We start from the raw sequence: 91,033 nt of genomic DNA on the forward strand, positions 1-91,033 counted from the left end.
CCGTCTGTTTCGGTTCGGGGTTGGTCGTGGGGTGGGTTTTTTTTTTTCAGTCAAGGGCGTCCCCGCGGCCCGGGCCGCCGCCGGGGGGGCCGGCCCCGGCCGGGCCCCCATCGCGGGGGGGCCCTGGCCGGGTCGGCCACTGCCTCAGGTCAGGAGGCGGGCGACCTCAGCCGGGTGCGCGAGGTGCGGGAAGTGGCCGCTCCCGGGCAGAACGGTGACAGCGACGCCGGGGAGGGCGCGGGCGAGCCAGCGGCGGTACTCCGGGTCCGGCTCGGCACCGGCGACGTAGTGGTACGGCGTCCCCTGCGACGCGATGCGCTCCAGCCGGGCGGCGTTCCGCTCGTCGAGCGTCGCGGGCGGGGTGGTCAGCAGCTCGTCCCAGTAGGCCAGGAGCAGTTCACGCGCGGGAACCGCGTCGGGCCGGGCGAGGGCGCGGGCCCCGGACGGTAGGCCGTCGATGCCCATGCGGCCGAGCAGGCCGTCCCAGATCGTGCCGTACCCGGGGCCGCGCAGCACGTCCGCGTCGCGCTGCAGCATGCCGGCGAAGCCCCCGACGCGCAGCGGCTGGTCGATGTTGACGACGCCGCGCACCGGGTACGCCGCGGCGTACGCCGTGGCGATGGCGGCGCCGAGGGAGTGCCCCACCACGACCGGCCGGGTCAGGCCCGCCTCGGTGACGGCCCGGTGCACCACGGCGGCGACGTCGTCCAGCCCGTGCCGGTCCAGTGGGGGCGACTGCCCGTGCCCGGGCAGGTCGACGGCCAGGACGAGGCGGGCCGGGTCGAGGACCGCCAGCTCCCGCAGCAGAGGGCCCCATCGGTGCCGGTCGTAGCTCAGTCCGTGCAGCAGGACGAGCGGCGGCCGTCCGTCCGGCTCACCGTGGCGCTCCGCCCGCAGACCCGCGTACGTCGTGGGTGCTCCGGTGCTCATGTGGGTGTCCTCCCTGTGGTGCGTGCGTGCCGTACACACCAGGAGGCGTGACACCGCGGGGAACGATCCGTTCGTGACGGCCGTCACACATGCCAGCGTCCGGGACCGCCGGGGGCCGGCTGGTAGCGCATGAGGCGGCCGGTGCGCAGGGAAGCCCGCAGATGGGCGCCGGCGAGCGGGGCGGCGGCCTCGATGCGCCGGACGGTCCCCCACAGGGCCCGTGTGGCGCCGACGCGGGCCCGCTCCGCCTCGTTGCCGTGGGTACGGGGGCGGCCGCCGAGGCCGGCGGAGCGCCGCAGTTCCGCGAGGATCGCCCCGCGCTCGGCCTGCACGGCGCCCGCGGCGTCCACGTCCCCGGCCCGGTCGGCGGCGTCCAGCCGCTCGTCGAGCGCGGCGAGCCGCCGGCGGTAGGAGGCGCGTGCCGTCTCGTCCAGCAGCGGATCGGCCGGCGCGTCCGCCAGCCCGGAACCGCCCGCCACCAGGTCGAGCGCGGGGATCTCCCGACCGGGCGCCGCCAGAAGCGCGCGCAGGTAGCGGGGGCCGCGCCCGTCGGGGACCCGGGCCGACTCGCCGCCGGCGTCCAGCCGCCAGTCGCGCCCGTCGAGCACCCAGCGCCACCGGCCGTCGGGCGGAGCCGACGGTGCGGGTGCCGCGGACGGCGGCAGGTCACGGAGCAGCCCGTCCATGCCCAGGCGCTCGGCGATCGACCGTGCCTCGGTCACGTCCCGCGCCGCCCGCTCCCGGTCTCCGGCGCCGTCGCGCCGGGTCAGGGCCTCGGCCCGCGCCGCCAGGGTCCTCGCCAGCCAGGGCAGGGCGCCAAGGCGGCGGGACAGTTCCGCGGCCGCGTCCAGGTGACCGACGGCGGCCCCGGGCCGGTCGAGGCGTGCCGCCAACCGGCCCAGGTAGTCGTCGACGGGACCGGTGATCGTGTTGGCTCCGCCCCAGACCACGAGCCGCCCGGAGTAGGGCAGCAGCGCCTCGTACAGAGCGGCGGCGGCCGCCGGGCCCCCGGTGCGGGCGGCGACGGCCGCGAGGTCGGCCAGCGCGCCGGTCCAGCGCGGGCCGGTGCCGGCGAGGACGGCGGGCAGCAGCCGCTCCAGTTCCAGACCGGCTTCGGTCGCGCGTCCCGACTCCAGCATCGCCCGGGCCGCCGTGGCCTCGAAGAAGTGGCCGGGCAGCCTGCGGGCCATCCGCTGCCAGGGTTCGACCGGGGTTTCCGTGCGGCCGCGTACGACGGCCAGTTGGTGGCGCACCGAACCGGCCAGCCGCTCGGTGTCGCGCACCCCCGTCCGGTGCCCGGCGGCGAGTACCTCGTCGGCCAGCGCCGCGGCCTCGTCGAACCGGCCGCGGACGGTGGCGAGCATCGCCTGCCGGGCGAGCGCCACCACGCGGGCGTCGGTCTGTCCGGCCTCCTCCGCGGCGCGCGCGTAGACGCCGAGCGCCGCCTCGGCCGCCGCCAGGTCCCCGGCCTCGGCGTGCGCCACGAAGCGCCAGAACAGGCCGCGGCTCTCCGCCGCCGCGTCGCCCGCCCGGCGGGCCTGGGTGACGATCTCCCCGGCCGTGGCCAGGCGCTCCGCGGTGGCGGCCGGGTCCCACAGCGCGTGCAGCCGGCTGTCGAGGACCTCGGCGAGGGTCCCCGGGTCACCGGACGCTCGGGCCAGGCCGAGCGCCGTGTCCGCCAGGTCGCGGCGGCGCGCCACGGCTGTGGTGTCGGCGAGCAGTTCGCGTGCGAGGCGTGCCAGTACGCGGGCGCGGACCGCCGGGGCGAGCGGTCGTTCGGCGGCCGCCTCCAGCAGGCGGAGGAGTCCGAGGTCGGTTTCGAGGAACTGGGCCCGCGAGGGGGTCACCAGTGCCAGGTGCGCCACCGGATCGGCGCCGTCGTCCAGTCCCTTCAGCCGGTCGGCCAGGGACAACGCGGGACCGGGAAGCCCGCCCGAGACCAGCCACAGGGCGTGGACGGCTTCGGGCGGCAGGCCGGGTACGAGCCCGGCGAACTCCGTGCCCGACAGTCCGCCCAGCCTCAGCTCGGTCCCGTCCCCCGTGAAGTCCCGGGCGGCGACCAGGAGGGTCCGAGGCCCGGGGGGCGGATCGGAGGCGGGCCCGTCATCCCCCGTGACGGCGTCCGCTTCGTCGGCGTCGGCCAGGAGGAGGACGGGCTCATCCGGCCGGTGCGGTGCGGCAGGAGCCCGGGAGGGTGCGCGGTCCCCGGTGCTCTCGACCCGGATGCCGCGCCGGGCGGCCAGCTCGGCCGCGGCGGCCAGCAGCGCGGTCTTGCCCACCCCTGGCGGCCCGGTGACGACCAGGCGCTCGCCGCCTCCGGCTCTCAAGCGGTCGAGGAGGGCCTCGAGCGCCGAAAGCTCCTGTTCACGGCCGATGAGGGACACGCCCCAGCCTAACCGCGGCCGTGGTGGGTGCCGCCGGTGCCGGCGGGCGGCGGGAACGACCGGCGCCGTCAGACCTGCACGGTGCCGCCGTCGACGAAGATTTCCGTGCCGGTGACGAAACGGCTCTGGTCGGAGGCGAGGAAGAGGACCACGTCCGCGACGTCGTCCGGCTCGCCAATGCGGCCGAGAGGGATCCGCGAGACCAGCAGCTCCTTCATCCGCCTGCCCTCCTCCGTGTCCGCCCGGATGGCCGCGTCGAGCTGCGCCGTGGCGATCGTGCCCGGGCTGACGGCGTTGACCCGGATGCCCCGGCCCTTGAGCTCGTTGGCCCAGGTACGGGCGAAGGACCGGATCGCGGCCTTCGTCGCCGAGTAGACGCCGAAGCCCTCGGGCCCCTCGATCGTCCAGATCGAGGCGGTCAGGATGACGGACGCACCGTCGTTCATCAGCGGCAGGGCCTTCTGCACGGTGAAGACCGTGCCTTTGACGTTCACGCCGAGGAGGAGGTCGAGGTGCTGCTCCGTGAGCTCGGCGAGCGGCGACCTCTCCCCCGCCCCGGCGTTCGCGAACAGCACGTCCACCCGTCGGCCGTCCGCGGCGACGCGCCCGAAGAGGCGGTCCAGGTCCGCCGGGACGGCGATGTCGCCGCGGACGCCGGTCGCTCTCGTCCCCATGGACGCGACCGCGGCGTCGAGCTCCTTCTGCCGGCGGCCGGTGACATATACGTGGGCGCCCTCGTCGGCGCATCGGCGGGCGGCGGCGAGGCCGATCCCGGACGATCCACCGGTCACCACCGCGGTCTTCCCGTCGAGTTGCCCCATCACGTCCTCCTCGTCCGCGCTGCGGCACCGCACCGCGATCAGACGCCGTAGATCCGTTCGGGCCGCACCATGACGGCCGCCCGGCGATCGGCGGCCATGACCCTGTCGTATTCGTCCCAGTCGTCATGGGTGCCGCCCGCCGCGGCGAAGATCTCGCGCAGCAGCAGGCGCGTGCCGTCCGCATCGAGCGACGGATGCGGGTCGTCGGGGCCGATGATCTCGGCGGCCCCCTCCACCGTCACCCAGTGCCACCCCGAGCGCACGCACGCGGCGAGCCGGGGACGCTCCCTGAGGTTGCCGAGCTTGACCTTGCCGTAGGTCACGAACGCCACCACGTCCACGTCGGCGAGCGGATGCCTCATGACTCCGAGGTTGACCACGGAGGACTGGATGCTGCGGTCGGCGCGGAGCGTCGACACCACACCGAGGCCCTGCTCGGTGCGGGCGAGCTCCGCGAAGTCGTTCAACGTTGCCACTCGGTTCCCCTGCCGGTCTCGGGCGTGGGCCGCGGACGTGACCCGCGCGAGCGCCCACGGCGTGCGTCGTCGGGACCACGATGACACGTGATCACGGCACGGACCCGCCGGCGTCCGGGGCGGCGGCCGCCGGGCGGGACGCCGAGTTGCAGGGTGACGGAACGCCACATAGCGTCTCGTCTCGTCGCAACACCCTCATGTCAGCCACCAGATCGGCCTGCCGACGACGCTGCCGGGTCCCGGTGATTCCCTGCCGCAACCCCGCCGTCACCGATGAGGGACGTGCACGCCCACGAGACTTCCCTCCCGGGAACCGGGACGACCGGAGATCAGCCATGCCCGACCTTTCCAGTCTGCTTTCTCGGCGAAAGATCCTGCTCTCCTCCGCCGCCGCGGTGACCGCGGCGACCACGGGGGCCTTCGGCCTGGCCTCCCGGACACCGGAGGCGGCGAAGGAGACGAGAGCGGCGGCGGACGCCGCGGGCATCAGGCCCTTCCGCGTCGACATTCCGGAGGCGGACCTCGCCGAGCTCCGCCGGCGCGTCGAAGCGACGCGCTGGCCCGACCGCGAGACCGTCCCCGACCAGTCACAGGGCGTCCGGCTGGCGACGATGCAGAAGCTGACGCGCTACTGGGGCAAGGACTACGACTGGCGGAAGATCGAGACGAAGCTCAACTCCCTTCCGCAGTACAAGACCAGGATCGACGGGCTCGACATCCACTTCATCCACGTCCGGTCCCGCCACAAGGACGCCCTGCCGATGATCCTGACCCACGGCTGGCCGGGCTCGGTGCTGGAGTTCCTGAAGGTCATCGACCCCCTCACCAACCCCACCGCCCACGGCGGCCGCGCGCGGGACGCGTTCCACCTCGTCATCCCCTCGATGCCCGGTTACGGCTTCTCCGAACGGCCGACCACCACCGGTTGGGACCCCAGCCGCATCGCCCGGGCCTGGGCGGTGCTGATGCGGCGTCTGGGGTACACGCGTTACGTCTCCCAGGGCGGGGACTGGGGCGCGGTGGTGTCGGACAAGATGGCGGCGCAGAAGCCCCCCGGGCTGATCGGCATCCACGTCAACATGCCGGCCACCGTGCCGCCGGACATCGCCGAGAAGCTCGCCTGCGGCGACCCGGCCCCGGCCGGTCTCTCGCCGGACGAGAAGGCCGCGTACGACAAGCTCAACGCCTTCTACAAGACCGGCTCGGGCTACTCGGCGATGATGGTCACCCGCCCGCAGACCGAGGGGTACGGACTGACGGACTCCCCCGCCGGGCTGGCCGCCTGGATGTACGACAAGATCGCCGCCTGGACCGACAGCGACGGCGACCCGCTGCGGGTGCTCACCAAGGACGAGATCCTCAACGACATCAGCCTCTACTGGCTGACCAACACCGCGGTCTCCTCCTCGCGCCTGTACTGGGAGAACAACGCCAACAACTTCAACGCCGTGTCGGTGTCCATCCCCGCGGCCATCACCGTGTTCCCCGGCGAGATCTACCAGGCACCGCTGAGCTGGGCGAAACGCGCGTACCACGACCTCGTCTACTACAACAAGGCTCCCCGCGGCGGCCACTTCGCGGCCTGGGAGGTCCCGGACATCTTCACCCGTGAGCTGCGCGCCGCGTTCTCGGCCCTGCGCGACCCCGGAACGCCGGGCAAGTAGCGGGGGAAGGGGACGTGCCCGGGCGTTTCGACCGCGGGAACCGCCCGGCCAAGGCGAAGACGCTCGCCGACGACACGGGACGACGCTGCTTCCCCGGCGCCGCGCCGGCGACCACATCCTGTCCCGGGCCGGGCTGAGGCCGGTCCACGCGATCCCGGCCCGACCACGGTCGTCGCCCGGGCGGGACGCCACCGGATGTCCGGTGGCATCCCGCGGCCTATGCTTTTCGGGTGGGGGGTTGCCCGCTGCGCCGGACACGGCAGGGAGGCGGTTTCCCGATGGCGAAGGTACTTTTCGTGATGACCGGTACGGCGTACTGGACGCTGAAGGACGGCACCAGGCACGCGACGGGTTACTGGGCCGAGGAGTTCGCGGCACCGTACAAGGCACTGACCGGGGCCGGCCACCAGATCACGGTCGCCACCCCTGGCGGGGTCGTGCCCACCGTGGACATGATGAGCCTGCGGCCCGACATGGCCGGCAGCGCGGAGATCGCCCTCGAGCTCGAGTCGATCATCCGCTCCGCAGAGGTGATGCGCAGGCCGATCCAGTTGTCGGACGCACGCCTGGAGGACTACGACGCCGTGTATCTCCCCGGCGGCCACGGTCCCATGGAGGACCTGTGGGCCGACGCCGACGCCGGACGCCTGCTGACCGCGGCGCTCGCCTCGGGCAAGCCGCTGGCCATCGTCTGCCACGCCCCGGCGGCGATGCTGTCGACGAGGATCCACGGCGAGTCGCCGTTCGCCGGCTACGAGGTCACGGCGTTCACCAACGAGGAGGAGGAAGCGGTCGGGCTCGCCAAGCAGGCACCGTGGACGGTCGAGACCGCGCTCATCGAACTGGGCGTGAAGTTCTCCAAGGGCGAGATGTGGAAGCCGTACACCCTGGTGGACCGCAACCTGTACACCGGGCAGAACCCCGCATCGGCCGCCCAACTGGCCGAACGCCTTCTCAAGGTGCTCTGACCGGGGGCGCGCAGCATGTGCGGCCTCGCGGTGGCTCATCACCGCGAGGCCGCGTCCCCATGATCCGAGCAAGGGGCGTCCCCACACCCGCTGTGCTTGCTCGGTCAAACAAGTAGAACATTGAACATAAATACGGGCAAGTAGCTTGATCCGCCATCAAGTCTTGAAGATCATCACAGCCCCGACCGGCCCGCCCGCGTTTTTCGGGCGGCGCTCGACGCGCGCGGGGCGCGGCCGCGCTCAGTGCGGAATCACCCAGTCCGGTACCCAGGTCCCGGGAGCGCCGTGGTCGGTCGATGTGGCGGCGAGGTGGGCGCGGAGGGTCGCCAGCGCAGGGTGGGGGTTGTCGCGGTGCCAGAGGAGCGAGTGCGGGTAGACGGGCGTCGGATCGGTCACCGGGATGCGGCGCAGGCCGTGGCCGGCGGGCCAGACCAGGCTGGTGCGCCCGCCCATGAAGGTGGCCAGGGCCGGGGTGTCGGCGACGGTGTCGAGGAGCGCGTCGGACCCGAAGTTGGGGCCGGTCGCCTCGATGGTGAGGCCGAACTCGGCGACGAGGTCGTCGTAGTACGCGGCCCACTCGGTGCCGGGGACGATGCCGGGCATCCAGATCCGGTGCCCGGCGAGCCGGGCGAGGGGCACCGACCGGGCGCCGGTCAGCGCGTGGGCCGGGCCGATGAGGAGCTCGAGCGGCTCGTCCAGCACCCGGACGGACTCGATGTCCGCGGGAAGGGGCCGGCCGGGTGGGGCGACGGCGCGGAAGGACGCGTCGATCGCACCGGACCGGATGGCGGCGACGGCCGTGTCGATGTCGAACAGCATCATCACGTCGAGCTCGATGTCGGGGTGCGCGCGGTGGAAGCCGCGCATCAGACCCGACTGCGCACTGCGCGAGGTGATCACGTCGACGCGGAGCGGACGGCTGCCCGCCTGCACCGACGCGACCGCGCGCTCGGCGACGCGCAGCAGCTCGCGCGCGTGGGGAAGGAACGCCTGCCCGTCGATGGTGAGGTCGGCGCCGCGCGGCGTGCGGGTGAACAGCCGCACGCCGAGGTTGCGCTCCAGCGCGGCGATGCGTTTGGAGACGGCCTGCTGGGTGACGGCCAGCTCGGTGGCGGCCTCCTGGAACTGCCCCGCGTCGGCGGCGGCGACGAAGGTCCGGACGGTGTCGAGGTCCATGCCGGCACACCCTACGGCCACAACCGCTGGTTGTGGCCAGGTGGCCCCTCGGTTGTTTGATCCCCGGGAACAGCGCCCGCTTTGATGCTTCCGATCGCGGATCGGTTGTACCGGTGAGTGGCGAGGGGGCAGTGGCATGAGGAGCGGGCACCGGCTGGGACGGCCGTTCGGATGGCTCTGGGGAGCGTACGGAACCAGCGAGCTCGGCACGTGGCTCGCCTTCGGCGCGTTCCCGCTGATCGCCGTCCAGGTGCTGCGGGCCGGACCGGCCGAGGTCGCCGCGCTCTCCTCCGTGGGGGCCGCGGTGGGCGCGGCCGTGGCGGTGCCGCTCGGCCCGTGGGTGGAGTTCCGCCGCAAGCGGCCGGTGCTGATCGCGATGGACCTGGTGCGGGCGGCGGGGCTGCTGACGATCCCCGCGGCGTTCGCGCTCGGCGCGCTCACCTTCCTGCAGCTCCTGCTGGTCTCGGCCGTCGTCGCGGCGGCGGACATCACCTTCCGCGCCGCCTCCGGCGCGTACCTGAAGACGCTGCTGCCCGCCGAGGACCTGCTCGTCGCCAATGCCCGGTTCGAGTCCACGGCATGGACGACCACGATCATCGGACCGCCGCTGGGCGGCGCGGCGATCGGCCTCCTCGGTCCGGTGGCGACGGTGGTGGCCGACGCGGTCAGCTACCTGCTCTCGGCCCTGGGCATCCGTGCGACGGGCGGTCACGAGCCGCGGCCCGAAACCGGGGAGGCCGCACGCCTGCGGGCCCGGGACCTGCCCGACGGCTGGCGGTACATCCTCGCCGACCCGACGCTTCGTCCGCTGTTCTTCAACACCGCCCTGTTCAACGGCCTGGTGATGGCCACCCAGCCACTGCTCGCCGTCATGATGCTCGGTCGGCTCGGGTTCGCACCGTGGCAGTACGGCCTCGCCTTCGCCGCGCCCTCGATCGGCGGCCTGCTGGGATCACGGCTGGCCAGGCCACTCGTCACCCGGTTCGGACAGCACCACGTCCTCGTCGCGACCGGTGCGCTGCGCGCGCTCTGGCCCGTCGGCCTGGCCTTCCTGACGCCGGGCACGGGAGGGCTGCTGCTCGTGATCGGTGTCGAGCTCGGGCTGATCTTCTGCTGCGGGGTCTTCAACCCCGTGTACGCCACCTACCGCCTCGAACGCACCGCGACCGACCGCGTCGCCCGCACGCTCTCCGCCTGGGCAGTGACGACCAAGGCCACGACCGCACTCCTGACGGCCGTCTGGGGCGTGCTGGGCGGCCGGCTCGGCCCGAGCGCCGCCATCGGCCTGGCCGGGGTGCTCCTGCTGGCGACCCCGCTGCTGCTCCCCCGGCACGACCGCACGCCCCGGCACGAGCCGGAACCGGCCCGTAGCCCCGCATGACGCACGGAGGCCGGCCGCTGAAGGCCGCGGCCGGCGCGCTGGTCAAAGTCCGCGGCGACCTGGCGCCACCTGGCGGGGAGACCGTACGGGCGCCGTCCCCGCAGCTGTGATGTGATCACGTGGGGTCCGGCGACGGGCCCCACGACAAACCCGCCAGGAAAGGTGCCGTCATGAACGATCGGGTCGGTCCCGCCCGCCACCCCGGTGCAGTCAGTGTCATTGGGGGTCCCACCACGGTGATCGACATCGGCGGGCTGCGCCTGGTGGCGGACCCCACCTTCGACGATCCGGGTGACCACGGCTACCTCACGAAGACCGCCGGGCCCGCCGTCGGCGAGGACGCCCTCGGCCCGGTGGACGCCGTCCTCGTCAGCCACGACCTCCACCCCGACAACCTGGACACCCGCGGCCGCGCCTTCGCCCTCGGAGCGCCCCTCGTACTGACCGGGCCCGCCGCCGCGCGGCGTCTGGGCGCCCCGGCCCAAGGGCTGCCGGTCTGGGAGAGCGTGGAGCTTCCCCGCCCCTCGGGTGGCACCGTCACCGTCCACGCCGTGCCCGCCCAGCACGGGCCCGCCGACGGTGAGCGCGACGAGCAGGGGCACGTGAACTGCGAGGTCACCGGATTCGTCCTGACTGGGGACGGACTTCCCACCGTCTACGTCAGCGGCGACAACGCCTCGCTCGCCGTGGTGACGGAGATCGCCCGTCGCATGCCGCCCGTCGACGTGGCCGTCCTGTTCGTGGGCGCGGCCCGGGTGCCGTCGAAGATGCGCGGCCGGCCACTGACCCTCACCGCGGAGCGGGCCGGCGCCGCCGCCTCGGTGCTGGGGTCGCCGGTGGTGGTGGCCGCCCACTGCGACGGATGGGCGCACTTCAGCGAGACCCGCTCCGACATCGAGCGGGCCTTCGACGACGCCGGGCTCGCCGGCCGCCTGCGCACCGCGGGCAACGGCGAATGGATCGACCTGGGCCACACGGTCACCGCACGTTGACCGACAGGCACGATCACTCACCTGGCTTTAATTCGGGTATTTGGCCGTGGTAGCTTCTGCCCTCGCAGCGGGATGGGCCTCCGGCAAAGACGACCGGTCACTTTCATCCTGGGTGACCCGGTCGGAGCCGCTACGGGCAACGCGGCAGCCGGCGGCCCGTCCCGCTGTCCCGCGAGGGCTCCACCGCGGAATCGGGCCTCGGGCAGGCCCGCTCTCAGGGGCCCGGAAAAATTCCCGGGTGGTGATGTCGAGAACCCCCGGGCGGCTCCGTCCCCGTGGCGAAGGCGGCCACAATGGGTCGCACCGGCACCAAGGAGAACCACGATGGCCAAGTACCTGCTGCTCAAGCACTACCGCGGCGCACCGGCCGCGGTGAACGACGTACCGATGGACCAGTGGACACCCCAGGAGATCACCGACCACGTCCAGTACATGCAGGACTACGCCGCCCGCCTCGAGAAGACCGGCGAGTTCGTCGACGGCCAGGCCCTCGCCCCCGAAGGCACCTGGGTCCGCCACGACGGCCACGGCCGCCCCCCGGCCACCGACGGCCCCTTCGCCGAGACCAAGGACCTCATCGCCGGCTGGATGATCATCGACGTCGACACCCACCAACGCGCCCTCGAACTCGCCGGAGAACTCTCCGCCGCCCCCGGCGCCGGCGGAAAGCCCATCCACGAATGGCTCGAGCTCCGCCCCTTCCTCACCACCCCACCCACCGCCATGGAATGCCACTAGACCGGGGCGCGGAGCCGTCGCGGGCAGGGCGGCCACCTCGGCGAAGGCATCTCGCGACGCCCGTGATCTTCCGTCCGGATCCGGGAACTCCCCTGCGGAAAGCGCACGTTGAGCGGATGACCGGGGGCCGCCCCGGGTCGACGGCCAGCGCATCGCGCGACAGTCAGGGAGGGTTCAGCACATGGACGACATCTTCGGGGAGATCGTCGAAGAGATCGTGGAGGAGACCGCCGAGGAGATCGGCGGAGAGGCCGCCGAGGACATCGTCGAAGGACTCTTCGACTGACCGTGAGCCCAGGGGCATGCGGCCGCGGTCCGACCGCCGCCGCATGCCGGGCGGACTGACCGCGAAAGGGCCGCCGTCCGTCGACGGCTCACTCACACGGTGCGTGGCGCACGCCGGACTGTGTGAGGCCCGCCTCTCGGCCCGGCGTTGACGGGAGGGTCGGGCGATCACCGGAACGCGCGGTCAGGTGGTCAGTTCCGACTGCGCCGACGCCGTGGTGAAGGGGGCGTGGCGGATGTACCACTCGGTGGCCAGCAGCCGCTCCCGGGCGACTGCCGGCAGGCCGGCGATCACCCCCGGCAGACCGCCGCGTTCGACCTCGGAACGGTGCGCGAGCAGGGCCGCGATCTTCTGCCGCATCCAGGGGCGGACGTCGACGGTCGCGGTGACCTGTTCGTCAGGAACGCCGAACACCGCTCTGCGCGCACCGATCACGTCCGCCAGCGCGGACACGGCGGAGTGCGGGTGGGTGGCCAGGTAGAGGGAGAGCGGCTGCCAGGGAGGACCGGCGTCCGGGTAGAGCCGCCCGAGCGCGGCCGCCTGGGCGGCGAGCACGGTCACCCGGTGGGTGTGCACGTGATCGGGGTGGCCGGGCAGCCCGCCGTAGGCGTCGTGGGTGACCATGACGTCGGGGCGGAACTCCCGGATGTGCGCCACCAGCCGGTGCACCGCCTCGTCGAGCGGCGCGTCGCAGAACCTCGGGGAGCCCGGGGCCGATGCGGGCACCCGCGCGTCGGCGTAGCCGAGCATCCGCGGTTCGCCGGCGCCGAGGATCCGCAGCGCCTCGGCCAGTTCCGCGGCCCGCGCGGTGTCCGCGGCCCAGGTCGTGGTGACGACCGCGGTACGCGCGCCGGCCGCCGCGTGACGGGCCAGCACTCCGCCGGCCGACAGCGACTCGTCGTCCGGGTGGGCGAAGACCCCGAGCAGGCTCGGCACGGGCATGGACGGACCGCCTTCCATCGCGCTGCGGGCAGCGGCCCGCCACGGCGGGCGACTCCCGACGTCGCGCACGCGGCCACCAATTCTCCCATTGCGTCGATGGTCCCAGGGCGTCACAGGAGTGCGTCGAGGACACACACTTCGGCGAGGTGGATGAGGGGTGGGAGGCGGACGGCCATAAGGGTGATGGGCAACGCGAGATCGCCGCATGAGTCAGGATCGGCAGGCCGAGCAGGACGCACCGAAGTCCATGAGACGACTCCGCGTCATCGTCCGACCAAGGTCTTCGTTGTCGGAGCACCGCTTTCAGGCAACGACCGCGACACTATGACGGTGGACGCACCTGGCGAGTACCGCGATCAACGGTTGCCCCTGCCCCCAAGACCCTTTCTGCCGGACGTGGCCGCGGCGCGAAGTCGCGGGCCGGCGGACGTTGTCGAGGCCCGCTGGCAGTCCCTACGGCTCAGCCGGCAGTGGCTGCACGCCGTGCACCAGATCCGCTCGCCCGGGCGCCCGTATCCGGGCATCGTCCCGCTGCTGGAGGCAGCTGCCGCTCAACCACGACTGCGTCGGCTGTACCCGTTCACCAGCCACTTCACCCTGCTCTTCAGCAGTTCCACCAGCCACCCCTGGACCGTGCAGGGCGGATCGGTCGAGCCCCTGCACAACGGGCGGTTCAAAGTTCGGCGACGCGGTCCTTCCGCGGTGATCGGGGAATTCGGAACCGCCGAAGAGGCTGTGGCTCTCGTACTCGAACTCCTGCCCACCGGTGTCGAACCCGTCATCACCGCCTCCGCAGAGGATCACGTGTGACGGTTTGCCCACGCCCGTGGTTCCCAGGACCCCGCCGCCTCTGCTCCGGAACGTTCACGGAAGAGCGTCCGGAGCCCTCTTCACCGTGCGCCGCGCTGTCGCGGTACGCGTCGGGCCTCGTCCACGTGGTGGGCCTGCAGGAAGGCGAACAGGCCGGCCACAATGTCGTCCGACAGGCCGGCCAGGATCGACTCCGGTGAGTCGGAGGTGGAGCGGGCGATGGCCCCCACGAGGCGGGCGAGGTCGTCGGCCGCGGACTGCTCCACACAGGTCGGGTCGGTGCGTTCGTCGGCGGTCGGCTGACCGGTCATGGTGGATCCTCTTCCGCTGGGAGAAGGGGCGCGCCTCCGCGGCGGCCCCTCGGCGTCACGTAGACGAGGCCGCCCACACGGGTGTGACAGCTCGACGGTCGCCGCCGTCGCCGCACCCGACCGCACCGGCTTCACCACCGAGGTCTCCTACGACGAGGGCCGGACCTGCCACCCGGTCGAGGTCACCGATGCCCTTGACGACCCCGAACGGGACGTGGTCGGTGCTCCACGAGGTCGACCGGCTCGTGGGGAAGGCGTCCCGGTCGGATCGAACAGCGAACCACGGAGTGCGACGTCCAGCGATCGCTCGGCCTCCGCCGCGAGCCGGACGGTCAGGGGCGGCCGCACGCCGTACGTGGAACGTGCGCGCGGCGCTCGCCGTACGACCCGGGACGGGCGGCCGCCCAGTAAAGTCCTGGCATGCTGCTTTTCCACTTCACGCGGCCGGAGCGGTGGCCGCTGATCCTGGCAGACGCAGAGATCAAGGCCACCTGGCCGACGGATCAGAAGGACATGCCGGAGCTGGCACGGACGGTGCACCTCACGTCCGATCCCAGCCCCGCCTCGCTCCCGGAACCCTTCCGGGACTGCACGGTGCGGTTCACCGTGGAGGTGCCGGCACCGGAGGCGCAGCGCTGGCACGCATGGGCGGGCACCAGGCTGCCGGCGCAGACCGTCCACGTGCTGACCGCGACGCACTTCGGCGAGCGCCCCGACGAGTGGTTCGTCGTGGAGCGGGCCATCCCGTCGGCGGAGTGGGTTTCGGTCGTCGACCTGAAGGTGCAGACACCGCTGTGGCCGCAGCCGTAGCGGTCACCACAGGTCCGGAGCCGCACTGCCCGACGTGACGTCGACCGAGTCGGGGTCGAGGCCCGCCCCGCGGACGCATTCCGGCGGTGGGTGCCGTGCCCGCGGCGGCCCGGGGAATCCCCCGCCGAAAAATTGACGCGTCAAACATTAGATGCTTGTCTTGGCAAGAAATTCGGGGTGCCCGGCGCGACACCACCGGCACTCCCCCGGCGACGGCTACCCGAGGACAGGATCATGGCTGAACGTATGACGCGCGGCTTCGTCGTGACGGACCGGGAACCGAGATGCCCGTTCGACCCCTCGTCGCGGCTCGCGGAGCTGGGCCGGCAGGAGGGGCCGACCCGGGTCGCGATGTACGAACCGCGGTTCGGGGACGCCGATGTACTGGTGCTGTCGCGTTACGCGGACGTGCGTGCCGCGCTGGGCGATCCGCGGCTGCAGTACGGGCACCTCCCGCCGGCCGACGGGAGTCCGCGGACCCTCATGCCCGGCTTCCTCCCCGACTTCCACGGCGCGGAGCACACGAGGCTGCGCCGCATGATCGCGGGGGCGTTCACGCCCAAGCGGGTCAGGGCGCTGCGTCCGATGGCGGAGCAGATCATCTCCGAGCGTCTGGACGCCATGGAGGAGGCCGGGCGGGGCGTCGACCTCGTCGAGGCGTACGCGGTCTCCGTGCCGTCGATCGTGATCGGCGAACTGCTGGGAGTCCCCGCCTCCATGCACCGGGAGTTCCACAGCATCAGCGCCGGGGTCGTCAACTTCGCCAACTCCCCGGCCGAGTACTTCGCCCTGCTCGGCAAGTTCGGCGAGTACATGAAGAACCTCGTCGAGGAGGTCCGCAGGCATCCCACCGAGGGCCTGATCAGCACCCTGCTGCAGGAACGCCCCGGGGAGGTCGGCGACCAGGAGGTCATCGGGCTGTCCAGCGCCCTGGTGGTCGCGGGGCACGAGACGACGGCGTCGATGATCGGCGTGAGCGCGCTGGCGCTGATGCGGCAGCCCGACCAGCTCGCCGTGCTCCTGGACGAGTCGCGGTCCACGAAGGACGCCGTCGAGGAACTGCTGCGCTACATGAGCGTCTCGGGCACGTTCCCCCGCGCGGCGGCCGAGGACCTGACGATCGGCACGACGCAGGTGAAGGCGGGCGAGCGCGTCCTGGTCTCGCCGCTGAACGCCAACCGCGACCCGGAACTGGTGCAGGACCCTGACCGGCTGGACCTGACCCGTGAGGCGGTCGCGCACATGGCGTTCGGGTTCGGCGGCCACCAGTGCCCCGGGCAGCATCTGGCGCGCCTGGAGCTGGAACTGGCCCTGCCCGCGCTCTTCCGGCGCTTCCCGGGCCTGCGGCCCGCGGTTCCGGACGAGGAGCTGGTCTTCCACCGCGACGGGCCGAACGTGTACAGCCTGCAGGCCCTTCCCGTCAGCTGGTGAACCCCGGCGGGAACGGCGGACGGGGCGAGACCCGGTCTCGCCCCGTCCTGTCAGCCGTGCGCGGCGGCTCCCGTCAGCGCAGCGTGTACGCCGTGGGGATGGTCTGCCGTACGGTGTTGCCCTGGCTGTCGGTCGCGCTGATCCTCAGTCCGACGCCCTTGGCGGCCTGGTCCCGCCGGGGGTTCTTGACCGTCACGGTGAAGGTGTCCTTCCCAGCGGCCCTGGTGGTCGCCGGACGCCAGGTCCTGCCCCCGTCGAAGGTGGTCTCCGCCTTCAGGGACGTCACCTTGGGCAGGGCGGTGAGGCTTTCCTGGTAGTAGCCGACGACGCTGATCTCGTGCGCTTCCCCGGCCTTGACGGTGTTGTCCAGGGCCAGGCCGAAGTCGTAGCGCAGGAAGATCAGCGGCTCCGGCCGGCAGGCCGCCTCGTTGCTGCCGACCACCTCACCCATGCACGGGCTCAGCTTCGGCGCGTCGTCCTTGGTCGCCGAGGCGGAGGTGTACTGCCACACCGTCTTGACGTCGTTGGTCCGCGCCTCGAACGTGTACCGCGCCGACTTCGCCGGAAGGTCGTAGGAGACGAGGTCGCCGCCCTTGCAGCCGGAGAGCGCCAGCACCGCCGCGGCGGCGAGCACCATGAGGGTCCCTCTGCGGCGCCGTGCCGTTGGCACACCGGTCTTCATCGTGTCGGTCTCCTTAGCGGTGTCGAGTGCCATCACAGGGTCGTCCAGTCCTGGTCGGCGAGGTGCTCCTTGCGACCCTCGATCTCGTCACCGGACGCGTCCAGCAGCTTGAAGTCGCAGATGGAATCGAGGTTCGGCACGGTGGGCGAGGGAACCCGCCCGCAGGACGGGATCTCGATGAACTCGTGCTGGAGAAGCTCGTCGTCGACGATGCCGATCAGTGCCTGGCGGCCGCCGCCACTGCCCGTGAGGTAGACGGTGGGGTAGAAGGTGTCCCCCTGCCGGCAGCCCGCGCACGGTCCGGCCGCGACCGAGAAGCCCGACTTGGTCCGCACCTGCGGCACCGCCCCCGGTACGGCCGGGCCCGCGTTCCAGTGGATCTCGTTCTTGCCGCTGAGGACCAGCTCGTTCATCTCGGTGCGGTTGTGCTCCAGGAAGGAGTCCGCTCCCCGGTCGGCCCAGGAGGCGGTGAAGCCGCTGATGGCGTCGTCCTGCCGCTTGACGAAGGCGGTCATGGTCCGCTGCGTGGACGGTTCCGGCAGGGACACGTACGACGTGGTGGGAGTGGCCCGGAGGTACTGCCGCCAGCTCAGCTGGTGGACGGTTCCGGGCCGGGCGGCGTGGAAGTGCAGGTCGACCCGGTCGAGTTCGTCCTTCCCGACCCGGTAGTCGTTCGGCCCGATCTGCCCGTCCTCGTGGTACCTGGCGGCGTACGCCCTCGGCACGGCGCTGCCGCCGAGACTGATCCTGACGTGCGACCGGTCGGCCTTGATCCGCTTGATCAGGTCTTCGGCCTCGGCGTAGGGCACCGTCACGATGGGCAGTGCGGCGTACGCCTGGATCGCCGGGCAGCTCTGCGGCCCGTCCGGACACTGGTCGAAGGTCGAGGGGCTGCCCAGTGAGGTGAGGCCCGGTGCCGCGACCAGCACACCGACGGCGCCGGCGGCGGCAGCGGCGGCCACCCGCTCGTCCCGGAGCTTCGGGTAGTCGCAGGTGCTCTGACAGATGTCGGTCGGCGTCAGGAGGACCAGCTTGCCCCGCGCGCCGGCGTCCGCGAGTTCGGCGGCGGAACCGGTGCCCGCGTGGACCACCTGCAGGCGGCCTTCGACGGGCAGCCGGGGAACCGGGATCGCGGCCTCACGGGTGCTCGGGTCACCGTTGTCGCGCAGCCATCCCTGCGTCTCGCCCAGTGTGGCGTTCGGGGTCACGTAGCGTGCGGACAGGCTGGTGGGGGCGCCGCCGCCCGTGGTCCGCATGGTGACGACGGGGGTCGTCCGCGAGCTGTAGAAGTCGTGGGTGAAGGTCCCCTCGCTCACCTTGCCGGTGGGCAGCACCCACCAGTTCGGTTCGACGCCCTTGTAGTCGTACGAGAGCACCGTGCCCATCGACCAGGCCCCGGTCGCCGAGACCCGGTTGACGACGTCGGTCGCGTTGTAGGTTTCGGTGGCCTCCGGGTACTGGACGCGCAGGGGCTTGGCCTTGCGCAGGTCCAGCGTGACCGTGGTCGCCTTGGTGAGGCTCACCTCCGGTGCGATCGGTGCGGCCTGTTGCAACTCGCCGGCCGCGTCGCGCCAGGTGACCGGCATCTCCACCGCGTAGGTGCCGCGGAAGAGCTGCTCGGTCACGGTCTCCGCACCGACTTCGGAGACCTGGCCCGCGTGCAGATGGATCTTGTCGTCGACCGGCATGAAGCCGGCGGTGCCGTAGCGGACGTCGGTGGCGCCCTTGGGGGCGACCACGTTCAGGGTCAGCGGGAACTTCTGGGCTTCGAGGAAGGTGTGGACCCCCGAGGCCAGCCGTATGTCGCCCGAGTCGTCACGGGCGCTCAGCAGCCCGTTGTAGCCGCCGAAGGGCCCGTCGCCACTGCCGAGCACCCTGCCGTCGAGCGTCACCGAGACCTCGGCGGACCCGCCTGCGGGGACCACCACCGTGTCCGTGCTGAGCGTGAACAGCCCTGCCGCGGCCGGCTTCCCGTCGGCGAAGGAGACCGGCAACGTGAGATGCAGCGTGGTCGCCTCGTCGCCGCGGTTGGTGTACGTGATCTTCTTCGTCACCGGCGAGTGCGGGAAGGCCAGCCGGCCGAAGTTCAGGTTCCCCTTCGGGACGATCCGCGGATTGGTCGCGGTCGCGAGGTCCACCAGGCCCCTGCCCTGGGCGTACATGTCGTGCCCCAGGTCGGTGGCGGTGTCCATCAGCAGAGCCTTGATCTGCTGACCGGACAGCTCCGGGTGCTGCTGGGCGACGATCGCCGCGGCGCCGGTCACGTGCGGGGTGGCCATCGAGGTTCCGTCGGCCGCGGTGTAGTACTGGTCCACCGGCGTGCCCATGGCCGTGCCGGCGGCGCGTGCCGCGACGATGCCGACGCCCGGAGCCGCGATGTCGGGCTTGGCGGCGCCGTCCCCGATCCGCGGTCCGCGGTTGGAGAACGTCGCCATCTCGCCGTTCTTGTCGACGGCCGCCACGGTCAGCGCGTCGTCGGCGGAGCCCGGGGAGACGACCTTCTGGGGGACGAAGCCGGAGTTCCCGGCCGCGACCACGAACAGGGTCCCGGTGGAGCGGCTCAGCTCGTTGAGCGCCTGGCTCATCGGGTCGGTGCCGTCGGTGGGCTCGCCACCGAGGCTCATGTTGACGACCTTGGCCCCCGAGTGCGCGGCCCAGTCCATGGCCGCGATGATCCCGTCGTCGGGGCACTGCCCGTTGTCGTCGCAGACCTTGCCGACCAGCAGCCTGGCGCCGGGGGCCACGCCCTTGCGCAGCCCCTTGGACGCGGCGCCGCTGCCGAGGACCGTGGACGCCACATGGGTGCCGTGCCCGTGCCCGTCCTTGGCACCCGTCGGACTGCCGGTGAAGTCGACCTGCCCGGCGATGCTTCCGGACACGTCGGGGTGGGTGGCGTCGATGCCGGTGTCGAGCACCGCGACGGTCACGCCGGTGCCGTCGTAGCCGCGTTCCCAGGCGACGGGCGCGCCGATCTGCGGGACCGACTGCTCGAGGTCGACGTGGGACATGCCGTTGAGCCAGACCTTCCTGACCCCGGCCAGGGAACCGGCGGACCGGGCGGCCGCGGACGTGGCGGCCGTCTTGCCCCGCACCTCCTGCCACCACCGTCCGCCGTCGGCGACGTTCATCGAACGGCCGTTGATGCTGGGGAGCGACCTGCCGCCGGACGCCCCGGCGACCTTGCGCGTCTTCTCGGCACCCGCCGTGTCGGTGTAGGTGACGAGCACCGGGACCGTGTCGCCCTTGCCCGCCGCGACGAGCGTCACCAACTGGGTGAGGTCGAAGAGCCCCCAGTCGAGCAGACCCTTGCCGACCAGCGCGAGGGCGTCGTCCGGAACGACGTACACCTTGCCCTGACGGGTGATGGTGTGGAACACGACCGGGGTTCCGTCGGGACGCGCCGCGCTCTCGGTGTCGCGGACGACCGGCTTCCCCTTGTCGTCGACGCCGACGTGCACCTTGTCGCCGGTGATCAGCGTGACGGGGACGGACCCGCCGGACGCGGCGACGACGCGCGCCAGGTCGCTGTCGGCGATCACGGTCGGGCTGCCGGTCCGTACGACACCGGGTCGCGGGGTCTGCCGGTCCGGCTCGGCCGCCTGGGTCGCCGTCGTCGACACGATCATGCCGAAGACGGTCAGACCGACGGTCACCGCGCCAAGGCGTCTGTTGAGACGCTTCCTTGCGCTTGGCCTCATCTATGAGTCTCCTGTGAGATGTGACGGGGAACATCGGGGGAGGTTCGGCGTGGAGGCGTGCCGGAGGCCGGCGTTCACGGTCCGGACACGGCCTCCGCGCTAGAGCGGTTCGTACTCGCCGTCAGCGGCGGCATCACCCGCGTCCTCGGTGGTCGGGGCGTCTGCCGGCTCGGCCTGCGGTACTGCCGGTGCCGGTTCGTCCTTCGCACGGCGTGCCGAAACGGCCGGGCCATCAGCCGGTTCGGGTGTCAGCGGTTCTGCGGGCAACATGGGCACGAGTGTGCAACCGGGCCCGGGCCCGGCTCGATTGGTCAGATGCGGGATTTAATCCGGCCGTCGGCCCGCCGGCATTTCTTCGTACCCGGCGACGGCCGGCGCAATTTACTCGTCGCCCGGCGGCGGTTGGACCGGCTCGCCGACGAGACCCGATTCGACGACCTTGATCGCGAGGGCCGTCCGCGACGTGACGTCCAGTTTGCGCATCGCCGACTTCACCTGGCTGGCGACGGTCTGCGCCGACACCGTCAGCGTGTCGGCGATCTGCCGGTTCGTCAGTCCCTCGACCAGCAGCCGGGTCACTTCCAGCTCGCGCGGCGAGAGCCGGTTGCCGTAGCCGGGACGTCCCCGGCCGCGCGCCGCCGCGGGGGCGTCCCCCGCCCGTGCGGCGAGGAACCGGGTGATCCGGTCGGCGTCGTTGCGGGCGCCGAGTTCCGACATCGCCCGCGCGACGTCGGACAGGAGCGGCAGCCCGGCCTCGTCCCGGCCGTCGGCGAGCAGGCAGCGGGCGGAGCGCTCCCGGGCGAGCAGGGCGTCGTACGGGCGCGGCAGCGCCTCCCACGCGGCGGCCGCACGGCCGAACAGCGTCACGGCGTCCGCCGGGCGGCCGTCGGCCTCCGCCAGGATCGCGCGGCACAGGACCAGGGACGCCTGCGGCGCCGGGGCGTCCCGGTCCCCCAGGGCCGCTTCGAAGGTGTCCACCAGGTCGGCGGCACGGCCGAGGCGACCGGCGGCGGCCAGGGCCGCGATGCGCGCCGGGGCGAACTCGACCGCGCGGGACCAGAGTCCGCCGCCGACGGCGATCTCGGCGGGCTGGTCGGTGAGGCGGAGTGCCTCGTCGACGTCGCCGTCGCGCAGGCGCAACTGGGCGAGCGCGGCCGCGGCTTCGATGCGTTGCTGGTCGTCGCGCCCGGCGAAGCGCAGCCGCTCCTCCGCCGTCGCCCGGTCTCCGGCGGCGGCCTGCATCAGGCCCGCCACCAGGGCCGCCTCGCTGCGGTCCTTCAGCCGTACCCCGCTGTCGTCGTCGACCAGGCGCGCGGTGCGCTCGGCGAGTCCCGACCAGGCGCCGGTGAACCAGTCGAGGTGGGCCCGGGAGGAGGCGATGCTGTCGAGGTAGTCGAGGAGCTGATGGCGTTCGGCGAGTGCCTGGCCCTTGGCCAGCCGCGCCCTGGCCTCGTCGTACCGTCCCCATCGCGTCGCCTCCTCGCCGACGTTCGTGTGGCCTATCGCGACGATGGACGCCTCCCGCGGGTCGGAGACGTCGTCCGGGATCTGCCGGGCCGCCTCCCAGCCGGCCTCCTCGCCGAGCATCAGCAGCGCGAAGGCGCGCTCCACGGAGATCCGCAGGAGGTCGAGGGAAGCGATCGAGCGGGCCGGCGGCGGCGCCTCCTGCAGCCACCGCAGGTGTTCCGCCACCGGCCGTGCGTTCCCCAGGGGCAGCGCGAGCAGGATGCGGGCGCGCGCCGCCTCCGGCGAGTCCGGCGGGAGGTGGGGCAGCGCCGTGAGGATCTCACCGCGGCCCGCCTCGATCTCGCCCGCCACCATGAGCACCCGGCCGACCTGGAAGCGGACCGGCGCCTGCTGCCCCGGCGTCAGTACCTGGCCGCCGAGGGCCGACCGGAGCGATTCGATGATCTCCGAGTACGGGTCGGAGCCGGACAGCGCCTGGAACTGGATCTTCGTCACCAGCCGCACCAGTGGCTCGGCGGGGAGGTCCATGCCGGTGACCAGGCTGTGCATCAGCAGGGCCGAGGTGGCCACGTCCCCGGACTGGACGCAGAGGTCGGCCGCCTGCTCGGTGTACCGGCACGCCGCCTCGACGTCACCGGCCAGCCGGAAGTGCCGGGCCAGCTGCGCCACGGGCGGCAGCGGCCACTGCGCCAGTGCCCGGCCCGCCCGCAGGTGCATGGCACGCCGTTCCTCGGCCGGAATGGCGTCGTACACGGCGTGACACGCCAGCGAATGGCGGAACGACCACTGGCCGGGCCTCAGCTCGCGCAGCAGGCCGCCGCCGAGCGCTTCGGCGGCATGCGCGGCGAACCGGTCCTCCGGCAGGCCGGTGACCGCGCGCAGGGTCTCGTAGTCCGCCGGTCCCGACAGCACGGACACCGCGTACAGGATGGTGCGGGTATCGGGCCCGACCCGGCCCACGCGCTCGAGCATGGCGTCGCGGATCGTGGGCGGGACGTCGATCCGGTCCAGCCGCCGGCGTGCCCATCCGCCGTCCTGGCGGATGAGGTCGGCCCGGTCGTGCATCAGCCGCACCGACTCCTCCACCGCCAGCGGTACGCCCTCGGTGCGCGCGTGCAGGAAGGCCGCGAACTCGGTCGAGACGTGGTCACCGGTCAGCATCGACGAGACCAACGAGGCGGTCTCGCCGACGTCCAGCGGCTTCAGCGTCAGCCGCACCAGGTGCGCGTCGGCGGGCGGCCGTGAGGTCAGCCTCAGCAGCAGCGAGCCCGACGGCACTTCGTCCCGCCGGTGGGTCAGCACCACGCTCACCGGCTGCGGTCGGCGGGAGACCAGGAACAGCAGGAATTCGAGGGTCGCCTCGTCGGCCCAGTGGACGTCCTCGATCGCGAGGACCGCCACGTCGAGCCGGCCGAGGAGCTCGACGAGGGCGCGGAACAGCCGGTGCTGGGCCGCGGTGGCGTCCTCCAGCGGCTCCGGGGCCGGCGGCAGCTCGTCGGCCCACTCGGGGAACAACGGCCGCAAGGCGCCGCCCAGCCCGCTCAGCCGCAGACCGACAACGTTGTCGACACCATCGCGCACCGCGTCCACGACCGCCCCGAGCGTGTACGGCACCCGCAGTTCCGGGCAGGCCCCCACCAGGGCACGCCGTCCACGCGCGGCCTGGGCCGCCAGGAACTCGCGCAGCAGCCGGGTCTTGCCGATGCCCGCCTCGCCGTCGAGCAGGACGACCGCGGGGGTCCGTCCGAGGGCCGATTCGAGCGCTTCCAGTTCGCCCTCCCGGCCGACGAACCGCGGCGCGGACAGCGCCGGGAGCCGACCGGCTTCGGTACGGGCCTGTCCCACCACCGTCGTGCCCTCCCAGCCGTCCGCCGCCACGCCAGTGCCGACCTTATCCGGGGGAGATCATTTGGGTGGCGGGATCGGCTCGGACAGTTGAACGACAGGAGTTCCCGCGGGCCCCGCGCCGGGGCCTCCGACCACCGCGACGTCACCCGTTCGGCCTAACCGGTGCGGCGGCCCCGGGCGCCTCGTGCTGGCCTGGAAGGGGGTGTACGAGTGTGGCGACACCGTGTGTGACCTGCGACAACAGCATGTCGGCCGACCCCCGGTGCCGACCGGCGCAGCGTCCCGAAGCGCCGCGTGCCGCCCGCACAGACCACTACCACGGGAGTGACCCATGGCTGACCCCACCAAGCGCAGCGGCGGCGGCATGATGGACGAGCTGCAAGCGCTGCTCGAGGGTGCGACGAAGCTCCTGAGCGACAGCGGCCTGAAGGGCGTGGTCGACTCATGGCTCGGTAACGGTCCCAACGAGCCCGTCACGACGAAGCAGATCGAGAACGCGTTCGGCGCCGACAAGGTGGCCGAAGCCAGCAAGCAGGCGGGCATAAAGCCCGATGCCCTCGCCGCGGAGCTGCCCGAGGTCATCGACAAGGCATCTCCCGACGGCAAGATCGACATCCGCAGCAGCAGTATCGAGCCGTCCTCCATCGACGCCCGCAAGGAGTCCCTCATCGACGTGCTGGGCCACACGATCGAGAAGCCCCGCGGCTGACCGCAGGCGCGGACGGCCGGAGGGCCGGCGCCCCCGTGGCGCCGGCCCTCACGCCGCCGGCCTTCACGCCACCGCCTCGTCGCCGAACAAGCGGGCTGATCCCGGCAGTCATAAACTGAACCAGGCGCCATTCACCGCTTCGCGGCTCGGCAGAGCGCCGGGGGTGCCACGGCCGGTAGCCGCAGGAGACTGGGAGCAAGGAAACGATGAACGCCCCAGCGAGCACCTATCCCCCGGACCGAACGGCCCTGCTGATCATCGATCCGTACAACGACTTCCTGTCCGAGGGCGGGAAGCTGTGGCCCTCCGCCCAGGAGGTCGCGGAAGGCATCGACCAGCTCGACCACATGCGCGCGATGCTCGCCGCGGCCCGTGAGCTGGGCTTCCGCGTGTTCATCGTGCCTCACCACCAGACGCGGCCCAGCGACTACCGCACGTGGGACCAGCTGTCCCCGACCCAGCGCCGCGTCGTGGAGCGGCAGGTGTTCGCCCTGGGCAGCTGGGGAGCCGAGTGGCATCCGGATTTCGTGCCGCGCGAGGACGAGTTGGTCATAGGCCAGCACTGGTCATCGAGCGGATTCGCCAATACCGACCTGGACATGATGCTCAAGCAGCACGGCGTCCAGAGGGTCGTGTTCATCGGTATGAAGGCCAACACCTGCGTCGACACCACCGCCCGCTTCGCCCAGGAACTCGGATACCACGTCACCCTCATCCGCGACGCCATCGGCGCGTTCAACTGGGATGAGATGAAGGCGACCTTCGAGGTCAACGCGCCCGCGTACGCGCACGCCGTCCTCACCACCGACGAGTTCCTCACGATCGTGGGCAAGCGGCCCCGGGCGATGGCCTCGTGAGCGAAGGACCGGCACCGCCGTGACGACCACCGGGGATCTGCGGGAGAGGCTGCTGGGGGCCTGGCGCCTGGTGTCGTACGTCGCGGTCGACGAGGCGGGCGAGCGCTACTACCCGCTGGGTGAGGACGCGGACGGGCTGATCGTGTACACACCCCAGGGGTGGATGAGCGCCCAACTGGTGCGCCGCGACCGGCCCCTGTTCGCCGGGGGTCGGCTGGAGTCGGGCAGCGACAGCGAGCTGGCCGAGGCCGGCAGGGGATTCGTCTCCTACGCCGGCCGGTTCCGTGTGATCGACGAGCACACTCTCAGCCACGACGTGAGCATCAGCCTGTTCCCGAACTGGATGGGCGGATCGCAGTTCCGGGTCGCCCGCCTCGACGGCGAGGTGCTGGAACTCAGCCTGCCCGCCGCCACGGAACTGTGGGGGCGCACCCGCAACGCCGTCCTCACCTGGGCCAGGCTCTGACGGCCCGCCCGGACCCGCCGGGTGACGGCGGCACCGCTTGGTGCCTGCCTAGACTGCCGGGCATGGCATGCCGCATCAGTGAGCTGGTGATCGACGCCGCCGACCCCGACAGGCTGGCCGCGTTCTGGAGCGGGGTACTCGGCTACGTCGAACTCGGCCGGGAGGACGACGGGAGCATCGAGATCGGGCCGCCCGACACCGGCTTCGGCGGCCCGCAGCCCACCCTCGTCCTCAGCCCCAGCAGCGACCCGCGGGCCGCGAAGCTCCCTCTGCACTTCGACGTCAACGCCACCGACCGCGACCAGGACGCCGAGCTGGAACGGCTGCTCGCCCTCGGCGCCCGGCACGCCGACGTCGGCCAGACAGGCACCGAGAACTGGTACGTCCTGGCCGACCCGGAAGGCAACGAGTTCTGCCTCCTGCGCCGACGGCTGCGGCCCCTCTGACCACGGCGGCCGCGCCGCCGCATGATGACGTTCACGACCGCGTGGCGAAAGGCCGGGGCAGGGTGGCCGGCCCAACGTAGTGGTCCGGCGGTACCACGCCCCGGGCGGCGCACTCCGGCGGGTGCCGGCGTACGCCGCCCTCGGGTGGGGCGAGTTGCGGGAGGCGGCCCGAGTCGTCGTGGCGGTTGCCGGCGATCCGGGCGGTGTCGCCGATCTCGGCGCTCCTTCTCGGCGCCTACAGGCTGCGGGCGGTGATGTCGCCGTAGGCGGTGGTCGCGTGGACGTTCAGGCCGGCGTCGGCGCCGTCGGTGTTCTTCAGCGCGTTGTGGATCCGGCCGTAGGAGGTGGAGGCGTCGAGGACGGCGGAGACGCCGCGAGCGGCACCGACCGAGATCCCGCCGTGTTCGGTGCGCAGTGCGACGGTGCCGCGCACTGCCTCGGCGATCTCGAGGTCGCCCTTCTGGGTGCTGATCTCCGCGGAGCCGCCCAGGCGGCCCACCGAGACGTCGCCGGCGAGGAGGGCGATGCGGGCGCTCTCGGCCTCGTCGAGCTTGACCGTGACCTGCTGGCCCTCGACGACGACGTCGCCGAGCCGTCCCACGCCCCGGAGTTCGGCGGCGGCCGCCTTCGCCTCGACGCGGGAACCTGCGGGCAGCTGGACCGTCACCTCGATGGACCCGGAAGAGCCGAGGACACGGTTCTCCGCCGCCGGGACCCCGATCCGCAGGACGCCGTCGGCGCAACCGACCTCGGTCCGCTCCGCCGCCATCACGTCACGGCTCTTGGAGGGGTCCGCGGGCAGGACCTCGACAGTGGTGTCGGCCCGGTCCACGGCGATGAACCGGATGCGTCCGGCGGGCACGTCGAGGACGGCCGAGACCGGGGCGGGGGTGTCGAACTTCTGCATCGTGCTCTCCTTCGTCCGTATCGGGCGCTCTTGCGTCCCGGTGTTTCTGACATTGGAAACGCTACGTTGCATTCGTAGATGAGGCAACGACTTTGTTGCGTAACCCGGCTATTACTGCAGCTCATTGCAGGAAAATCGTTGCAACGGTCGTGAAGGCAATGCAACGATCCGCTTCGCAGACGTTGCAATGGACTATTCATGAACGCTACTCCCCCGCTCCCCGGCCGCAGCGGCAGCACTCCCACCAGGCCCGAAGGGTCACGCGCGCACTGCCCACGATGTGCCGCCGCGGTCGAGGACCACGATCGAGTCGCCGCTCACGGCGGGCGCGCCGACGGCCGCGCTGTCGAACCGACCTGTCCGGAGCGTGCGGCCGTGCTCCGCCTCGACGATCCGCGCGCCCGCGCAGTACCGGTCGGCCGCACCCCTGTGACCTCGACGTTCCGCGTTCGCCATGACGCATCTTCCCTGGTGCTCAAGACCTCGGGCCGCGTACAATCTCGCCCGGCCGCGGAGGACTTTCCTGAGCCCCGTCGTCGATCCGGGCGGCGGACGTCACTGCGCCCGGGAACCCTCGATGCCGCTTCTGCAACGCGCCCTGAACTGGGTCACGACGATCACGGCCGAACTCACCGATCCCGTCGACGACCCGTGCCACCACGACCCGGACGAGACCGGGGCATGCGAAGAGGCCGAGTGTCAGTGACGGCCCGCTCACGGCCGCCGGCCAGGGAGGCCGGCACTTCCGACGGCGGTGCACAACGCTCGAAATGACCGGCCCGGCCTGCTGAGAGACCCCGCGCCGGCAAGGTCACCCCGGACGGCCGACGGATGGCACGGGTGGCCTTGCTCGACTTGAGGCGGCGCCGCGTCACTTGCTTCACGGTCGCTTTCCGTGCGGCGGCCGACCGTGACGCGCTCCGACCCACTGCGGCTCGAGGGCAGGACCCTCCGGGTGAACCTCTCAGGCGTCACGTTCATGGACTCCACCAGCCTGAACATGCCGCTGGGCCGCCGCCTGCGCGCCCAAGCCGGACGAGGCACGCTCGAACTCTGCGCTCACCCGGTGGCCCCCGGCCTCGTCGGCGCCCGTTGCTGAGTACTCACGGTCAAAGGTTGCAATTTTTGCGCCGAATGCGGCTTTCGGGAAGAAGGCGATCTTCCCCTGGGTTACGCTCCCGAGGAGAATCGCCCCATACGCCGACCAGCGAACGCGGAGCGCTGACCATGCCCGAGACCCGCCTCAAGTGCCGCAACGCCTCGTCGGCCGCCGCCGTCGTGGCGGCCGGAGCCGAACCAGGCGATCGGCAGCACACCGTCCGGCAGGACGGCCGGCACGTCGTCATCGCGTACGCGAACACACGCTGGCCCTTCGACGTCGCCGAGTGGGCCGCCCTCGAGGGATACGCCAGCGACAAGGCCGCGGTCCGGGTCATGACGGCCCTCTGAGCCCGCCGACAGGCACACCACGGGCAGTGGGGCGAACCGGCCACTGCTGCAGCGCGACCGCCCCCCGCCCACCCGGCACCAGCCGGACGGGCCCAGGCCCGCCGCGCACGGTCAACACACCGGTCACGGGCTTCCGTGAGGCAAGGACGGCCTCAGGCCCCCATCAGGGTCACCGTCTCGTCGAGCGGTGCCCGACCTGTACGGGTGCGACCTTCCGAACCGTCCTCGAATCCGATCGACATGCCGCAGAAGAGGATGAGCTCGTCCGGGGGTGACACAATCTCCGCGACCGTCGCGTGATACTTCGCCCATGCCATCTGGGTGCAACTGTGCAGCCCTTCGGCGCGAAGCAGCAGCATGACGGTCTGCAAGTACATCCCGATATCGGACCATTGGGGCCGACCCATGTCGCGGTCGATGTAGCAGAACAGCGCTGCGGGCGCACCGAAGCACTCCCAGTTGGCGGAGGCCGCCCTGTGGCGCGCCTCCTGGTCCTCGCGCGCGACGCCGAGCGCGCCGTAGCGCTGTTCACCGAAGGCGGCGCGGCGCTCGCTGTACGGGGGTTTCAGCGCGAGCGGGTACTGCTCGTACTCCGGCTCGTCCCAGGGTTCGCCGGCAGCCAGTCGCTCTCGCGCCAGCTTCTTCAGTAAGTCCAACTGCCCGCCGGTCAGCACGTAGGAGTGCCACGGCTGGAGGTTCGACGCCGACGGCGCCCAGGCCGCGGCGGTCAGCACACGCTCCAGCATCCCTCGCGGAACCGGGCGGTCGCTGAACGAGCGCACCGCCCGTCGGGTTGCGACGGCTTCATAGACGTCCATGGACGCGGCTCTCCTTCGTTGGCATTCATGATCGTTACCTTCGGTACTGTAGTACTCGAGAAAGTATCGTTCAACACGGTTCTGTGTTTGACTATCTCCACCACGAACCCGTTGCCCGCGGCCATCGCCACGGGCCACCTGCCTTTGGAGCGCGTCCATGGCCACGCTGCTGCACCTCGACTCGTCCGTCCTCCCCGGCGAGGCCTCCACCTCCCGGTCGGTCGCTGCCGCCTTCCGCAGGGCATGGCAGGAAGAGGACCCGGAGGGCACGGTCGTCTACCGCGACCTCGCCGCCGACCCGGTGCCGCACATCACCGCCAGCGCCTGGTCCGCCGGGTACTCCGCCCCGTCCGAGCGCAGCCCGGAACAGACCGCGGCGTTCACCGCGCGCCTCCAGCTCATCGAGGAACTGGAGCGGGCCGACGCCGTCCTGATCGGTGCCCCCATGTACAACTACTCGATTCCGTCGACCCTCAAGGCGTGGGTGGACAGCGTTCTCCTGCTCGGACGCACCGCGGGGGAGACTCCGTCCGCCCAGGGCACACCGGTCGTCGTCGTCGCCAGCCGGGGCGGCTCCTACGCTCCGGGCACTCCGCGTCAGGGCTACGAGTTCGTGCAGAACTACCTGGAGGCGGTGCTGTACGGCACGCTCGGCCTGGACGTGGACTTCATCGTCCCGGAGCTCACGATGGCTCCCCGCAACCCGGCCATGACCGAACTCATCCCTCTCTACGAGGCCTCCCGCAGGCGCGCATTCGAGGATGCCGGCACCAAGGCCAGGGAGATCGCGAAGCGCATCGCCACCGCGTGACGCGGCCTCCTCGCCGTCCCGGCCCTTGCCGTCGCGCTACGCCGCCGACCCGGCAGGGCGTCGGGCCCCGGCGGCGCGGGGGCGCGGCTCGGGCACGCGGCCGGGGCGGGCCCGGGAGAGCCGGCCGGCCGGGAGGGCATTACGGCCGTCGTGCCGACGGCTTTCGCCGTGAACGCCCTGCGGCAGGAGAAGGCCGCACCGTCGGCAAGTGGAGCGGCACCGCCTACGCCCCGCCGCCCCCGGGATGCGCGAAACGGGTCAGCAGGTCCTCGAGCAACCCATGTTCACCGGGGCCCAATGCCGCGACCGGACGCCCGGCCATCGGCTCCGCGGCCGCATGAGCCGCGTCGAAGAGCTCGGTGCCCTGCGGCGTGACATGATCCCCGCCTTGTCCGAACCCGTCGCCACACCGAGGTCACGCTGCACTGTGGGCCCGCGGTCGACCAGGGGCCGGTCGGTGGCGAGCGAGACGGTGCCTGGCCAGGGGGCCGGCCCAGCCGTGTGTCGGCTCAGGCGGAGACCTGTGGCGACGCCGCCCCCAGGTAACGCACGGCCGTCTCCCCGCAGTGGGGGGCGAGCAGGCCCTGCAGCTCACGGGCGGCGGCTTCGAGGAGGTCGCCGTCCCGGGAGGCGTGAAGGGTCTCGAGGATGAAGACGGCCCTCGTGGAGTCCTCGGTGACGCGGGTGTGGTGGGAGTCGCGGTGGTTCCAGTAGCGCGTCAGGACCCGGATGGCGTCGGCGTAGACGATCTCGCCGGGCTTGGGGTGCTCGACGGTGCCGGGTTCGCCGAGCGGGGTGAAGCTCTCGGTGCCGTCGGCGAATCGGATGACGACGTCGCCGGTGACGTTGTCCAGGTCGAAGGCGCCGGCGGGCAGGCCGTGGTGGACGGAGACGGCGTTGTACGAGTCGACCGGCGCGTTGATGCGCGGGAGGGTGCCCCTCTTCGCGAGGCGGCGGCCGAGCGCGTCGACACTGGGACGGATGCGGCGCGGGTTGGTGCCGAAGGAGCGGTAGGCGGTGTGCCAGGCCTCGACGCGGGGGTCGGTCTCGTCGGCGGGGCGCCAGGTGCCGTCGGCGAGCCGCTGCTCCAGGTCCTCCAGGGTCTCGGTGGTGCGGGGCCAGGCTTCACGGCCGCGCAGTCCGGTGGCGGTGACCAGGGCGACGAGGGTGTCGGGGAAGGCGTCGGCGACGGCGGGGGCGAGGCTGAAGGCGGTCATGGGCGGGGTTTCCGTTTCCTGCGTCCGGACGGGGTGGGGTCAGGGCTTCCAGGGGCCGACGCGGTCCAGCCGGCGGCGCTGCCGGCGTGCCGTGGGGACGTCGAGGCCCTGGTCGCGTGCGGTGAGCCGGTCGGCGACGGCGCTGCGGTGCTCGACCGGCTTGTGGTCGTCGTACTTGAACTTGGCCAGTACGTCGGTGACTTCCAGGCGCAGGCCGCGGATGCCGGACAGCATCCGGCCGTACGGCGGCCGGTCGGCGACGACGGGGGCGTGGTCGCCTTCGGGCTGGAAGTGGGCGAGTTGGCGGCGCAGCAGTTCGGCCTTGGCCTCGGGGTCGTCGACGATACGGGCGTGGCAGGTGAACTGGACGGCGGTGTAGTAGCTGGTGGGGACGCCGTCGGTGGGCGGGGTTCCGGCCGTGGCCCGCCAGGGTCCGGGGATGAAGGCGTAGTCGCCGACGACGGTCAGCAGGACGTGGGGGTCCCTCTCGATCGCCGCCCAGACCGGGTTGGGGCGGGCGAGGTGGACCAGGAGGTGGCCCTCGTCGCCGGTGAAGTGGGTGGGGACCGCGACGGGGGGCCGGCCGGGCAGGCCGTTGACGCAGAGCTGGCCGAAGTCGTGGCCGTCGGCGATCCAGGAGCGCCATTCGGCTTCGTCCAGGGCGGCGTCCCAGGGCTGGATGAACATGCGGGCTCCCTTGCGGGTGGTGGGCGGTGCAGGGCGGGGCCGGGCGGCGCGGTGCGGTGCGGGGGCGCGACGGCTCGGTCAGGTCAGGGCGAGGAGGCCGACGGCCGCGGCGGCGGTGCCCATTCCGATGATCTGGCCGCGGTGGATGCGCTCGTCGAGCACGCCCCGGGCGAGCAGGACCGTCCCGGCCGGGTAGAGGGCGGTGATCACGGCGACGACCGCCAGGTCGCCGCTGCGGGCGGCGAGGAGGAACAGCAGGTTCGCGAGCGAGTCGAGGACGCCGGCGGTGGCCGGGACCCCGTACGCGGGCCGTTCGGAGCCCAGCGTGCGGAAGAGCGCACCCGCCGCGGCCAGGGTGACGGCGGAGGTGACCGCCCGGCCGACGATCAGCGGCGCGATTCCGCTGTCGGACGGTGCCTGGTGCAGGAAGACCAGTTGGAGCGCGATGGCACCGCCCGCGCCGAAGGCCAGCAGCAGAGCGGTACGCGAGGGGCGTACGGCCCCGGCCCCGTGGCCCGCGCTGACCAGCACCACCGCCACCAGCGCGAGGGGCAGGCCCACCAGCCCGGCCGGGCCCAGGCGTTCCCCCTGCAGCAGACCCACACCCACGGGCAGCACGGCGGAGACCAGGGCGGTCACGGGAGAGAGCACGTTCATCGGGCCGATCGCCAGGGTGCGGTAGAGCAGTGCGAACGCCGCGGCGGAGGCGACCCCTGACGCCGCACCCCAGGCCACGGCCGCACGGCTGAAGGACGCGTCGAGGAAGGGCCAGAGCAGGAGCTCGACCGCGAGGCTGGCCGGGGCCGCGACCATCACGGTGCGCAGCACATGGGCCCTGCGGGCGCCGAGGCCGCCGAGGAAGTCGGCGCAGCCATAGGCGAGCGAGCTGCCGAGGGCCAGCAGCAGAGCGATCACAGCACATCCCTTACCATTCAGTGGAACGACCGAACCGTACACCGGATCGACCGTCGATGCCAGTGAACCGACCGGGCGGTACATTCCAGTGGTACGCCTACGAGGGACGGAACCGGATGGCCGAGGCTGAGACTGCACTGCGGACGCTCGCGCACAACGTCCGCGCCGCCCGTACCCGCGCGGGCCTGTCCCTGGACGAACTCGGCCGCCGCGCCCAGGTCAGCAAGGGCGCGCTGGTGGGGCTGGAGAAGGCCCAGGGCAATCCGAACTTCGCGACGCTGGTGCGGCTGGCCGACACCCTCGGCGTCTCGGTCTCGGCCCTGCTGGAGGGCAGGCCGGAAGGCCGCGTCCGCGTCGTGTCCGCCGACAACCTGACCCCGCTGTGGACCGGCGCGCGGGGCGGCCAGGCCCGCCTGATGCTGACCACGGCGGGTCCGGCGCCCGTCGAGGTCTGGCGCTGGCGGCTGGAGCCGGGCGAGGAGTACCCCAGCCATCCGCACCAGCCCGGGGTGGTGGAGACCGTCAGCGTCACCCACGGCCGGATGACCCTGGTCGTCGACGGCACCGAGCACACCGTGGAGGCCGGGCAGACCGCCACCTTCGAAGGCGACGCGACCCACACCTACCGCGGCTCGGGCACCGGGACCTGCCACCTGATCATGACCGTGCACCTGCCGCCCGGCCCCGCCGTCGCGCCCTGACCGGTGCGGCCGGACCCGGCAGGCGAGTTGGCCTCGCCGCTACGCCGGGGGGCCGCCTCTCCGCTAGTAGTAGCCCTTCGCGCCGTCGAGCAGTTCCCGGACGATGTCGGCGTGGCCCGCGTGCCGCCCCGTCTCCTCGACGAGGTGGATCAGCATCCAGCGGAGGTTGGCGCCTCCGGAGCGGAAGCCGGGGTGGCGGCCGACGTCGTCAAGGCCGGCCGCGGCGACGATCTCGTTGCTTCGGGCGCACTGGGCCTCGTACTCCGCCAGGAGTTCGGCGAGGGGGCGGCCGCCGGTGTGCCAGTCGGCGTCGTCGCTCGACTCGTCGAACGCCGGGTTCTGCTTCTCGTCACCGCCGAGGAACAGCACTTCCAGCCACATGTGCTCGGTCCAGCGCATGTGGGAGACGAGACCGGCCATCGTCATGAGCGGTGAGGTCGGGATGAGCGAGCGGTGCGCGTCCTCGTCGCTCAGCCCCTCGCATTTCCAGCGCAGGATCTGCCTCTGCAGGTCCAGCCAGCCGATGAGCGCGGTGCGTTCGTCCGCCTGGAGCGGGGGGCGTTGCAGTTCGGATGTCATGGCGGCGCACGCTACCGGGACGGCCGGGCAGGGGCACCGGGATTTACGGGCCCGGGGCGTCGTTCGCACGGGCTCGCAGGCCCGCGGGCTCGCGGGCTCGCGGGCCGGCCGCGTTGTCCGTGGCCGCGCCTACAGTCGGGCCATGGAACTTTCACGCGAAGCACGGGAAAGCTTTCTGGCCGAGTCGCACGTGGCCGCTCTGGCCGTCGCGGCCGGCGGCGACCGCGGGCCGTTCACGGTCCCGATCTGGTACGCCTACGAGCCCGGCGGTCTGCCGTGGATCCTCACCGGCGCGGGCTCCCGGAAGATGACGCTGATCAGGGCGGCGGGCCGCTTCAGCCTGCTGGTCCAGCGCACCGAGCCGACGCCCCGGTACGTTTCGGTCGAAGGGCCGGTCGCCGAAGTGTCCGAGGGCACCGGCGCGCTCCATCGCGAGATGGCCGGCCGCTACCTCTCGGGGGAGGCACTCGACAGATTCGTGGCGATGGCGGAGGTCGAACTCGCCGATCACGTCGTCGTCCGTATGCGGCCGGAACGCTGGTCACCGCCGACCTGGGCACGGTCGCGTGAGCCCCTTCGCTTCCGGGTGGTGGTGGCGCCGGTCGCCGGGGCCGGCGGTCATGGCCGCGGCGCTACGCCGAGTTCCGTGAGCAGGCCCTTGATGCGCTGCTCGATCTCGTCGCGGATCGGACGGACGGCGTCGACGCCCTGCCCCGCCGGGTCGTCGAGCTGCCAGTCGAGGTAGCGCTTGCCGGGGAAGTACGGGCAGGCGTCGCCGCAGCCCATGGTGATGACCACGTCGGAGGACCGCACCGCCTCGGTGGTGAGGACCTTGGGGACCTCGGCGGAGATGTCGATCCCGGCCTCCTCCATGGCCTCGACCACGGACGGGTTGACCGCGCCGGCGGGGGCGGAGCCGGCCGAGCGCACCTCGACCCGGTCCCCGGCGAGGTGGGTGAGGAAGGCGGCGGCCATCTGGGAGCGGCCGGCGTTGTGGACGCAGACGAACAGCACGGACGGGACTGCGGGAGTACTCACGGGGTTCTTCCTCGGTCAGTGACTGGTGGCGGTGAGTTCGGGCACGGCCTCGGGCACCGGGGCCGCTGCGGTGCGCCCGAAGAGGACGGCGACCAGGGCCACGCCGACGAGGGCGCCGACGAATTGGGCGGCCACGAACGGTGCCACGGAGGCGGGGGCGATGCCGGCGAAGGTGTCGGAGAAGCTGCGTCCGATGGTCACGGCGGGGTTGGCGAAGCTGGTGGAGGAGGTGAACCAGTACGCCGCCCCGATGTACGAGGCGACCGCGGCCGGAGCCATGCGCTGCCGTCCCGTACGGGCGAGTCCGAGGACGAGCAGGATCAGGCCCGCGGTGGCGACGACCTCGCCCAGCCACAGGTGCCCGGTGGATCGCTCGTGCGCGGACCAGGCCACCAGCGGTTCGGCGAACATCGCGTCGGCCAGGACGGCACCCCCGATGGCGCCGGCGACTTGGGCGGGCAGGTAGGCCGCGACCTCACGCGGGGCCGGTCCGTCGCCGGTGGTCCGGCCGCTCCACCAGGCGGCCAGGGTGACCACCGGGTTGAAGTGCGCGCCGGAGACCGGGCCGAGCAGGGCGATGAGCACGCCCAGGCCGAACACCGTCGCAAGGGAGTTGGCGAGCAACTGCACGCCCACATCACGGGACAGCTGCGTGGCCTGGATGCCCGAGCCCACCACGACCGCGACCAGCGCGGCGGTGCCGACGAACTCGGCAGCGACACGGCGGCCGAGGGCGGTCATCCGCTGACCCCGGCGGCAGCCGGCTCGGCCGGGGCCTGGAGGAGGGAGGAGAGCCGGACCAGCGCGGGCGGCAGGACCCAGTAGTAGACCCAGGTCCCGCGCCGTTCGGAGCCGACCAGCCCGGCTTCGCGCAGCACCTTCAGGTGGTGGGAGATGGTCGGCTGGGACACGTCGAACGGCCCGGTCAGGTCGCACACGCACGCCTCGCCGCCCTCGTGCGAGGCGATCAGGGAGAGCAGCCGCAGCCGCACGGGATCCGACAGGGCCTTGAACATCCGTGCCAGGTCGACGGCCTCGGCCTCGCCCAGGGGTTCACGGACGATCGGCGAGCAGCACGCCACGTCCCGATCGTCCTGCCCGAGGACCCGCAGCTCTGAATTCGACATGCGTCTATGTTGACATCCGTCGATGCAGCAGGCAACCTCGGGGCTGTCGAGCTGTATCGATGGATGTCGATACAGAAGCAGATGAGGGAGTTCGCCATGTCCCGCGTTCAGCTCGCCCTGCGCGTCGCCGACCTCGAAGGGTCCGTCGCGTTCTACTCCGGGCTCTTCGGCGTCGAGCCCGCCAAACTCCGCCCCGGCTACGCCAACTTCGCCATCTCCGAGCCCCCGCTCAAGCTCGTCCTGATCGAGGGTGAGGAAGGGCAGGACACCCGGCTCGACCACCTCGGCGTCGAGGTCGCCTCCACCGATCAGGTCACCGCCGCCACCGGCCGGCTCCGGGAAGCCGGGCTGGCCACCTTCGAGGAGAAGGACACCTCCTGCTGCTACGCGCTCCAGGACAAGGTCTGGGTCACCGGCCCGGGGAGGGAGCCGTGGGAGGTCTACGTGGTCAAGGGCGACGCGGACACCCTCGGCAAGAGCTCCGCGACCCGGCCTGCGTCCTGCTGCACCTCCGGCGAGCAGGCCGAGCCTCCGCAGGCCGTCACACCGGCCACCGACGGCGGAGGGTGCGCCTGCGGCACGACGGGCACCCGGTAGCCGAGGCGGGTGATCGCCGCGCCGGGGTCCGCACCGGTTCCGGCCTCCCGCCCGGCACGGAGCGGCCCAGGCCGGGGAGGCGACTTCCCCGGCCTGGGCCGTGTCGTTCCTTCGCGCGGGGCCCGGTCCCCACGGATCGGGCGCTCGCGCTCAGTCCTCGGCGATCCGGATGATCGTCTTGCCGGGAAGGCGGCGCCCGATGCGGGCGAACGCCTCCGGGGCCTCGGCCAGCGGCCGCACGTCCCCGACGACCGGCTTGAGCCGTCCGTCCCGGACCCGCTGGACGAGGTCCGCGAGGCGGGCCCGGTCGACCTCGACGACGAAGAACACGGCCCGCCCCTTGTCGGGCTGGACGGCGGGGGGCTCCGCGACCGTGACGACCGTGCCGCCGGTGCGGACCAGCGCGGTCGAGCGCTCGAGGACGTCGCCGCCGAACACGTCGAGCACGAGGTCCACCTCACCGACCTCTTCGAGCCGGTCGTTCTGCAGGTCCACGAAGGTGTCCGCGCCGAGGAAGAGTGCGGTGTCCCTGTCGGCGGTACGGCCGGTGCCGATCACGCGGGCGCCCGCATCGTGCGCGAGTTGGACGGCGATCGACCCGACCCCGCCGGCGGAGCCGTGGACCAGGACCGTCTGGCCCGTCGTGAGACGGCCGTGCTCGAACAGCGCCTGCCACGCGGTCAGCCCCGAGATCGGCAGCGCCGCGGCCACCGTGTGGTCGACGTCCGCGGGGAGCGGGGCGAGGTTGCGGGCCTCCACCGCGACGTACTCGGCCAGGGTGCCGTCCCGGGTCCAGTCGGCGAGTCCGAACACCCGCTGGCCGACGGTCAGACCCGTGGTTCCGTAGCCCAGTTCGGCCACGACGCCGGACAGTTCGTGCCCGGGCACGCTCGGCGTCCGGTCGCGGCCGGCCCGGTCGGTCCAGGTTCCCGGCCACTCGAGTTCCCCCGGTGTGAAGCCCGCGGCATGCACCCGCACGATGACGTCGTTCTCGGCGGCGTGCGGATAGGGCAGATCCGTGAGGGCGAGCCCGCCGATGCCGGCGTCTCGCTCCCGAGCGGTGATGGCTTGCATGATGTTCCTTTCCGGGGGTTCTCAAGAGGGCGCGCTCGCCATGGCCATCAGCACCACGTTGGCCGTGACGAGCACGGTGAAGGTGGTGCGCCGCCCGAGACGACGGCCGGGGCGAGGTGGACGTGCCTGCTCCATCACGTTGTCTTCCGCGACGCTCCGGTCAGCTCGGCCAGGGTGCGCCGACGATGCGCTCGACCGTGGTCGTGCGACGGAAGCCGGGGACGAAGTGCTCCAGCACATCGGCGTTCACGGTGCCGTTCGCGGTCTCCGGGCGGTGCTGGAGGCCGTCGACGAAGGCCTGCAGGAACCGGTTCTTGAAGTCGCCCCTCGGATGGACGGCGAGGACTTCCTCCACCTGCGCGGAATCGAGCTCGTCCAGGTCCAGGCCGAGCACGTCGGTCAGGACACCGAGGTTCGTGATGGCGATCTCCGGTCCCATCCGGTGGGGGATTCCCGGCGTCGTGTGCAGCGCGATGGCGGTCCACACCACGTCGGCGGCGGCGGCAGGGAAACCACGCTGCAGCATGAAGGTGCGCGCGTGGTCGGCCCCGTCGACCTCGAATCGCTGCTCCGCGTCCGAGAACGGCCTCATGAGGCCCGTGTCGTGGAACATGGCCGACAGGTAGAGAAGCTCCGGATCGGGCTTCAGACCGAGCCGGTCCGCGTGAATGGCGCCGAAGACGAAAACGCGCCGCGAGTGGTGGTAGAGGAGAGGGCTCGTCATCTCCTGAACGAGACGGGTCGCCTCCGCCACCGCGGCTGTTTCGGGAATCTCCACCCCGGCGATGATCTCGGACATCAGCTCTGCACTTCCTCACATGGGCGTGTTATGAATGGAAGGTGTTTCCGTCTTCCACCCTGCCGAGCACCGGGGCTTCCTCGCCACCGCGGTACCGCCATGGGCCACACCTATCCGGACAGGCGGAGAACAGACGGGTGGACTCCCGCGCGCACCGGGTCGTGATCCTCGTCTACGACGGGGTGACGCTGCTGGACCTCGCCGGCCCCGCGGAGGTCTTCGCGGAGGCGAACCGGTTCGGCGCCGACTACGAGGTGGTGCTGGTGTCGCCGACCGGGGCCGACGTCACCTCGTCCGCCGGGGTGCGGATCGCGGTCGCGGGTGCCGCCCAGGACTCGGCTCCCGACACGTTCCTGGTGGTCGGCACGGACCGATACCCGCGCAACGCCATCGACCGTGTCCTGGTCGAGGCGGCGCGGACGCTGGCGGCCGACGCCGACCGGACGGCGTCCATCTGCACCGGGGCCTTCGTCCTCGGCGCCGCCGGCCTCCTGGACGGCAAGCGTGCGACCACGCACTGGAAGGTCGCCCACGAACTCGCCGCCCGGTGCCGGACCAGCAGCGTCGTCCCCGACGCGATCTACGTCCGCGACGGTGCCACCTACACCTCGGCGGGCGTGACCGCCGGCATCGACCTCGCGCTGGCCCTCGTCGAGGAGGACCACGGGCCCGAACTGACCCGCGACGTCGCCCGTTCCCTGGTGGTCTATTTGCAGCGTTCGGGCGGCCAGTCGCAGTTCTCGGCCCCGCTGCAGGGACCTCCGCCCCGCTCTCCGGCCATCCGCAGGATCGCCGACCTGGTGACGGCGGATCCCTCGGGAGACCATTCGGTCGGCGAGCTCGCCAAGCACCTCAATTTGAGTTCCCGGCATCTCACCCGGCTCTTCCGCGACGAAATGTCCACCACGCCGGCCCGGTACGTGGAAATGATCCGGTTCGACATGGCAAAGGCTTTGCTGGACCAGGGGCACACCGCGACGCAAGTGGCATCGCTCGCGGGATTTCCGAGTTACGAGAGCATGCGGCGGGTTTTCGCGAAGAGAATGGCGATCAGCCCCACCGCGTATCAGCGCCGCTTCAGGACGGCACAGCGGGCCGACACGGCGTAGCGGAGACGCAATGTCCGCGGTTTCCGCGGGCCGCGTCCTGCGCACGGGGCGCCGCACATCGGTACGCCGGTCCCGCCTCCGCCCGCGCCTTGCGCCTGCCGGCCCCCGAACCCGTCCCGGGGCGCCCGGAGTGGGCGCGCGGTGCGTGCGGGCCGCGGATTGGTCCGCGGTTCTGCCCGGTGAATGGACCACGGGTGCGGGTGCGCGCCGCCGTACGTTCACTCCATGACAGCGATACCTCCCACCGCTCCCTCCTCCAAGTACATCTGCGTCTTCCTCTCCTCCGCCGATCTCGACGAGCGCTACACGCGGCCGGCCCGCGAGTTCGCGGAGCTCGTCGGGAGGGCGGGTCACACCCTGGTGTGGGGCGGGTCGGACACCGGGCTGATGAAGGTCGTCGCCGACGCGGTACGGGAGTCGGGAGGCCGGCTCGTGGGGGTCTCGGTCGAATTCCTCCGGCAGTGGGCGAGGCAGGACGCCGACGACATGGTCTTCGCCGAGGACCTCGCCTCCCGGAAGGCCATGCTGCTCGCCGCGTCCGAGGCGGTCGTCGTGATGCCCGGCGGCTCGGGCACCCTGGACGAGCTGACCGAGGTCCTGGAGCTGAGGAAGCACGGGCTGTACGACAAGCCCGTCGTGCTGCTGAACACGGCGGGCTTCTACGACGGGCTGATCCTCCAGCTCCGGCGGATGGACGAGGAGGGCTTCCTGCCGCTGCCCCTGGCGGACCTGGTGTCCGTCGCCGACACCGGCGCCGCCGCGTTCGCCCGCCTGGAGCGTGCGGAGAGCGTCCCCTCCTGAGCGTCCGCGCGCCTCACGGCAGCACACCGCACAGGGTGTCCAGCGCGCCCGTCCACGCGCTGTCCGAGGGCGCAGCGTAGTTGACCACCAGGGCGTCACGACGCGGCAGTTGCCCGCCGGCGACCGCCGCTTCGTGGGCGAAGTCCCTCAGTCCGCTGACCGCGAGTCCCTGCCGGGCCGCGGCCCGGACGACGGAACCCTCCGTCCCCCGGGGGAGTTCGAGGACGACCTGCAGCCCGGCCGCCATGCCGACGGCGCGGACGCCGGGAGCCCGTTCCGCCAGGGCTGCGACCAGCTCGTCGCGGCGGCGCCGGTAGCGCTGCCGCATCGAGCGCACATGCCGGTCGTACGCACCCGAGGCGATGAACTCCGCGAGCGTCAGCTGCTCGAGCGTGCTGGACATGTAGTCGCCGTACCCTTTGGCCTCCACGACCTCCGGGACCAGGCCGTCCGGGAGCACCATCCAGCCGAGCCGCACCCCCGGCGCGAGCGACTTGCTCGCCGAGCCGAAGTACACCACCCGCTGCGGATCGAGGCCCTGCAGGGCGCCGACGGGCCGGCGGTCGTAGCGGAACTCGCCGTCGTAGTCGTCCTCGAGGATCAGGCCGCCCGTATCCCGCGCCCAGGCGACGGCCGCCGTGCGCCGCTCCGGGCTGAGGGCGACGCCCGTCGGGTACTGGTGGGCCGGGGTCAACAGCACCGCGCCCGCTTCCGGCAGGCGTCGCAGGTCGTCGGTGCGTGCGGCGTTCTCGTCGACGCACAGGGGCTCGGTCCGCAGACCGGCGTCGGTCAGCAGTTCGCGGTGGAGGTCGAGGCCGTACGCCTCGACGGCCACCGCTCGCACCGTGCGTGTCCTGAGCACCCGCGCCAACAGTGCCAGTCCGTGGTGGAAGCCGGAGCAGACGACGATCCGGTCCGGCTCGGCGTGCACCCCGCGGGCCCGCGCCAGGTAGTCCGCGAGGACGGTGCGCAGTTCCGGGCGGCCGCGGGGGTCGCCGTAGCCCAGGGCGTCGTTCGGCGCGGCGGTCAGGGCGCGGCGGGCGGCGGCGAGCCATTGGGTGCGGGGGAACCGCGCGAGGTCCGGCGCACCGGGCTGCATGGCGTACCTGGGCCGGGTCCGGGCGGGAGGCGCCGGGGCGGGGGCGGGGGTGCCGGTCGTGGTGCTCTGCGGCCCGGTCCTGGGGGCCACCCGGGTGCCGGAGCCCTGCTGGGCGGTGAGCCAGCCCTCGGCGACCAGTTCCGCGTAGGCCTCGACGACGGTGTTGCGGGAGACGCCGAGGTCCACGGCGAGCGTCCGGGAGGGCGGCAGCCGGGTACCGGGCGCCAGTCGTCCCGTGCGTACGGCCTCCCGCAGGGCGTCGGTGAGCCCCGTGCGCAACCCGGTCCCGCGCAGCTCCAGGTGGAGGTCGGCGCCGAACGCCGACGGGGACGGCTGCGGGGGCGGCGGATCGGCGGGGGAATTGGTCCGGTAATCCCTCATGCCATTGGACCATACTCCAGTACCACCTCGTGTTTAGCGTTGCGGCATGGCGATGAACGAAGCACCTGAGAACACCACCCGTCTTCCGGAACACACGGCCCGCATGGACTGGGCGAAGCTCGCCCCCGAGGCCTTCAAGGCGCTGGTCCGGCTGGATTCCGCGGCCGGGCGCGGGGTCGACGCCGGCCTGCTGCACCTGGTGAAGGTCCGCGCCTCGCAGATCAACCACTGCGCCTTCTGCCTGGACATGCACAGCAAGGACGCGCTGGCCGCCGGCGAGTCCGCGGAGCGCGTCATCCAGCTCGGGGCCTGGACGGAGGCGAAGCACTTCTACACGGCACGGGAGATCGCCGCGATCGAGCTCACCGAGGCGATCACCGTCGTGACGGACGGGTTCGTGCCGGACGAGGTGTACGCGAAGGCCGCCGAGCGGTTCGACGAGACCGAACTGGCCCATCTCATCGCCGCGATCGTCGCGATCAACGCCTTCAACCGCATCGGGGTCTCCACCCGCATGGTGCCCGGCCACTACACCCCGCGGGCCTGACCCGCCGTGCGGCCGGCCCGCCCTGCACCCGAAATGCCCACCCACCCCACGCGGGCGGCGGTGCCACCGCCGGGACCGGCGGCGTCCGGTCCGGTGGTCGGCACCGCCCCCGCCGGCGACCACACCGACGAGGAGATCACGGTGGGCACCGCTCCCCCTGCCCCTCCCCCTCCCCCACGCCGACCGCCCCTGACCCGTGCCGTCGACGAGTTCGTCCTCACGACCGTCCTGCTGTTCCTGGCGGTGACGGTCGTACGCTGGCTGCGCGACCCCGGATCGCCCCTCTGCATCGCGGACCTGCGCATCGCCCTGGTGGCCATCGGTGCGATCAGCGGCGCCATCCTCACCGGCCTCATCCTGAGCCCGCCCGGGCGGCGCAGCGGCGGCCACACGAATCCCGCCGTCACCGTCGGCCTGTGGCTGATGAAGGCCTTCCCGGGCCGGCACGTCCTGCCGTACGTGCTCGCGCAGTTGGCCGGCTCGGCCGCCGGCGCGGCCCTGGCGCGCCTCGCGTGGGGTCCGGCGGTCGCGCTCCCGTCGGTCTCGCATGCCGCGATCCGGCCCGCCCCGACGTGGCAGCCCCTGTCGGTCTTCCTCGCCGAGGCAGGGGGCATGCTCGGGCTGACCCTCGTGGTCGCGTTCTTCGTGGCACACCCCCGCCACGTCCGCGGACTGGCTCCCGTCATCGGCTTGTGCGTGGGGCTGGTCATCGCCACGCTCGGCCCGCTCAGCGGTGGCTCGGTCAATCCGGCCCGGCAGTTCGGTCCGGCGCTCCTCTCCGGACAGACCACCGACCTCGCGATCTATCTGCTCGCGCCCGTCCTCGGGGCGGTACTCGGGGCCGGGATCCACCGGGTGTCCGTCGCGCGGCGGCGCGCCCCCGCTCCCGCGACGGCAGCCGTCGCGCCCGGCCCGCGGCGTACCCGGAGGCGCCCGGCGCCTGCGACCACCCCGGCGGCGCGGGCGCGGTCCGCACGGAACCGAACCGCGCGGGCTGACCACCCGAGGCCCCAGGGGGCACGGTCCCGCTGGGCGGATGTACCCGCAGGCCGTCGAGCGGCAGGGCTCGCCTCCTGGCGCCGCCGCATGGCGCTGTCGCGTCAAACCCTCAACGCCCGGGAGCCCCGTCAGAACAAAAGGTGAGATAGTTTCTCATATCATGACAACGCGACCGATCCCGCTGAACTTCTTCGGCATGCCCTTCGGTCTCGTCGGCCTCGCGGACGCCTGGCTGACCGCCGCCGCTGCCGGTCGCGTGCCACGGGGAGTGGGGGACGGGCTGCTGATCCTTTCGGCGGTCGTGTGGCTCCTGGTGACGGTCGCCTACCTCAACCACGCGCTGCGGGCCCGAGCCCTGGTACGGGACCTGACCGACCCGGCGGCCGGCCCGTTCGCGTCCTTGTGCGTGATCGTCCCCATGGTGATCGCCGCGAACGGTCTGCACGCGCACGCGGCGACGGCGGGACGTGTGGTGGTGGACGTGTTCCTCGTGCTCACCGTGCTGCTCGGCGCCTGGTTCACCGGTCAGTGGATCTACATGCGGGTCGACGTCGACCGGTTCCACCCCGGCTACTTCCTGCCGACGGTCGCCGGCGGCCTGCTGGCCGCGGCGTGTGCGGGGGCGGTGGGGCAGCAGCGACTGGGCCAGGTGATGTTCGGCCTGGGGACGGTGTGCTGGGTGATCCTCGGCTCCGTGATCATGGGACGCCTGCTGTTCCGCCCCCTGCCCCCTCCCCCGCTGCTGCCGACGCTGGCCATCGAGGTCGCCCCCGCCGCCGTGGCCAGCACCGCCTACTTCACGCTCTTCACCGAGTCCATCGACGGTGTCGCGGCCTTCCTCGGCGGCTACGGACTGCTGATGGTGCTGGCCCAACTGCGGCTGCTCCCCGCCTACCTGAAGCTGCCCTTCATGCCGAGCACCTGGGCGTTCACCTTCAGCTGGGCCGCGGTCGCCGCCGTCGCGATCCACTGGGTGGAGCAGCAGCGCACGCCCGGGGCCGCCGCGTACACCTACGTCCTCCTCGCCGCCGTCACCTTGCTCATCGGCGGCATCGCCCTGCGGACCCTGGTCGCCCTGGCCCGGCGCCGGTTCCCGCCTCCGCCGCCGGCCGAGCCGCAGGCCGCCGGCGCCTGAAGTCCACGGGGCGTACGCCGGAACCGCAGCCCGGCTCCCTGAGGGCCGAGGTGCCACATCGACGTGCCGTCCCCGCCCCGAGCCCGGCTCACGGATGCGGCGGCAGACCGTGCAGGACGAGAGCGGAGAGCGCGTCGGCCATGGCGTTCCTGTCGTGTTCCGCCGTAGGGAGATCGCCGGGGTCGAGCCGGTCGGCGATCGGGTCCTGTGCCAGCGCCAGGGCGGGGCCCGTCACGGCGAAGTACAGGATGTGCGCCGGGACTCGGGGGATGCGGCCAGCGGCCATGAGGCTGTTGACGACCGGTTCGACGCTGTCCCAGAACGGCTTGATGAACCGCTGGTGGAGATGGTCCAGGCGGCCGGAGTCCCGGGTCGACTCGTCGCTGAGGAGCCGGTTCATGGCAGAGTCGTTCGCGGCGAGCCGGTACAGGTGGACGATGACGCTTCTCAGGCGTTCGTCGTCGTCGCGGCACTCGGCGAGGAGCCTGTCGAGCGCCGGCTGGGCGTCGTGCAGCGCGAAGTCCACGACCGCCCGCCAGAAGTCGTCCTTCGACCCGTACCGCTCGTGGACGAAGTTGTGGCTCACGCCGAGCCGCCGGGCCAGTTCCCGCATCGTGGTGCCGGCGTAGCCGAGCTCGGCGAAGGTGTCGAGGCCCCGCCGGAGGATTTCACTCTCGCGCATTCGGACGGGGGCGTACTTGCCGCGGGCCGTCGCTGCCGGCGTCTGTCGCGGTGTTCCGTCGGTCACTCTGACATCGCTCCGTTCGGCGCCGGCCGACCCGGCGTCGCACCTTCCAGGACCGGCGCATCGTTGCAGGTCACCGGCATGTCACCGCCGAATCCCCGGGTTGGGCGGCAAGGCGGTCGCCGACGGCCCCAGTCTCCCACGCGGTGCTCAGCGGCCCGGGCTCCGGGCTTGCCGACCAGAGGTCGCTTGACGGCCGTCAAGCCCGGAAGGATGCTTGACGCATCAATCACTTCGTTGCTGTGGAACACCGACGGCCACCGCAACGCAGCCCGTTCACCACGTTCATCTGGCAGGAGAGAGTCCCATGGCACCCCTTCTCGACGGCAAGGTCGTACTGATCACCGGCACCGGCGGCGGCATGGGCCGCGTCGCGGCGCAGGTATTCGCAAGAGAGGGCGCGAAGGTGGTGGGTGCGGACATCCACACCGGCGCCAACGAGGAAACCGCCGAACTCGTACGCCGCGCCGGAGGCGAGATGACGAGCATCGCGCCCATCGACCTCACCGACCCCGAGCAGGCGCGCCGCCTCGTCGAAGACGCCGCACGCGCCTACGGCGGGCTCGACGTCGTCTACAACAACGCCGCCTCACTGCGCTTCGGCCCACTACCCGACTTCTCGGTCGAGGACTGGCACACCACCATCACCGGCGAACTCGACATCCCCTTCTTCGTCTCCGAGTTCGCCTGGTCCCACCTGGTCCGCGGCGGCGGCGGCGTCATCATCAACGTCGCCTCCATGGCCGGCATGATCGCCGGCGCGAACCCCCCGATGGTCGGGCACACCGCCGCCAACGCCGGCGTCATCGGCATGACACGGCAACTCGCCCTCGAAGGCGCACCGCACGGCATCCGTGCGGTAGCGATCAGCCCCGGCCCCGTCCTGACCCCCGCCAGCGACCGCGACCTCGGCGACGACCAGGCGGCCCGCGACGCGATCACCAGCAAGACCCTCCTCAAGCGCTTCGCCCGGCCGGAGGAGATCGTCGAACTGGCCGCCTTCCTCGCCTCCGACCGTGCCTCGTACATCACCGGCGCGAACTACGCCGTCGACGGCGGCGCCAGCGCCTGGTGACGCGGCGCGCCCGGCCCGCGCCTCCGAAGTCCCGGGGGTCGGGGACGTACCGGACCGGGGTCAGTGCTCACGGCTGCCGGAACGCGGTGCGGGCCGGGCCGCCGGGCGCTGACGGCGGGCCACGTGCCGCGGCATGAGGGGTGCGTGCCCGCCGAGCACGTCCAGGAAGCCGGCGGTCACCGGGTCGGGGCTCGGACGCACGGGCGTCCGGCGGCGGTCAGCGCACCCGGACGCCGGCCCGGAAGACGGCCCGCACGTCCAGCAGGGCCGCGGGATCCTCGACGGGATCGCCGTTGACGGCGAGCAGGTCCGCGTCGGCGCCGGCGCTGATCCGTCCCTTGCGGCCCTCCACACGGCACAGCCGTGCCGCGTGGCTGGTGACGCAGATCAGCGCGTCGACGGGGGACGCGCCCAGGCGGACGAGGTCGCCGACCCCGTGCGGGAGGACGTCGTGGGGCTTCGCGAGCCCGATTCCCGCGTCCGAGCCGATGACCACGTTGGCGCCCGCGGCGTGCAGGTCGCCGAAGGTGCGCAGGATGGTCTGCACGTGCGCGGCCAGGGCCTTGGGCGGGTCGATCGCCACGCCGGGTGCCATGCCCAGGGTGAGGCTGGCGAAGGTGCCACTGTCCACGATGGCCTCGGCGAGACCCACGTCGTACGTGGCACCGTCGGCATCGAGGAAGGTGACGTGCTCCAGGCTGTCGACGCCCGCGTCGAGGGCGTCCTTGATGGACTGGACCCCATGGGCGTGGGCGGCGACCGGCAGCCCGAGCCGGTGCGCCTCCTCCACGACCGCGCGCAGTTCCGCCAGGCCGTACTGGGAGGCGTGCGGGGGCACGGAACCGGGCGTCATGTTGCCGCCGCTGGCCATGATCTTGACGACCGCGCAGCCGCGGGCGTGGCGCTCGCGCACCGCGGCGCGCAGTGCGTCGATGCCCTCGACCTCGCCGCCGAAGAAGTGGCAGTGCCCGCCCGGTGTGGTCAGCGGGGGGCCCGCGGCCAGGATCTCGGGCCCCTGCTCCGGGGCCTCGGCCAGTTCCTCGACGAGGGCCAGCGAGAGGTAGTCGCGGTCGCCGAGGTCGCGGATGGTGGTGATGCCGGCCCGCAGTGCGGCCCGGGCCGCGGCCCGCATCTGCGCCAGCAGGTCCGCGTCGCTCGTCGCGGCCAGGGAGGTCACGGGGTCGGCGCTCGCGTCGAAGGCGAGGTGGGTGTGGGTGTCGATGAGGCCGGGCAGCAGGCATGCCCCCGGGCCGAGGTCGACGACCGGGGTGCCGTCGGCGGGCAGCGCGCCGGTGCGGTCCACGCGGACGATGCGGTCGCCTCTGACGTGCACCGTGGCGGGCCCTGACCGGGTGAAGCCGTCGAACATCGAACCGGCGTGTATGGCAGTGGAGTTGAGCAAAGTGGTTCCCATCGAACGGCGGTGTCGTGCGACCCGGCCCGGCAGGCATTCCCACCGGCGCGGGGCCGGCGGGACGTCGCGCGTCGTCGTGCCGGGCCTCGGGGTCAGGCGAGGGTCCCCATCCGGCGGACGGCCTCGCTGAGGATCTCCGGCGACGTGGCGAAGTTGAGGCGTACGTGCCCCGCGCCTCCCGCGCCGAACTCGAGCCCCGGGGAGAGGGCGACCCTGCCGCGTTCCAGGAAGGCGGCCGCGGGATCGTCGCCCGGACCGATGGCGCGGCAGTCCAGCCACGCCAGGTACGTCCCCTCGGGCCGGTGGTACCGGACGCCGGGAAGGTGCAGTTCGAGCAGATCGCCGAGGAGGCGGCGGTTGTCGTCGAGGTCGGCGAGAAGTGCGTCGAGCCAGCCGTCGCCGAGCCGCAGGGCGGCGGTCTGGGCGATGACGCCGATGCCGCTCACCTCGTGGGCGACGCTCAGGGGGATGCGCCGCAGGGCGTCGTCCGCCTCCTGTCCCCAGGTGAGCATCCCGGCACGGAAGCCGGACAGGTGCCATCCCTTGGATGCGGAGTGGACAGCGACGGCGTCCTCCGCGCCGGGGACCGAGAGGTACGGCACATGGCGCGCCCCGGCGAGCACGAGCGGCGCGTGGATCTCGTTCGAGACGACGCGCACCCCGGACTGCCGCGCCAGTACCGCCACCGCGGACAGCTCCTGCGCGGTGTGGACCGTTCCGGTCGGGTTGTGGGGACTGCACAGCAGGAAGACGGTGGGGCGGCCGCCGTCGACCGTCCGGCCGAACGCGGCGCGCAGCGCGTCGAGGTCGACGCGGTGGTCCGGCCCCAGCGGGGCCTCCACGACGCGGCGGCCCAGTCCCTCGGCGATGTACCGGTGGGGCCCGTACCCCGGGGAGTTGACGACGACCACGTCGCCGGGCGCCGTCGTCACCTTGAGCGTCTCGGCGATGCCCGCGAGCGTGGAAGGGACGACCAGCGTCCGCTCGGTCGCCACGCGCCATCCCCAGCGCTTCGAGGCGAACTGGTCCCAGGCCTCTGCCATCGTCGCGTCGAAGGGCGGGTAGCCGGTGTCCCCGCGTTCGAAGGCCAGGGTCACCGCGTCCACGACGGCGGGGGCGGGGGTCGCGTCCATGTCGGCTATCCACAGCGGCAGGACGTCCTGCGGGTGGTAGCGCCACTTGACGCCCCTGCGCTGCCGCAGCTCGTCGATCGTGAGCCTGCGCAGGGGGCCTGCCGCTCCGCGCGCCGTGCCCGATGACTCGAGTCCTGCGGCTGCCATGGCCTTTCCCTCCGTTGGCGTCGCACCCCACGGTAGCAGAGTGCTTGATTAGTCAAGCAATCGCGGTGCCGCGGGCGTGCTCAGCCGGCCTCACCGGTGGGCATGATCGTGTCCTGCCGGAGGTTGACGCGTGCCGGCCGGAAGGCGAGGAAGCCCACGATGCGGGCGATGTCCTCCGCCGTCGACCACTGCGTCGTCTCCGTGGAGCCCGCCGGCCAGTCCCGGACACCGGTGCCGGTGCCGGTGACGGTGACGTGGCTCCGCAGGCCCGTCCCGACGATGCCCGGCTCGATCGCCGACACCCGCACCTTCTTCTGCCCGGACTCCGTGCGCGGGTGCCGGGACGTCCGCGCCGCCCGGGCCGGTTCTCACCCGGTCGGCGGCGGCCCGCACGGCCTGGGCGTCGCCAGGAAACGACTCACCGGATCGGTCCTCGACCGGGCCCCCGATCAGGACGCGGCCGAGCCGGTGGCCGGCTCCGGGGGCACCTCCAGGGCGAAGAGCATGAAGCTCAGCGTGGGGTTGCGGAACTCGTCGGGGTACAGTTCGCGGGCGGCCGGATCGACTTGGGGCTCGCTGATGACGGCCAGCCGGAATCCGGCCGCGGTGAAGGAGCCCGTCATCGCCTGCAGCGACCTGCGCCAGAATCTCATCGGCGCCGGCTGCCCCACCAGTTCGGCCCAGTCGTCCGTGTAGTCGGTGGTCTCGAAGTAGTTGGGCCGCGGATCCTGGATCACGTAGTCCACGAAGGGGTGCTGGACCGACGCGATCAGCTTGCCGCCGGGCCCGAGCACTCGCCGCATCTCGGACAGCGTCGGCCCCCAGTCCTCCAGGTAGTGCAGCACCAGTGACGCGACGACGATGTCGAACGCACCGTCGGCGAACGGCAGCGGGTCGCCCAGGTCGGCCACCCGCAGGTCCGCCTCCGCGCCCAGCCGGCGCCGCGCGAGCTCCAGCATCCCGGCGCTGGAGTCGACGCCGGTGACCAGGGCACCCCGATCGCGCAGCGCGGCGAGCAGCGGGCCGGCGCCGCAGCCGGCGTCGAGGATCCGGCGGCCGGCCACGTCCCCGGCGAGGGACAGCATCGCGGGCCGCTCGATGCCGGCGTTCTGGAGGCTGGTCTCGTTCTGGGCCGCGTACGACTCGGCGAAGCTGTCGTAGTCGTTCACCTGGGCCGGAGGGGTGGGCGGGGCAGGGTTCTCGGCGGTGGGCACGCTGCGGTCTCCGTCTTGTCGTCTCGGCATACGCACTGGGGTCGTTCCGGAGATCGACGTCGATTCGGTGCGCCCCGGTTCCGGCGTGGTCGTGGGCGTCCACCGGCTCCGCCACGTCCGCTACCCCGAGGGCAGCGTCGTCGGACTCGCCGGGCCGCTCGGCTGACGGCCGACGAGCGCGCTGATGCGCCAACTGCCGCCCTCGCGCTGGAGGGCCAGCGAGAGGTGCGCCGGTGCCTCCCACCCCGACGGCTCACGGAAGACCACTTCCGCGAAGCCACCGGCGACATGGTCGCCCATCCGGTAGCCCTGGACGTTCCCCACGTGGACCGTGCGGTGCCCGGGAACGTGCTCGTGGCAGCCGCGAAGCGCCCTGCGGCCGAACGTGACCGCGGGCCCGGAACCCTGGAGCAGGGCGTCAGGCGTGAACAGCTCGGCCATGACATGCAGTCGGCGGCCGTCGAAGGCGGCTTTCCACCGGGCCAGGACGTCGCGCATGGGGGCGTCCGCCGCATCGGCGCTCATGGCGCTCTCCCTTCGTGCCCCGAGCGGTCACGCGCGGCCTCGCGGTGGGCTTCAGCACCGCGAGGCCGCGTCCCCAGGCCCGGTCGAGCGTCGTCCCCACAAACGATGCTTGACCGGTGAAGCAATGAGAACACGGTGAGACCTATACGCTCAAGTAGCTTGTTTTGCCGACAAATGAATGCCCGGCGAGGGCGAGCATCCACGGCAGCCCAGCCGACACCGCCGGTCCGTGCCAGGCCGTGCCGCACCCCGGAACGCCGCTCCCCGGCACGGCGCGGCCTGTCACCGCCGGGGTCGTCGCGGAAGGCTTCCTCCCACCGGCCGCCCCCGTACACCCGGCAGCCCGGCGCAGCGGAGCGATCGCCGACGAAGCCGATCCCGCACCCGCCCGACGGCCGCGAGGAACGGGGGAACACGGCCGCCTCATCGATCAGGCAGCGGCCCGGCGCAGCGCACTCGCGCAGGGAGCCGCCGCCTGTCCGGACACACACGAAGACGAAGACGAGAGATTCGATGATCCGGCGTTCTCATCTGTCAGCGGCGCTCGCCGCTGCAGCCGCTGTTCTTGTGGCAGCCCCCTACGCATCGGCCACCACCCCGCTCACGCACACCGAACCCGCCGTCACCGACGTCAGGACCGTGGCGGCGTTCGACTTCTCCACCGGCGACGCGCCGGAGAACCTCACCGTCGGCCCGGACGGCTCGCTGACCGTCTCGATGCTGGGAAGTTTCGCCGGCAAGCCCCCGGAGCTGGTGCGGTTCAGCGCCTCCGGCACGCACCGGACGGTGCTGGCGACGGGCGTCCTGGGCGATACGTTCACCGGCAACACCCTCGGCGGCGACGGGACGGTCTACTACAACCTCTGGTCCGCCGACGCCTCGCGCTCCGGCGTCTGGGCGCTGCCCCCGAACAGCCGCACCCCCCGCCGCATCGCCGCGCTGCCCGCCGACGCCCTGCCCAACGGGTTGGCGATCGACCCCAGCGGGCGCACCCTCTACGTCGCGGACAGCCACAAGAGCACGATCTGGGCCGTACCCGCCGCCGGCGGGAGGGCGCACCCCTGGCTCACCGACCAGGCCCTCGCTCCCGTCCCGGACGCCGAGGCGTTCGGTGCCAACGGGCTGCGCTTCCACAACGGCGCCGTGTGGGTGTCGAACTTCAGTGCGGGCACGCTCATGCGGGTGCCGGTCACCCGCTCCGGCACCGCCGGCCCCGTCCACCGGGTGACCGAAGGCGCGTTCGGCATCGACGACTTCGCCTTCCTCGGCGAGCGTTCCGACGTGGTGCTGGCCGCTGTCAACGCCGCGAACCACGTCGAGGTGGTCCACCCGGACGGCACCAGGACGACCGTGCTGACCGCGGCGGACGGCCTCGCCTCGCCGACCGCCACCGCGGTGCGCGGCACCACCCTCTACATCACCGACGCCGGCGTGCAGGACCCCCATCACCCGCAGTTGCAGAGCGCGACGATCAACCCCCGCGCCCTGCGTCACGCCACGGGCTCCTGACCTGGCCGGGCCCGGGGATCCGCGCATGGCCGGCGGCTCCCCGGGCCCTTTTCACGTCCGGGCCCGCCGCCGGCCGAGGTGTCCCGCGGCGTGGCTCAGCGAACGCCACGTCACCACCGCCCAGGCGGCGACGAGCAGGACGTAGAGCGCGACGGCGGTCCAGACGAAGAGCTGGGACCCGGTGCGGGTCGCGAGGACACCGGTCCCGGTGACGCACGCGCCCAGCGGGAAGATGAAGGACCACCAGCTGGGTGCGAACGGCAGTCCCGTACGCAGCTGCCGTACGGTGAGCGCCGCGGCGAGGACCAGCCACAGCATCGCGAAGCCCCACAGCCCGATTCCGCCCAGCAGCGCGAACGCCGCCGCACCCCGCGCGTACGACGCGGGCAGCGCGCTCGGCGCCGCCGTCGCCAGGGTGCCCATCGCCGTCACTGCCTGGTCGACCGCGCCCAGGCCGATCCACACCGTGGGCACCACGGCCCCCGTGGGTGCCTCGTGGTGGACCAGACGGCTGTAGACCATCGCCAGCACCAGCAGGACCGCCACCAGGCCGAGCCCGAGCATCGCGTAGCAGCCGAGCAGCAGGGCGAGCCGCGGCTGGCCGGCGGGAGCGTGCGGGACGAGCAGCGCGCCCGTCGCGGCGGAGACCAGCGGCGGCACCACCGGCAGCAGCCAGGCGCCGAACGCGGCGTCCGGGGCGAAGCGATGCCGGGTGACCATCAGGTAGGGCACCGCGCAGGCCGTCGCGAGGCCGAGTACGGTGCCCAGCGACCACAGCACCCAGTCGGCGGTCAGGGCCGCCCGCTCCCCGAGCACCCGCCCCCCGAGCAGCAGCGTCCCGGCGCCGACCGTCAGCAGGGCCATCGGCAGGGCGCCGAGGAACTGCGCCTGCGTCGGATCGGTCGCGTGCGAGCGCAGCGCCCGCTGCCGGACGTAGGCGGCGGCGAGGAGGACCAGGAGCAGCGCGGCCCCCGCCCAGACCACGGTGGCCGCGTCGCGCAGCCACGGTGAGCTGCGCGGCAGCGTCGCCGCGGCGTTGGCGACGATCCCGGTGCCCATGACGGCGGCGAACCAGCTGGGGCCCAGGTGCGGGCGCCGCGTCCCGGTTCTCGCCGGCGGCCGGTGCCGTACATGGGTGGCGTGCCGGGGTCCCGTGTCCCTCGGGGGCAGGAGGGACCGGGTGTCGCTGGGGTCGGGTGTCACGGCGGAGAACGCTTCTTTCCTCGGATCGGGAATCGCCGCCGGCAATCGGCAGACCGGCACCCTGGCCCGACAGCTCACGGACCGCGGCCGAAGCCGTCGGCTCGTTGGCCCTACGACGTTACGGTGACGCCAGGCTCCCGCCGCATCACAGCGTGTGCCACGACGCCCTCACATCAGGACCTCGGCCTCTTGCGCCGAGCCGGCGTCCGGGGCAGGGGCGGCGGACACCGCGGCGGGAAGTCCTGATGTGCCGTTTGCGCGGCATGTCCCGCCCTCCGCTCCGGCCCTGCACCGGCCTAGCGTCGAAGGTGCCACACGGTCAGCGGTGCGCTGCCCCCTCCGGCACGCGGAGGGGACGCTCCCCCGCCGGGAGCGATGCGCCGGACGGCGAGGTCGTCGCGACCGCGCCCGCCATCGGCTGTCCCGAATGAGGAAAGAAGGCGATCCACCCAGTGGCGTCGACATCAAGCGCCGAAGAGCCCGCACTGCACGCACCGGAATTCGGCCTCAACGAATGGCTCGTGGACGAACAGTACGAGCGGTACCTGCAGGACCCCGGATCGGTCGACGAGAGCTGGAGGGACTTCTTCGTCTCCCCCACCTCCCCGGTCTCCCCCGCCTCCCCCGCGTCCCCGTCCTCCACGGCGGCCCTGCAGGCGCGCAGGGGCACACCGGCCCCCGACGGCAGCGCGCGGGAGACCGCGGTCAAGGCCGTCCGCGTGGCCGCCCTGATCCACGCGTACCGGGTGCGCGGGCATCTGGTGGCCGACACCGACCCGCTCGCCGCCGGACCGGTGGCCGGGCACCCGGAGCTCGACATCACGGCCTTCGGACTGAGCCAGGCGGACCTGGACGCGGAGTTCGTCGTCGACGGCTTCGCCGGGCGCGCCACGATGGCCCTGCGCGATGTGCTGGACGTCCTGCGTGGCGCCTACTGCGGGACGGTGGGCGCCGAGTACATGCACATCCAGGCCTTCGAGGAGCGCCGCTGGGTCCAGGAGCGGATCGAGGCGCCTTCGCCGCGGCTGGACCGGGCCGACCAGTTGCAGGTGCTCTACCGGCTGGGCGCGGCGGAGGCCTTCGAGACGTTCCTGCAGACCAAGTACGTGGGCCAGAAGCGGTACTCGCTCGAGGGCGGCGAGTCGGCGATCGTGCTGCTCGACGCCCTGCTGCTGCGCTGCATCGGGCAGGGGGTGCGCGAGGCGGTCATCGGGATGGCTCACCGGGGCCGGCTCAACGTGCTGGCCAACATCATCGGCAAGTCGTACCGGGACGTCTTCCGGGAGTTCGACGACGCGGTGGACATCCTGTCCGCCCAGGGGTCCGGCGATGTGAAGTACCACCTCGGCGCCGAAGGGACCTACCGTGCGCTGGACGGTGGCACCATCGCCGTCTCCGTCGTGGCGAACCCCTCGCACCTGGAGATCGTCGGGCCGGTCGCCGAAGGGGTCGTGCGTGCCAAGCAGGACCTGGTCGACGGCGAGGGCGCCGAAGCCTTCTCCGTCCTGCCGGTCGTCGTCCACGGGGACGCCGCGTTCGCCGGGCAAGGGGTGGTCTCCGAGACGCTGAACATGTCGCAGCTGCCCGGCTACCGCACCGGCGGGACGGTGCACGTCGTCATCGACAACCAGCTCGGTTTCACGACCGCGCCCGCAAGCGGCCGTTCCGGCACCTACGCCACCGCCGTGGCGCGGTCGGTCGAGGCCCCGATCTTCCGCGTCAACGCGGACGACCCCGAGGCGGTCGTCCGGATCGCCCGCCTGGCCTTCGACTACCGCCAGGCGTTCCACAAGGACGTCGTCATCGACCTGGTCTGCTACCGGCGCCACGGGCACAGCGAGGTCGACGACCCGTCCATCACCCAGCCGGGCATGTACGACCGCATCGACGCCCGTCCCTCCGTGCGCAAGCTGTACGCCCGGGCCCTGGTGGAGCGGGGCGACATCGACGAGCGGCAGGTGGAGGGCGCCCTGCGGGACTACCGGGAGCGGCTGGAGGCGGCCTTCGCCGAGACGCGGTCCCTGCCGGAGCCCGGCTCCCCGAAGCCCGTCGCGCCCGCGGTCCCCCAGGACGACGCACCTCCTCTCGTGCGGACCGCCATCGCGGAGGCGACCGCCCGGCACGTCATCGCCTCCCAGACGGCCCATCCCCCGGGCTTCACCGTCCACCCGCGCGTGCTGCCGCAGCTCCGCAGGCGCACCACGATGCCGGATGCGGGCGCGATCGACTGGGCCACGGCCGAAACCCTGGCGATCGGCTCCCTGCTGATGGAGGGGGTGCCCGTGCGGCTGTCCGGACAGGACTCCCGTCGCGGGACGTTCGGGCAGCGGCACGCGGTGCTCACCGACCGGCGCACCGGCGCGGAGCACACCCCGCTGAACGGCCTCGGTCCCGGCACCGCGGACTTCTCCCCCTACGACTCGACGCTGTCCGAAATGGCGGTACTGGCCTTCGAGTACGGCTACTCGCTGGAGCGCCCCGACGCGCTGGTGCTGTGGGAGGCCCAGTTCGGCGACTTCGCCAACGGCGCGCAGAGCGTCGTCGACGAGTACATCGCGTCGTCCGAACAGAAATGGGGCGAGCGCTCAGGGGTGACGCTGCTGCTGCCCCACGGTCTGGAGGGGCAGGGGCCGGACCACTCCTCGGGCAGGATCGAGCGGTTCCTCCAGCTGTGCGCGCAGGGGAACATGACGGTCGCCGTCCCGACGGTGCCCGGCAACTACTTCCACCTGCTCAGGCAGCAGGCGCTCGGCGAACGCAGAAGGCCGCTGGTCGTGTTCACTCCCAAGTCGATGCTGCGGCTGAAGGAGGCCACCTCCGGGCTGACGGAGTTCACCACGGGCTCCTTCCGTCCGGTCCTGTCCGACGGGGACGCCGACGGTGCCGGGGTCCGGCGCGTGCTGCTGTGCTCGGGCAAGGTCTTCCACGACCTCGACGCGTACCGGCGGAACGCCGGCCTGCGGGACACGGCGATCGTCCGGCTGGAGCGCCTGTATCCGTTCCCGGAGGAGGAACTCGCCGCGGAGCTGGCCCGTTTCCCCCGTGACACCGAGGTGCGGTGGGTGCAGGAGGAGGCCGGGAACCAGGGCGCGTGGTCCTTCGTGGAGCCGCACGTGGAGCAACTGACCGGCCGCCCCCTGGAGTGCGTCAGCCGGCCGCCCGCGTCGGCACCCGCGGTGGGCTCCGCCCGGCGGCACGCCGCCGAGCAGAAGGAGCTCGTGGAGTCGGCCTTCCGCTGACCGCTCCGCACGACGACGCACACCCCTGGGCCGTCCCCCAGGGGTGTGCGTCGCATCGGGTCCGCCCGTGCCGTTCCCCGCCCGGGCCACCGGGGTCGGCCGGTCACCCGGGGACGCATCTGGTCTAGCCTGTCGCACCGGGGCGGAGCCGTAGCGCAGAGGCAGTCGCGTGTGGTCTCCAAAACCACGAGGACGCCGGTTCGAATCCGGCCGGTTCCGCCCTCCCGTTCCTCGACGGGCCCTGTTCCTCGTCCGGCCCGGTTGACGGGTGGACGGTCAGGATCTCGGCCCCTTCACGGCGTACGGCAGCGTGCCGGCGGCGAGGAGGGCGACGACCGTGGCGGTGGCGACCGGGGGGCTGGAGGGGGAGGCCGGGGGGGCACAGCATCCAGGCGCACACCTGTCATCCGGCGCCGGTGGGGGCAGCGGAGCTCCGCCGATGCGCAGGGCGCCGATCCCGTGGACGTTCGTCCACGACAGGCGCAGGGCCGCGGGGCCACCGGTGTGCGCGATGGCACGGTGGCCGGCTCCGAGATCACGCGCGGCGCTTCCTCGGCAACCGGGGGCGTCTCCCGATCGGCCCGCATCCACCGGCCCCGTCGCCGCATGACGGACGGGCGTCAGGGACCGGCGGCAGCGTGCACGCCTGACGGGGGCGCCATCCGCACCGAGGCATGAGGAGCGACGTGTCGTCAGGGCGCCCCGGCCCCGGGGAGGTCCCCGGCGCCCAGGCCGGTCGTCCGGAAACTGGCCCGGAACGCGGCCGGTGTCACGCCCAGGTGGCGTACGAACGCCCTGCGGAGCGACTCGGGCGAGCCGAATCCCGTGCGCCGTGCCACGACGGCCATGGGGTCGTCACCGGTCTCGAGCATCGCCTGCGCCGCCTCCAGCCTGACCTGCTCCACGTACCGGCCGGGACTCGTACCCACCTCGTCGTAGAAGAGCCGCGTGACGTGCCGCACGCTGACGCCCGCCCTGCGGGCCATCGCCGACAGCGAGTGGTTGCCCCCGGGGTTCTCCGCGACCGAGTCCAGCACCTCGCGGAGCATCTCCTGGCGCGGGTGCGGAAGCCGCGAGCGGGCGCTGAACTGCGACTGGCCACCCGGTCGTTGCATGAAGACGACCATGTCCTTGGCCACCGCCCGGGCGACCTCCGCCCCGTAGTGCTCCTCGACGAGGGCGAGGGACAGGTCGATCCCGGCGGTGACCCCGGCGGAGGTCATCATCTCGCCGTCGCGCACGAAGATGGCGTCCGGCTCGACGCGCACCGACGGGTAGCGCAGGCCCAGTTCACGCGTCTGCCGCCAGTGGGTCGCCGCCCGCCGGCCGTCCAGGAGCCCGGCCGCGGCCAGCAGGAAGGCTCCCGTGCAGACCGACGCCGTGCAACGGGCCTTCGCGCTCAGTCCCCGTACGGCGTCCAGCAGCGCGTCGTCCTTGGTCAGGGTCTCCCACTCCGGGCCGCCCGGGATCACAAGAACGTCGCTGGAGTCACGTACGTCGTCGACGGACAGGTCGGCGCTCAGTCGCGTCCCGGCGGCGGTGACCACATCCGCCCCGTCCTCGGAGACGACCTGCACCCGGTACGGTCCGCCCCATTCGTTCGCCGACGCGAAGACCTCGATGGGACCCGTCACATCGAGCAGGCGCACCCCCGGGAAGACGAACACCCTCACCGTGAGCGGACCCGCTCCGGGGCGCTTGTGCAACATGGGGCACCTCCCGGTCATGCGCCGCGCCGACCTCGGCAGGCGCGGCTCGCCTCCGGAGTCCCCTCAGGCACACGGGCCCCGGGAACGCCGGCCGGCACAAGCGGGGATCGCACGGCCGCCTCGGCAGCGTCGCCGCTCCCCGGCTTTCCACCTCTCATCGTGCGCCCGCTTCACACGGGGATGCCACGACCTGCTCACTCCCTGCTGGTAGGCAGAACCTCCCAGTCGTACCCCCCGTCTTCATGCCGGCATCGCGCGCCCGGGGTCCGGTGCCGTGGATGCCTGCGAGCGGTGAGCGCCCAGCAGCGCAAGGCAGTTCGCCCACAGCGGGCCGAGCCGCGCCGCGTCGTCGTACAGCTTGGCCAACAGGACCCGGCCCTCCAACTGGGCCAGCACGGCCCTGGCGGCCTCACGCGGGTCCGCGACGGTCACCTCACCCCGCCGCCGGGCCTCGGTGACAACCGACTCGACCATGCCCACCTGCGCTTCGTAGATCTCCCGCAGACGTTCACGGACGGCTTCCGGGCGTCCGCCCGCCTCCGCCGTGAGATTGGCGAACATGCAGCCCGAGACGGTGCCGCAATCCCGTTGCCCGTCACGCTGTTGCACGCCCGCGGCCTCGCACAGGCTCCGCAGCCGGGTCAGGGGCTCCGCGCCGGAATCGAGAAGGCGGAGCCAGGTGCGCCGTTGCGTGGCCCAGTGCTCGTCGACGACGCTCAGCGCGAGTGCCTCCTTGGAGGGGAAGAAGTAGTGGAAACTCCCCCTGGGCACTCCGGCCGTCCTGCAGATCTCCGCCAGCCCCGGTGCCGAGTAGCCGCGCTGGTCGAACAGCGAGTGGGCAGCGCGCAGGATCCTCTCTCCGGCGTCACTGGTGTGTCCCATGCCGTGACTATACGACCGGTCACCTATCTCTTTCGCGCCCACGTCCACATGTGAGGGCCCCATGTCCTTCGATGCCGCGACGGGCGTCGCCCTCAGGCGCGTTCCACCTCACGACCCAAGCCGAAGACGAACGGACCGCACATGTCCTCGACGCATCACACCGACGGCTTCCGACCCGAACTGGCCGTCATCCCCTGCGGCGTTCGCAAGCTGGACCACCGGGCCAGGGCCGCCGACATGTACATCGGCAGCTATCACCGGGCGTGCCGGCGGGCCGCCGAGGCCCTGCAGCCCGACCGGCTGCTGATCCTCTCCGCCCGCTACGGACTGCTGGACCTCGACGAGGAGATCGATCCCTACAACACCCCGCACGGGCATGCCGCCGCGGTGACCGCCGCACTTCTCCGCACCCAGGCAGCGAACCTGCGGATCACCGCCCTCGACCCCGTCGTCATTCTCGGCGGTGCCCGTCACGTCGCCCTCGCGAAGACCGTGTGGCCGCACGCCCGGACGCCGTTGGACGGAACAAGGGGCATGGGTGAGCAGTTCGCGCGCCTCGCGGCAATGGCACGCGCGACGGGTACGCCCCCGGGGTGAGCGACCCGAGCTCCCGGCGTACGCCGGCCACGGGCAGGCAGGAGCGGTGGATTCGCCCACCGGATCAACGTGGGCCAGGCCGTCGTCCCGTCCAGGACCCCGGAAACCAATTGTCCGATCGAAGGAGTCACCATGAATGCCAAGCCCTCTGCGCTGGTCGTACAACCCGGTGAGGCGGCCGGGGCGTCGCTCACGGACGGCGCGTTCGAGCTGCTCGCCGACGGGGGCGCGGTGAGCGCCAGCCGGCTCACCCTCGCCGCCGGGGCCGACGGCGCGCCCCCGCACCACCACAAGCTCTCCCACGAGCTCTTCTACCTGCTGGACGGGACGATGCTCTTCCGTCTCGGCGACACGCTCACGACGGTGGGAAAGGGCGGGCTCGTCGTCGTTCCGCCGGGCCTGCCGCACGTCTTCGGGGCGGCGGAGGGTGAGGTGGCCGACGTGGTGGTGGTCCTCAGTCCCGGCATCGAGCGGTTCGGCTACTTCGAACAGCTCGCCGCCATCAGCCGCGGCGAGGCGGAGTTCGCTTCGCTGCTTCCCGAGCAGGACCGCTACGACGTGCACTTCGAGAACCTGCCCGACTGGCGGTCGGCTCCCGCACGGTGAACCTTTCCGGGCGGGCCGCGGGGCGGGCGGGGGCGCGCCGGGCCCGCCCGCACGGGCCGGTCCGGCCACCGCGCCCGGGCAGGACGCCTCAGGCGGCCCGCGGGTCGTCCCCGGGGTCGACGTACTCCAGGGAGATCGGACCGATCGCCGTGACCTGCGTGACGTACTGGCCGGACTTCGCCCAGTGGAAGTGGGAGGTCCCGCCCGGCAGCACGATGCCGGCCCCGGGTGGGTACGCCTCGAGCTTCCGCTCGTCGAAGGTGTCGCCGAGACCGATGTAGAAGACGCCCGAGATGACGGTGTAGACCCGGTCCTCATGATGCCGGTGCGGCATCAGCCGCTCGCCGGAGGGCAGCTTGACCCGGACCACATAGGGAGCCGGCTCGGACGGGTCCCCACGATGACGGCCAGACGGGCCGCCGGCGGGAACCCCGGAAACGGCTGCCAGTCGACGTCCTGCGGCAGGATCGACCGGAAGACCCCCTGGCCGGGCAGGTGGCTGAGCATGTTCGGGACCTCCCGTCCGCTGGGCGCCGACTCGGCCCACCCCGCTTTCCATGGTGCCCACGACTCCGCGGATCCGCCGCCTGAACCCGGGCCCCGGGCCGCCGTGACCGTCCCCACGAGCGCCTTTGGGCCATCAGGTCTGGAGCGATGCGCCACGCGAGGGAGCAGGCGCACTTCCGCGATCTCCGGTGCCATCCTGCCGAAGTCGCCAACACAGGAGTCGTCATGTCCGAGCCCCCCGCCCGCGTCGTCGCCGACCCCGCTCCCCTGGGTCTGGCCGCCTTCGGGGCGACGACCTTGATGCTCAGCCTGTTCAACGCGGGAGTCCGGCCGGAACTGGTCGCCGCGGTGTTCCCGACCGCCTTCCTGTTCGGGGGCGTCATCCAGTTGGTGGCCGGCATCTTCGAACTCAAGCAGGGGGGAACCTTCGGCGGTACGGCGTTCTCCGCCTTCGGGGCGTTCTGGATGTCCTACGCCGTGTACGGCCACTTCATCGAGCCCACGTTGCCGCCCGGTCAAGCGCACTTCGCCACCGGGATGTTCGCGCTTCCCTGGACCGTCATCGCGTTCTACCTGACCGTCGCCACCCTGCGGACCAACGGCGTGCTGCTCGCCATCTTCACCGGTGCGACGACGACGCTCACCGTCCTGACCATCGCCGAGTTCGTGGACTCCGACCCCGCGAGGCGGGCCGGCGGGGCCGTCGGCCTCGTCACCGCGGCGCTCGCCCTGTACGGATCCTTCGCCGGCGTGATCAACACGACCTGGGGACGGCACCTCATCCCGACCTTCCCCGACCCGGGCAAACGCCTTGCCCGCCTCGGCCACCGGAAGAACCGCCCGGTGTCCATCACCTCGTCCACCGGCGAACGGGAGACCTCCCACGCCGAGGCGCGGCCGGAACGATGACGTGAGCCCGTGCCGGGAGCGTGCGACCCGTCTCAGACGGCTGCTCCCGGAAGGCCGTGCGCCCGCTCCCGTCCTTCCCGGGGCTCGCGATGACCCTGCCGGCAGGCACACGCCGAGGCCGTCAGGGACGTACAGCGGCGAACACGTGGTCGACGAGGTCCGTCAGCGGCCGTGCGCCATGGATTTCGGTCCATGCGGTGGCGGCGACGTCCAGGCAGTTCAGGGCGGCCGCGACCAGTCCGCGTGCCTGGAGTTGCGCCAACTCACCGTCGTGGGAGCCCTGCAGCCGTTTTGCGACGTCGGGGACGAGCATCTGCTCCCAGCGCCGGTGCTTGTCGAGCAGCGCCGTGCGCAGTCCCGCGCCACGACCACTACAGGAATGACTGTCACGGCAATCAAGTCTCCCGCCGCCTCAGCTGACGGCCAAGGCCGGGCAGCCACGGGGGAGTTGGCCGGCTTCTCGGACCCCGGTCCGCGCCGGCGGACGTCACTTCGGCGCTCTTCGTCGTGTCCATGCACTGCGTGGAAAGCAGTTGGGGGTTCCCGCGTCCGGGGCTCTACCCTGCGGACGGTGACCTACGACATCACCTTCACCCGCCGCCGCCCCGGGCGTACCCTCCTGGAGTCGCTGGAGGACCGCGCCGCGGAGTACGACCCCGACGCCGAGCCGGCCCCCATGCGCCTGACCACGGCACAGCGAACCACGTGGGAGCGGATCCTTCAGCGCGTCACCGCGGAGGTCGGACCCGTCACCTCGCAGGAGTACCCCTACAGCCTGACCCTGTGGCGGGACGGTCCCGCCGGCCACCTCCAGCTGGACTACGCCGGGGAATCGGCCGACATCGAGATCCCCTACCGCTATCCCGGAGAGGCGGCATTGCCGATCGTCGAGGAGGCGTACCGCGTCGCACGCGTGGTCGAGGAGGCGACCGGACTCGAAGGATTCGACGGCCAGACCGAACAGGCCACGGCGGTCGGCGACGTCGCAACGGCCGCCGCCAAGCTCGGCGGCATCGCCCGTTGGGCTCAGGACAACCTCACCTGACGTTCAGGGATGAGCACCTGCGCCGGTGTTCGGTGCACCGCCCCTGAGCAGGGGAAAGGGCGTCGGCGACTGTCGCCGTCTGTCGTCGTTGGCTGCCGTCGGACGGCCCAGAGGCGGCCCGGGAATCCAGGCCCTTCGCCGTACCGCACCTTCTGATCGGTAGCCATAGCCAGATCGGTCAGCAGCGGCCATACAGGCTGCGCAGCGGCTGCGCGCGGGTGTCTGTGCTACTCGCTCTCCACATCAGCGGAACGGCCAGTACGCGGCCACACGGTCGGCGTGGAGAGGCTTTGGGCTGGAGTCTCATTGCCATCGGAAAGGCAGCGATTATGTCGAATTTCTCGGACTGGCAGGACCGGATGCTGCGAGCGGTCTGGCGACACGGGGAGCAGCTCCCCGAGGAGGTACTGACGTGGATGGCCGAGCTGTACGGCGAGCGTGGAGAAATTCCGGAATCGGAGTTCTGTGAATCCTGGACCGCGCGAACCTTCTCCATGGCGAGATCGGCCTTCGAGACGGTCACCAGGTCGGCGGAGCAGGACACCGGGAAAGCGGCCACCGGCGACGACTTCTGCTACATCGACTACGTGCGCGACCCGGACCTGGGACCGGTCGGTGTGGTCCACATCAAGTCGGCGGAGGTCTCCACACCCGATTCGGCAGAGGTTCTGGGTGCTGTGGCGGATGGAGTGCAGGAATTCGTCATGAGCCACCATCGCGTGACCTGGCCCGTCTGCGGCGAGCACGACCTCGGTCTGCATGTGGGTTACTTCCATGAGACCGCGGTCTGGAAATGCACAGGAGGGACTGCAGAAGGTCACGTGGTAAGAGCGATTGATCCTTCCGTTCAGCTGTAAATCACGGCGGGGCGCCGAGGACGCTGCGCAAAACCGCGTCAAAGCACTTGGCTTTGATCTTTCGTGACGGCTCTCCGGAAACCTGTTGTCGCGTAGGAGTGCCCATGGGACGTCGACTCGTCGTCGGGCGAGGGCGAAGATGGCTTGGACGTGCGTGAGTCCTTGGCCGCGCTTTTTGAGGCAGAAGCCCGGTTCGGTCCCTCGCGCATGATGCCGGTCCGAGCGGACAGGTAGAACACCCTGCGCAGGCGGCGGCTGTAGCGTTTGGGTCGGTGGAGGTTGCCGGTGCGGCGTCCCGAGTCCCGTGGAACGGGCACGAGGCCAGCGGCGGAGGCCACCGCCCCCACAGGGAAAACGTCGCCCGATGCGGCATTAGGCGGTGTGCCAGCGGACGCCGGTGAGCTGCTGCGAGCGCTCCCACAGGCGCCGGCCGAGCTCCGGATCCCGTGCTGCCGCCGACAGCTCCACACGGACGGGGTGTCCCGATCGTCCGCCCCGGCCGTCCGGGCCGATGTAGGAGCCGCCGGGGAGACCGGGCTCGGTCGCCGCGAAGAGCTGGGGCAGGGCTCCCATCTCCGGACTCTGCGCGAAGAGCCGGCCGGAGACGCGCATGGCGACCCCCATGAGCCCGGTGCCCTTGCTCTGCATCGGTGTTTTGCTGTAGCCGGGGTGCGCGAGAACGCTGGTGATCGGCGTCGGCGCGGACTGCTCGCGCCGGGCGAGCTCCGCCCCGAAGACCGCGTTGGCCAGCTTGGACGCCGAGTAGGCGGCAAGGGGCGTGTACGTGCGCGACCACCCGGCGTCGTCCGGATCGAGCTCGCCCTTCTCGTGCAGGTACGAGGTCACCGTGACGACGCGCGGCGCGGGCGCCCGGCGCAGGGCAGGTGCCAGCAGCGCCGTGAGCGCGAAGTGGCCGAGGTGATTGGCGGCGAGGTGGCGCTCCGCGCCCTGTGGCGTCACGGAGTGCCCGACCATGGAGATGCCCGCGTTGTTGACGAGCACGTCGACGGCGTCCTCATGCCCGATCTCCTCCGCCGCCCGGCGGATCGAGTCCATGTCCAGCAGATCGATCCGGCGCACCTCCACGTCGGCGCCGGGGTACGTCCCGCGCAGCGTGGCCGCCACCGCTTCTCCGCGTGCCGCGTCACGGACGGCGAGCAGTACCCGAGCGCCGTGCGCCGCCAGTTCGCGCGCCGTCACCAGTCCGAGGCCGCTGGTCGCCCCCGTCACGACGAAGGTGCGGCCGTCCTGCGCGGCCATCCGGTCCGCGGTCCATCCACCGCCACCGCCCCGCTTGCCCGCGTACGTTCCCGAACCCGTCGACATCTGCTGATCCCGCCTTCTCGTAGACACGGTCCCGCCCGACCCGCCTCGGCAGGTCCAGGACCGTGCACGAAGCTAAACCTTGCCATTAATGTGAAGGTCAAGGGTGAACACGGACGTCCGGCGAAGGAGAGCGACGTGAAGATCGGGGAACTGGCCGAGAAGACGGGAGTCGCGGCCCGGCTGCTCCGCTACTACGAAGAGGTCGGCATCCTGACCCCGTTCCGGAGCCCCAACGGATACCGCAGCTACGGCGAGCCCGCCATCGAACGCGTGCTGCAGATCCGCGAGCTCCTCGAAGCCGGACTGACGACGGACATGATCCGCGAGGTCCTGCCCTGTCTCGAGGCCGTAAAGGAGCGGCCGGAGACGGCGGAGTGCCCGGCGGCGGCGGATCTGGACGGACTGCGGCAGCAGCTCGGCAGCATCGAGCGCCGGATAGACGTGCTGCAGCGCAACCGGGACGCGATCAAGAGGTACCTGCGTGCCTGGGAGGACGCCCGTCCCCACGTCGGCTGATGACCGGGCGCTCCGGGATCGAGCCCTGGGGCGCCGGGTGCCGTCGCGGAGCGGGTCGCCGACGGGCCGCGACGGCCCGGGGGCGGTACGCGATCGCGTACCGCCCCCTCAATGACCGCAGGGCTCCGGCGTCGCCGGATGCGACGCCGGAGCCACCTTTGCGCCGCGGCGTCAGCCGCGGACGATGTTCTCCGCCTGCGGGCCCTTCTGCCCCTGCGTCACGTCGAACGTGACGTGCTCGCCCTCAACAAGCTCGCGGTAGCCGTTGCCGGAGATGTTGGAGTAGTGGGCGAACACGTCCGGTCCGCCCCCGTCCTGTGCGATGAAGCCGAAGCCCTTCTCGGAGTTGAACCACTTCACGACGCCAGATGCCACTGTGTTCGTCCCTCACATGCTGCTGCTGCGGTACACCCTGTGGTGCACCGGCGGCCCCCTTGACTGGGCCTCGGCCTTGCTTACCGGATGATCGACTCCTCGCGCTACCGATTACACGCGTGCAAGACGTCTCATTCGGGTGATCTCCCGCCGTTCGGCGCCCGTGAGAGCCCCCCACCCCCGGTCGGCAGCGCTCACGGAGCGCCGTTCGGTCAGATCGTGGACGCGTCGATCACGAATCGGTACCGGACGTCGCCGGCGAGTATCCGCTTGAACGCCTCGTTGATCTGGTCGGCGCGGATCAGCTCGATCTCCGCACCGAAGCCGTGCGCCGCGCAGAAGTCCAGCATCTCCTGCGTCTCCGCGATACCGCCGATCAGGGATCCGGCGATGGTCCGGCGACCGGTGATCACGGAGAAGAGGTCCAGGGAGATCGGCTCCTCGGGCAGCCCGACGTTGACCAGGGCACCGTCGGTCTTCAGGAGGTTCAGGTAGGCGCCGAAGTCGAGCGGGGCGGAGACGGTGGAGAGGATGAGGTCGAAGGTGCCCTCCAACTCGTCGAAGGTCTTCGGGTCGCTGGTGGCGCGGTAGTCGTCGGCGCCCAGCCGCAGCCCGTCGTCCTTCTTGCGCAGGGACTGCGAGAGCACCGTCACCTCGGCGCCGAGCGCATGGGCGATCTTGACGGCCAGGTGGCCGAGGCCCCCCAGGCCCAGGACCGCCACCTTCTTGCCCGGGCCGGCGCCGTGGTGCCGGAGCGGGGAGTAGGTGGTGATGCCGGCGCACAGCAGGGGCGCGGCGACGTCCAGGGGGAGCCCGTCGGGGATGCGCACCACGTAGTTCTCGTCGACGACGACCGCCTGGGAGTAGCCGCCGTAGGTGGGCTCGCCGTCCCTGCCGACCGCGTTGTACGTGAAGATCATGCCGCTGCCCGTGCAGTACTGCTCCAGGCCCGCCTTGCAGTTGTCGCAGGTACGGCAGGAGTCGACCATGCAGCCGACGCCCACCCGGTCGCCGACCTTGAACTTCGTGACACCCGGGCCGACTTCGGAGACCAGGCCCGCGATCTCGTGGCCGGGGACCATCGGGAAGATCGCCTCGCCCCAGCCCTCGTCGACCTGGTGGATGTCCGAGTGGCAGATGCCGGAGTACTTGATGTCGATCCGGACGTCGAGCTCGCCGACCTCACGACGCTCGATGGTCGTGCGCTCCAGCGGGGACTTGGGTGCGTGGGCGGCGTACGCGTGAATGGTGCTGGCCATGTCCGATGTCTCCCAGTGCATTGGTGTCGTTGCGTTCCGTAGTCACGGGAGGGCGATGGCGGTCCTGTGCCTGCCTTCCCGGGGTGCCGCCGATGCGCGGCGGAGGAGGGCCGGGCACATGGGCCGGGCTGGATCGCCGTGCCTGCCGTCCGGTGGGCCTCCGCAATCCAGGACACCATCCGGGAAGGGCGCCGCGGGGGGTGCTTTCCGGCCCTGGCCTGCCGGGGAATCGGTTGCGTAGGACCGGGCGACCCCCCTTCCCCGGGGCGGCCCCGCGACACCGCGAGCGAGAATGGAGGCATGGCCCGCAACGTCGAGCTCAGCGAGTTCCTCCGCCAGTCCCGTGCCCGCATCACCCCCGAATCGGCGGGGCTTCCCGAACGGGGCGCGTACCGCCGGGTGCCCGGGCTGCGCCGGGAGGAAGTCGCCCAACTCGCGGGGGTGAGCACGGACTACTACACGCGCCTGGAGCAGGGGCGGCAGATCAGCCCCTCGACCGGTGTGCTCGATGCGGTGGCCGCCGCACTCCGGCTCGACGCCGCCGAACGCGCCCATCTCTTCGACCTCGCCGGGCCCAGGCCCGGCGCGGCCCGCCGCCGCCCGGCACCGGCCGTCCAGCGCGTCCGGCCCGGAATGCGGCGGTTCCTCGACTCCTTCGTCGACCAGGCCGCGTTCGTCCTGGGCCGCCGCACCGACGTGCTGGCCACCAACCACCTGGCCCGTGCGCTGCTGGCCGACTTCGACGCCATGCCGGTCCGTGCGCGCAACCTCACCCGCTGGATCCTGCTGGACGAGGCCGCCCGCTCCCTCTACCCCGACTGGGAGCAGGTCGCCTCCGAGATGACCGCCACCTTGCGGCTGGACGCCGGCCGACATCCCGAGGACACGCGCACCGCGGAACTGGTGGGCGAACTGGCCGTGAAGAGCGAGCACTTCCGCCGGTGGTGGGCCGACCACAAGGTCTTCGACCGCACCCACGGGAACAAGCGTCACCACCATCCCGTCGTGGGTGACCTGACCGTCGAGTACCAGGCGTTCACGATGCCGGGCGAAACCGACCAGACCCTGTTCCTGTACCTGCCGGCGCAGGACCAGGCCTCGCAGGACGCCTGGAAGCTGCTCGCCAGCTGGAGCGCCGGGGAACCGGCGGCACGGCACGCCGCCGGCAGTGGCGGTGCCACCTCCCCGCACCCCGGTCGGCTTCGCTGACTCCGGCCCGGAACGCGTACCCCCGCGCGGCACGCCGCCCGCCCCGCACGTCATCCGCCGACGGCGTCCTCCACCTCCCAGCGCAGCAGGTCGCCCGGCTGGCACTCCAGCACCTCGCAGAGCGCGGCGAGGGTCGCGAAGCGCACCGCCTTGGCCCGGCCGTTCTTGAGGACCGCCAGGTTGGCGGGGGTGATCCCGACGCGGTCCGCGAGTTCGCCCACGGACATCTTCCGCCTGGCCAGCATCACGTCGATGTCGACGGCGATCGGCATCAGATCACCCCGTCCAGCTCGGCCTGCATCTGCGTCGCTTCGACGTCGCGCGCGACGGCCTGGGCGAGCAGCGTCCGCAGCACCAGCACGAGGAGCGCGACCCCCAGGATGGCCAGGCCGATCCCGCCCATGATGACGGTGACGCCCGGGTCCTCCCGCTGGCCCGGCGCATTGATGATCGTGACCGCGAACCACACGAGGGAAGCCGCCACGATCGCGCCGATCACGATGTCCACGTAGCGGAAGGCGGCGTGGGAGAACACGGTTCCGCGACGCACCATGGTCACCAGCCGCCATACGCAGACCAGGGCGACCTGGACCGAGACCATGCCCAGGATCGTCACCAGGCGCAGCGAGGTCAGCGGGAGCGACCCGTCCTCCGGGTCGTTGCCCGACACCAGCGTCCAGACCATCCCTGCCTGAATGAACACGGTGCCGGCGAGCAGCACCATGAGGACGGCGCGCAGCGCCAACACTGTCAGCTTTCCCATGTCCCATCCTTACATCGAGTTACGATGGGAATCTATCGAAACTCGATAGGTGAAGCAAGGGCGGGCTTGCCGTGCGGCCGGCGCCCCTTCCACGCGACCGTCCCGACCGCCGGAGGTCACGCCGTCCCGGCGTACCGCTCCCCCGCGTACGCCCGCAGCACGGGCACGACCGCGGCCGCTCCCCCGGGCAACCGGTCGAGCCGGTCCAGGACGTAGGCCCGGTGGCCGTCGGACAGGTGGCTGGGGTGGTCGTGCGTGTGCGTGCCCGGCAGCGGCCACACCGTCAGGCAGGGGCGGGGGTCGAGGCCGTGCGACTGCCCTCCGACCGAGACGGTCGCGATCTGCGACCAGCGGAAGTACCTCTCCTCACCGGCCACCTCGCGCATGCCGATGCCCGTGGCCCCGATCCGCAGCCGCAGGGGCTTGCGCCAGCGGACGTAGGAGGAGTGCACCTGGATCCAGCAGACGAGCGCCGCGAGCATCGTCACCGTGACGGGGATCCCGGTCCCGGCTTCGTAGTCGATCTGCTCGGGACGGAGGAACAGGTACAGGGTGAGCGACGCGAACACCGCGGTGCACGCCAGCGCGGACACCGTCCAGGCGGCCGTCCGCCGGCCGGCGCCCTCGTCGGCCGTGAAGATCCGCTCCCCGCCGGGGACACCGAGTTCGGGGCCCTCGACGGTCACCGGGATGGGCGGCCGGACGGCGCGTGGCGCCGTCTCGAAGCGGGCACCGCCGTGCTCGGCGAGTGCGGCGGTGAGCTGCGGGACGCTCTGGTCCAGATCCGCGCAGTTCACCAGGGTGTAGCGGTTCCGGCCGTCCCAGGTCCGGTCCTGCCGGCGCGGCAGCGTCACGCCCGGCGCCGTCCAGAGCATCAGCCGCGGCTCGGGCGGCGCGGTGTCGCTGTCCGCCGCGGACTCGTGCCACAGGGCCGCCGCGTCGATCTGCTCCCAGGACAGTTCGGCGTCGTGCAGCGTGATCCCGAATCCGTCGATCCGCAGCCGGAACGGCCGTCGCACCCTGCGCAGGTCCCTCACCCCGCGTCCGACCGCGACGACGGCCAGGCCCCCCACGCAGCCCGGGCCGGCGAGTTCGCCGCTCCGGGACCCGAGCAGCCACACGACCGCGCCTGTCAGGGCGACGAGCCCCCAGGCCGTCCACCGCCTGCCACGTCTTCCGAGCGTCCGCTCGACCGTGAACTCCACTGCCGCGTACCCCCCTTGTCGTCCTCCCCCGGCACCATGATGCGACCCCCCACCGGCCGTTCCGCCCCCGCGGACGGGGCGGTTGCCCTTCTGTGACGCCCGCGCGACACCAGCCCCCTCCCGCCGCTCCCCGGCCTCCGTCCGTTCACCGCCCCGCCACCCCGCCGCGCGACGGGCCCCGCGGTCACGCCTCGTCTCCGCCCTCCGCGACCAGGCGCTCCGGAGAGGCGGCGATCTCGCGCTGCGCCGCCCGGGACTGACCCGGGTGGCCACCGCACCCGGACGGGGCGCCCCCGGCGTGGCGCGTCCCGTCCGGGCGGCGGCTCGACCGGGCACCCCGGCTCGCGAGCACGTGCATGTGCAGGTGCACGCGTGCAACGAAGGCCGCCGACTTGACACATCCGGCACAGGTGACATGCGTGGCAACATGGTAGATGTGGCATTTGCCGAAGACAGGCGAGAGGAGTGCATCATGATCGCAAAGCTGCTCGGCAGGCTGTCCTTCACCCGCCACTACGGTGCGTACGGCGCCCACGAATGGGACGCGTACGCCGGCGACGACTCGGTCTGACCCGACTGCCGGCGGGTGCCCACGGGCCCCCGCCGGCTCCCGGGTACGCTGCCGACGACATCGGCCCGGACGGGTACGAGAGCCGGGGACGATCTCATGGGCCGGACCAATGAGCCGCCGCGGTTGCCCGGAGGCGGTTTCGGCGCCTGGAACCGCGACCGGCTCGGAACGGCACGCCGCGGCGCGGAGACGTGCGGGGACGTCTGGCAGCTGGAGCCCGGTGTCTATGTGGCCGCCACCGCCGGGCCGTGCGAAGAAGTCCTGCGCCGCGCGCACGACTTCCCCAAGGCGCCCGCGGCCCTCTTCCCGCCGTTGAAACGGTCGAGCGGGGCGCCCACCCCCGAGGAGCGCGGACGTGCGCACGCCGCCCGCATGCGCGGACTGCGCCCGCAGGCGGTGGCGGCCAGGATCGGCGAGATCGCACCCAGGACCGCTCGATGTGCGGACCAGTGGCCCACGGACCAGGACGTCGAGATCCTGCCCCCGGTCCGGCACGCCCTGGCGGAGATCGGCGTGAGCTACCTCTACTCCGATGACGCCCCCACCCTGCTGCCCTTCGCCGCACAGCTCTTCCAGGCCCGGGAACTGCTCGTACGCCCCTCGCGCTGGGCATGGCCGCGCTGGATACCCACACCGGCACGGCGGTTCCGCACACGGCAGCAAGTCGCTTTCACCGACGCGCTGGCACCCGTCGTCCACCGGCGCCGTGCGTCGGGCCGGCTCGGTGACGACATGCTGGGACAGATGCTCCGGCCCTCCCCCCACCACGGCCTGCTGCCGGAAGAGGCCATCCTGGACACCCTCCCCGGAATCACCGTCGCCACCTTCGAGACACCCTCCCGGGCAGCCGCGTGGATCCTCCTCCACCTGGCGCAGCACCCCCGGGCAGCGGACCGCATCGCGGCCGAAGCCGCCCTGCTGCCCGCGGACCCGGCCGCGACGACCGGCACCCACCTCGAGAGCCTGCGGTACACCCAGGCACTGGTGCGCGAGGTGCTCCGACTGCACCCCCCGAGCTGGCTGCTGACCCGGCGCGTCGCACGGGAGACCCAGCTCGCCGGCTACACCATCGACGCCGGGTCCACCGTTCTCGTCTGCCCCTACACCGCCCACCGCGACGCACGGGAGTACTCGGAGCCGGACCGGTTCCAGCCCGAGCGCTGGCTCGAGGATCCGGACTCGCCGGCGGGACCCGGGGCCTTCCTCGCCTTCGGTACCGGTCCGCACGGCTGCGAGGGAGCCTCGCTGGCCATGGCGATGCTGACGCTCCTGACGGCGCAGACCGCCCGCCGGTACCACTTGAGCGGGCCACCCGGACCGGAACCCGGCTACCGGGTCACCACCTTCGAAGGTCTCGCGACCGTGGGCCTGCGCCTGCGTGCCACCGAGCGCGGTCGAGGGTGATCCCCGGATCCCGACCGGAACGGAAGGATCGTGTTCCGCGAGGTGCTGCGGGCGGCCTCGCCGTCGCAGCCTGATCGCGGTGGCACGCGGGACGTCCCGGCCTCCTCCCACCGGTGGCGGGCGGGGACCGGGACGGGGGCGTCGGTCAGCGCGTGCTCGCCGCGGCCTTCTCGACGAGGCGCGTGACGACCCCGGGGTCGGTCACGTGGACGGCGTGCGGCCCGTCGGTCTCGACGGTGCGGGCGTGCGCGCGCGAGGCCATGAACCGCTCTGCGGCGGCGGGTATCGTCCGGTCGCCGCGGGCGACGAGGTACCAGGAGGGGACGGTCTTCCAGGCCGGCGTCGTGGCGGAGGGCTCGCCGACCGCCTGCGCGGTGATGGGGCGCTGCGTGGCGGCGAGTGCGGCGGCCTTGCTCCTGCTGACGCGGTCGCTCATGAAGACGTCGCGGAACTTGTCGGGCTTGATGTAGAGGTCGACGCCGGTGCTGCCGTCGGCCTGGGTGAAGGGGACGGCGTTCAGGGCCGTGGGCACGGGGGCGGCGGGGTCGTCGCTGAGGTGGCTGCCGGGGAACCTGCCCACCAGGTCGGCGATGCTCTCACCCTTGTCGGGGGCGAACGCGGCGATGTAGACGAGGGCTTTGACGTTGGGGTTGCCGGTGGCGGCGCCGGTGATGACGGCGCCGCCGTAGGAGTGGCCCACCAGGACGACCGGGCCCTTGACCGTCTTGAGGTAGTCGGCCAGGTAGGCGGTGTCGCTGCCCAGTCCGCGCAGCGGGGTCGCCGGGGCGGTGACCGGGTAGCCGTCGGCCTGCAGCCGCTTGGCGACGCCGGTCCAGCCGGCGGAGTCCGCCCAGGCGCCGTGGACGAGGACGACGGTCGGCTTGGGCGCCGGCCCGCCCGCCGGCCCGGCGTGTCGGTCCTGGGTGGCGGAAGCGGTCGTGGCCAGCCCTGCGGCCAGGGCGAGGCCGGCCGCGCCGACGACGGCGAGGCGGACACGGCGAACGGGGCGACGGTGGGACATCGTTTCTCCAGCGGTGATGTGGCGGCGGGCTCGCCGTCTCGTGGGACCGGGTCGGCCTGCGGATCAGCAAAGTAGATGGAACGTTCTATCCACTTAACCTAGTGCGGCGACCGCGCCGCGGGCAACCGGCAGCCGCGAGCCGTAGGTCACATCACGGAAAGCGCACGTGCGCGGTGCTCCCGCGGGGGCGTCAGGGCGTCGGCACCCCCGGGCGGCGGACCGCTCACGAGGGACCGGTCTCGTCGTCGGCGATCCAGTTCCCGTGGAAGCCGAAGGGCACGCGACGCGGCAGGTGGACCCGGGCCACCGGGGCGGCGGCGATGTCGGCCGCGTCGAGCACGACCAGCTCGGCCCGGTTCACGCCCGCGTCGTGGACGACGGAGAGGATCCAGCCGTCGTCCTCACCCGCGGCGTCCGGTCGCGGCACGAAGGCGGGCTCCATGGTGACCCGGCCCGGCCCGTGGTCGTGGGTCCTGGTCTCCCCGGTGCGGGTGTCGACCTTGACCAGCGGTCCAGCGCCGAATCCCTCGGTGCGGCTGCGCTCCACGTCGTCGGTGATCATCAGTCCGTGGGCGCCGAATCCGGCAAACCATCCGTAGCGGTGCGGACGGCCGGTCAACGCGCGGTCGATGCGCGGGAACTCGACCCGGTACCGACTGATCAGCTCCTCGTTGACGGTGCCCGACGCGGGGTTCACCGTCCAACGCACCAGCGTCGGCTCGGCATCGCCCGGTCCCAGCACGTCCCGGGCGAACATCTCGTCGTAGCGGATGACCTCCATGGTCAGCGAGCCGTCGGCGTTGTCGTAGGCGTTGAGGACATGGAAGACGAAGCAGAGCGGCGCCTCGACCCACCGCACCTGGTCGGCCGTGCCGCCGACGGGCAGCACCCCGACCCGCGGAGGGTGGCTGTCGTCCCAGGTGTACGGCAGGTTGGAGACCGGTTCACCGGCCCGCGCGCGGCGCGCGGCGGCGGCCACGGTGACCGGGAGGTCGAGCACCACGACGCGGGTCTCGGTCAGCGCCATGTCGTGGACCATGGGCCCGTCGGCGGCCTCGATGTCGGCGCGGTGCCTGGCCTCGCCGTCCGCGCCGATCACGACGTACCGGACGGACCTGAAGCGCGGGTTGTAGGTCATGGCGTGCATGTCACCGGTCGCTGGGTCGGTCTTCGGATGCGCGGTGAAGCCCCGGCTGAGGGCACCGTCGCAGTCCCAGACGGCCATGCGGGCGAGGTCGGGGCAGATCTGCACCGGCGGCTTGCCGGCCTCCACCAGGGTGAGGATGCGTCCGGCGTGGCACACGACGTTGGTGTTCGGCGAGCCGCGGTCGCTCGTGACGAACCGGCTGCGGTACCACTCGGCCTCGCCGTCGCGCAGCCGGATGCCGTGCACCAGCCCGGCTCCGGTGAACCAGTGGTGGGTGGCGGGGTCGGCGTCGCCGCGCGGGTTCGGCCCGATGCGCAGGTAGCGGCCGTTCAGCTCGCGCGGCAGTTCACCGGTGACGGGCAGGTCGGTGGTGCTCACCTCTTCGGTCAGGGGCGCGTAGTTGCCCTCGAGGTAACGGTTCGCCGGATCCGCGCCGCTCATCGGGCCGCCTTCCCGTCGGTGCCGTCCCGCCCGGTGGCGGCGGGCCGGAGGGGTTGCTCGGACCAGACCGTCTTCCCGCCCCTGCCGTATCGGGCGCCCCACCGTTCGGCGACCTGGGCGATGAGGAAGAGGCCGCGGCCTCCTTCGTCGGTCGTCCGGGCGTGCCGCATGTGGGGGGAGGTGCTGCTGCCGTCGAAGACCTCGCAGATGAGCGTGCGGTCGCGGATGAGACGGAGCAGGACGGGGTCCGAACCGTAACGGATGGCGTTGGTGACGAGCTCGCTGACGACCAGTTCCGTGGTGAAGGTGAGCTCCTCCAGTCCCCAGGCGGTCAGTTGACGCGCCGCCTTGGCCCGGGCCGACGCGACGGCTGCGGGGTTCTTGGGGATCTCCCAGCTCGCGACGTGTTCTCCCCCGAGGGCACCCGTCCGGGCCAGGAGCAGTGCCACGTCGTCCGCCGGCCTTCCGTCCGAGAGGCCGGTGACGGCGGCCTCGCACTGTTCTTCCAGAGGGGCCCGGGGGGTCGCGAGGGCGTCGGCCAGGTGCCGGAGGCCGCGTTCCGTGTCGAGCGAGGGGCCGTGGATCAGCCCGTCGGTGTAGAGGGCGAGGACGCTGCCCTCCGGTACCGGGATGCAGGCCGATTCGAAGGGCAGGCCGCCGAGACCGAGGGGCGGGCCGCTGGGGAGGTCGACGAGCCGGGCGTCGCCTTCGGGCGTGACGAGCAGGGGCGCCGGATGCCCGGCGCGCGCGAGCGTGCAGTGCCGGGTGACGGGGTCGTAGGTGGCGTAGAGGCAGGTCGCTCCGATGACACCGGTGGCGGCGGGGGCCTCCTGGGCGATCCGGCCGACCATGTCGTCGAGGTGGGCCAGTACCTCGTCCGGGGCGAGGTCGATGTCCGCGAGGGTCTGCACCGCGGCGCGGAGGCGTCCCATGGTGGCGGCGGCGTGGATGCCGTGGCCGACGACGTCCCCGACGACCAGGGCGACCCGGGCTCCGGAGAGCGGCAGGACGTCGAACCAGTCGCCGCCCACGCCTGCTTCCGCATCGGCGGGCAGGTAGCGGTAGGCCGCCTCGACGGCGTTCTGCGCCGGCAGGTCCACGGGGAGCAGGCTGCACTGGAGTGTCAGTGCCGCGGCGTGCTCGTGGGTGTAGCGGCGGGCGTTGTCGATGCACACCGCCGCGTGCGCGGCCAGTTCCTCCGCGATTTCCAGGTCGTCGGGCTTGAACGGCCCGGAGTCCCGTGAGCGCCCGAAGGTGGCGGCTCCGAGAGTGGCGCCGCGTGAGCGGATGGGCACGATCATCAGGGAGTGGATGCCGAGGTGCCGCTCATGGGCGCTGCGCACCGGGTCGTCGGCCTTCCGGTGGGGGTCGGCGGGATCCACGCGGGAGACGAGGGACGGAACGCCGTCGGCGAACGCACGCGCGGTGGGCGACCACCGGGGGTACGAGCAGCGGCCGCCGGGCGGAACGGGCGGGGGGACGTCGCCGCGGGTGGAGCGGTACCCGGCGGACCGCAGGCCGGCCGCGGTGGCGGCGTCGGCCGGGCCGGCCGGTGGCTCCCCGCCGCGGAGCACCACATCGAGGAGGTCGACGGTGACGTGGTCGGCGAGCCCCGGGACGGCCGCGTCGGCCAGCTCCTGGGCGGCGCCGGTGACGTCGAGCGTGTTGCCCATGCGCTTGCGTGCCTCGTTCAGGAGCGTCAGCTTCTGCTCGGCACGGTGGTGTTCGGTGGTGGACAGGACGGTGTAGCAGGCGCCGAGCGCTCGCCCGTCCTCGGTCTCCAGGCGGAAGCACGAGGTGGAGTAGGCCACTTGTTCCGGGTCCGCCTGGACGCGTCCGAAGTACTTGCGGCCCGACGAGGGAATCCCGGTCTCCAGTACCCGGCAGATCTCGGCCTGCGTGCTCGCCACGTCCAGTCCGGGCAGGACCTCTGCCGGACGCCGTCCGAGGAACCTCTCGCGGGGCACCCCGCACATCTCCTGCATGGTGTCGTTCACCCAGGTGAAGCACAGTTGGGTGTCGAGCACGGCCATGCCCACCGGCGCGGTGGAGGTGATCCCCTCCAGCAGGGAACGACTGGCGCGGGCCCACCAGGTGCGCGTGGTGTCGGCCGCGAGGATCACGTGCATGACCGGCCCGCCCGGGCTGTGCACCGGCAGGACCCTGACCTCCAGGTCGAGGCGGCGGCCGTCCCCGCGGCGTACGATCTGCCGGCCCTCCCATCCCCGCTCCGGTCCGAGCCGCCCGGCGAGATCGGGCGCTCCCGCCCCGGGCGCCCCGGCGCCGATCGGTGGGAGGACGTCCGCGAGCGGCCTGCCCACGGCTTCTCCGGCCGGGCAGCCCAGCAGCTCCGCGGCCCCCTCGTCCCATCCCCGGACGACCGCGGCGTCGTCGACGACGATCACGGCCGTCCCCGGACCCAGGGGGGTACCTGCCGCCGCGGACGGATTTCTCGTGGGAGCACCCATTCCGCCATCCCTCACGACTGCGGTCCCGGCGTCCCGGACGCACCACTCCCATCCGGATACCGGACTATGTACACCCTAACCGGGGCAAGGTGCTCGCACCCGCGTCCCGCCGCCTCGCCCGCTCCTTCCGACCCCTCCCCGCCCTCCCGCCCCCGCAGCCATGGCCGCGACCTGCGCACTTCCTTGTCCACGAGCGGTCGTGGACCTGCTTTCCCGGGGTGAGCCCGGGGGCGGTGAACCGAACGGCGGGGTCGTCCGTCCCATCCACGGTCGGTGAGTCCCAGGGGGTGGTGCGCATGAAGGCCCTGCGTGTCGTGCGGTGGGTGACGGCGGCGAGCGCCGCGGGCGCTGTGATCGCCGGATGCGGGCCGGCCGCGGGAGACGCCCGTTCGACGGGACCGTCGGCGTCCCCTTCCGTGCTCGCCGATGACACCGCGCTCTCGGCGGCGGCGGACGAGGTCGACGAGGTGGTCCGGCCGCGTTACGAGGGCTGGTACGCCAGTACCGTCCTGGATCAGCGCCGCGGCGTGCTGACGGTCTACCGCAAGCCGGGAAGCGCGCTGGACTCGGCCGTCCGCGCACGGGTGTCCGGGGTGCAGCTGGTGTTCGAGGACGCGGCGATGTCGGAGAAGGACATGCTGGCCGCGGTCCGCAGGATCCTGGCCGACACCGGGTACTGGCGGGACCGGGGCATCGTCGTCACCGGGGGTGGACCGCTGGAGGACGGCTCGGGGGTGCGAGTGACCACTCGGGTGGGTGCGGAGGAAGAGGCGGTGCGGCTGACGGAGCACTACGGCAGCCCTGTCGTGGTCGAGCGCGGGATCGCTGTCGCCGCTCCCGCGTCCCCCTTCACCATGCCGCCCGTGGGCCCGGCGAGCTCGGCGGGCGTCACACAACCGTGAGCTGTCCGGTCTCAACGTGTGAAGGTCGACCCGGGGCCGGAAGTCCGTGCCGGTACCCGGGCGGCCCGCACTCCGGCACGGAGGCGTTCGGGTCCGCCTCTGGCGGGCCGCGGTCGCCCCGGCAGAGCCGTCGGACGCCCTGTGCGGTGCCGTGCGGCACTGTCCGCCGGGTGGATGCCGGCCGGAACGGGCCGCCGGATAGGCTCCGGGCTCATGGCGACGGAATTCAGCGACGCGTTCCTGTACGAGGTCGAGCGGCACGCGGCGTGGGGAGCCGAACAACTCGGGGCACTGACCGGTTTCCTGCCCGAGGGACCGTGGACCGCGGACCTGCCGTCCTGTGTCTACCGTCAAGGTGGCCTGGAGCTGCGCGTCGCCGTGCTGGGCACGTACGACACCGAAGAGCAGTCGTGGATGTGGGGCTGGGCCAACCCGGGCCTGCAAGGCACGCCGGTGGTCGCCCGGACCGAGGAGGCCGAGCGCTTCGGACGCGCCCACGGAATCGCCGAGTTCACCGCCGAGGTGATCGATCTGTCCGGCTTCGCCGACCCCGGGCGCGCGGCGGAGACGCTGGCCTTCGCCGGGATGGGCGTGACCCGGTCCCCCGGCTACATCGGTCTGCCGGCGGGTCCCGGCACGCGCGTGTACTTCCTGCCCGACGACCCCCGGGTACCGCGCGCCGCGCTCGACCCGGTCGCCCTGCCCCGGACCCTGATGACGGGCGCGGGCCTGATCGGCCACTCGCCGCGCCGGGTCGTGACCGGCTATCTCGACCATCACGGCATCGCGCGCCGGGAGAGCGACCGGCAGGTCGTCGCCGCCCTTCCCGACGGCAACGCGGCCGAGATCGACTTCGACTCCGCCGGCCGCATCGCGGCGGTCCGCCTGACCGTGGGGCGTTGACCGGCCGGGTGGAGCGCCGCGGCACCAACCGGGGCGACCGCAAATTGGGTTGCCGCCGGCCGGTCGGGCCGGGTAGGAAGCTCGCATGCTGAGAGGCGGCAAGGTCGGGCTGAGGGCCCGGCACGAGGACGACATCCCGATCCTGCGCACCGAGCTCTACGACGACGTGGCCAACGCCTCGCGGGCCGAGGGCGGACCGTGGCGGCCGATCACGCCCGGCTCGAAGGATCCGCGGCTCGTGGTGGACGACGAGGAGCACCGGCGCGTCCCGTTCTCCGTGGTGGAGCTGGAGGGCGGCACGCTGATCGGCACCGCGGCACTGTGGGGCATCGACAACCACAACCGGTCCGCGCACATCGGGCTGGGGCTGCTGCCGTCCGCCCGCGGCAAGGGCCACGGCACCGACGTGGTCGCGGTGCTGTGCCACTACGGTTTCGTCGTACGCGGCCTGCAACGCCTGCAGATCGAGACGCTGTCGGACAACTTCGCGATGCTGCGCTCCGCCGAGCGCAACGGCTTTGTGCGTGAGGGCGTGCTGCGCTCCGCCGCCTGGGTGATGGGCGAGTTCCTCGACGAGGTACTGCTGGGGCTCCTCGTCCGGGACTGGAAGCCGGGCCCAGAGGTCTAGATCGCCGGCCGCCCGTCAAGGGCGGAGCGCGGAGCGGACACCTCACCCGCGACGTCCGGCAGACGTGACCGCCGACCGGGCCCGGGCGCACCGCCGGACGCAGCGGCAGTACCCGGGGCGGGAACACGGCGCACGCGTGCGGTCGCCGCGCGCCGGGCCAGCGGGCACGCTGCGGCGGCGCCGCCTGCCGCCTGCCGCCTGCCGCCTGCCGCCTGCCGCCTGCCGCCGGAAGGTCAGACGGTGTAGCCGCCGTCCACGTTCCAGTTGGCGCCGGTGACGAACCACGCCTCGGGCCTGGCCAGGAAGGCGACGACGCCGGCGATGTCCTGGGGCTGCGCGAACCTGTCGACGGCCGTGACCGCCCTGAGGGCCTCGATGAACGCGGGGTCGTCAGGAAGCATGTCGGTCTCGGTCGCGCCGACCTGTACGTTGTTGATGGTGATGCCGCGGGGCGCCAGTTCGCGGGCGAGTCCGCGGGTCAGACCGGCCACCGCCGCCTTGGTCATCGCGTAGACCGAGATCCCGCCGAACGGCACCCGGTCGGCGTTGATGCTGCCTGTGGAGATGATGCGGCCCCCGTGCCCGAGGTGCGGGAGCGCCGCCTTGACGGCGGCGAACACGCCGCGCACATTGACGGCGACCAGCCGGTCGAAGTCCTCGAACGAGAAGTCGTCCACGGCGCCGCCGATGCCGATCCCGGCGTTGTTCACGAGGATGTCCAGGCCGCCGAGTTCCACGACCGCGCGGTCCACCGCCTCCTTGACGGCGGCCGCGTCCGCGCTGTCGGCCCGCAGGGCCACCGCCCTGCCCCCGGCCGCCGAGACCTCGTCGACCAGGGCATCGGCGGGCTGCTTCCCGTGGACGTAGGTGAAGGCGACCGAGGCGCCCTCGCGGGCCAGGCGCCGCACGATCGCGGCGCCGATCCCCCGCGATCCCCCGGTGACGAGCGCCGCCTTGCCCTCCAGGACTGCCGCCTGTGTCCGGGTCACGTCCGCCGCCTCACTCCGAGCCGATGCCGTTGGACGAAACATCCTAAACAGGCCGCCGATCTTCTCGCGCGGACACGCTCGGAGGTCCGGCGATCGCGCCGTCGAGGCGCCCGGTCCCGGCCGGCCCCCGCCACGGGACGGGGGCCGGGCGGGGTGGGTCAGCGGCGAACCGGCTCGAGCTGGAGGTAGTCGAGGTTCCAATTCTGGTAGGCGTCCTGCGGGAGGCTGATCCGCAGGGTGTGGTGGCCGGCGGTGAGGTACTGCTGCACGCCACTGGCCTGCAGCACCTCCTTGTTGTGGCTCGTGGTGTTGCGCACCTCGGCCCGCTCGCTCTCGGCGCCGCCGTCGAAGGAGACCGTGTAGGTGCCCGCCGGCGTGTAGGGCGAGGAGACCCGGGCGGAGAGCGCGTACGTACCGTGGCGCGGGACGTCCACGTCGTAGGTCAGCCACTCCCCGCCGCGCATCCAGCCGACGCGGACGTTGCCGTCGGCGTCGTCGATGTCGACGTCCTCGCCGGGTCGCATCTTCAGGCCGCCCGTGTTCCCGGCGTCGTTGTCGTGGTAGCCCTTGTCCCGTCCGGGGAGGAAGTCCTCGGCCTGCACGCGCACGGCACCGCGGGGCAGGGGGTCGCCCTCGCCGGTGCGGAGCCAGGACTCGAACTTCTCGACGTCGTCCGTCTGGAAGACCGTGGTGCGGAAGCTGCGCGCCAGCGCCTCCCAGCCCCGCAGCGGGTCGGTCAGCGACGCCTCGTCGGTCATGTGGTCCGACAGGCCGTTCCACATGGTGTTGTTCCAGACGCGGCTGTGCTCGGCCAGGGCGTCGAGGAAGGGCTTGCGCGCGACGGCGTCCTGGATGCTGTCGTAGTTGACCTCGTAGGCCACCGGCTGGTGGTCGCCGAACTCGGCGACGGCCGTCAGGTTGGCGTCGGTGATCATGTGCATGTAGACGGCGCCCTGGTGGGCGGCGCGGAAGTCCTCGACCTCCGGCACTGGCGCGTCGCTCTTGTAGACCCCGTTGCGGACGGTGCCGGTCCGGGTCAGGACGTCCCAGACCTGCTCCCGGTACGGCCAGCCCTTGTCCAGGTTGACCAGGCCCCGGTTCTTGGCGAGCTCCATCGCCTCCTCCAGCGTCGGCACCTGGGCGTCGGTGACCGCCGCCTGGCCGCCGCCGAGTCCGGCCTTCAGACGGAGCTGCTTGATCTGGGCGAGCGTCATGCCGGCGACGGCGCCGGTGCCGTTGGTGGTGCGGTCCACGGTGGTGTCGTGCATCAGGACGGGAACGCCGTCCTTCGTCAGCTGGATGTCGGTCTCGATGATCTCGGCGCCGTCGTCGTAGGCTGCCCGGAAGGCCGCCAGCGAGTTCTCGGGGGCGTCCCGCCACTGGCCCCGGTGCGCCACGGTGAGGATCTTGGCGTTCGAGCCGTGGTCGAGCAGATCACGGTAGGCGCGGACGGCGGCCGTACCGCCGGATCCTCCCGGGCCTCCGAAGATGTACGACGCGCCGTTCGCACTCCCGTCCGCGGCGAGGGCGACACCGGCCGACGGGCGGTCGCCGGCAAACCCGGTGAAGCCGGCGACCACCGCCAGAGCGGCGGCAACTCCGGCGAAACCCCGAATAGTTGGTCTCTTCATGTTTCGGACGGTAGGAAGACGGCGGGAAGAAACGGAGTACACCGCGCGCCTCGTCGAAGGCCGGACATTGAACAATCCCGCGGCGCCGCCCGCGACTCCCGCCCCATGGCACTGTCCTTCGACTTCCGGGCACGCACATTCCAGCCCGGTCCACCGCCCGGCCGGAATCACACCGCCGACAGAGCCTGCGTCGGGGGCAGCCGCGAGGCGCGCAGTGCCGGGTAGACGCCCGCGACGGCACCCACGACGATCGCGCCGGCCAGACCGGTTCCGAGCGCGAGGGGTGGCAGCACGGGCGGCCACGACTGCCACAGTGCGTAACCGGCCGTGGCCGCCGCGCCCAGCACGGTGCCGCTCAGGCCGCCCAGGACGGACAGCATCACGGATTCCGTCAGGAACTGGCCCCGTATCTGCCGGCGGTTCGCCCCGAGGGCGCGGCGCAGGCCGATCTCACGGCGTCGTTCCAGGACGGAGACGAACATGGTGTTGGCCACTCCGATGCCTCCGACCAGCAGGGCGACCCCGGCGAGCCCCAGGAACAGGGCGGAGAAGGTGTGCTCGGTGGCGCGCTTGGCGGCCAGGGCGTCGGAGGGACGGCTGACCTGGACGAGTCCGGGCAGTTCGGGGTTGACGGTGGCGGGCAGCACGGCGCGTACGGCCTCGATCCGCGACTCCCGCGCCTTCACGTACACCACGGTGGGGTGGCCGTCGAAGGCGAGCACGTCGCGCGCGGCGTCCCAGCCGACGAGTACGGAGCTCTCCAGGTCGGGGGTGAGGGGCATCGGCCCGAGGATGCCGATCACGGTGAACCGGTGCGTGCCGATCGTCACCAGCGGCTCCCGGCCCGGGATGAGGCGGTCGATGCCGAGCCGCGCCGCGGAACGCTGGCCCAGGACTGCGGTCGGGAAGCGCTCGGTGGCGTGGTCGAGGAACCGGCCGGAGCGGACCGTGCCGCCGACCGTGGTGAGCAGGTCGGTCCTGGCGGCCAGCACGCTCAGCCCGATCGAGTCGTTGGGGTCGGCCAGGTCGGAACGCCGCACCGTGGCATGGGTGTTGGCGACCGCCGTGGCGCTGGTGACGGGACCGATCCGGGCCGCCATGGCGTCGGCGGCCTCGGGGAGCAGTGCCTTCTGCTCGGCGTCGGGCTGCGGCTGTGCGCGCAGCATGTTGGTGCCGAGCGCGGACAGTTCGTCCATGAGGGCCCGCTGGCTGGAGGCGGGGATGCCGGTGACGACGACCAGGGTGGCGATGCCGATCGCGATGCCCAGTGCGGACAGCGCGGCGCGGGTCCTGCGGGTGCGCAGGCCCAGCAGGCCGAGGCGCAGCACGTCGAGTGGCGACAGTCTGATCGGTCGGTTCATGCCCGGCTCCAGGCGTCCGCGCGGGTGGCGCTGTCCGAGGCGATCCGGCCGTCGCGCAGCTGGATCCTGCGCGGCAGCCGGGCTGCGATGTCCCGGTCGTGGGTGATGACCGCGATGGTGGTGCCTTCCTCGTTCAGTCCGGTGAGCAGGTCGAGTACGGCGCGGCCGTTGGCGCTGTCGAGGGCTCCCGTCGGTTCGTCGGCGAGGACGAGCGCGGGTTCGTTGACCAGCGCGCGGGCGATGGCGACGCGCTGCCGTTCGCCGCCGGACAGTTGCTGGGGCAGGTGCCTGGTGCGGTGCGCCAGGCCGACCCGGGCCAGCGCCTCTTCGGCGCGGGGGCGGCGCAGCCGTCGGGGCACGCCCGCGTAGAGCAGGCCGGTCGCGACGTTCTCCGTCGCGTCGAGGCCGTCGGTGAGGTGGAAGTGCTGGAAGACGAAGCCCAGCAGCCGGGCGCGCAGTGCGGACAGCCGCCGGTCGGACAGTCCGGCGGCGGCGTGGCCGGCGATCTCGACGGTTCCGCTGGTCGGGCGGTCGAGGGTGCCCATGATGTGCAGCAGCGTGGACTTCCCGGAGCCTGAGGGTCCCAGGATGGCGAGGAGTTCGCCTTCCTCTACGGTGAGCGACACCCCGTTCAGGGCGGTGACGTCGTCCGCGTAGGTCTTGGTGACCTCGTGCACGGCGAGGGCGGGGGCCGGTCGCCCGGTCGTGTTCACGATGCGGTCACCACCGTCATGCCCTCGCTGACGCCCGTCCCGCTCACTTCCACCATTCCGTCGGCGAACATCCCCGTCTCCACCGGGACCAGGGAGGCGTCGGGGCGCTGCAGTGCGTAGCCGCCCTCGCTCAGGGCGAGGAGCGCGGTGACCGGGACGGCCAGGACGCCCTTGCGGTCGGTGGCGGTGAAGCGGACCTGGACGGAGGCGGAGTCCAGCCCCTTCACGTCGCCGGAGTGCCGCGGTGCGACGGTGACGGCGACCGTGGGGGGTCCTGCCTGCGCGCTCTGGTCGTCGGCGGAGCCGCCCTGGACGGCTTGCGCCACGGCGGTGACCGTGCCGGGGATCTCGCGGCTGTCGGGCAGGGTGATCGTCACGCTCTGCCCGGTGCGGAGGGCACCGATCTCGGCGGCGTCCACGCTCACCGCCACCGACTTCGCGGTGGTGGTGTACGTCAGCACCTCGCCCTCGACCGGGTCGCCGGGGACGGCGGTGACGGTGTTCACCCTCACCGGTCCCGGCAGCACCAGCGCGCGGCCCGGTGCGAGGGTCCCGGTCGCCTCCTGGCCGGTGTCGTGCTGCCACCGCTTCAGGGCCGCGCTCAGTTCGGGTGTGAACTCGGTGCCGGCGGGCGCCGGGCGCGTGGGCGCGCGGTCCGGGGTGTGCCCGATGTCGTATCCCAGGGCCCGCAGGTTGTCCGCCAGGACCGTGACGTCCCGCCCGCGCAGTCCCGGCTTGTCCAGCGTCCTGAAGAAGGGGGTGTCGCCGAGGAAGACCGTCACCGGCCGGTCGTTCACCCAGTACAGGGGCTTGCCCCGGACGGCCGTCGCGCCGGGCGGCGGCAGCTTGGTGAGCACTCCGGTGCCCGTGCCCTTCAGGGTGCGCACCGGGCCGTGGCCGAGTGTGCCGGGCAGGGTCCTGTCGGTGGACAGGTCGGTCCTGGTGACCTTCGCGGTGTCGAGCTTGACCGGGTGTTCCGGGGCCGTCTGCGGGCCGCCCTGCCGCGCGCTCCAGGCGGCGGTGGCCCCTCCCGCGCCGCCGGCGGTCAGGAGGACGGCCAGGGCCACGGTGAGCCGGCGCCGACGCCGCCTGGGAAGGCGGTGCTCAGCGGTTCTTGCCACCGAAGGCCTCCATCGTGCAGTTCTTGTCGACCTTGGTCTGCTCGGTGTCGCTCAGCGTGGTCTGGCCGTCGTAGTTCCAGCCGGAGTTGTCGGGCAGCGCGACGACCTTGAGTCCGTGGGAGTTCAGGCACTTGATGTAGGCGCGGTAGTCGTCGTCGTAGTGCGGGTTCGAGTCGCGACGCAACTCCGGTGGCTGGAGCGGGAGTTTGCCGGCGCACGTCTTCTCGGCGGCCTTGGCGGTGGGGCTGTTGTCGTTCTGGTCGATGGAGTAGGGGCCGCGCTCCAGGATCATCTTGTGGCCGTGGTCCTTCAGGCAGCCGGCGTAGGCGTTCCAGTAGCGGTCACGCTCGGCGTCGGAGCTGTCCAGGCGGAGCTGCGGCCGGCCCTGCTCGCTGTCGGCGGACGGCGTCGTGGACGACGACCCCGGCGCGGCCGAGGGGGTACCGGTCGCCAGCGAGGCCACGTCCTGGTCCTCGGACTGTTCCCCGGACCGGGTGCCGGACTGCTTGCCGGACGTCGCGCCGGCGCCCCCGGCGGAGCCGCCGCAGCCGGTGAGCAGGACGGCGCAGACGAGCGCGGCGGCCGCGCCGAGTGCGCGGTGCGGGAGGTGTGGGTGGGTCATGCCGCCCGATGGTGGCCGGTGAATGTCGGAAACCTGTCAGGAAGCCATCGGCATCCCGTGGTCCCGCGCGAACGGAACCCCGACGCCGCAAATACGGCACTTGGCGTACTTATACTCCCGGCCATGAGCGCACACATACTGGTCGCCGAGGACGACGAGAAGCAGGCCCAGCTGGTGCGGGTGTACCTCGAGCACGAAGGGCACTCGGTGACCGTCGTCCACGACGGCCGCGCCGCCCTGGAGGAGCTGCGCCGCGACCCTCCGCACCTGCTCGTGCTGGACGTGATGATGCCCAAGGTCGACGGGCTCGACGTCTGCCGCATCCTGCGCCGCGAATCCGACCTGCCGGTGCTGATGCTCACCGCCCGCTGCACCGAGGACGACCTCCTGCTCGGCCTGGACCTGGGCGCCGACGACTACATGTCGAAGCCGTACAGCCCCCGGGAGCTGACCGCCCGGGTGCGCACCCTGCTGCGCCGCGCCCGGCCCTCCGGTCCGCCCGCCCCGGAACCCGACCCGACGCTGACCGTCGGCGGCCTGAGCATCGACCCCTCGCGGCACGAGGTCATCTGCGACGGCACCGGCGTGGACTGCACCCCCGGGGAGTTCCGGCTGCTGGAGACGCTCGCCGCCCAGCCGGGCCGGGTCTTCACCCGCGAGCAGATCCTCGGGCAGCTGCACGGCACGGGGCGCTACTTCACCGTGCGGACCGTGGACACCCATGTGATGAACCTGCGCCGGAAGATCGAGCCCGATCCTGCCCGTCCGGTGCGGCTGCTCACCGTCTACGGCGTCGGCTACGTCCTGTCCGACACCGCATGAGCCGCCGCTTCCACAGCAGCCTGGTGGTGCGGCTGCTCGCCCTGTCGGTGCTGGTCTCCGTGTGCTCGATCGCCGCCACCGCCTGGCTCGCGGTCCGTACGACCACCCGGGCGATCCGGCAGGAGCAGGGCCAGGCCATCTCCGACGACGCCCGGATCTACGAAGCCCTGCTGGGCCGGGCCGCCGCGCACACCGACTGGCAGGGCGTGCAGCCACTCGTGGACCGCCTCGCCCGGGAGACCGGGCACCGCGTCGTCCTCACCACGCAGGACCGCCGTCCGATCGCCGACTCCGCCGACGCCGCCGACGCCCGCCACCGGACCCCGCTGCCGGACCGGGCGTCCGCGACCGTGGACCCGCTCGCCGTCGACACCGGGATCTCGGGGGCCGGCGGCGGCGACCGCATCGACCCGCGTGCCGCCGGCCCCTTCCGCCTGACGCGGGCGGAACGGACGCGGCTGACGGCCCTCGCGCAGCGCCATGTCACCTGCCTGCGGGACATCGGCATCGACGCGACCACCGTCACGTCACCGGGTGGACGGCCCCGGGTGAGCACACCGGGCTACAGCGGCAGCCGCTGCGCCGACGACGTACTGGACCGGCCCACCCCCACCGAGGCCCGTGCCCTCGCCCGCCTCGACGCCCTGGTCGACGCGTGCCTCGGCCGCCGGGGCAGCGGTCCCGTACAGCTCGCACCGGACCTGACGTGGACGCCCACGCGGAGCCGTACCCCGGTGGACGAGGGGCTGGTCGCCTCGTGCCTGGACAGCGCCCGCCGTGAGCAACTCGCGCCGTACGTCGCCCCGGCCGCGCTGCTGTTCATCGGCTCCCCGGAGAACGCCGCCGCCGCGTCCCCGTTCGACCTCTCCGCGCCCAACCGCCTCCGCATGGCCGGGGTCGTCGCGAGCGTGCTGCTGCTCACCGTCGTCGTCACCGTGGGCCTGGGACTCCAGCTGGTCAGGCCACTGCGCGCGCTCACGGCCGCCGCCCAGCGCGTGAAGTCGGGTGACGTCGCGGCCCGCGTACAGGTGACGGGCAAGGACGAGATCGGGCGCCTCGCAGAGGTGTTCAACGAGATGTCGCAGCAGCGCGCCAGGCTGGAACGGCTGCGCACCGAGATGGTGGGCGACATCGCCCACGAGCTCCGCACCCCGCTCAGCAACATCCGCGGCTGGCTCGAAGCCGCCGACGACGGTGTCGTCCCGGCCGACAAGGCCCTGGTCGGCTCGCTCCTGGAGGAGGCGCTCCTCCTCCAGCACATCGTTGACGACCTCCAAGACCTCGCCGCGGCCGACGCGGGGGCGCTGCGCCTGCACAAGGTGCCGTGCGACGTCGGCGAACTCCTCCGGCAGGTCGCCACCGCCCACGGCGGACGCGCCGACCACGCCGGAGTCGTCCTCTCCGTCGACGACGTCTCCGCCTGCGTCGGCAGCGTCGTCGCCGACCCCGTACGCCTGCGTCAGGCCGTCGCGAACCTCGTGTCCAACGCCGTCCGTCACACCCCGCCCGGCGGCACCGTCACGGTCATGGCACGCCGGGACGACGAGACGGTCGTCATCGCCGTCGCCGACACGGGCGCAGGCATCCGGCCCGAGGATCTGCCCCGGGTCTTCGACCGCTTCTGGCGTGCCGAGAAGTCCCGCAGCCGCAGTACGGGCGGCAGCGGGCTCGGCCTCGCCATCGTCCGCAACCTCGCGCACGCCCACGGCGGCTCCGTCACCGCCGAGAGCACCTACGGCGAGGGGTCGCGGTTCACCTTGCGGCTGCCGGGCGGTGAGCCGGGACGTGAGCCGGCGTCCCCGCGTCGTGGATCACCGCGCGCGGACGGTGCCTGAGCCGGTGGCGCGCGCGAGGCCGGTGGCCTCGCGCGTCACGACGTCACGACGTCATCGACGACGGCGGCTACAGGGCGTCCCGGCTCGGGTCGTGCGCGCCGCCGGCGGCTCTCCGGTCCCTCACGTACGCCGCAGGGGTGGCGCCGTAGGCGGATTTGAAGCGCCTGATGAAGTGGCTCGTGTCCGAGAAGCCCCAGCGCGCCGCGATCCCGGCGATCCCAGCCGTGGCGTCCGGGTCGACGAGCTCGTCGTGGGCCTTCTGCAGGCGCCGAGTCCGCACGAATGCCATGACGGAGTCGTCCGTGGCCGAGAAACTCCGGTGCAGCGTCCGAAGGGACACTCCCACGTGCCGGGCGACCGCCGCCGGAGACAGGTCCCCGCTTTCGAGATTCTGTTCGATGGCGTACTTGGCGGCCGTCACGACGGCACCGGGGTCGTCGTCGAGCGCTGCCCCGGGACGGTCCGAGAAGATGCTCGAGAGCAGGCTCGCGCAGGCATCTCGCGCCATGTGCCGCGCCGTGACCGACGTCTCCAGTTCCCGGCTGCTGCCCTTCACCGCTTCGAGGTAGTTGAGGAGGAACCGGACCTCGGGCGCGGTGATGTCCGATACGCATGACCGGCCGAACCGCTTTCCCGATCGGGCGTGCGGTAGCACCAGGTGACGCGGAACGGAGATGACATGCACGTTCGTGGCCGGCGCACAGGAGAATTGCCACGAGGCCTTCGTGTCGCGGACGCAGATCTGCCCGGGCCCGACGCCGTACGTTTCCTTGCCCGCCCGGAATTCGATCCAGCCCGAGGTCACCACGTCCGCGACGACCGGATCCTGGGGCAGGTTCTTCCCCGAGACCCCGGTCAGTGAATCGACGTAGACCTGGGCGGACAGCAGTCCGTCGATGAGCTGGCCATGCGCGTTGAAGCGGAATCCGCGTGAGGCGGCGGAGTGGGGAACCGCAAGGCGTGTGAGGTGCGAGAAGGGGCCGCCTTCTCCGAACGGGGTGTGTTCCTGGTGACGGAAATGCCGCTCGGAGGATTCCGCTTGTTCGGCGGTCAGGCGCATACCGGCCCGGTACGTGATGGTGCCGCCGGAGCTCCGCGTGGAGTTCCCGGCACCTGCCGATCGCTGGTCTTCCACCAGGCCCCTCTCACGATCACTCGAAAGCCTCCGCCGGAGGTGTCGAGCAACCCGCGCCTTTCCGATTGATCCGCGCTTTCCGCGGTCCCTGCCGCTCGGATGACGCGGTGCGCCGCAACTGCAGACTAGCCACTAGTTCGGATTTCAACAACTTACCACGCGCGCCCTCGCGGACCGGAGGAGCGCGCGTGGTGGGGTGGGGGGGGGGGGGGGCCCCGCCACCCCCACACCGGGCCGGGTTTTTGGTGTGTGTTTTTAAAAAAAAAA

88 protein-coding genes, 1 tRNA gene and 2 pseudogenes are annotated in these 91,033 nt (G+C 72.3%); 40 read left to right on the forward strand and 51 right to left on the reverse strand.

Annotated elements, in window-relative coordinates; translation table 11 throughout:
* Positions 1-144: 144 nt before the first annotated feature.
* The 4 genes from ACFW3D_RS19775 to ACFW3D_RS19790 all read right to left on the reverse strand — a co-directional run bounded on the left by ACFW3D_RS19775 (position 145) and on the right by ACFW3D_RS19790 (position 4,611).
* Entirely contained in the window at positions 145-930 is a 786-nt protein-coding gene (locus ACFW3D_RS19775; RefSeq protein WP_500505496.1) for an alpha/beta fold hydrolase, read from the reverse strand.
* 83 nt (positions 931-1,013) lie between these two features.
* Positions 1,014-3,314, reverse strand: a complete 2,301-nt coding sequence (locus tag ACFW3D_RS19780) for an AAA family ATPase (protein ID WP_500505497.1) — start codon at positions 3,312-3,314, stop codon at positions 1,014-1,016.
* Positions 3,315-3,382: 68 nt separating this feature from the next.
* A complete protein-coding gene (locus tag ACFW3D_RS19785; protein WP_500505498.1) occupies positions 3,383-4,135 on the reverse strand; it encodes an SDR family NAD(P)-dependent oxidoreductase in 753 nt (250 codons plus the stop codon).
* 38 nt (positions 4,136-4,173) lie between these two features.
* The gene (locus ACFW3D_RS19790) at positions 4,174-4,611 is read right to left on the reverse strand and encodes a TIGR03618 family F420-dependent PPOX class oxidoreductase (protein ID WP_500505500.1); all 438 of its coding nucleotides are present in this window, start codon (positions 4,609-4,611) and stop codon (positions 4,174-4,176) included.
* Positions 4,612-4,946: 335 nt separating this feature from the next.
* On the opposite strand from ACFW3D_RS19790, the gene ACFW3D_RS19795 reads away from it, so the two are divergent.
* Complete coding sequence (locus ACFW3D_RS19795) at positions 4,947-6,275, forward strand: epoxide hydrolase family protein (RefSeq protein ID WP_500505502.1); 1,329 nt, start codon at positions 4,947-4,949, stop codon at positions 6,273-6,275.
* A gap of 278 nt (positions 6,276-6,553) precedes the next feature.
* Positions 6,554-7,243: a type 1 glutamine amidotransferase domain-containing protein gene (locus ACFW3D_RS19800; protein ID WP_500505503.1), complete on the forward strand. Its 690-nt coding sequence runs from the start codon at positions 6,554-6,556 to the stop codon at positions 7,241-7,243.
* Between the two features lie 240 nt (positions 7,244-7,483).
* On the opposite strand, the gene ACFW3D_RS19805 is transcribed toward ACFW3D_RS19800, so the two are convergent.
* Positions 7,484-8,419, reverse strand: a complete 936-nt coding sequence (locus tag ACFW3D_RS19805) for a LysR family transcriptional regulator (RefSeq protein WP_500505504.1) — start codon at positions 8,417-8,419, stop codon at positions 7,484-7,486.
* A gap of 136 nt (positions 8,420-8,555) precedes the next feature.
* Between ACFW3D_RS19805 and ACFW3D_RS19810 the strand changes: the two genes are divergently transcribed.
* The 3 genes from ACFW3D_RS19810 to ACFW3D_RS19820 all read left to right on the forward strand — a co-directional run bounded on the left by ACFW3D_RS19810 (position 8,556) and on the right by ACFW3D_RS19820 (position 11,530).
* Positions 8,556-9,800, forward strand: coding sequence for an MFS transporter (locus ACFW3D_RS19810; protein ID WP_500505505.1), 1,245 nt, complete (start codon positions 8,556-8,558; stop codon positions 9,798-9,800).
* A 170-nt stretch (positions 9,801-9,970) separates the two neighbouring features.
* Entirely contained in the window at positions 9,971-10,792 is an 822-nt protein-coding gene (locus ACFW3D_RS19815) for an MBL fold metallo-hydrolase (RefSeq protein ID WP_500505506.1), read from the forward strand.
* Positions 10,793-11,116: 324 nt separating this feature from the next.
* The gene (locus tag ACFW3D_RS19820) at positions 11,117-11,530 is read left to right on the forward strand and encodes a YciI family protein (protein WP_500505507.1); all 414 of its coding nucleotides are present in this window, start codon (positions 11,117-11,119) and stop codon (positions 11,528-11,530) included.
* A 469-nt stretch (positions 11,531-11,999) separates the two neighbouring features.
* Here the strand turns inward: ACFW3D_RS19820 and ACFW3D_RS19825 are convergent, their stop codons facing one another.
* Positions 12,000-12,758 carry a PIG-L family deacetylase gene (locus tag ACFW3D_RS19825; protein ID WP_500505508.1) on the reverse strand — a complete coding sequence of 253 codons (759 nt, stop codon included), beginning with the start codon at positions 12,756-12,758 and terminating at the stop codon, positions 12,000-12,002.
* Positions 12,759-13,154: 396 nt separating this feature from the next.
* Here ACFW3D_RS19825 and ACFW3D_RS19830 point away from each other — a divergent pair, with 396 nt between their 5' ends.
* Positions 13,155-13,568: a DUF6193 family natural product biosynthesis protein gene (locus tag ACFW3D_RS19830; protein ID WP_500505509.1), complete on the forward strand. Its 414-nt coding sequence runs from the start codon at positions 13,155-13,157 to the stop codon at positions 13,566-13,568.
* Between the two features lie 80 nt (positions 13,569-13,648).
* On the opposite strand, the gene ACFW3D_RS19835 is transcribed toward ACFW3D_RS19830, so the two are convergent.
* Positions 13,649-13,879: a hypothetical protein gene (locus ACFW3D_RS19835; protein ID WP_500505510.1), complete on the reverse strand. Its 231-nt coding sequence runs from the start codon at positions 13,877-13,879 to the stop codon at positions 13,649-13,651.
* A 420-nt stretch (positions 13,880-14,299) separates the two neighbouring features.
* Between ACFW3D_RS19835 and ACFW3D_RS19840 the strand changes: the two genes are divergently transcribed.
* Together ACFW3D_RS19840 and ACFW3D_RS19845 are read left to right on the forward strand one after the other, a co-directional pair.
* Positions 14,300-14,689 (forward strand): hypothetical protein, encoded by a 390-nt coding sequence (locus tag ACFW3D_RS19840; protein WP_500505511.1) that lies wholly within the window; start codon positions 14,300-14,302, stop codon positions 14,687-14,689.
* Positions 14,690-14,923: 234 nt separating this feature from the next.
* Positions 14,924-16,120 (forward strand): cytochrome P450, encoded by a 1,197-nt coding sequence (locus ACFW3D_RS19845; protein WP_500505513.1) that lies wholly within the window; start codon positions 14,924-14,926, stop codon positions 16,118-16,120.
* A gap of 73 nt (positions 16,121-16,193) precedes the next feature.
* Here ACFW3D_RS19845 and ACFW3D_RS19850 read toward each other — a convergent pair whose 3' ends face one another.
* The 3 genes from ACFW3D_RS19850 to ACFW3D_RS19860 form a co-directional block, all read right to left on the reverse strand.
* Positions 16,194-16,802, reverse strand: coding sequence for a hypothetical protein (locus ACFW3D_RS19850; RefSeq protein ID WP_500505514.1), 609 nt, complete (start codon positions 16,800-16,802; stop codon positions 16,194-16,196).
* Positions 16,803-16,834: 32 nt separating this feature from the next.
* Entirely contained in the window at positions 16,835-20,455 is a 3,621-nt protein-coding gene (locus ACFW3D_RS19855) for a S8 family peptidase (protein WP_500505516.1), read from the reverse strand.
* Positions 20,456-20,881: 426 nt separating this feature from the next.
* Positions 20,882-23,845: an ATP-binding protein gene (locus ACFW3D_RS19860; RefSeq protein WP_500505517.1), complete on the reverse strand. Its 2,964-nt coding sequence runs from the start codon at positions 23,843-23,845 to the stop codon at positions 20,882-20,884.
* Positions 23,846-24,146: 301 nt separating this feature from the next.
* Between ACFW3D_RS19860 and ACFW3D_RS19865 the strand changes: the two genes are divergently transcribed.
* The 4 genes from ACFW3D_RS19865 (at position 24,147) to ACFW3D_RS19880 (ending at position 26,293) form a co-directional block, all read left to right on the forward strand.
* Complete coding sequence (locus tag ACFW3D_RS19865; RefSeq protein ID WP_500505518.1) at positions 24,147-24,524, forward strand: YidB family protein; 378 nt, start codon at positions 24,147-24,149, stop codon at positions 24,522-24,524.
* A gap of 206 nt (positions 24,525-24,730) precedes the next feature.
* Positions 24,731-25,381, forward strand: a complete 651-nt coding sequence (locus tag ACFW3D_RS19870) for a cysteine hydrolase family protein (protein ID WP_500505519.1) — start codon at positions 24,731-24,733, stop codon at positions 25,379-25,381.
* Between the two features lie 19 nt (positions 25,382-25,400).
* Positions 25,401-25,847 (forward strand): lipocalin-like domain-containing protein, encoded by a 447-nt coding sequence (locus ACFW3D_RS19875; RefSeq protein ID WP_500505520.1) that lies wholly within the window; start codon positions 25,401-25,403, stop codon positions 25,845-25,847.
* A 62-nt stretch (positions 25,848-25,909) separates the two neighbouring features.
* Positions 25,910-26,293 carry a VOC family protein gene (locus ACFW3D_RS19880; RefSeq protein WP_500505521.1) on the forward strand — a complete coding sequence of 128 codons (384 nt, stop codon included), beginning with the start codon at positions 25,910-25,912 and terminating at the stop codon, positions 26,291-26,293.
* A 235-nt stretch (positions 26,294-26,528) separates the two neighbouring features.
* Here the strand turns inward: ACFW3D_RS19880 and ACFW3D_RS19885 are convergent, their stop codons facing one another.
* Positions 26,529-27,200, reverse strand: coding sequence for a DUF4097 family beta strand repeat-containing protein (locus tag ACFW3D_RS19885; RefSeq protein ID WP_500505522.1), 672 nt, complete (start codon positions 27,198-27,200; stop codon positions 26,529-26,531).
* A gap of 258 nt (positions 27,201-27,458) precedes the next feature.
* Entirely contained in the window at positions 27,459-27,656 is a 198-nt protein-coding gene (locus tag ACFW3D_RS19890; protein WP_500505523.1) for a hypothetical protein, read from the reverse strand.
* Between the two features lie 121 nt (positions 27,657-27,777).
* On the opposite strand from ACFW3D_RS19890, the gene ACFW3D_RS19895 reads away from it, so the two are divergent.
* Both ACFW3D_RS19895 and ACFW3D_RS19900 read left to right on the forward strand, forming a co-directional pair.
* Complete coding sequence (locus tag ACFW3D_RS19895) at positions 27,778-27,906, forward strand: hypothetical protein (RefSeq protein ID WP_500505524.1); 129 nt, start codon at positions 27,778-27,780, stop codon at positions 27,904-27,906.
* Between the two features lie 521 nt (positions 27,907-28,427).
* Complete coding sequence (locus ACFW3D_RS19900) at positions 28,428-28,649, forward strand: hypothetical protein (protein WP_500505526.1); 222 nt, start codon at positions 28,428-28,430, stop codon at positions 28,647-28,649.
* A 152-nt stretch (positions 28,650-28,801) separates the two neighbouring features.
* On the opposite strand, the gene ACFW3D_RS19905 is transcribed toward ACFW3D_RS19900, so the two are convergent.
* Positions 28,802-29,467, reverse strand: coding sequence for a nitroreductase (locus tag ACFW3D_RS19905; RefSeq protein WP_500505528.1), 666 nt, complete (start codon positions 29,465-29,467; stop codon positions 28,802-28,804).
* Positions 29,468-29,624: 157 nt separating this feature from the next.
* On the opposite strand from ACFW3D_RS19905, the gene ACFW3D_RS19910 reads away from it, so the two are divergent.
* On the forward strand, positions 29,625-30,278 hold the full coding sequence (locus ACFW3D_RS19910) for an FMN-dependent NADH-azoreductase (RefSeq protein WP_500505529.1): 654 nt from the start codon (positions 29,625-29,627) through the stop codon (positions 30,276-30,278).
* A gap of 509 nt (positions 30,279-30,787) precedes the next feature.
* On the opposite strand, the gene ACFW3D_RS19915 is transcribed toward ACFW3D_RS19910, so the two are convergent.
* The 3 genes from ACFW3D_RS19915 to ACFW3D_RS19925 all read right to left on the reverse strand — a co-directional run bounded on the left by ACFW3D_RS19915 (position 30,788) and on the right by ACFW3D_RS19925 (position 33,097).
* Positions 30,788-31,495: a B3/B4 domain-containing protein gene (locus tag ACFW3D_RS19915; RefSeq protein ID WP_500505530.1), complete on the reverse strand. Its 708-nt coding sequence runs from the start codon at positions 31,493-31,495 to the stop codon at positions 30,788-30,790.
* Between the two features lie 39 nt (positions 31,496-31,534).
* Positions 31,535-32,182 (reverse strand): FMN-binding negative transcriptional regulator, encoded by a 648-nt coding sequence (locus ACFW3D_RS19920; RefSeq protein ID WP_500505531.1) that lies wholly within the window; start codon positions 32,180-32,182, stop codon positions 31,535-31,537.
* 78 nt (positions 32,183-32,260) lie between these two features.
* On the reverse strand, positions 32,261-33,097 hold the full coding sequence (locus tag ACFW3D_RS19925) for an EamA family transporter (RefSeq protein WP_500505532.1): 837 nt from the start codon (positions 33,095-33,097) through the stop codon (positions 32,261-32,263).
* A 116-nt stretch (positions 33,098-33,213) separates the two neighbouring features.
* Here ACFW3D_RS19925 and ACFW3D_RS19930 point away from each other — a divergent pair, with 116 nt between their 5' ends.
* Positions 33,214-33,798, forward strand: a complete 585-nt coding sequence (locus tag ACFW3D_RS19930; protein ID WP_500505533.1) for a helix-turn-helix domain-containing protein — start codon at positions 33,214-33,216, stop codon at positions 33,796-33,798.
* 63 nt (positions 33,799-33,861) lie between these two features.
* Here ACFW3D_RS19930 and ACFW3D_RS19935 read toward each other — a convergent pair whose 3' ends face one another.
* A complete protein-coding gene (locus ACFW3D_RS19935) occupies positions 33,862-34,377 on the reverse strand; it encodes a DinB family protein (protein WP_500505534.1) in 516 nt (171 codons plus the stop codon).
* A 142-nt stretch (positions 34,378-34,519) separates the two neighbouring features.
* On the opposite strand from ACFW3D_RS19935, the pseudogene ACFW3D_RS19940 reads away from it, so the two are divergent.
* Positions 34,520-34,947: pseudogene (locus ACFW3D_RS19940) on the forward strand (pyridoxamine 5'-phosphate oxidase family protein).
* Between the two features lie 48 nt (positions 34,948-34,995).
* Here the strand turns inward: ACFW3D_RS19940 and ACFW3D_RS19945 are convergent.
* Genes ACFW3D_RS19945 through ACFW3D_RS19955 form a run of 3 tightly spaced genes read right to left on the reverse strand, consistent with a single transcriptional unit; the run spans position 34,996 to position 36,542 of the window.
* Positions 34,996-35,415, reverse strand: coding sequence for an arsenate reductase ArsC (locus ACFW3D_RS19945; protein WP_500505535.1), 420 nt, complete (start codon positions 35,413-35,415; stop codon positions 34,996-34,998).
* Between the two features lie 15 nt (positions 35,416-35,430).
* Positions 35,431-36,156: an aquaporin gene (locus ACFW3D_RS19950; RefSeq protein ID WP_500505536.1), complete on the reverse strand. Its 726-nt coding sequence runs from the start codon at positions 36,154-36,156 to the stop codon at positions 35,431-35,433.
* Positions 36,153-36,542, reverse strand: coding sequence for an ArsR/SmtB family transcription factor (locus tag ACFW3D_RS19955; protein ID WP_500505537.1), 390 nt, complete (start codon positions 36,540-36,542; stop codon positions 36,153-36,155). Before ACFW3D_RS19955 ends, ACFW3D_RS19950 begins: the two co-directional genes overlap by 4 nt.
* Before the next feature lie 96 nt (positions 36,543-36,638).
* Here ACFW3D_RS19955 and ACFW3D_RS19960 point away from each other — a divergent pair, with 96 nt between their 5' ends.
* Positions 36,639-37,139, forward strand: coding sequence for an ArsI/CadI family heavy metal resistance metalloenzyme (locus ACFW3D_RS19960; protein WP_500505538.1), 501 nt, complete (start codon positions 36,639-36,641; stop codon positions 37,137-37,139).
* Between the two features lie 150 nt (positions 37,140-37,289).
* Here the strand turns inward: ACFW3D_RS19960 and ACFW3D_RS19965 are convergent, their stop codons facing one another.
* Both ACFW3D_RS19965 and ACFW3D_RS19970 read right to left on the reverse strand, forming a co-directional pair.
* On the reverse strand, positions 37,290-38,213 hold the full coding sequence (locus ACFW3D_RS19965) for an NADP-dependent oxidoreductase (RefSeq protein WP_500505539.1): 924 nt from the start codon (positions 38,211-38,213) through the stop codon (positions 37,290-37,292).
* Between the two features lie 160 nt (positions 38,214-38,373).
* Positions 38,374-39,012 (reverse strand): HD domain-containing protein, encoded by a 639-nt coding sequence (locus tag ACFW3D_RS19970; protein WP_500505540.1) that lies wholly within the window; start codon positions 39,010-39,012, stop codon positions 38,374-38,376.
* Positions 39,013-39,149: 137 nt separating this feature from the next.
* Here ACFW3D_RS19970 and ACFW3D_RS19975 point away from each other — a divergent pair, with 137 nt between their 5' ends.
* Together ACFW3D_RS19975 and ACFW3D_RS19980 are read left to right on the forward strand one after the other, a co-directional pair.
* On the forward strand, positions 39,150-40,121 hold the full coding sequence (locus ACFW3D_RS19975) for a GlxA family transcriptional regulator (protein WP_500505541.1): 972 nt from the start codon (positions 39,150-39,152) through the stop codon (positions 40,119-40,121).
* Positions 40,122-40,346: 225 nt separating this feature from the next.
* Complete coding sequence (locus tag ACFW3D_RS19980) at positions 40,347-40,922, forward strand: LOG family protein (protein ID WP_500505542.1); 576 nt, start codon at positions 40,347-40,349, stop codon at positions 40,920-40,922.
* A gap of 13 nt (positions 40,923-40,935) precedes the next feature.
* On the opposite strand, the gene pdxR is transcribed toward ACFW3D_RS19980, so the two are convergent.
* Positions 40,936-42,402, reverse strand: a complete 1,467-nt coding sequence (gene pdxR, locus ACFW3D_RS19985) for a MocR-like pyridoxine biosynthesis transcription factor PdxR (RefSeq protein WP_500505543.1) — start codon at positions 42,400-42,402, stop codon at positions 40,936-40,938.
* A gap of 46 nt (positions 42,403-42,448) precedes the next feature.
* On the opposite strand from pdxR, the gene ACFW3D_RS19990 reads away from it, so the two are divergent.
* The 3 genes from ACFW3D_RS19990 to ACFW3D_RS20000 are packed head-to-tail and all read left to right on the forward strand — an operon-like array spanning position 42,449 to position 45,083.
* Positions 42,449-42,949: a carboxymuconolactone decarboxylase family protein gene (locus ACFW3D_RS19990; RefSeq protein WP_500505544.1), complete on the forward strand. Its 501-nt coding sequence runs from the start codon at positions 42,449-42,451 to the stop codon at positions 42,947-42,949.
* 33 nt (positions 42,950-42,982) lie between these two features.
* Positions 42,983-44,092 carry an MIP/aquaporin family protein gene (locus tag ACFW3D_RS19995; protein ID WP_500505545.1) on the forward strand — a complete coding sequence of 370 codons (1,110 nt, stop codon included), beginning with the start codon at positions 42,983-42,985 and terminating at the stop codon, positions 44,090-44,092.
* A 16-nt stretch (positions 44,093-44,108) separates the two neighbouring features.
* Entirely contained in the window at positions 44,109-45,083 is a 975-nt protein-coding gene (locus tag ACFW3D_RS20000; RefSeq protein WP_500505546.1) for an SLAC1 family transporter, read from the forward strand.
* A gap of 88 nt (positions 45,084-45,171) precedes the next feature.
* Here ACFW3D_RS20000 and ACFW3D_RS20005 read toward each other — a convergent pair whose 3' ends face one another.
* Positions 45,172-45,765 carry a TetR/AcrR family transcriptional regulator gene (locus tag ACFW3D_RS20005; protein WP_500505547.1) on the reverse strand — a complete coding sequence of 198 codons (594 nt, stop codon included), beginning with the start codon at positions 45,763-45,765 and terminating at the stop codon, positions 45,172-45,174.
* Between the two features lie 370 nt (positions 45,766-46,135).
* On the opposite strand from ACFW3D_RS20005, the gene ACFW3D_RS20010 reads away from it, so the two are divergent.
* Positions 46,136-46,903, forward strand: coding sequence for an SDR family NAD(P)-dependent oxidoreductase (locus ACFW3D_RS20010; protein WP_500505548.1), 768 nt, complete (start codon positions 46,136-46,138; stop codon positions 46,901-46,903).
* A 217-nt stretch (positions 46,904-47,120) separates the two neighbouring features.
* On the opposite strand, the gene ACFW3D_RS20015 is transcribed toward ACFW3D_RS20010, so the two are convergent.
* From ACFW3D_RS20015 to ACFW3D_RS20035, 5 genes are all read right to left on the reverse strand, one after another.
* Complete coding sequence (locus tag ACFW3D_RS20015) at positions 47,121-48,317, reverse strand: metal-dependent hydrolase family protein (protein ID WP_500505549.1); 1,197 nt, start codon at positions 48,315-48,317, stop codon at positions 47,121-47,123.
* A 92-nt stretch (positions 48,318-48,409) separates the two neighbouring features.
* Positions 48,410-49,597, reverse strand: coding sequence for a MalY/PatB family protein (locus tag ACFW3D_RS20020; RefSeq protein ID WP_500505550.1), 1,188 nt, complete (start codon positions 49,595-49,597; stop codon positions 48,410-48,412).
* An 80-nt stretch (positions 49,598-49,677) separates the two neighbouring features.
* Positions 49,678-49,899 (reverse strand): hypothetical protein, encoded by a 222-nt coding sequence (locus ACFW3D_RS20025; protein ID WP_500505551.1) that lies wholly within the window; start codon positions 49,897-49,899, stop codon positions 49,678-49,680.
* A 147-nt stretch (positions 49,900-50,046) separates the two neighbouring features.
* Positions 50,047-50,841 (reverse strand): class I SAM-dependent methyltransferase, encoded by a 795-nt coding sequence (locus ACFW3D_RS20030; RefSeq protein WP_500505552.1) that lies wholly within the window; start codon positions 50,839-50,841, stop codon positions 50,047-50,049.
* 90 nt (positions 50,842-50,931) lie between these two features.
* Positions 50,932-51,336: a nuclear transport factor 2 family protein gene (locus tag ACFW3D_RS20035; protein WP_500505553.1), complete on the reverse strand. Its 405-nt coding sequence runs from the start codon at positions 51,334-51,336 to the stop codon at positions 50,932-50,934.
* A gap of 567 nt (positions 51,337-51,903) precedes the next feature.
* Here ACFW3D_RS20035 and ACFW3D_RS20040 point away from each other — a divergent pair.
* Complete coding sequence (locus ACFW3D_RS20040; RefSeq protein ID WP_500505554.1) at positions 51,904-52,845, forward strand: NHL repeat-containing protein; 942 nt, start codon at positions 51,904-51,906, stop codon at positions 52,843-52,845.
* Positions 52,846-52,896: 51 nt separating this feature from the next.
* Here ACFW3D_RS20040 and ACFW3D_RS20045 read toward each other — a convergent pair whose 3' ends face one another.
* Positions 52,897-54,048 carry a TDT family transporter gene (locus ACFW3D_RS20045; protein WP_500505555.1) on the reverse strand — a complete coding sequence of 384 codons (1,152 nt, stop codon included), beginning with the start codon at positions 54,046-54,048 and terminating at the stop codon, positions 52,897-52,899.
* Between the two features lie 452 nt (positions 54,049-54,500).
* On the opposite strand from ACFW3D_RS20045, the gene ACFW3D_RS20050 reads away from it, so the two are divergent.
* Together ACFW3D_RS20050 and ACFW3D_RS20055 are read left to right on the forward strand one after the other, a co-directional pair.
* Positions 54,501-57,287 (forward strand): multifunctional oxoglutarate decarboxylase/oxoglutarate dehydrogenase thiamine pyrophosphate-binding subunit/dihydrolipoyllysine-residue succinyltransferase subunit, encoded by a 2,787-nt coding sequence (locus ACFW3D_RS20050; protein WP_500505556.1) that lies wholly within the window; start codon positions 54,501-54,503, stop codon positions 57,285-57,287.
* Between the two features lie 144 nt (positions 57,288-57,431).
* Positions 57,432-57,506: transfer RNA gene (locus ACFW3D_RS20055), tRNA-Trp, on the forward strand.
* A 473-nt stretch (positions 57,507-57,979) separates the two neighbouring features.
* On the opposite strand, the gene ACFW3D_RS20060 is transcribed toward ACFW3D_RS20055, so the two are convergent.
* Both ACFW3D_RS20060 and ACFW3D_RS20065 read right to left on the reverse strand, forming a co-directional pair.
* Positions 57,980-58,996: a GlxA family transcriptional regulator gene (locus ACFW3D_RS20060; RefSeq protein WP_500505557.1), complete on the reverse strand. Its 1,017-nt coding sequence runs from the start codon at positions 58,994-58,996 to the stop codon at positions 57,980-57,982.
* A gap of 240 nt (positions 58,997-59,236) precedes the next feature.
* Positions 59,237-59,878, reverse strand: a complete 642-nt coding sequence (locus ACFW3D_RS20065) for a TetR family transcriptional regulator C-terminal domain-containing protein (RefSeq protein WP_500505559.1) — start codon at positions 59,876-59,878, stop codon at positions 59,237-59,239.
* A 141-nt stretch (positions 59,879-60,019) separates the two neighbouring features.
* Between ACFW3D_RS20065 and ACFW3D_RS20070 the strand changes: the two genes are divergently transcribed.
* Complete coding sequence (locus ACFW3D_RS20070; RefSeq protein ID WP_500505561.1) at positions 60,020-60,475, forward strand: DUF6884 domain-containing protein; 456 nt, start codon at positions 60,020-60,022, stop codon at positions 60,473-60,475.
* 132 nt (positions 60,476-60,607) lie between these two features.
* Positions 60,608-61,081: a cupin domain-containing protein gene (locus ACFW3D_RS20075; protein ID WP_500505562.1), complete on the forward strand. Its 474-nt coding sequence runs from the start codon at positions 60,608-60,610 to the stop codon at positions 61,079-61,081.
* A gap of 88 nt (positions 61,082-61,169) precedes the next feature.
* Here the strand turns inward: ACFW3D_RS20075 and ACFW3D_RS20080 are convergent, their stop codons facing one another.
* The gene (locus ACFW3D_RS20080; protein ID WP_500505564.1) at positions 61,170-61,451 is read right to left on the reverse strand and encodes a cupin domain-containing protein; all 282 of its coding nucleotides are present in this window, start codon (positions 61,449-61,451) and stop codon (positions 61,170-61,172) included.
* A gap of 362 nt (positions 61,452-61,813) precedes the next feature.
* Between ACFW3D_RS20080 and ACFW3D_RS20085 the strand changes: the two genes are divergently transcribed.
* A complete protein-coding gene (locus ACFW3D_RS20085) occupies positions 61,814-62,497 on the forward strand; it encodes an acetate uptake transporter (protein WP_500505565.1) in 684 nt (227 codons plus the stop codon).
* A 121-nt stretch (positions 62,498-62,618) separates the two neighbouring features.
* On the opposite strand, the gene ACFW3D_RS20090 is transcribed toward ACFW3D_RS20085, so the two are convergent.
* Positions 62,619-62,810 (reverse strand): hypothetical protein, encoded by a 192-nt coding sequence (locus tag ACFW3D_RS20090; RefSeq protein ID WP_500505566.1) that lies wholly within the window; start codon positions 62,808-62,810, stop codon positions 62,619-62,621.
* A 258-nt stretch (positions 62,811-63,068) separates the two neighbouring features.
* Here ACFW3D_RS20090 and ACFW3D_RS20095 point away from each other — a divergent pair, with 258 nt between their 5' ends.
* Both ACFW3D_RS20095 and ACFW3D_RS20100 read left to right on the forward strand, forming a co-directional pair.
* Entirely contained in the window at positions 63,069-63,542 is a 474-nt protein-coding gene (locus ACFW3D_RS20095) for a hypothetical protein (protein ID WP_500505567.1), read from the forward strand.
* A 416-nt stretch (positions 63,543-63,958) separates the two neighbouring features.
* On the forward strand, positions 63,959-64,399 hold the full coding sequence (locus tag ACFW3D_RS20100; protein ID WP_500505606.1) for a hypothetical protein: 441 nt from the start codon (positions 63,959-63,961) through the stop codon (positions 64,397-64,399).
* 81 nt (positions 64,400-64,480) lie between these two features.
* On the opposite strand, the pseudogene ACFW3D_RS20105 reads toward ACFW3D_RS20100, so the two are convergent.
* Positions 64,481-64,743 (reverse strand): annotated as a pseudogene (locus tag ACFW3D_RS20105) (transposase); the annotation flags it as partial.
* 28 nt (positions 64,744-64,771) lie between these two features.
* On the reverse strand, positions 64,772-65,725 hold the full coding sequence (locus ACFW3D_RS20110) for an oxidoreductase (RefSeq protein WP_500505568.1): 954 nt from the start codon (positions 65,723-65,725) through the stop codon (positions 64,772-64,774).
* Positions 65,726-65,860: 135 nt separating this feature from the next.
* On the opposite strand from ACFW3D_RS20110, the gene ACFW3D_RS20115 reads away from it, so the two are divergent.
* On the forward strand, positions 65,861-66,241 hold the full coding sequence (locus tag ACFW3D_RS20115; RefSeq protein ID WP_500505569.1) for a MerR family transcriptional regulator: 381 nt from the start codon (positions 65,861-65,863) through the stop codon (positions 66,239-66,241).
* A gap of 171 nt (positions 66,242-66,412) precedes the next feature.
* On the opposite strand, the gene ACFW3D_RS20120 is transcribed toward ACFW3D_RS20115, so the two are convergent.
* Complete coding sequence (locus ACFW3D_RS20120) at positions 66,413-66,616, reverse strand: cold-shock protein (protein WP_319133361.1); 204 nt, start codon at positions 66,614-66,616, stop codon at positions 66,413-66,415.
* Between the two features lie 212 nt (positions 66,617-66,828).
* A complete protein-coding gene (locus ACFW3D_RS20125) occupies positions 66,829-67,875 on the reverse strand; it encodes an NAD(P)-dependent alcohol dehydrogenase (protein WP_500505570.1) in 1,047 nt (348 codons plus the stop codon).
* 300 nt (positions 67,876-68,175) lie between these two features.
* Here ACFW3D_RS20125 and ACFW3D_RS20130 point away from each other — a divergent pair, with 300 nt between their 5' ends.
* On the forward strand, positions 68,176-69,084 hold the full coding sequence (locus tag ACFW3D_RS20130; RefSeq protein WP_500505571.1) for a helix-turn-helix transcriptional regulator: 909 nt from the start codon (positions 68,176-68,178) through the stop codon (positions 69,082-69,084).
* Positions 69,085-69,134: 50 nt separating this feature from the next.
* Here the strand turns inward: ACFW3D_RS20130 and ACFW3D_RS20135 are convergent, their stop codons facing one another.
* The 3 genes from ACFW3D_RS20135 to ACFW3D_RS20145 form a co-directional block, all read right to left on the reverse strand.
* Entirely contained in the window at positions 69,135-69,356 is a 222-nt protein-coding gene (locus ACFW3D_RS20135; protein WP_500505572.1) for a helix-turn-helix domain-containing protein, read from the reverse strand.
* Complete coding sequence (locus ACFW3D_RS20140; protein ID WP_500505573.1) at positions 69,356-69,847, reverse strand: DUF2975 domain-containing protein; 492 nt, start codon at positions 69,845-69,847, stop codon at positions 69,356-69,358. The genes ACFW3D_RS20135 and ACFW3D_RS20140 overlap by 1 nt, the downstream gene beginning before the upstream one ends.
* A 116-nt stretch (positions 69,848-69,963) precedes the next feature.
* Positions 69,964-71,052, reverse strand: coding sequence for a hypothetical protein (locus ACFW3D_RS20145; RefSeq protein WP_500505574.1), 1,089 nt, complete (start codon positions 71,050-71,052; stop codon positions 69,964-69,966).
* A 667-nt stretch (positions 71,053-71,719) separates the two neighbouring features.
* Between ACFW3D_RS20145 and ACFW3D_RS20150 the strand changes: the two genes are divergently transcribed.
* Entirely contained in the window at positions 71,720-73,027 is a 1,308-nt protein-coding gene (locus tag ACFW3D_RS20150) for a cytochrome P450 (RefSeq protein WP_500505575.1), read from the forward strand.
* A 145-nt stretch (positions 73,028-73,172) separates the two neighbouring features.
* Here ACFW3D_RS20150 and ACFW3D_RS20155 read toward each other — a convergent pair whose 3' ends face one another.
* The 3 genes from ACFW3D_RS20155 to ACFW3D_RS20165 form a co-directional block, all read right to left on the reverse strand.
* A complete protein-coding gene (locus ACFW3D_RS20155) occupies positions 73,173-74,048 on the reverse strand; it encodes an alpha/beta fold hydrolase (protein ID WP_500505576.1) in 876 nt (291 codons plus the stop codon).
* A 223-nt stretch (positions 74,049-74,271) separates the two neighbouring features.
* Positions 74,272-75,636, reverse strand: coding sequence for a carotenoid oxygenase family protein (locus tag ACFW3D_RS20160; RefSeq protein ID WP_500505577.1), 1,365 nt, complete (start codon positions 75,634-75,636; stop codon positions 74,272-74,274).
* Positions 75,633-78,041, reverse strand: coding sequence for a SpoIIE family protein phosphatase (locus ACFW3D_RS20165; RefSeq protein ID WP_500505578.1), 2,409 nt, complete (start codon positions 78,039-78,041; stop codon positions 75,633-75,635). The genes ACFW3D_RS20160 and ACFW3D_RS20165 overlap by 4 nt, the downstream gene beginning before the upstream one ends.
* A 359-nt stretch (positions 78,042-78,400) precedes the next feature.
* On the opposite strand from ACFW3D_RS20165, the gene ACFW3D_RS20170 reads away from it, so the two are divergent.
* The 3 genes from ACFW3D_RS20170 (at position 78,401) to ACFW3D_RS20180 (ending at position 80,537) form a co-directional block, all read left to right on the forward strand.
* Positions 78,401-79,006 (forward strand): hypothetical protein, encoded by a 606-nt coding sequence (locus ACFW3D_RS20170; RefSeq protein ID WP_500505579.1) that lies wholly within the window; start codon positions 78,401-78,403, stop codon positions 79,004-79,006.
* A gap of 213 nt (positions 79,007-79,219) precedes the next feature.
* Positions 79,220-79,909, forward strand: coding sequence for a DUF6882 domain-containing protein (locus ACFW3D_RS20175; RefSeq protein WP_500505580.1), 690 nt, complete (start codon positions 79,220-79,222; stop codon positions 79,907-79,909).
* Positions 79,910-79,994: 85 nt separating this feature from the next.
* Entirely contained in the window at positions 79,995-80,537 is a 543-nt protein-coding gene (locus ACFW3D_RS20180) for a GNAT family N-acetyltransferase (protein ID WP_500505581.1), read from the forward strand.
* A gap of 233 nt (positions 80,538-80,770) precedes the next feature.
* On the opposite strand, the gene ACFW3D_RS20185 is transcribed toward ACFW3D_RS20180, so the two are convergent.
* The 6 genes from ACFW3D_RS20185 to ACFW3D_RS20210 all read right to left on the reverse strand — a co-directional run bounded on the left by ACFW3D_RS20185 (position 80,771) and on the right by ACFW3D_RS20210 (position 86,974).
* Positions 80,771-81,526 (reverse strand): 3-oxoacyl-ACP reductase family protein, encoded by a 756-nt coding sequence (locus tag ACFW3D_RS20185; protein ID WP_500505582.1) that lies wholly within the window; start codon positions 81,524-81,526, stop codon positions 80,771-80,773.
* A gap of 158 nt (positions 81,527-81,684) precedes the next feature.
* A complete protein-coding gene (locus tag ACFW3D_RS20190) occupies positions 81,685-83,157 on the reverse strand; it encodes a glycerophosphodiester phosphodiesterase family protein (protein WP_500505583.1) in 1,473 nt (490 codons plus the stop codon).
* Positions 83,158-83,324: 167 nt separating this feature from the next.
* The gene (locus ACFW3D_RS20195) at positions 83,325-84,518 is read right to left on the reverse strand and encodes an ABC transporter permease (RefSeq protein ID WP_500505585.1); all 1,194 of its coding nucleotides are present in this window, start codon (positions 84,516-84,518) and stop codon (positions 83,325-83,327) included.
* A complete protein-coding gene (locus ACFW3D_RS20200) occupies positions 84,515-85,195 on the reverse strand; it encodes an ABC transporter ATP-binding protein (protein WP_500505604.1) in 681 nt (226 codons plus the stop codon). The genes ACFW3D_RS20195 and ACFW3D_RS20200 overlap by 4 nt, the downstream gene beginning before the upstream one ends.
* A gap of 32 nt (positions 85,196-85,227) precedes the next feature.
* Positions 85,228-86,352 (reverse strand): efflux RND transporter periplasmic adaptor subunit, encoded by a 1,125-nt coding sequence (locus ACFW3D_RS20205; protein ID WP_500505586.1) that lies wholly within the window; start codon positions 86,350-86,352, stop codon positions 85,228-85,230.
* Positions 86,336-86,974, reverse strand: coding sequence for a hypothetical protein (locus ACFW3D_RS20210; protein ID WP_500505587.1), 639 nt, complete (start codon positions 86,972-86,974; stop codon positions 86,336-86,338). The genes ACFW3D_RS20205 and ACFW3D_RS20210 overlap by 17 nt, the downstream gene beginning before the upstream one ends.
* Positions 86,975-87,097: 123 nt before the next feature.
* On the opposite strand from ACFW3D_RS20210, the gene ACFW3D_RS20215 reads away from it, so the two are divergent.
* Both ACFW3D_RS20215 and ACFW3D_RS20220 read left to right on the forward strand, forming a co-directional pair.
* A complete protein-coding gene (locus ACFW3D_RS20215) occupies positions 87,098-87,796 on the forward strand; it encodes a response regulator transcription factor (protein WP_500505588.1) in 699 nt (232 codons plus the stop codon).
* Complete coding sequence (locus tag ACFW3D_RS20220) at positions 87,793-89,631, forward strand: sensor histidine kinase (protein WP_500505589.1); 1,839 nt, start codon at positions 87,793-87,795, stop codon at positions 89,629-89,631. The genes ACFW3D_RS20215 and ACFW3D_RS20220 overlap by 4 nt, the downstream gene beginning before the upstream one ends.
* Positions 89,632-89,698: 67 nt before the next feature.
* Here the strand turns inward: ACFW3D_RS20220 and ACFW3D_RS20225 are convergent, their stop codons facing one another.
* Entirely contained in the window at positions 89,699-90,691 is a 993-nt protein-coding gene (locus ACFW3D_RS20225) for an AraC family transcriptional regulator (protein ID WP_500505590.1), read from the reverse strand.
* Positions 90,692-91,033: the final 342 nt, after the last annotated feature.

Origin of the sequence: Streptomyces sp. NPDC058864 (assembly GCF_042742985.1) — a bacterium.
In the GTDB taxonomy this organism is placed as follows: domain Bacteria; phylum Actinomycetota; class Actinomycetes; order Streptomycetales; family Streptomycetaceae; genus Actinacidiphila.

Excerpts from the sequence above, each read along its gene's own strand:
- ACFW3D_RS19930 (WP_500505533.1), top strand. The coding sequence starts at position 33,214 with ATGGCCGAGGCTGAGACTGCACTGCGGACGCTCGCGCACAACGTCCGC.
- ACFW3D_RS19950 (WP_500505536.1), bottom strand. The coding sequence starts at position 36,156 with ATGACCGCCCTCGGCCGCCGTGTCGCTGCCGAGTTCGTCGGCACCGCC.
- ACFW3D_RS20005 (WP_500505547.1), bottom strand. The coding sequence starts at position 45,765 with ATGCGCGAGAGTGAAATCCTCCGGCGGGGCCTCGACACCTTCGCCGAG.
- ACFW3D_RS20195 (WP_500505585.1), bottom strand. The coding sequence starts at position 84,518 with ATGAACCGACCGATCAGACTGTCGCCACTCGACGTGCTGCGCCTCGGC.
- ACFW3D_RS19805 (WP_500505504.1), bottom strand. The coding sequence starts at position 8,419 with ATGGACCTCGACACCGTCCGGACCTTCGTCGCCGCCGCCGACGCGGGG.
- ACFW3D_RS20010 (WP_500505548.1), top strand. The coding sequence starts at position 46,136 with ATGGCACCCCTTCTCGACGGCAAGGTCGTACTGATCACCGGCACCGGC.
- ACFW3D_RS19820 (WP_500505507.1), top strand. The coding sequence starts at position 11,117 with ATGGCCAAGTACCTGCTGCTCAAGCACTACCGCGGCGCACCGGCCGCG.
- ACFW3D_RS19955 (WP_500505537.1), bottom strand. The coding sequence starts at position 36,542 with ATGTCGAATTCAGAGCTGCGGGTCCTCGGGCAGGACGATCGGGACGTG.
- ACFW3D_RS20100 (WP_500505606.1), top strand. The coding sequence starts at position 63,959 with ATGGCCGAGCTGTACGGCGAGCGTGGAGAAATTCCGGAATCGGAGTTC.
- ACFW3D_RS19995 (WP_500505545.1), top strand. The coding sequence starts at position 42,983 with ATGCCCACCCACCCCACGCGGGCGGCGGTGCCACCGCCGGGACCGGCG.
- ACFW3D_RS19885 (WP_500505522.1), bottom strand. The coding sequence starts at position 27,200 with ATGCAGAAGTTCGACACCCCCGCCCCGGTCTCGGCCGTCCTCGACGTG.
- ACFW3D_RS20015 (WP_500505549.1), bottom strand. The coding sequence starts at position 48,317 with ATGGGAACCACTTTGCTCAACTCCACTGCCATACACGCCGGTTCGATG.
- ACFW3D_RS19845 (WP_500505513.1), top strand. The coding sequence starts at position 14,924 with ATGGCTGAACGTATGACGCGCGGCTTCGTCGTGACGGACCGGGAACCG.
- ACFW3D_RS20065 (WP_500505559.1), bottom strand. The coding sequence starts at position 59,878 with ATGGGACACACCAGTGACGCCGGAGAGAGGATCCTGCGCGCTGCCCAC.
- ACFW3D_RS20035 (WP_500505553.1), bottom strand. The coding sequence starts at position 51,336 with ATGAGCGCCGATGCGGCGGACGCCCCCATGCGCGACGTCCTGGCCCGG.
- ACFW3D_RS20140 (WP_500505573.1), bottom strand. The coding sequence starts at position 69,847 with ATGGGAAAGCTGACAGTGTTGGCGCTGCGCGCCGTCCTCATGGTGCTG.
- ACFW3D_RS20030 (WP_500505552.1), bottom strand. The coding sequence starts at position 50,841 with ATGCCGAGACGACAAGACGGAGACCGCAGCGTGCCCACCGCCGAGAAC.
- ACFW3D_RS19965 (WP_500505539.1), bottom strand. The coding sequence starts at position 38,213 with ATGCAAGCCATCACCGCTCGGGAGCGAGACGCCGGCATCGGCGGGCTC.
- ACFW3D_RS19775 (WP_500505496.1), bottom strand. The coding sequence starts at position 930 with ATGAGCACCGGAGCACCCACGACGTACGCGGGTCTGCGGGCGGAGCGC.
- ACFW3D_RS19870 (WP_500505519.1), top strand. The coding sequence starts at position 24,731 with ATGAACGCCCCAGCGAGCACCTATCCCCCGGACCGAACGGCCCTGCTG.
- ACFW3D_RS19980 (WP_500505542.1), top strand. The coding sequence starts at position 40,347 with ATGACAGCGATACCTCCCACCGCTCCCTCCTCCAAGTACATCTGCGTC.
- ACFW3D_RS20060 (WP_500505557.1), bottom strand. The coding sequence starts at position 58,996 with ATGTTGCACAAGCGCCCCGGAGCGGGTCCGCTCACGGTGAGGGTGTTC.
- ACFW3D_RS19920 (WP_500505531.1), bottom strand. The coding sequence starts at position 32,182 with ATGTTCATCCAGCCCTGGGACGCCGCCCTGGACGAAGCCGAATGGCGC.
- ACFW3D_RS20075 (WP_500505562.1), top strand. The coding sequence starts at position 60,608 with ATGAATGCCAAGCCCTCTGCGCTGGTCGTACAACCCGGTGAGGCGGCC.
- ACFW3D_RS19840 (WP_500505511.1), top strand. The coding sequence starts at position 14,300 with ATGCTGCTTTTCCACTTCACGCGGCCGGAGCGGTGGCCGCTGATCCTG.
- ACFW3D_RS19825 (WP_500505508.1), bottom strand. The coding sequence starts at position 12,758 with ATGCCCGTGCCGAGCCTGCTCGGGGTCTTCGCCCACCCGGACGACGAG.
- ACFW3D_RS20110 (WP_500505568.1), bottom strand. The coding sequence starts at position 65,725 with ATGTCGACGGGTTCGGGAACGTACGCGGGCAAGCGGGGCGGTGGCGGT.
- ACFW3D_RS20155 (WP_500505576.1), bottom strand. The coding sequence starts at position 74,048 with ATGTCCCACCGTCGCCCCGTTCGCCGTGTCCGCCTCGCCGTCGTCGGC.
- ACFW3D_RS19890 (WP_500505523.1), bottom strand. The coding sequence starts at position 27,656 with ATGGCGAACGCGGAACGTCGAGGTCACAGGGGTGCGGCCGACCGGTAC.
- ACFW3D_RS20180 (WP_500505581.1), top strand. The coding sequence starts at position 79,995 with ATGCTGAGAGGCGGCAAGGTCGGGCTGAGGGCCCGGCACGAGGACGAC.
- ACFW3D_RS20220 (WP_500505589.1), top strand. The coding sequence starts at position 87,793 with ATGAGCCGCCGCTTCCACAGCAGCCTGGTGGTGCGGCTGCTCGCCCTG.
- ACFW3D_RS19835 (WP_500505510.1), bottom strand. The coding sequence starts at position 13,879 with ATGACCGGTCAGCCGACCGCCGACGAACGCACCGACCCGACCTGTGTG.
- pdxR (WP_500505543.1), bottom strand. The coding sequence starts at position 42,402 with ATGAGGGATTACCGGACCAATTCCCCCGCCGATCCGCCGCCCCCGCAG.
- ACFW3D_RS19850 (WP_500505514.1), bottom strand. The coding sequence starts at position 16,802 with ATGAAGACCGGTGTGCCAACGGCACGGCGCCGCAGAGGGACCCTCATG.
- ACFW3D_RS19900 (WP_500505526.1), top strand. The coding sequence starts at position 28,428 with ATGCCCGAGACCCGCCTCAAGTGCCGCAACGCCTCGTCGGCCGCCGCC.
- ACFW3D_RS20090 (WP_500505566.1), bottom strand. The coding sequence starts at position 62,810 with ATGCTCGTCCCCGACGTCGCAAAACGGCTGCAGGGCTCCCACGACGGT.
- ACFW3D_RS20170 (WP_500505579.1), top strand. The coding sequence starts at position 78,401 with ATGAAGGCCCTGCGTGTCGTGCGGTGGGTGACGGCGGCGAGCGCCGCG.
- ACFW3D_RS20135 (WP_500505572.1), bottom strand. The coding sequence starts at position 69,356 with ATGCCGATCGCCGTCGACATCGACGTGATGCTGGCCAGGCGGAAGATG.
- ACFW3D_RS19935 (WP_500505534.1), bottom strand. The coding sequence starts at position 34,377 with ATGACATCCGAACTGCAACGCCCCCCGCTCCAGGCGGACGAACGCACC.
- ACFW3D_RS20020 (WP_500505550.1), bottom strand. The coding sequence starts at position 49,597 with ATGGCAGCCGCAGGACTCGAGTCATCGGGCACGGCGCGCGGAGCGGCA.
- ACFW3D_RS19895 (WP_500505524.1), top strand. The coding sequence starts at position 27,778 with ATGCCGCTTCTGCAACGCGCCCTGAACTGGGTCACGACGATCACGGCC.
- ACFW3D_RS19990 (WP_500505544.1), top strand. The coding sequence starts at position 42,449 with ATGGCGATGAACGAAGCACCTGAGAACACCACCCGTCTTCCGGAACAC.
- ACFW3D_RS19905 (WP_500505528.1), bottom strand. The coding sequence starts at position 29,467 with ATGGACGTCTATGAAGCCGTCGCAACCCGACGGGCGGTGCGCTCGTTC.
- ACFW3D_RS19800 (WP_500505503.1), top strand. The coding sequence starts at position 6,554 with ATGGCGAAGGTACTTTTCGTGATGACCGGTACGGCGTACTGGACGCTG.
- ACFW3D_RS19795 (WP_500505502.1), top strand. The coding sequence starts at position 4,947 with ATGCCCGACCTTTCCAGTCTGCTTTCTCGGCGAAAGATCCTGCTCTCC.
- ACFW3D_RS19880 (WP_500505521.1), top strand. The coding sequence starts at position 25,910 with ATGGCATGCCGCATCAGTGAGCTGGTGATCGACGCCGCCGACCCCGAC.
- ACFW3D_RS20070 (WP_500505561.1), top strand. The coding sequence starts at position 60,020 with ATGTCCTCGACGCATCACACCGACGGCTTCCGACCCGAACTGGCCGTC.
- ACFW3D_RS19960 (WP_500505538.1), top strand. The coding sequence starts at position 36,639 with ATGTCCCGCGTTCAGCTCGCCCTGCGCGTCGCCGACCTCGAAGGGTCC.
- ACFW3D_RS20150 (WP_500505575.1), top strand. The coding sequence starts at position 71,720 with ATGGGCCGGACCAATGAGCCGCCGCGGTTGCCCGGAGGCGGTTTCGGC.
- ACFW3D_RS19865 (WP_500505518.1), top strand. The coding sequence starts at position 24,147 with ATGGCTGACCCCACCAAGCGCAGCGGCGGCGGCATGATGGACGAGCTG.
- ACFW3D_RS19785 (WP_500505498.1), bottom strand. The coding sequence starts at position 4,135 with ATGGGGCAACTCGACGGGAAGACCGCGGTGGTGACCGGTGGATCGTCC.
- ACFW3D_RS19810 (WP_500505505.1), top strand. The coding sequence starts at position 8,556 with ATGAGGAGCGGGCACCGGCTGGGACGGCCGTTCGGATGGCTCTGGGGA.
- ACFW3D_RS20190 (WP_500505583.1), bottom strand. The coding sequence starts at position 83,157 with ATGAAGAGACCAACTATTCGGGGTTTCGCCGGAGTTGCCGCCGCTCTG.
- ACFW3D_RS20125 (WP_500505570.1), bottom strand. The coding sequence starts at position 67,875 with ATGGCCAGCACCATTCACGCGTACGCCGCCCACGCACCCAAGTCCCCG.
- ACFW3D_RS20175 (WP_500505580.1), top strand. The coding sequence starts at position 79,220 with ATGGCGACGGAATTCAGCGACGCGTTCCTGTACGAGGTCGAGCGGCAC.
- ACFW3D_RS20130 (WP_500505571.1), top strand. The coding sequence starts at position 68,176 with ATGGCCCGCAACGTCGAGCTCAGCGAGTTCCTCCGCCAGTCCCGTGCC.
- ACFW3D_RS20160 (WP_500505577.1), bottom strand. The coding sequence starts at position 75,636 with ATGAGCGGCGCGGATCCGGCGAACCGTTACCTCGAGGGCAACTACGCG.
- ACFW3D_RS19915 (WP_500505530.1), bottom strand. The coding sequence starts at position 31,495 with ATGACCGCCTTCAGCCTCGCCCCCGCCGTCGCCGACGCCTTCCCCGAC.
- ACFW3D_RS20210 (WP_500505587.1), bottom strand. The coding sequence starts at position 86,974 with ATGACCCACCCACACCTCCCGCACCGCGCACTCGGCGCGGCCGCCGCG.
- ACFW3D_RS19815 (WP_500505506.1), top strand. The coding sequence starts at position 9,971 with ATGAACGATCGGGTCGGTCCCGCCCGCCACCCCGGTGCAGTCAGTGTC.
- ACFW3D_RS20215 (WP_500505588.1), top strand. The coding sequence starts at position 87,098 with ATGAGCGCACACATACTGGTCGCCGAGGACGACGAGAAGCAGGCCCAG.
- ACFW3D_RS19910 (WP_500505529.1), top strand. The coding sequence starts at position 29,625 with ATGGCCACGCTGCTGCACCTCGACTCGTCCGTCCTCCCCGGCGAGGCC.
- ACFW3D_RS19970 (WP_500505540.1), bottom strand. The coding sequence starts at position 39,012 with ATGTCCGAGATCATCGCCGGGGTGGAGATTCCCGAAACAGCCGCGGTG.
- ACFW3D_RS20225 (WP_500505590.1), bottom strand. The coding sequence starts at position 90,691 with ATGCGCCTGACCGCCGAACAAGCGGAATCCTCCGAGCGGCATTTCCGT.
- ACFW3D_RS20000 (WP_500505546.1), top strand. The coding sequence starts at position 44,109 with ATGACAACGCGACCGATCCCGCTGAACTTCTTCGGCATGCCCTTCGGT.
- ACFW3D_RS20085 (WP_500505565.1), top strand. The coding sequence starts at position 61,814 with ATGTCCGAGCCCCCCGCCCGCGTCGTCGCCGACCCCGCTCCCCTGGGT.